104 protein-coding genes, 1 tRNA gene and 1 pseudogene (1 of these 106 running past the window's edge) are annotated in these 115,343 nt (G+C 51.6%); 45 read left to right on the forward strand and 61 right to left on the reverse strand.

What is annotated here, in order from left to right:
* Positions 1–128 precede the first annotated feature (128 nt).
* The 3 genes and pseudogenes from H8L47_RS23200 to H8L47_RS23210 all read right to left on the reverse strand — a co-directional run.
* Positions 129–620 (reverse strand): annotated as a pseudogene (locus tag H8L47_RS23200) (catalase); the annotation flags it as partial.
* A gap of 264 nt (positions 621–884) precedes the next feature.
* Positions 885–1,403, reverse strand: a complete 519-nt coding sequence (locus H8L47_RS23205) for a hypothetical protein (RefSeq protein ID WP_186955986.1) — start codon at positions 1,401–1,403, stop codon at positions 885–887.
* A gap of 59 nt (positions 1,404–1,462) precedes the next feature.
* Positions 1,463–1,879: a BON domain-containing protein gene (locus tag H8L47_RS23210; RefSeq protein WP_230413885.1), complete on the reverse strand. Its 417-nt coding sequence runs from the start codon at positions 1,877–1,879 to the stop codon at positions 1,463–1,465.
* 830 nt (positions 1,880–2,709) lie between these two features.
* Here H8L47_RS23210 and H8L47_RS23215 point away from each other — a divergent pair.
* From H8L47_RS23215 to H8L47_RS23230, 4 genes are all read left to right on the forward strand, one after another.
* Positions 2,710–4,140, forward strand: coding sequence for a circularly permuted type 2 ATP-grasp protein (locus H8L47_RS23215; protein ID WP_186955987.1), 1,431 nt, complete (start codon positions 2,710–2,712; stop codon positions 4,138–4,140).
* Between the two features lie 14 nt (positions 4,141–4,154).
* Entirely contained in the window at positions 4,155–5,105 is a 951-nt protein-coding gene (locus H8L47_RS23220; protein WP_186955988.1) for an alpha-E domain-containing protein, read from the forward strand.
* A gap of 12 nt (positions 5,106–5,117) precedes the next feature.
* Complete coding sequence (locus H8L47_RS23225) at positions 5,118–5,924, forward strand: transglutaminase family protein (protein ID WP_186955989.1); 807 nt, start codon at positions 5,118–5,120, stop codon at positions 5,922–5,924.
* A 104-nt stretch (positions 5,925–6,028) separates the two neighbouring features.
* Complete coding sequence (locus tag H8L47_RS23230) at positions 6,029–6,907, forward strand: proteasome-type protease (RefSeq protein WP_186955990.1); 879 nt, start codon at positions 6,029–6,031, stop codon at positions 6,905–6,907.
* A 66-nt stretch (positions 6,908–6,973) separates the two neighbouring features.
* Here the strand turns inward: H8L47_RS23230 and H8L47_RS23235 are convergent, their stop codons facing one another.
* Both H8L47_RS23235 and H8L47_RS23240 read right to left on the reverse strand, forming a co-directional pair.
* Positions 6,974–7,441, reverse strand: a complete 468-nt coding sequence (locus H8L47_RS23235; RefSeq protein ID WP_186955991.1) for a DUF4124 domain-containing protein — start codon at positions 7,439–7,441, stop codon at positions 6,974–6,976.
* Between the two features lie 79 nt (positions 7,442–7,520).
* Entirely contained in the window at positions 7,521–8,081 is a 561-nt protein-coding gene (locus tag H8L47_RS23240; RefSeq protein WP_186955992.1) for a DNA-3-methyladenine glycosylase I, read from the reverse strand.
* Between the two features lie 129 nt (positions 8,082–8,210).
* Here H8L47_RS23240 and H8L47_RS23245 point away from each other — a divergent pair, with 129 nt between their 5' ends.
* Entirely contained in the window at positions 8,211–10,400 is a 2,190-nt protein-coding gene (locus H8L47_RS23245) for a S41 family peptidase (protein WP_186955993.1), read from the forward strand.
* An 83-nt stretch (positions 10,401–10,483) separates the two neighbouring features.
* On the opposite strand, the gene H8L47_RS23250 is transcribed toward H8L47_RS23245, so the two are convergent.
* The 6 genes from H8L47_RS23250 to mutM all read right to left on the reverse strand — a co-directional run bounded on the left by H8L47_RS23250 (position 10,484) and on the right by mutM (position 18,041).
* Positions 10,484–11,647, reverse strand: a complete 1,164-nt coding sequence (locus H8L47_RS23250) for an ABC transporter permease (RefSeq protein WP_186955994.1) — start codon at positions 11,645–11,647, stop codon at positions 10,484–10,486.
* Positions 11,647–12,477: an ABC transporter ATP-binding protein gene (locus tag H8L47_RS23255; RefSeq protein ID WP_186955995.1), complete on the reverse strand. Its 831-nt coding sequence runs from the start codon at positions 12,475–12,477 to the stop codon at positions 11,647–11,649. Before H8L47_RS23255 ends, H8L47_RS23250 begins: the two co-directional genes overlap by 1 nt.
* Positions 12,474–13,946: an alpha/beta hydrolase gene (locus H8L47_RS23260; RefSeq protein ID WP_186955996.1), complete on the reverse strand. Its 1,473-nt coding sequence runs from the start codon at positions 13,944–13,946 to the stop codon at positions 12,474–12,476. Before H8L47_RS23260 ends, H8L47_RS23255 begins: the two co-directional genes overlap by 4 nt.
* Before the next feature lie 59 nt (positions 13,947–14,005).
* Complete coding sequence (gene mutY, locus H8L47_RS23265; RefSeq protein WP_186955997.1) at positions 14,006–15,175, reverse strand: A/G-specific adenine glycosylase; 1,170 nt, start codon at positions 15,173–15,175, stop codon at positions 14,006–14,008.
* Positions 15,176–15,179: 4 nt separating this feature from the next.
* Positions 15,180–17,117: a dynamin family protein gene (locus H8L47_RS23270; RefSeq protein WP_186955998.1), complete on the reverse strand. Its 1,938-nt coding sequence runs from the start codon at positions 17,115–17,117 to the stop codon at positions 15,180–15,182.
* A gap of 102 nt (positions 17,118–17,219) precedes the next feature.
* On the reverse strand, positions 17,220–18,041 hold the full coding sequence (gene mutM, locus H8L47_RS23275; protein WP_186955999.1) for a bifunctional DNA-formamidopyrimidine glycosylase/DNA-(apurinic or apyrimidinic site) lyase: 822 nt from the start codon (positions 18,039–18,041) through the stop codon (positions 17,220–17,222).
* 110 nt (positions 18,042–18,151) lie between these two features.
* Between mutM and H8L47_RS23280 the strand changes: the two genes are divergently transcribed.
* The 7 genes from H8L47_RS23280 (at position 18,152) to ggt (ending at position 25,509) form a co-directional block, all read left to right on the forward strand.
* Positions 18,152–20,017, forward strand: a complete 1,866-nt coding sequence (locus tag H8L47_RS23280) for a tetratricopeptide repeat protein (protein ID WP_230413886.1) — start codon at positions 18,152–18,154, stop codon at positions 20,015–20,017.
* A 200-nt stretch (positions 20,018–20,217) separates the two neighbouring features.
* The gene (lolB, locus tag H8L47_RS23285; RefSeq protein WP_186956000.1) at positions 20,218–20,841 is read left to right on the forward strand and encodes a lipoprotein insertase outer membrane protein LolB; all 624 of its coding nucleotides are present in this window, start codon (positions 20,218–20,220) and stop codon (positions 20,839–20,841) included.
* Positions 20,838–21,725, forward strand: a complete 888-nt coding sequence (gene ispE, locus H8L47_RS23290) for a 4-(cytidine 5'-diphospho)-2-C-methyl-D-erythritol kinase (RefSeq protein WP_186956120.1) — start codon at positions 20,838–20,840, stop codon at positions 21,723–21,725. Before lolB ends, ispE begins: the two co-directional genes overlap by 4 nt.
* Positions 21,726–21,758: 33 nt before the next feature.
* A tRNA-Gln gene (locus H8L47_RS23295) sits at positions 21,759–21,835 on the forward strand.
* Positions 21,836–21,958: 123 nt separating this feature from the next.
* Positions 21,959–22,921: a ribose-phosphate pyrophosphokinase gene (locus H8L47_RS23300; protein ID WP_186956001.1), complete on the forward strand. Its 963-nt coding sequence runs from the start codon at positions 21,959–21,961 to the stop codon at positions 22,919–22,921.
* Between the two features lie 117 nt (positions 22,922–23,038).
* Positions 23,039–23,626, forward strand: a complete 588-nt coding sequence (locus H8L47_RS23305) for a 50S ribosomal protein L25/general stress protein Ctc (RefSeq protein ID WP_186956002.1) — start codon at positions 23,039–23,041, stop codon at positions 23,624–23,626.
* 137 nt (positions 23,627–23,763) lie between these two features.
* On the forward strand, positions 23,764–25,509 hold the full coding sequence (gene ggt, locus H8L47_RS23310) for a gamma-glutamyltransferase (protein ID WP_186956003.1): 1,746 nt from the start codon (positions 23,764–23,766) through the stop codon (positions 25,507–25,509).
* A gap of 57 nt (positions 25,510–25,566) precedes the next feature.
* On the opposite strand, the gene H8L47_RS23315 is transcribed toward ggt, so the two are convergent.
* The 15 genes from H8L47_RS23315 to H8L47_RS23385 all read right to left on the reverse strand — a co-directional run bounded on the left by H8L47_RS23315 (position 25,567) and on the right by H8L47_RS23385 (position 42,930).
* A complete protein-coding gene (locus H8L47_RS23315) occupies positions 25,567–28,038 on the reverse strand; it encodes a tetratricopeptide repeat protein (RefSeq protein ID WP_186956004.1) in 2,472 nt (823 codons plus the stop codon).
* 487 nt (positions 28,039–28,525) lie between these two features.
* Positions 28,526–28,993 (reverse strand): pilin, encoded by a 468-nt coding sequence (locus H8L47_RS30315; protein ID WP_186956005.1) that lies wholly within the window; start codon positions 28,991–28,993, stop codon positions 28,526–28,528.
* A 458-nt stretch (positions 28,994–29,451) separates the two neighbouring features.
* Positions 29,452–29,922: a pilin gene (locus H8L47_RS30320; protein WP_186956006.1), complete on the reverse strand. Its 471-nt coding sequence runs from the start codon at positions 29,920–29,922 to the stop codon at positions 29,452–29,454.
* A 278-nt stretch (positions 29,923–30,200) separates the two neighbouring features.
* Entirely contained in the window at positions 30,201–30,671 is a 471-nt protein-coding gene (locus tag H8L47_RS30325; protein ID WP_408057740.1) for a pilin, read from the reverse strand.
* 280 nt (positions 30,672–30,951) lie between these two features.
* Entirely contained in the window at positions 30,952–31,422 is a 471-nt protein-coding gene (locus H8L47_RS30330) for a pilin (protein WP_186956122.1), read from the reverse strand.
* A gap of 280 nt (positions 31,423–31,702) precedes the next feature.
* Positions 31,703–32,173 (reverse strand): pilin, encoded by a 471-nt coding sequence (locus H8L47_RS30335; protein WP_186956124.1) that lies wholly within the window; start codon positions 32,171–32,173, stop codon positions 31,703–31,705.
* Between the two features lie 453 nt (positions 32,174–32,626).
* Positions 32,627–33,235 (reverse strand): FHA domain-containing protein, encoded by a 609-nt coding sequence (locus H8L47_RS23345; protein WP_186956008.1) that lies wholly within the window; start codon positions 33,233–33,235, stop codon positions 32,627–32,629.
* A gap of 29 nt (positions 33,236–33,264) precedes the next feature.
* The gene (locus H8L47_RS23350) at positions 33,265–34,071 is read right to left on the reverse strand and encodes a Stp1/IreP family PP2C-type Ser/Thr phosphatase (RefSeq protein ID WP_186956009.1); all 807 of its coding nucleotides are present in this window, start codon (positions 34,069–34,071) and stop codon (positions 33,265–33,267) included.
* A gap of 292 nt (positions 34,072–34,363) precedes the next feature.
* Positions 34,364–35,245 (reverse strand): succinate--CoA ligase subunit alpha, encoded by an 882-nt coding sequence (gene sucD, locus H8L47_RS23355; protein ID WP_186956010.1) that lies wholly within the window; start codon positions 35,243–35,245, stop codon positions 34,364–34,366.
* An 18-nt stretch (positions 35,246–35,263) separates the two neighbouring features.
* Complete coding sequence (gene sucC / locus H8L47_RS23360; RefSeq protein ID WP_268978095.1) at positions 35,264–36,448, reverse strand: ADP-forming succinate--CoA ligase subunit beta; 1,185 nt, start codon at positions 36,446–36,448, stop codon at positions 35,264–35,266.
* Between the two features lie 31 nt (positions 36,449–36,479).
* A complete protein-coding gene (locus H8L47_RS23365; RefSeq protein ID WP_186956011.1) occupies positions 36,480–37,064 on the reverse strand; it encodes a DUF2889 domain-containing protein in 585 nt (194 codons plus the stop codon).
* A 615-nt stretch (positions 37,065–37,679) separates the two neighbouring features.
* On the reverse strand, positions 37,680–38,138 hold the full coding sequence (recX, locus tag H8L47_RS23370; RefSeq protein WP_186956012.1) for a recombination regulator RecX: 459 nt from the start codon (positions 38,136–38,138) through the stop codon (positions 37,680–37,682).
* Positions 38,139–38,216: 78 nt separating this feature from the next.
* Positions 38,217–39,260, reverse strand: coding sequence for a recombinase RecA (gene recA, locus H8L47_RS23375; protein ID WP_186956013.1), 1,044 nt, complete (start codon positions 39,258–39,260; stop codon positions 38,217–38,219).
* Positions 39,261–39,551: 291 nt separating this feature from the next.
* The gene (locus tag H8L47_RS23380; RefSeq protein WP_186956014.1) at positions 39,552–41,405 is read right to left on the reverse strand and encodes an ABC transporter ATP-binding protein/permease; all 1,854 of its coding nucleotides are present in this window, start codon (positions 41,403–41,405) and stop codon (positions 39,552–39,554) included.
* Between the two features lie 544 nt (positions 41,406–41,949).
* Entirely contained in the window at positions 41,950–42,930 is a 981-nt protein-coding gene (locus tag H8L47_RS23385) for a GlxA family transcriptional regulator (RefSeq protein ID WP_186956015.1), read from the reverse strand.
* Positions 42,931–42,996: 66 nt separating this feature from the next.
* Here H8L47_RS23385 and H8L47_RS23390 point away from each other — a divergent pair, with 66 nt between their 5' ends.
* Positions 42,997–43,821, forward strand: a complete 825-nt coding sequence (locus H8L47_RS23390) for an MBL fold metallo-hydrolase (RefSeq protein WP_408057741.1) — start codon at positions 42,997–42,999, stop codon at positions 43,819–43,821.
* A 187-nt stretch (positions 43,822–44,008) separates the two neighbouring features.
* Here H8L47_RS23390 and H8L47_RS23395 read toward each other — a convergent pair whose 3' ends face one another.
* On the reverse strand, positions 44,009–46,099 hold the full coding sequence (locus H8L47_RS23395; RefSeq protein WP_186956016.1) for a hypothetical protein: 2,091 nt from the start codon (positions 46,097–46,099) through the stop codon (positions 44,009–44,011).
* Between the two features lie 329 nt (positions 46,100–46,428).
* Here H8L47_RS23395 and H8L47_RS23400 point away from each other — a divergent pair, with 329 nt between their 5' ends.
* Both H8L47_RS23400 and H8L47_RS29910 read left to right on the forward strand, forming a co-directional pair.
* The gene (locus H8L47_RS23400; RefSeq protein ID WP_186956017.1) at positions 46,429–47,214 is read left to right on the forward strand and encodes a substrate-binding periplasmic protein; all 786 of its coding nucleotides are present in this window, start codon (positions 46,429–46,431) and stop codon (positions 47,212–47,214) included.
* Between the two features lie 457 nt (positions 47,215–47,671).
* The gene (locus tag H8L47_RS29910; protein WP_230413887.1) at positions 47,672–49,345 is read left to right on the forward strand and encodes a chitinase; all 1,674 of its coding nucleotides are present in this window, start codon (positions 47,672–47,674) and stop codon (positions 49,343–49,345) included.
* Between the two features lie 64 nt (positions 49,346–49,409).
* On the opposite strand, the gene H8L47_RS23410 is transcribed toward H8L47_RS29910, so the two are convergent.
* The 3 genes from H8L47_RS23410 to H8L47_RS23420 all read right to left on the reverse strand — a co-directional run bounded on the left by H8L47_RS23410 (position 49,410) and on the right by H8L47_RS23420 (position 53,627).
* On the reverse strand, positions 49,410–50,447 hold the full coding sequence (locus H8L47_RS23410; RefSeq protein ID WP_186956018.1) for a cupin-like domain-containing protein: 1,038 nt from the start codon (positions 50,445–50,447) through the stop codon (positions 49,410–49,412).
* A gap of 99 nt (positions 50,448–50,546) precedes the next feature.
* Positions 50,547–52,544 (reverse strand): glycosyl hydrolase family 18 protein, encoded by a 1,998-nt coding sequence (locus tag H8L47_RS23415; protein WP_329605488.1) that lies wholly within the window; start codon positions 52,542–52,544, stop codon positions 50,547–50,549.
* 498 nt (positions 52,545–53,042) lie between these two features.
* Complete coding sequence (locus H8L47_RS23420) at positions 53,043–53,627, reverse strand: metal-dependent hydrolase (protein ID WP_186956019.1); 585 nt, start codon at positions 53,625–53,627, stop codon at positions 53,043–53,045.
* Between the two features lie 224 nt (positions 53,628–53,851).
* Here H8L47_RS23420 and H8L47_RS23425 point away from each other — a divergent pair, with 224 nt between their 5' ends.
* Positions 53,852–54,169 (forward strand): hypothetical protein, encoded by a 318-nt coding sequence (locus tag H8L47_RS23425; RefSeq protein WP_186956020.1) that lies wholly within the window; start codon positions 53,852–53,854, stop codon positions 54,167–54,169.
* Positions 54,170–54,229: 60 nt separating this feature from the next.
* On the opposite strand, the gene H8L47_RS23430 is transcribed toward H8L47_RS23425, so the two are convergent.
* The 4 genes from H8L47_RS23430 to H8L47_RS30340 form a co-directional block, all read right to left on the reverse strand.
* Positions 54,230–54,649 (reverse strand): hypothetical protein, encoded by a 420-nt coding sequence (locus H8L47_RS23430; RefSeq protein ID WP_186956021.1) that lies wholly within the window; start codon positions 54,647–54,649, stop codon positions 54,230–54,232.
* A 51-nt stretch (positions 54,650–54,700) separates the two neighbouring features.
* A complete protein-coding gene (locus H8L47_RS23435) occupies positions 54,701–55,708 on the reverse strand; it encodes a tetratricopeptide repeat protein (RefSeq protein WP_186956022.1) in 1,008 nt (335 codons plus the stop codon).
* 352 nt (positions 55,709–56,060) lie between these two features.
* Positions 56,061–56,846: a LytR/AlgR family response regulator transcription factor gene (locus H8L47_RS23440; protein WP_186956023.1), complete on the reverse strand. Its 786-nt coding sequence runs from the start codon at positions 56,844–56,846 to the stop codon at positions 56,061–56,063.
* Between the two features lie 2 nt (positions 56,847–56,848).
* Positions 56,849–58,147: a sensor histidine kinase gene (locus H8L47_RS30340; protein WP_186956024.1), complete on the reverse strand. Its 1,299-nt coding sequence runs from the start codon at positions 58,145–58,147 to the stop codon at positions 56,849–56,851.
* 22 nt (positions 58,148–58,169) lie between these two features.
* On the opposite strand from H8L47_RS30340, the gene H8L47_RS23450 reads away from it, so the two are divergent.
* Positions 58,170–58,370, forward strand: a complete 201-nt coding sequence (locus H8L47_RS23450; RefSeq protein WP_186956025.1) for a hypothetical protein — start codon at positions 58,170–58,172, stop codon at positions 58,368–58,370.
* A 281-nt stretch (positions 58,371–58,651) separates the two neighbouring features.
* Here H8L47_RS23450 and H8L47_RS23455 read toward each other — a convergent pair whose 3' ends face one another.
* Entirely contained in the window at positions 58,652–60,343 is a 1,692-nt protein-coding gene (locus H8L47_RS23455) for a serine hydrolase (RefSeq protein ID WP_186956026.1), read from the reverse strand.
* Positions 60,344–60,623: 280 nt separating this feature from the next.
* On the opposite strand from H8L47_RS23455, the gene H8L47_RS23460 reads away from it, so the two are divergent.
* The gene (locus tag H8L47_RS23460) at positions 60,624–61,184 is read left to right on the forward strand and encodes a hypothetical protein (protein ID WP_186956027.1); all 561 of its coding nucleotides are present in this window, start codon (positions 60,624–60,626) and stop codon (positions 61,182–61,184) included.
* A gap of 133 nt (positions 61,185–61,317) precedes the next feature.
* Here H8L47_RS23460 and H8L47_RS23465 read toward each other — a convergent pair whose 3' ends face one another.
* Both H8L47_RS23465 and H8L47_RS23470 read right to left on the reverse strand, forming a co-directional pair.
* On the reverse strand, positions 61,318–62,193 hold the full coding sequence (locus tag H8L47_RS23465) for a hypothetical protein (RefSeq protein WP_186956028.1): 876 nt from the start codon (positions 62,191–62,193) through the stop codon (positions 61,318–61,320).
* Between the two features lie 174 nt (positions 62,194–62,367).
* Positions 62,368–62,961 carry a hypothetical protein gene (locus H8L47_RS23470; protein WP_186956030.1) on the reverse strand — a complete coding sequence of 198 codons (594 nt, stop codon included), beginning with the start codon at positions 62,959–62,961 and terminating at the stop codon, positions 62,368–62,370.
* Positions 62,962–63,102: 141 nt separating this feature from the next.
* On the opposite strand from H8L47_RS23470, the gene H8L47_RS23475 reads away from it, so the two are divergent.
* Complete coding sequence (locus H8L47_RS23475) at positions 63,103–63,837, forward strand: metallophosphoesterase family protein (protein ID WP_186956031.1); 735 nt, start codon at positions 63,103–63,105, stop codon at positions 63,835–63,837.
* Between the two features lie 9 nt (positions 63,838–63,846).
* On the opposite strand, the gene H8L47_RS23480 is transcribed toward H8L47_RS23475, so the two are convergent.
* A complete protein-coding gene (locus H8L47_RS23480) occupies positions 63,847–64,773 on the reverse strand; it encodes a DMT family transporter (RefSeq protein ID WP_186956033.1) in 927 nt (308 codons plus the stop codon).
* 96 nt (positions 64,774–64,869) lie between these two features.
* Here H8L47_RS23480 and H8L47_RS23485 point away from each other — a divergent pair, with 96 nt between their 5' ends.
* On the forward strand, positions 64,870–65,736 hold the full coding sequence (locus H8L47_RS23485) for a LysR family transcriptional regulator (protein WP_186956034.1): 867 nt from the start codon (positions 64,870–64,872) through the stop codon (positions 65,734–65,736).
* 6 nt (positions 65,737–65,742) lie between these two features.
* Here H8L47_RS23485 and H8L47_RS23490 read toward each other — a convergent pair whose 3' ends face one another.
* Entirely contained in the window at positions 65,743–66,132 is a 390-nt protein-coding gene (locus tag H8L47_RS23490; RefSeq protein WP_186956035.1) for a nuclear transport factor 2 family protein, read from the reverse strand.
* Between the two features lie 84 nt (positions 66,133–66,216).
* A complete protein-coding gene (locus H8L47_RS23495) occupies positions 66,217–67,080 on the reverse strand; it encodes an MBL fold metallo-hydrolase (protein WP_186956037.1) in 864 nt (287 codons plus the stop codon).
* Positions 67,081–67,226: 146 nt separating this feature from the next.
* On the opposite strand from H8L47_RS23495, the gene H8L47_RS23500 reads away from it, so the two are divergent.
* The gene (locus H8L47_RS23500) at positions 67,227–68,117 is read left to right on the forward strand and encodes a LysR family transcriptional regulator (RefSeq protein ID WP_186956038.1); all 891 of its coding nucleotides are present in this window, start codon (positions 67,227–67,229) and stop codon (positions 68,115–68,117) included.
* A gap of 25 nt (positions 68,118–68,142) precedes the next feature.
* Here the strand turns inward: H8L47_RS23500 and H8L47_RS23505 are convergent, their stop codons facing one another.
* The gene (locus H8L47_RS23505) at positions 68,143–69,312 is read right to left on the reverse strand and encodes an agmatine deiminase family protein (protein ID WP_329605489.1); all 1,170 of its coding nucleotides are present in this window, start codon (positions 69,310–69,312) and stop codon (positions 68,143–68,145) included.
* Between the two features lie 162 nt (positions 69,313–69,474).
* Here H8L47_RS23505 and H8L47_RS23510 point away from each other — a divergent pair, with 162 nt between their 5' ends.
* Positions 69,475–70,368, forward strand: coding sequence for a LysR family transcriptional regulator (locus H8L47_RS23510; protein ID WP_186956040.1), 894 nt, complete (start codon positions 69,475–69,477; stop codon positions 70,366–70,368).
* An 84-nt stretch (positions 70,369–70,452) separates the two neighbouring features.
* A complete protein-coding gene (locus tag H8L47_RS29925) occupies positions 70,453–70,647 on the forward strand; it encodes a LysR substrate-binding domain-containing protein (protein ID WP_329605490.1) in 195 nt (64 codons plus the stop codon).
* Between the two features lie 21 nt (positions 70,648–70,668).
* Here the strand turns inward: H8L47_RS29925 and H8L47_RS23520 are convergent, their stop codons facing one another.
* Positions 70,669–70,890 carry a tautomerase family protein gene (locus H8L47_RS23520; RefSeq protein WP_186956042.1) on the reverse strand — a complete coding sequence of 74 codons (222 nt, stop codon included), beginning with the start codon at positions 70,888–70,890 and terminating at the stop codon, positions 70,669–70,671.
* A 21-nt stretch (positions 70,891–70,911) separates the two neighbouring features.
* Entirely contained in the window at positions 70,912–71,652 is a 741-nt protein-coding gene (locus tag H8L47_RS23525; protein ID WP_186956043.1) for an SDR family oxidoreductase, read from the reverse strand.
* A 122-nt stretch (positions 71,653–71,774) separates the two neighbouring features.
* Here H8L47_RS23525 and H8L47_RS23530 point away from each other — a divergent pair, with 122 nt between their 5' ends.
* Both H8L47_RS23530 and H8L47_RS23535 read left to right on the forward strand, forming a co-directional pair.
* Positions 71,775–72,707 carry a LysR family transcriptional regulator gene (locus tag H8L47_RS23530; protein WP_186956044.1) on the forward strand — a complete coding sequence of 311 codons (933 nt, stop codon included), beginning with the start codon at positions 71,775–71,777 and terminating at the stop codon, positions 72,705–72,707.
* Positions 72,707–73,468: a hypothetical protein gene (locus H8L47_RS23535; RefSeq protein WP_186956045.1), complete on the forward strand. Its 762-nt coding sequence runs from the start codon at positions 72,707–72,709 to the stop codon at positions 73,466–73,468. Before H8L47_RS23530 ends, H8L47_RS23535 begins: the two co-directional genes overlap by 1 nt.
* Positions 73,469–73,634: 166 nt before the next feature.
* Here H8L47_RS23535 and H8L47_RS23540 read toward each other — a convergent pair whose 3' ends face one another.
* Positions 73,635–73,988: a DUF1428 domain-containing protein gene (locus H8L47_RS23540; protein WP_186956047.1), complete on the reverse strand. Its 354-nt coding sequence runs from the start codon at positions 73,986–73,988 to the stop codon at positions 73,635–73,637.
* Between the two features lie 465 nt (positions 73,989–74,453).
* On the opposite strand from H8L47_RS23540, the gene H8L47_RS23545 reads away from it, so the two are divergent.
* Both H8L47_RS23545 and H8L47_RS23550 read left to right on the forward strand, forming a co-directional pair.
* Positions 74,454–75,218, forward strand: coding sequence for a creatininase family protein (locus H8L47_RS23545; RefSeq protein WP_186956048.1), 765 nt, complete (start codon positions 74,454–74,456; stop codon positions 75,216–75,218).
* A 196-nt stretch (positions 75,219–75,414) separates the two neighbouring features.
* Complete coding sequence (locus H8L47_RS23550) at positions 75,415–75,885, forward strand: cache domain-containing protein (protein ID WP_186956049.1); 471 nt, start codon at positions 75,415–75,417, stop codon at positions 75,883–75,885.
* Between the two features lie 48 nt (positions 75,886–75,933).
* On the opposite strand, the gene H8L47_RS23555 is transcribed toward H8L47_RS23550, so the two are convergent.
* From H8L47_RS23555 to H8L47_RS23565, 3 genes are all read right to left on the reverse strand, one after another.
* On the reverse strand, positions 75,934–77,868 hold the full coding sequence (locus H8L47_RS23555; RefSeq protein ID WP_186956050.1) for a reverse transcriptase family protein: 1,935 nt from the start codon (positions 77,866–77,868) through the stop codon (positions 75,934–75,936).
* 568 nt (positions 77,869–78,436) lie between these two features.
* The gene (locus H8L47_RS23560) at positions 78,437–80,095 is read right to left on the reverse strand and encodes an SWIM zinc finger family protein (protein ID WP_186956051.1); all 1,659 of its coding nucleotides are present in this window, start codon (positions 80,093–80,095) and stop codon (positions 78,437–78,439) included.
* The gene (locus H8L47_RS23565; RefSeq protein ID WP_186956052.1) at positions 80,092–83,391 is read right to left on the reverse strand and encodes a hypothetical protein; all 3,300 of its coding nucleotides are present in this window, start codon (positions 83,389–83,391) and stop codon (positions 80,092–80,094) included. Before H8L47_RS23565 ends, H8L47_RS23560 begins: the two co-directional genes overlap by 4 nt.
* A 233-nt stretch (positions 83,392–83,624) precedes the next feature.
* On the opposite strand from H8L47_RS23565, the gene H8L47_RS23570 reads away from it, so the two are divergent.
* The 3 genes from H8L47_RS23570 (at position 83,625) to H8L47_RS23580 (ending at position 85,517) form a co-directional block, all read left to right on the forward strand.
* The gene (locus tag H8L47_RS23570) at positions 83,625–83,822 is read left to right on the forward strand and encodes a hypothetical protein (RefSeq protein ID WP_186956053.1); all 198 of its coding nucleotides are present in this window, start codon (positions 83,625–83,627) and stop codon (positions 83,820–83,822) included.
* A gap of 8 nt (positions 83,823–83,830) precedes the next feature.
* Complete coding sequence (locus H8L47_RS23575; RefSeq protein WP_186956054.1) at positions 83,831–84,937, forward strand: patatin-like phospholipase family protein; 1,107 nt, start codon at positions 83,831–83,833, stop codon at positions 84,935–84,937.
* A 61-nt stretch (positions 84,938–84,998) separates the two neighbouring features.
* Positions 84,999–85,517 carry a hypothetical protein gene (locus H8L47_RS23580; RefSeq protein ID WP_186956055.1) on the forward strand — a complete coding sequence of 173 codons (519 nt, stop codon included), beginning with the start codon at positions 84,999–85,001 and terminating at the stop codon, positions 85,515–85,517.
* A gap of 94 nt (positions 85,518–85,611) precedes the next feature.
* On the opposite strand, the gene H8L47_RS23585 is transcribed toward H8L47_RS23580, so the two are convergent.
* From H8L47_RS23585 to H8L47_RS23600, 4 genes are all read right to left on the reverse strand, one after another.
* A complete protein-coding gene (locus tag H8L47_RS23585) occupies positions 85,612–86,538 on the reverse strand; it encodes a pseudouridine-5'-phosphate glycosidase (RefSeq protein WP_186956056.1) in 927 nt (308 codons plus the stop codon).
* A gap of 38 nt (positions 86,539–86,576) precedes the next feature.
* The gene (locus tag H8L47_RS23590) at positions 86,577–87,677 is read right to left on the reverse strand and encodes a PfkB family carbohydrate kinase (protein WP_186956057.1); all 1,101 of its coding nucleotides are present in this window, start codon (positions 87,675–87,677) and stop codon (positions 86,577–86,579) included.
* Between the two features lie 206 nt (positions 87,678–87,883).
* Entirely contained in the window at positions 87,884–89,578 is a 1,695-nt protein-coding gene (locus H8L47_RS23595) for an ATP-binding protein (protein ID WP_186956059.1), read from the reverse strand.
* Complete coding sequence (locus H8L47_RS23600) at positions 89,575–90,831, reverse strand: ATP-binding protein (protein ID WP_186956060.1); 1,257 nt, start codon at positions 90,829–90,831, stop codon at positions 89,575–89,577. The genes H8L47_RS23595 and H8L47_RS23600 overlap by 4 nt, the downstream gene beginning before the upstream one ends.
* 494 nt (positions 90,832–91,325) lie before the next feature.
* Here H8L47_RS23600 and H8L47_RS30125 point away from each other — a divergent pair, with 494 nt between their 5' ends.
* Both H8L47_RS30125 and H8L47_RS23610 read left to right on the forward strand, forming a co-directional pair.
* On the forward strand, positions 91,326–91,652 hold the full coding sequence (locus tag H8L47_RS30125; RefSeq protein ID WP_268978090.1) for a collagen-like protein: 327 nt from the start codon (positions 91,326–91,328) through the stop codon (positions 91,650–91,652).
* An 86-nt stretch (positions 91,653–91,738) separates the two neighbouring features.
* Positions 91,739–91,930 carry a Thivi_2564 family membrane protein gene (locus H8L47_RS23610; protein WP_186956061.1) on the forward strand — a complete coding sequence of 64 codons (192 nt, stop codon included), beginning with the start codon at positions 91,739–91,741 and terminating at the stop codon, positions 91,928–91,930.
* Between the two features lie 70 nt (positions 91,931–92,000).
* On the opposite strand, the gene H8L47_RS23615 is transcribed toward H8L47_RS23610, so the two are convergent.
* Both H8L47_RS23615 and H8L47_RS23620 read right to left on the reverse strand, forming a co-directional pair.
* Positions 92,001–92,231 (reverse strand): hypothetical protein, encoded by a 231-nt coding sequence (locus H8L47_RS23615; RefSeq protein ID WP_186956063.1) that lies wholly within the window; start codon positions 92,229–92,231, stop codon positions 92,001–92,003.
* A gap of 104 nt (positions 92,232–92,335) precedes the next feature.
* Positions 92,336–93,028, reverse strand: a complete 693-nt coding sequence (locus tag H8L47_RS23620) for an aspartate/glutamate racemase family protein (RefSeq protein ID WP_186956065.1) — start codon at positions 93,026–93,028, stop codon at positions 92,336–92,338.
* 203 nt (positions 93,029–93,231) lie between these two features.
* Between H8L47_RS23620 and H8L47_RS23625 the strand changes: the two genes are divergently transcribed.
* From H8L47_RS23625 to H8L47_RS23660, 8 genes are all read left to right on the forward strand, one after another.
* Entirely contained in the window at positions 93,232–93,609 is a 378-nt protein-coding gene (locus H8L47_RS23625; RefSeq protein ID WP_186956067.1) for a hypothetical protein, read from the forward strand.
* 449 nt (positions 93,610–94,058) lie between these two features.
* On the forward strand, positions 94,059–94,988 hold the full coding sequence (gene rbsK, locus H8L47_RS23630; RefSeq protein ID WP_186956069.1) for a ribokinase: 930 nt from the start codon (positions 94,059–94,061) through the stop codon (positions 94,986–94,988).
* Between the two features lie 274 nt (positions 94,989–95,262).
* Complete coding sequence (locus tag H8L47_RS23635; RefSeq protein WP_186956070.1) at positions 95,263–96,267, forward strand: BMP family lipoprotein; 1,005 nt, start codon at positions 95,263–95,265, stop codon at positions 96,265–96,267.
* A 128-nt stretch (positions 96,268–96,395) separates the two neighbouring features.
* Positions 96,396–97,925: an ABC transporter ATP-binding protein gene (locus H8L47_RS23640; RefSeq protein ID WP_186956072.1), complete on the forward strand. Its 1,530-nt coding sequence runs from the start codon at positions 96,396–96,398 to the stop codon at positions 97,923–97,925.
* 74 nt (positions 97,926–97,999) lie between these two features.
* Complete coding sequence (locus H8L47_RS23645) at positions 98,000–99,082, forward strand: ABC transporter permease (RefSeq protein WP_186956073.1); 1,083 nt, start codon at positions 98,000–98,002, stop codon at positions 99,080–99,082.
* A complete protein-coding gene (locus tag H8L47_RS23650) occupies positions 99,079–100,050 on the forward strand; it encodes an ABC transporter permease (RefSeq protein WP_186956074.1) in 972 nt (323 codons plus the stop codon). Before H8L47_RS23645 ends, H8L47_RS23650 begins: the two co-directional genes overlap by 4 nt.
* Positions 100,051–100,443: 393 nt before the next feature.
* Positions 100,444–101,451, forward strand: coding sequence for a nucleoside hydrolase (locus tag H8L47_RS23655; RefSeq protein ID WP_186956075.1), 1,008 nt, complete (start codon positions 100,444–100,446; stop codon positions 101,449–101,451).
* Positions 101,452–101,463: 12 nt separating this feature from the next.
* A complete protein-coding gene (locus H8L47_RS23660; protein ID WP_186956076.1) occupies positions 101,464–102,306 on the forward strand; it encodes an isopenicillin N synthase family oxygenase in 843 nt (280 codons plus the stop codon).
* A 365-nt stretch (positions 102,307–102,671) separates the two neighbouring features.
* On the opposite strand, the gene H8L47_RS23665 is transcribed toward H8L47_RS23660, so the two are convergent.
* Complete coding sequence (locus H8L47_RS23665) at positions 102,672–103,556, reverse strand: LysR family transcriptional regulator (RefSeq protein ID WP_186956077.1); 885 nt, start codon at positions 103,554–103,556, stop codon at positions 102,672–102,674.
* A gap of 102 nt (positions 103,557–103,658) precedes the next feature.
* Here H8L47_RS23665 and H8L47_RS23670 point away from each other — a divergent pair, with 102 nt between their 5' ends.
* Positions 103,659–104,624, forward strand: a complete 966-nt coding sequence (locus H8L47_RS23670; protein ID WP_186956078.1) for an MBL fold metallo-hydrolase — start codon at positions 103,659–103,661, stop codon at positions 104,622–104,624.
* A gap of 84 nt (positions 104,625–104,708) precedes the next feature.
* On the opposite strand, the gene H8L47_RS23675 is transcribed toward H8L47_RS23670, so the two are convergent.
* A complete protein-coding gene (locus H8L47_RS23675; RefSeq protein ID WP_186956079.1) occupies positions 104,709–105,368 on the reverse strand; it encodes a hypothetical protein in 660 nt (219 codons plus the stop codon).
* A gap of 132 nt (positions 105,369–105,500) precedes the next feature.
* Positions 105,501–106,973, reverse strand: a complete 1,473-nt coding sequence (locus H8L47_RS23680; protein WP_186956080.1) for a GGDEF domain-containing protein — start codon at positions 106,971–106,973, stop codon at positions 105,501–105,503.
* 51 nt (positions 106,974–107,024) lie between these two features.
* Here H8L47_RS23680 and cdd point away from each other — a divergent pair, with 51 nt between their 5' ends.
* From cdd to creD, 4 genes are all read left to right on the forward strand, one after another.
* The gene (gene cdd, locus H8L47_RS23685) at positions 107,025–107,426 is read left to right on the forward strand and encodes a cytidine deaminase (RefSeq protein WP_162039640.1); all 402 of its coding nucleotides are present in this window, start codon (positions 107,025–107,027) and stop codon (positions 107,424–107,426) included.
* A gap of 34 nt (positions 107,427–107,460) precedes the next feature.
* Positions 107,461–108,231, forward strand: a complete 771-nt coding sequence (gene creB, locus H8L47_RS23690; protein ID WP_329605491.1) for a two-component system response regulator CreB — start codon at positions 107,461–107,463, stop codon at positions 108,229–108,231.
* Complete coding sequence (gene creC, locus H8L47_RS23695) at positions 108,228–109,667, forward strand: two-component system sensor histidine kinase CreC (protein ID WP_186956083.1); 1,440 nt, start codon at positions 108,228–108,230, stop codon at positions 109,665–109,667. Before creB ends, creC begins: the two co-directional genes overlap by 4 nt.
* Positions 109,668–109,786: 119 nt before the next feature.
* Positions 109,787–111,214: a cell envelope integrity protein CreD gene (gene creD / locus H8L47_RS23700; protein WP_186956084.1), complete on the forward strand. Its 1,428-nt coding sequence runs from the start codon at positions 109,787–109,789 to the stop codon at positions 111,212–111,214.
* Between the two features lie 68 nt (positions 111,215–111,282).
* Here the strand turns inward: creD and H8L47_RS23705 are convergent, their stop codons facing one another.
* From H8L47_RS23705 to H8L47_RS23725, 5 genes are all read right to left on the reverse strand, one after another.
* Positions 111,283–111,750, reverse strand: a complete 468-nt coding sequence (locus H8L47_RS23705; protein WP_186956086.1) for a hypothetical protein — start codon at positions 111,748–111,750, stop codon at positions 111,283–111,285.
* Between the two features lie 201 nt (positions 111,751–111,951).
* Positions 111,952–112,491, reverse strand: coding sequence for a cysteine hydrolase family protein (locus tag H8L47_RS23710; protein ID WP_186956087.1), 540 nt, complete (start codon positions 112,489–112,491; stop codon positions 111,952–111,954).
* A gap of 259 nt (positions 112,492–112,750) precedes the next feature.
* Positions 112,751–113,311: an HD domain-containing protein gene (locus H8L47_RS23715; RefSeq protein ID WP_186956089.1), complete on the reverse strand. Its 561-nt coding sequence runs from the start codon at positions 113,309–113,311 to the stop codon at positions 112,751–112,753.
* A 45-nt stretch (positions 113,312–113,356) separates the two neighbouring features.
* Positions 113,357–114,502, reverse strand: a complete 1,146-nt coding sequence (locus H8L47_RS23720) for a YbdK family carboxylate-amine ligase (protein WP_186956091.1) — start codon at positions 114,500–114,502, stop codon at positions 113,357–113,359.
* On the reverse strand, positions 114,502–115,343 hold the 3' portion of the coding sequence (locus H8L47_RS23725) for a cation:proton antiporter (RefSeq protein ID WP_186956092.1). It continues 355 nt past the right edge of the window; 842 of the gene's 1,197 nt are visible here — the last part of the coding sequence; its start codon lies beyond the right edge, outside the window; it ends in the stop codon at positions 114,502–114,504. Before H8L47_RS23725 ends, H8L47_RS23720 begins: the two co-directional genes overlap by 1 nt.

The following is a 115,343-nucleotide window of genomic DNA, read 5'->3' on the forward strand; positions in this document are numbered from 1 at the left end:
ACTGACGCTATGGATTACTTGAATCATCGACCTAGAAAATGCCTTGGCTACAAAACACCGCACGAAGTTTTTATGGCTCAGATACAATCGCTATAACACAGGGTTGCACTTCGAGCTTGAATCCGCCGAATATTATTGCCTACCAGATCCCAATTACCTTCGGAGGTATAAAATTTGACTGCAAAGCCGCGTACATCCCTGGGTGTATCAGCAGAACCAGAGCCACCAGCTACTGTAGAAATGCGTGTAAAAACCGGTGTTTTGAGGCCAACTTCAGTCAGGACTTTAGCCGTGGTATATTTTTCCAGCGAATGCGTCAACTCAAAATACCCATGCGCGCCAGTACCACGCGCATGCACGATACGCTCAGGTATACGTTCATGATCGAAATGGGTAATTTTCTCTCTTAAGATGAAATCTTCCAGCAGCGTCGGTCCTTTGACACTGGCTTTCAGGGAATTTTGATTATCTGCAATGACGAGACCTTGATTGGTCGTCAATTCTGGATCAGTTTCCCCAGCAATCTGATGTATTTCCCCACCATTGCCAATCAAGCTTGTCGTCAGATTTTTTGCAGCCTTGATTTCGGCTGGGGCTATGCTCGTGTTAGTTTTAGACATGATAGGCATTCTACAAAGGATCGATTTAGACGCGATAAAAATCAGGCATCGATCAGATGAACGCTTAATTTTTACTACTTTGACGATAGACCAAAATAACGTAATCATTTGTTCGGAAGCACACATACAGATCAAAGATTACATAGAAATTACGTATTATTTTCTATGATTTTTTCGGGATTTTTCCTTTCAGGTTTAAAAAAAGCGGACTGCTTTTCGCAGTCCGCTCTTGCAATATAAATTGCCTATTGCGCTGACAAGAAGTTAAGAAACACTTGCCTCGGATGTTGACTTGATATCCTCGGCTTCCGCTTTTTTGTAGATGTCTTTTGCGATATTGGCCTGATCAGAATTATCGGTATGAACTGAGATTAGAACATTGCCGCCGCGAATCTTCCCGTCATACAGTTTTGCTTCATATTCAGGGATGCCCATACCGACCAGGCCGCCTATGATGCCCCCGGCAGCGCCCACCAATGCAGCACCACTCAAGGCGGCCATGATAGGTCCTGCAGCGATGAAAGGCCCCACGCCAGGGATTGCCAGCGTACCTATACCTGTCAACCAGCCCAATACTGCACCTACCCCCATACCAGCCGCGCCCCCAGTGGCAGCACCCTCAGGCAATTTGGTATTTTGCTCGTGTGCAAAATCACGTGTACCAGTCTGGTCAGGAAACAAGACTGAGATATCACCGCTGGGAAATCCTGCAAGTTTCAAATTATCGACAATAGTTTCTGCCTGAACACGATTTGTTGCGATACAGTAGATTGCGGTTTTCATTTGTATTCCTTAGAAAAATTTAATTGCTGGCATTACTTGCTTGGCATACTTACCCAAGCTCAGTTGGTTTTAACATCCAGTGAATTATTAATGGAACTCACACCTTTGACAGCCTGGACAATTTTTTCGACTTTCAATTTTTCATCTGCAGTTTTTACCGGGCCGCGTAAAGTAACATTGCCTGTATCCACCATAATCTTGATGTTATGCGCCATCAAAGACAGCGATTTGTCATGCACGACCGAGCGCCTGACTGCGGCAAGAAGAGTGCGATCGTCTTGCGTAGTGAATTGATCTTCTGGTGTCTTATTCCCGGCATATTTGTCACGGCTATTGATCGCCGAATTATCGACATTCGATGCGCTCTTGCCCTCAGTAACCACTGGAGGAACCGGGTCCGCTGCAAGTCCTGTAACTGGCATCGCGACAAAACACAATAGCGAGACAACCCCCATCCGATTAAGTATCCGTCCCATTCATCTCTCCTGATTAAGTCCGTTGCGGACAAGTAGCGATAGATTAAGAAAATTAGTCCGCTGCATCTGTGCGGTAGGTCACACGCAAGAAAAATCATGCACATAGAATTTGCATGCGTCAGAAAACCGACCCGAACTTCAGATATTATTGGCGCCATTCCTTGACAAAAAGATTGCCGCACGGACGCTTATTTCAAATGCCATGGGCAATGAAGCAGTCGTTCAAGTAGTGGGATGGAATGTAGCCTGAACGCTGACTGGCAGTCAGATTTCTCTTACCAATCAAGTTGCTATTGTCCGGTGTTTAATGTGCTGAATTCTATTTATTGCGACAGCTCTTCTGAACTATAGATGCCATCATTTTTCTGCACTGCTGGTGCGATTGAGAAAGTACACAAGCAGTTTGTCTTTTCAGGATAGTTATCAAGAGAAATTTTTTCGGTTTCCATTGTTCAACGAAAAATAGAAACCTGCCTGCGCTCAGCCAACAACAAGATGTTCTGTGTATTGCAGTGACGACATGCATTTAAAAATGGAAGAGCACAACAAAAATTTTCGGCCCGTGTATTTTTTCAGCTAGTGGACTATCGCGAGCATTTGCAAGGCAGCCTCTGATACTTATGTATGATCCCATGCCTTTTCAGCTGAGCCTTGATGAAAATGAGTATTATACTATTGTCAATCTGGCCACCTTGATGTCGCACCAAAATAGAAGACATTCATTTTTCATCGCTTGAGAACAACAAAAAAACCACGCTACGGTTAGCCACAATGTGATCTGGCACGTTTCTTGATATGCTGTATTGGAACCGTAACCAAGAGACTAGAACATGGCCAAGTTTTTCAATGAAATGCATGCCTATGATGCCGCTGCACCGGGCGGAGAATTGACGCGGGAACACTACCGCGAGTTTTGCAACTGGCTGGCGCAGCAGCCTGCCGAGCGTTTGAAGCGCAAGCGGGCCGAGGCTGACCTGAGCTTTCGCCGGGTGGGGATTACCTTTGCCGTGTATGGTGATGATGCGGGTACGGAGCGGCTGATCCCGTTTGACATTATCCCGCGCATTATTCATGCGGGTGAGTGGGCACAGTTGCAAAAGGGACTGGCGCAGCGGGTGCAGGCGCTGAACATGTTCATTCATGATATTTATCACGACCAGAATATCATCAAGGCGGGCATCATCCCGGCTGAGCAAATCTATAAAAATGCCCAATATCGGCCTGAAATGCAGGGTATTTCAGTCGCTTCTGACATTTATGCCCATATTGCGGGTGTGGATATTGTGCGGGCTGGCGAGGGTGAATTCTACGTGCTGGAAGACAATTTGCGGGTACCGTCTGGCGTATCGTACATGCTGGAAGACCGCAAGATGATGATGCGGCTTTTTCCTGAGCTGTTTGCGCGTAACAAGATTGCGCCGGTTGATCATTATCCTGACATGCTGCTGGATAACCTGCGCTCAGTCGCACCTATGGGGGTGGATAACCCTACCGTAGTCGTCATGACACCGGGCATGTATAACTCGGCCTATTTTGAGCATGCCTTCCTGGCCCAGCAAATGGGTGTGGAACTGGTCGAGGGCCAGGATTTGTTCGTGAATGACAATGCAGTCTTCATGCGCACTACGCGTGGCCCCAAGCGGGTGGATGTGATTTACCGCCGTATTGATGATGATTTTCTTGATCCCCTGGCTTTCCGCCCTGACTCTTCTCTGGGTGTGCCGGGCTTGCTGTCGGTCTATCGCGCTGGCCGCGTGACGCTGGCGAATGCGATAGGCACAGGCGTGGCAGATGATAAATCGATCTATCCATTTGTGCCGGACATGATCAAGTTTTACCTGACAGAAGAACCGATTTTGAATAACGTGCCGACTTACCAGTGCCGCAAGCCCGAGGACTTGTCTTATACGCTGGCGAATCTGGGTGATCTGGTGGTCAAGGAGGTGCATGGCGCTGGTGGCTATGGCATGCTGGTGGGCCCTGCTTCGACCAAGGCACAGATAGAAGATTTTCGCCAGCGTTTGCTGGCCAAGCCTGATGGTTATATTGCCCAGCCTACCCTGGCATTGTCGGCCTGCCCGACCTTCGTTGAAAGCGGCATCGCCCCGCGCCATATTGATTTGCGGCCCTTTGTCTTGTCTGGCAAGACCATCTCCATGGTGCCAGGCGGCCTGACGCGGGTGGCCTTGCAGGAGGGTTCGCTGGTGGTGAATTCTTCACAGGGTGGCGGGACGAAAGACACCTGGATATTAGAAAATTAAGTCGGGAGAGAGATATGCTAAGCCGTACCGCTGATCATTTGTTCTGGATGGCACGCTATACCGAGCGTGCTGAAAATACTGCCCGTATGCTGGATGTGAATATCCAGACCTCGATGTTGCCACAGTCTGCCGAAGATGCTGAGCGTGGCTGGCGGGCCATGCTGGGCATCTCTGAATTGCAGTCTGCCTTTGACCACCAGTATGGTTTGCTGACGAAGAAGGATGTGCTGGACTTCATGGTCAGGGACCCGATGAACCCGTCCTCGATTGCCTCCTGCCTGAAAGAAGCGCGTGAGAATGCGCGTGCCGTGCGCGGTACACTGACAACCGAGGTGTGGGAAACCCAGAATGCCACCTGGCTGGACATGCAGGATAATTTGTCGCACACCATACTGGAAAACGACCCCAGCCAGTTTTTTGAATGGGTCAAGTACCGCTCGCATCTTTCACGTGGCGTTACGCTGGGTACCATGCTCAAGGACGAGGCTGTACATTTCATTCGCCTGGGTACTTTCATTGAGCGAGCTGATAATACGGCAAGGATACTGGATGTGAAGTTCCACGGTGCCAAAGAAAGCGGGCGTGGTAATGACAGCCTGCAAAGGGATTTTTATTACTGGGCGGCGCTGCTGCGCTCAGTGTCCGGTTTTGAGATTTACCGCAAGGTCTACCGGGATGTCATCACGCCAGAGCGGGTAGCAGAATTGCTGATGCTGCGTGGTGATATGCCACGTTCCTTGCTGGCCTGCATGGACGAAGTGGTCGCCAACCTGAAGGAAGTGCGTAATGACGTATCGGCAGACACTGAGCGTTTTGCTGGTAAGCTGCATGCAGAATTGCAATTCGCCCGCATTGAAGAGATATTGGCAGAAGGTTTGCATGACAATCTGACGCGCTTCCTGGAAAACATTTTTGACCTGGGCAATCGTGTCAGCCGCGACTTCCTGGTGCCGCTGGCAGCTTGAGAAAACCATATCATGCAACTTTTTATACGTCACCAGACCATCTACCGATATTCGGCCCCGGTGACTTACACCATACAGCAATTGCGCCTGACGCCGCGTGCCGAACTGCATCAGCATGCGATCTCCTGGCAGATCAAAACTGCGGGGCAGCGCCATGCCTATATCGATGCCTATGGCAATCCCTCACATACGCTGACCATCACCGGCCAGCACCATGAGGTTGCGATTATTGCCGAGGGCATGGTTGAGTTAACGAATCCTTACCAGGGACGCATCACTGACCCGGACACATTTTCACCACTGGTATTTACCGTACCAACCAGGTTGACTGAACCAGTACCAGCAATCATGGACTTTGCACTCCAGCATTTACCGGACAGCGGCAAGACCACAACGGCTGCACTATTAAACCTGGCGACGCACATTCGTGGTGCAGTCGAGTACCAGTCTGGTGCAACCATCGTCACGACCAGTGCCAGCGATGCCCTGCAACTGGGCCGCGGTGTCTGTCAGGACCATGCGCATATCATGCTGGCTTGCTGTCATGCCCGCGGCATACCGGCACGTTATGTGTCTGGCTATATCGATCCTGAATCTACTGGCCACGCTGACAGCCATGCCTGGGTCGACGCCTGGGTAGAAGACAGCGACTACAGCGGCTGGGTCAGTGTCGATGCCACCCATGCCGCCTTGATGACGGATGCCTATTGCCGTCTGGCTATTGGCCGTGACTATGATTCTGCTGCACCAGTGCGGGGTGTGCGCCGTGGCGGTGGTCTGGAGACTTTGAGTGTCACTGTGCAAGTAACGCCACGTTGAGTGACGTTGAGGCATTGCCCTGTTGGCAATCCAATATGACAAGCGTATTTCAGCGTCCCGCTTTCAGGTAGAATAAGTGTTTCGACAGATCAAGAATCCGTACTATGACTTACTGTGTTGGCATGCGCCTGGACGCCGGGCTGGTGTTTCTTTCTGATTCACGCACCAATGCAGGCGTCGATCATGTGGGTACTTTCCGCAAGATGTCGGTATTTGAAAACCCTGGCGATCGCACCATGGTGCTGATGACGGCAGGTAATTTGTCGATTTCGCAATCCATACGTCAACTGGTGTCCGACCATGTAGACGCCAAAGGTAATAGCATCTGGACTGCACCAAATATGTATGAAGCAGCACGCATACTTGGCGAAGCTGTTCGTACCATTCATCACCGCGATGCCAAGTCGCTATCTGAGTTTGGCATCGATTTTAACGTCAGCCTGATTTTTGGTGGCCAGATCAAGGGCGAGCGTTGCCGTTTGTTCCAGATTTATTCTGCGGGCAATTTCATTGAGTCGCACAATGAAAATACTTATTTCCAGATCGGCGAAGCCAAGTACGGCAAACCCATCCTCGATCGCGTCGTCACCCCGGCCACGCCACTGGATGAAGCAGCCAAATGCGCGCTGATCTCCATGGACTCTACCCTGCGTTCAAACATCTCGGTGGGTCTGCCGCTGGATTTGCTGGTGTATGAAAACAATACACTGGCCATCACCCGTTTCGTCACCATTGATGAAAAAAACCAGTATTTCCAGATGATACGCAACACCTGGGGCCAGCAATTGAAATCCGTCTTTGAAAGCATAGACGACCCGGTCTGGAACGCCAGCCCAGAGGTGCAGGGCAATGTCTTGTCAGCAACCAATATGCACAGCAAACCGGTGCGTGTAGCTGTGCCGCCAGAATTGCTGGACGCCACGATTACACCGTCACCTTTGCAGGCTTTGGCGCAGCAGTCTGGCAGTAATAAACAGGCTTAAAGCTTCATCAAGGCATAACTAAAACTTGCTTATCCAGTCAAGTACAGACACCAAACCTCCTGATACTCAACGGCAAAACGTACTCTTGTCCCGCTCAGCAATCGCTCTGTCATTGGCATCCGTCTTGGCACCGTTTCCGTGTACTGCCTTGCCGCTCAGGATGTCCTTGGCCAAGGCGCAGCGTGACACGTCGTTGTCATTGCGATAGTCGGGGGCTTCCGACTGCTTGGCTGCGCTTGCCTTGGCAGCCTTGGCAGCTTTGGCGTCTGCTTCCTGTTTTTCGATTTGTCGCTTGCGAAATTCGATTTCCTTGTCTTGCCAGTTTTGTGCCGGAGCGGCGTTCGCAGATTCAGGTGGGGGTTTTATTTTTACCTGTTCTACCTTGGCCTTGCCGGCATCATCCTTTTTTTCGGAATAATGCGTTTTACCATTGGCATCAACCCATTTATAGATTTCTGCATGGCTGGCAGCAGTGGTAAATAACAGCGCCAGGCATGCTGCCTGCAGGCTGTGTTGTAAGGTGGTACGTGTCATTTTTAAAATTTCCGCTAAAGGTGCCGAACAATATCAGAGCTGGTTTGCATCAACAACTCACTCTCATCCATGATAGGCATTATTTCTTGATTTTGGTATGGCGCCAGGCACAATCGGCCGCGTGATCATTCACCATGCCTATGGCTTGCATATAGGCATAGATGATGGTGGAGCCAACAAATTTGAAGCCGCGTTTCAGTAAATCCTTGGAGATGCGGTCAGACAATTCCGTGGTGATAATCCGCTCGCCGCTATTGATGATGGGCTTGCCATCGACATAGGCCCACAGATAGGCGTCAAGGCTGCCTTGCTCTTCACAAAGGCGCAGATAGGCTTTGGCATTGGTGATGGTAGCCGCCACCTTGAGGCGGTTTCTGACTATGCCGGCATTGGCCAGCAGGGTGGCAACTTTGGCATCGTCGTAACTGGCGATTTTTTTGGCATCCCAGCCATCAAAGGCTAATCTGTAGTTATCACGCTTATTGAGTATGGTTTCCCAGGAGAGGCCTGCTTGTGCGCCTTCGAGGTTGAGCATTTCAAATAGCTGCACTTCATCATGGCAGGGCACGCCCCATTCATGGTCGTGATAGTGCAGATAAATGGGATTAGAGGTATTGGCCCAGCTGCAGCGTGTCTTCATATGTAAAAAACCTGGTGGAGTAAGATATGATATGGAATAAATCAATTTTTAACAAAATTTTTCAATTCAAATTGACATTCTACTTATTTATCATAGAATCGTCGTTCGTCATCAGATAGTGGAACCATCATGTTGAGTTTTAAGCAAAGCAGCAAAAATCTGTTCGCCTTATCCGCAGTGAGTCTGATCCTGACCGCCTGTGGCGGCGGCAGTAACCAGGATGCCAGACAGGCAGCAGTGTCACCAGCCCCGCCTATGCAGGCGGCGCCTGCCAGCGACGATGTCATGAGTTTTGTCAACAAGCGTCAAAACTATATCATCTCTCGCCTGGGCTCCACTTATGTCGTGGTTGACATGTCAGGCGGCGCGGCACCTGCCAGTGTCCCGGCCAATATCAAGGTACTGCAATTTGCTGATTTCCGCGTCAATCTGACGATAGGTGACAAGGCGAAACTGCTTTCCACCACCGCCCTGAATAACCTGATTGATCTGTACGTGGCTTTTTTCAACCGCGTGCCTGATGCCGATGGCTTGTCTTACTGGATAGACCAGGTTACAGCTGGCATGACAGAAGCGCAAATTGCCGAGAGTTTTTATCTGGTGGCACTGCAGTCACCAGCGTTGACTGGCTACACCAGCAGCATGAGCAATGACGACTTTATCCGTATCATTTATAAAAACGTGCTGGGCCGTACTGGTAGCACTGCCCCCAACGCAGCAGAAATAGATTACTGGTCCAGCCAGCTCAGGAATGGTGTCCCCAAGGGCAGCATGGTCAGGGCCATCCTGGTTTCTGCGCGTGAATATGCCAATGATGCGACCTGGGGCTGGGTCACCAGCTTATTGAACAACAAGCTGGATGTGGCAAATTATTTCGCCGTACAACAGGGCCTGAGTTACCTGACGCTGAATGACAATATCAGCAAGACCGTGGCAATAGCATCTGCGGTCACCAGCACCTCTAGCTCACAGGCACTGGACCTGATCGGTGTCAGCGGCAATACCCTCAACCAGAATACGTCGGGCAGCAATGGCAACAATAGCAACTATGGCACGCCAGCCAGCCTTGCCAATATCTGTACCCCGAACGGTGAAAAGGACTGGGTGCGCGCGCATCTGGATGATATCTATTTATGGTATCGCGACATCATCAATGTTCCGAAAGAAAGCTACTTTAATCCCCAGGATTATTTCCAGGCCCTGATCGTCAAATCCAAAGACAGGTTCAGCTTCACTGATACGCAGGGCAGCATAGATGATTACTTCCAGACTGGTGCCGATGTCAGTTTTGGTTTTAGCCTGACACGCGACAGCGGTGGCATACGGGTGCGTTATGTACAGCCTGGCTCTCCTGCTGACCAGGCACAGATCAAACGGGGTGCCACGCTGGTCAGCGTTGATAACTCCACCATAGGTACTTACCTGAACGATACACAATACAACGCTGTGTATCCCAGCAAGGCAGAAACCCATAGTTTCCAGATCAGGGATAGTGGTTCATTCAGCAACCGTGCTGTGACGATGACTGCAACCACAGTCACGACTGCGCCAGTGCTGCAAAACCAGGTGCTGAATGTGAATGGCAAGAAAATAGGTTATATGGTCTTCACTGATCATATACGCACGGCAGAAGCACCCCTGGTCAAGACCATCACCGAGTTCAAGCAGGCAGGTGTCAGCGAGCTGGTGCTGGACTTGCGGTATAACGGTGGCGGCTACCTGTATATTGCCAATGAATTGTCCGCCATGATTGCTGGTAGCAAGGTCACTGACAAAATATTCGAGAAGCTGCAATTCAATGACAAGCATACTGACCTGACGGCAGACAATATCTCGTATTTCTACGATACCGATTCCAACAACCGTCCATTGCCGCAACTGAACCTGTCGCGCGTATTCGTGCTGACCGGAAGTAATACCTGCTCTGCCAGTGAGTCCATCATCAATGGTCTGAAACCTTTCATGCAAGTGATTTTGATCGGTGACACAACCTGCGGCAAACCCTATGGTTTCATCCAGACCAACAACTGCAAAACTGCCTATTTCGCCATACAGTTTGCAGGTGTGAATGCGCTGAACCAGGGCGATTTCACCAATGGCTTCACACCAACTTGCCAGGTATCTGACAGCTTGAATTATCAGTTGGGCGATCAAAGCGAACCACGCCTGTCAGCAGCGCTGAAATATGTCAGCACCGGTTCATGCCCGGCAGCAGGATTCAACCCTGCCCCACCACCGGCATTTGATGCGCTCAAGGACAGGGAACCTCGTCCATGGCGTAACAACAAGCTGTTGAAAGTTAATGCTGAATTCAGATAATGTCAGCAACAAACAAAAAAGCACACCTCGGTGTGCTTTTTTGTTGTGTAAAGATTGTTGATTAAGTCAGACAGAAAATGCACTCAATGCATCACCACCCTGCGCATTTTTTGTGAGATATACGCCAGGCTGACCAGGCTCATCAAAGCGCAGACTAAAAATGCAATGCCAACTGCCATGGTGCTCAGGGTTTCGCCTTTAAGCACCTGGTTCATCATCTGATTTTGCGAGAGTACCGGCACCCACTGGAACCAGGCCGGTTCACGACCAGGAAAAAGTATGGGGACCAGTGATACAAAGGGGATGAACATCGTCACCATCTGATTGCGTACCTGAGCTTCCTTGTAGCTCTTGCAATCGAGAGAGACAGCAATTTGTATCGCTGCCATGCTGGCAGCCAGCGGCAATAGAACCAGCAGGAAACCCATGGCATCCTTGAAGTTGAACTGGAACTCGGCACGCAGGGTTTCGTTGTGGATCAGCCATTGCGAAGGGAAGAAGCTGAAGATGGTCAGCACCACCACGCCCATGCCGACAATGGCGACTGCCCCCCATTTGCCGATAGTCAGTTGCCAGCCGGTGACAGGATTCATCATCAATGGCTCCAGCGAACCACGCTCTCGCTCACCTGCCGTCGTATCAATGGCAGCATACATACCGCCCAGCACGATGGCCATCAAGACCATCATGGGCAGCATGGTGGTGATGGTGGCTTTGCGTTCTTCCGGTTTTTTCAGATGACGTTCACGTACCTCGATGCGCTGCAATAACTCCATGGAGACGCCACGCATGGCGAGGCCCATGGTGGCGACTTCCTGAGAATAGCCGTCCAGCAAACGGCGCAGGGGGCGCACGCCAAATTCTGCCTGGCGGTTGGAGGTATCAAAGGCAATCTCCAGCATGCCCTTGTCCCCCGTCGCCAGCTTTTCATCAAAATTGTCAGGGATCAGCAGTACAGGCTGGTCAAGCTCCTTGCTCTGTGATTTGGCCGCATAGTCCTCGGGTGCAGTCTTGATTTGGTAACCCTGGCGCTGGATAAAATTTTCCAGGCCACGGGCATGTTCTATGCCCTTGACCATGACGGTACGTTTTTCTTCCTGCGACTCGACTTGCGACAACACCACGGAAAAAATCAGCAACATCAAAGGCACACCCAGCAAGGAGCTGATCAATGCCACCAGCAAGGTGCGGCGGTCACGCAGGGCATCGCGCAATTCCTTGCGCAAAATAGCTAAGGTTGCTTTCATCAATTGACTCCTGTCAGGGACTTTTGTGGATGCAAAAATGCCAGCTTGACGAATGCATCTTCGAAATTGTTTTCACCGGATTGCTGTAGCAATTCATCGACCGTGCCATGGGCCACGTCCTTGCCGTCGGCGACGATGACGACCTGGTCGCACAGGCGTTCAACTTCCTGCATGATGTGGGTAGAGAAAATGATGCACTTGCTGCCACCTTCTGGCGAACGCAGGAAGCGCAGGAATTCCCTCAGGGCACGGGTGGCCACGACATCAAGACCATTGGTGGGTTCATCGAGGATGATGTTCTTGGGATCATGCACCAGGGCCCTTGCCAGCGCCGTCTTCATGCGTTCGCCCTGGCTGAAACCATCGGTGCGACGATCAAGCAGTTTGTCCATGTCCAGCCATTGCGACAATTGTCTGGTGCGTTGCTCAGCATGCTCATTGTCCATGCCATGTAGCACACCATAGTAGTGAATGTTTTCCCTGGCGGTCAGGCGTGGATACAGGCCACGGGCATCCGACAATACCCCCATATGGGATTGGGTGGATGAAGTGCCAGCCTTGACGGTAGCACCATCGACCTTGATCTCACCTTTGTCGGCCTGCAGCAAGGCGGCAATCATGCGCAGTGATGTGGTCTTGCCAGCGCCATTCGCACCCAGCAAGCCAGTGATGCAGGCATCCTGTGCGCTGAAGCTGACGCCATTCACAGCCTTGACGACTTCACGGTCTTTTTTCATCAGCCCCAGAGTGCGGGCAGTCTGGACCAGCGCATTGCCTGAGGATTTTCCCAGACGCACAAATTCTTTATGCAAGTCATTGACGATAATCATGGCCTGGCCTCCTTGCCAGCTTTGTTGGCAGAGGGCGGCACAGGTGCCTGCCAGGCCAGGGCGCGCGGTATCTGGCGCACACAGGCTGTGTCCACCTTGACTGCTTCGCTATCTTCCTTGGCATTCAAAAAACGGTGCACAACATCACGCACGCAGCCTTGCGCGAGCAGGCCGTGGCCCGTGTTTTCTATCTGCACATGACGGGCGTTCGGCCCCAATGCCTTGGCGACTTCTTCACCATGTCTGATTGGGGTGACCGGGTCAAGACCACCGCTGAGCAGCAAGGCGGGTGACGCAGCTACCGGGATAGTGAAAAAAGCTGCGGGTATCTCCGCACGTGGCCAGTTTTTACAAGTCCGAGTATACATGTCTGCCATGAGCTTTTCAAAATCATCATTGGCTGGCAAAGTCGCAGACTGGGCAAAGGCTTCACCGCACCAGACCGAGAAATGCATGCCATAAGAAATACCGCCAGGACCAGGCAAGGTCGTCGCGCCGCTCATGGTAATCAGTGGTGCGTAGTTGCCCTGCTCTGCCTGCGTCAATGCATATGGCAAGGCGGCCAGTGAATTGGGGCTGTACAGGGTTTTATGTACCATGCCAAGCAAGCCATCCTTGGTCATCTCCAGTTTCATGGCTGTGCCCATGCGCGGATGCGGCAGGCTGATTTTTTGTGGCTGGCTGGCCAGTAATTTTTTCCAGCGGTTTGCCAGATCAGGATAACTGATGTTGCAGGCTTCTTCTTTTACGCAATCCTTGAACAAGGCATCGAGCGCCTTTTGCGCATCAGAACTGGCCAGGCGCATGCTGGGTGGCACCACACCGTCGAACACGACGCGACGCACGGCTTGTGGATATTGACGCAGGTATTCCAGCCCGGCACGAGTGCCGTACGAAGCACCAACCAGATTGATGCGGCCATAGCCTTGCTGCAGGCGCACGGCTTCCAGATCTTGCACTGCAATGCTGGTGCTGAAGTATTGCAACTCGCCATAAGGCAGGGTTTGCAACTGGCGCATGCAGTCATTTGTCATGTTGACTTTTTGCTCCGGCGTCAGGACTTCATCGGCTTTTTCCAGCATCGGGCATTCCAGCGGCGCGCTGCGCCCTGTGCCACGCTGATCGACAAACACGAGATCGCGGCGGCGATTGAGACGCGCCATCAGGGCCGTACCCCAATTCGATACGCTGATGGCACTTTGACCTGGACCGCCCGCCAGCAGGAAAACGGCATCCGGCAATTTGTTGCGGTCTTGCGATGGCACCACGACATAATGGATATCGATCTGCTTGCCTTGTGGCTGCGCCGGGTTTAGCGGTCTTTGTATCTGGCCGCATTGCACTTCCTGCGGAAAGTCCGGCAAGCGGCAAGGCTTGGTGGTGGCCGGAGCGGCAGCATTGGCGTAGCCTGCCACCGCAGTGCATAGTGCCAGCGCGGACATCAGCCTGAGCATGATTTTTTTATTCAAAGTGGTCTCCTGAAGTGCCATTACTTTAATAGCAAGCTCAGGAGTCTAAGCGTAATTGTTTAATCAGTAAATGCCAGACTTGCTTGCGCGCCAAAAGAAGTCAGCAAAGTCTTGACAGGCGCAGGCAAACCCAGTTGTGCGGCATCATCAAGTGCATGCCAGCCATGCTCATTGTCTGCGACTTCCAGATGGCGTTTTTTGAGTTGCACGTGCACAGGCAGGATATGCAATTTAAAGTGGGTGAATACATGGGCAAACACAGGCAAGACCTGGATGCTGGCGATATCGCCAAAGTAGCTGGCGCGCGCGCGTACGGTCGTCATTTGTGCATCGACTGAGAAAGTATCCTCAGTAGTTTCTTGCATGCCAGCCAGCTCCGGCAGCGACAGCAAGCCACCCCAGATACCGGTGGGCGGCCTGCGTTCCAGCCAGACTTCTGCGCCGTCCTGCAACAGCAGCATGATGACCTGTTTTTCTTTTTGCGCTTTTTTTGGTTTGCGTACCGGCAGCTCAGCTGTCCTGCCTTGCGCATAGGCGACGCAACGTGGCTGGAAGGGACATTGCGGGCATTTTGGGCTGCTGCGCGTGCATACAGTAGCGCCCAGGTCCATCAAGCCCTGCGTGTAAGCGCCTATGTCCTGTGCTGGCAATAAAGCCTGGGCGCGCAACCACATATTGTCTTCAACGGGTTTGGTACCGGGATAACCATCTATACCAAACACGCGGGCGAACACGCGCTTGACGTTGCCATCCAGAATTGCCGCTACTGTGCCGTAAGAAAACGCCGTGATTGCCGCAGCAGTAGAGCGGCCTATGCCAGGCAGCTCTTGCAGCGCCGCAGGGTCCGCCGGGAATATGCCCTGGTATTTATCCACCACCTGCTTGGCGCACTGATGCAAATTGCGGGCGCGGGTGTAATAGCCCAGGCCACTCCAGTGTTCCATGACTTGCTCCACCGGTGCTGCGGCCAGGTCAAACACAGTAGGAAAAGTTTCCAGAAAACGCTGGTAATAAGGGATGACTGCCGTCACCTGTGTCTGCTGCAACATGATTTCAGACAGCCAGACGCGATAGGCTTCACGGCTTTGTTGCCAGGGCAAGCCATGGCGGCCATGCTGTTTTTGCCAGGTAACAAGCGTTGCAGAAAAACCGGGGTCGAAATACGGAGAGGTAGCAAACTGAGGCTGACCCTGAGGGTCAGCCTTACTGCCTGATGCTGTGGACTTCATTATTTCAGGCGGCTACCCTGAGTGCAGTCAGCTCTGCAGTCAATGCTGTTTTCAAGCCATCTTCCAGATCGGTCAAGGCCTTTTTCTGTGCATCAATATCTGCCTGCAAGCTTTCGAAGGAACCTATCTTGTCTTCCAGGCTGTCGGTAGCCACATGGATACGCTGTATCGATTGCATGCGGTTTTTCAACTGGCCCTTGTGTTCACGTATCTGTGCTTCCAGCGGCGCCATGACGACTTTTTGCCAGGCTTCCACATCGCGGTTGGCTTGCAGGAAGCTTTGCTTGACGCGGGCTGCAACAGAATCAAAGAACTTGTGCATCAGGACTACTTGCGGCGTGGTCAGCAATGTCGCCGTGCTGAACTGCTTTTGGTAAACCCCTTCGATAGCTTCGATTTCCTTGATGTATTTATCCAGCGAGAATGACATTGGTGCAGATAAGGCCAGGCCATGTTCAGTCGAAAACTTGCGGTACATGACCGTCATCATTTCCGAAATTTCATCGGTCTTTCTATTCGAGGTCTGCAGGTTCAGTTTAATCTGGGCAAAGAATTGCCTGACTGACTCACGCAAGCCGATAGAGAATTTGCTCTTCTCCATGGCGTCACGCGATTTGCGGATTTCTTCACGCAGGATATCCATGCCCAGGCTGGTATACACCTCGGTAGACAAGCGAGTGAAGACGGCGCGCGTTCCCTGCATGCGCAGGAGACTGGCATCGAATTCTTTTTTCTCGGCATCGATACGCTTCATCATGTGTTCGATGACATTCATATTCTTGCCGCGCAGGCTCTTCAATTCCATCATCTGCTCAACCATACTGCGGCTGCGGGAAGAGATAACTGCCTGTTGCGCCTGGATGATTTCATTGATTTCTGAGGTCAACTGGGCGCGTATGATGTTTTGCTTGGCTGGTATCAATTCCTTGGACAAGGCATATTCCAGCGTAGGCAAGCGGCTGCGTGCCAGCAAGGGTGCATCCTTATTGATCTTGGCAACCAGGCCTTTTTGGGCCGAGATTGGGAAAATCTGCTTTTCTTCCAGACCAAGCGTGTGGGCAACAGTGCTGACCTGACGGACGATTTGCGCTTCCACTTCTTCTGGCGTGCGCAATTCATCCCACATGCTGTCGATCTTGTTGAGCACGACCATGCGGCCAGGGCCATTGCCGATATTATTGCGCCAGACATCGATATCGCTCTTGGTCACGCCAGTGTCGGCAGCCAGGATAAACAAGACGGCATGCGCATTCGGGATCAGGTTCAGCGTCAGTTCAGGCTCGGTACCTATCGCATTCAAGCCTGGTGTGTCGACAATGATCAGACCTTCCTTCAGCAATGGATGAGGGAAATTGATAATGGCATGACGCCATTGGGAAATCTCTACCAGGCCATTTTCGTCGATTTCCAGCGGCGCATCGGGGTCGTTCTCATCGAACAGGCCATATTGCTTGGCAACTTCTATGCTGACTTTCTTGGTCAGGCTGACTTGCTTGAAGGCTTCCAGCATGCCGTCGCCAGAATTGATATTCAGCGGCAGCACCGTCCAGACATGGCTTTGGCCCTTGTATTCACTGGTCGATTGCGCTTCGGCGCGGGTTTCTATCGGCAGCAGGCGTATGCAGGGCGGGATGGTGTCATCGTACAAAAGCTCGGTCGGGCACATGGTAGTGCGGCCGGCAGATGACGGTAATATGCGTTGGCCATAGTCTGCAAAGAAGATGGCGTTGATGAGTTCGGACTTGCCGCGTGAAAATTCAGCAACAAAGGCGATGGACAGTTTGTCGTCAACCAGACGCTCCATCAAGCGTGCAATACGCTGATCACTGGCGGCATCGGCCATATCCGATCCATGTATCCACGACCGGTACTGCTCCAGCGCTTTGACCACTCCTTTGCGCCAGTCGCTGTACTCCTGGAATTTCTGAACCAGATTGCTCATGTTCCCCTCAGTTAACTTTTTTGATATTCCAAGTATATATGGAAGCGTTAAAAAAATACGTCTAAATCGAATTTTGCTTACATTTCAGCCAGATTTGTGGGTTTATTTCTGACATTTTGCACAATAGAAGCTACTACGTTGTCCTTGTTTTATCTGTTTGACAGGCTCGCCACAGACCCGGCAAGGCTCGCCAGTACGGTCATACACAAAATAAGATTGCTGAAAATAGCCACTTTGTCCATCCACACCAATGAAATCCTTGAGGGTGCTGCCACCCTGCTCTATGGCTGCTGCCAGGGTTGCGCGTATGGCCGCTTCCAGTAAAGTATAGCGCTTCAGGCTGATGCGTCCAGCCTGAGTTTTAGGATTAATGCCTGCCCTGAACAGGCTTTCTGACGCATAAATATTGCCAACACCGACCACGATGTCCCCGGCCAGCAAGACTTGCTTGATGGGCGCACTACGTTTTCTGGTCAATTTATACAATAATGCTGCACTAAAATCGGTTTCCAGCGGCTCTACGCCCAACTGGCGTATCAGCAGATGCTCTTCCAGGTCGCCATCGGCGGCATCATGCCAGAGCACGGCACCAAAGCGGCGCGGGTCTGTCATGCGCAAGGCAACGTCACCGACAACAATGTCAATATGATCATGCTTTGCTGGCAGCACCTCTTTGCCCAGCACACGCAAATGGCCTGACATACCCAGGTGAATGAGTACAGTACCGTGCTGAAAATGCAATAAAAGATATTTACCCCGCCGCCCGGTCGCCAGGATTTGCTGCCCGCTTAGCAAGGCAGGTAAATTTGCCGGAAAAGGCCAGCGCAAGCCGGCACGGCGCATGATCACATCGGTGACCTGCTTGCCAGTCAGATGCGGCTCTACGCCGCGACGGGTCACTTCTACTTCAGGTAATTCTGGCATGGAGGGGAACTTTTACCATTACAATTTGACACAGTGTATAAGCGCTGGCGAACCTACAGTTGTTCTGCTTTAGCGTAAAATCAATTATCAACGTCAAATCCGGATTCGTTTTGAAAACACTGCCTACTTTATTATTCAAGCCTATTGTATCCGCTATTACGGCTGCCTCGCTATGGCGGCCAGCCACGATACTGTTAAGTGCGGCACTGGTCGGCGGATGCGCGACGACTGGCAAGCAGGCCAGCGAAGCTGTCGAAGACACTCACCATGTCAGCGATGCAGCCCAGGCGGCCCTGTCTGCCGAAAAAACTCTGCACGGGGTTACCAGCCTGCCCGCCTATGAAGACAAATTGCCGGAAGTGGCCCTGTCAGAAGAATTATTCTACAAAATTATTACCGCAGAAATTGCTTATCAGCGTGGTAGCTGGCAAGGTGCCTATGTGACTCTGTATTCAGTCGCCCAGCAAACCCGCGACCCCCGGCTTGCCCGGCGCGCGGCAGAAATTGCCCTGTCGGCCAAACAATCCGGCGAAGCACTGCAGGCAGTGCGTCTGTGGCGTGAACTGGCACCCAATTCAAATGAAGCCACTCAGTACTACCTGGGTTTCATGGTAATGAATAATAATCTGGCTGAAATCCAGAGTGTCTATACTGAAAAACTGAAGTCTTCCGACCCCAAGCAACTGGGGGTGACGATGTTGCAAGCCCAGCGCCTGTTGTCGCGTGGCCGCGATAAAAATGCCGCATTCAGCACGCTTGAAACCCTGCTGGAACCGTATAAGACCAGTACAGATGCGCATATGGCGCTGGCCCAGGGTGCCTATACCAAGGGCGATAACAAGCGTGCCGTTAGTGAGGCTCAGGCAGTATTAAAAGCAAAGCCGGATTCGCAACTGGCGGTGCTGACGATTGCCCAGGCCTCGCCACAAGCCGATGCCGCCAAGGCTTTGTCTGCTTTTTTGGTAAAAAACCCTACTGCACGTGATGTGCGTCTGGCATATGCCAGCATACTGATAGACCTGAAGCAGATCGATCAGGCTGCCCATGAATTTGAAACCCTGGCACGCGATAAACCCGATGATGTCAGCGCCATTTACACTCTGGGTGTACTGGCAATGGAGCGTAACCAGTCGCAAAAAGCTGAAAGCTATTTCCTGCAATATCTCAAAGCACTGGAAGGTAAGACAGGCGAAGAACGTGATCCGACCACGGCACTGGTGAACCTGTCGCGCATCGCCGCAGAACGCAAGGACTATAAGGCAGCGCAAGACTGGCTGGCGCAAGTTGAGTCCTATGATGGCCGCAACCCGGCCTGGTTCAATGTACAAGTACGCCGTACTTTCTTGCTGGCCAAAGAAGGCAAGTTGCTGGAAGCACGCGCCTTCATACAGCAAATCAAGGCCAGCAATGAAGCCGAACAAATCCAGTTGATACAGTCAGAAGCACAGTTATTGCGTGACGCAGGCTTGCCGGACCAGGCCAAGACTGTACTGGAAGAAGGCATCAAGCAGGCACCGAATAACCCGGACCTGCTGTATGACTTTGCCATGCTGGCTGAGTCACAAAAAGACATCGCCAGCATGGAAGCATCCTTGCGCAAGGTCATAGAACTGGCTCCAACCAGCCAGCACGCCTACAATGCTTTGGGCTACTCCTTTGCTGACCGCAATGTACAGCTTGATGAAGCTGTCACGCTGATAGAAAAAGCTAATCAACTGGCACCGGATGACCCTTTCATCCTCGACAGCCTGGGCTGGGTCAAGTTCAGATTATCCAGGTTTGATGAAGCCGAAAAAGCCTTGCGCCGTGCTTATCAAATGCGGCCTGACGCCGAGATCGCCACGCATCTGGGCGAGGTCTTGTGGACCATGGGACAAAAAGATGATGCCAGAAAAATCTGGCGCGACGCCCAGAAAAAAGACCCGGATAACACCACCCTGAAATCGACGCTGGAAAGGTTGAAAGTCAAACCCTGATGCGAGGGCGTGTTGATATAGATACACCCTGGCGGACAGATAATGTCCGCCCTGTTATTTGTAACCACCAGGACTTACGCAAAATTGTCCCGGCAAGCCGTCAGCGACGAAGACAGTACTTTAAGTACGCGGCTCCCAGGAGAGGAGCTGCAACGCAGCTGGGGCGGTTTTGCGTAAGTCCTCACCACCATACAAGCACCATGCCATCAAATACCCGACTCAGCCTGCTTGCCCCAGCCATTTTTTGTACCTTGCTCAGTACTGGCTGTGCGAGCTTGAACAAGCAGGCGCCAGCACCTGCGACGGCTGCAACCAGTACCGCCTCAGCCAGCACCCGGCAATACCAGCAACAGATACAAATCAGCGGCAAGATTTCCATCCAGTACCAGCAAGGCGACAAACCTCAAGGCCAGCATGGCAGCTTTGAATGGGAACAGGATGCCCAGGGCATACGCATCAATTTACTGTCTCCACTGGACCAAACCGTAGCGCGCATTACCGTCAATGCGCAAGGCGCAACGCTGGAACTCGACGGCAAAGCACCGCGCACCGCCAGCGACCTTGACCAGCTCTTGCAAGAAACCCTGGGCTGGTCTTTGCCAGTAGCAGGATTGCGCGACTGGTTGCAAGGCTTTGTCACTGTCGATGGCAAACCAGCGACCACCGTCAAGGCAGAAGACCAGACCCTCACGACCCAAGGCTGGAAACTGCGCTATGCCAGCTGGCATGAACAGCCCAGCTTCCCCAAACGCATAGATCTGCAAAGATATACTGAACAAGCGGGTGATGTTTCCATCCGCATCGTGGTGAATGAATGGAAATGAAACGACTGGACAACTGCCCGGCCCCGGCCAAACTGAATCTCTTCCTGCATGTGACTGGCCGCCGGGCCGATGGCTATCACTTGCTGCAAACCGCTTTCCAACTGATAGACCGCTGCGATTACCTGGATGTGGAAGTGCGTGCCGACGGCCAGATATGCCGCACCAATGACATAGAAGGCGTGCCTGCCGACAGCGACCTCATCGTCCGTGCAGCAAGGCTATTGCAAAGCCATACTGGCTGTCCATTTGGTGCCAATCTGACATTGCGCAAGCACTTGCCCATGGGCGGCGGCGTCGGTGGGGGCTCATCCGACGCGGCAACCACCTTGCTGGCGCTTAATCATTTGTGGGAAACCGGCTTGCAGCGTGAAGAGTTGATGCGCCTGGCCCTGCAACTGGGCGCAGATGTGCCTTTCTTCCTGTTTGGTGAAAATGCCTTTGCTGAAGGTGTGGGTGAAGAATTGCAGGCATTGACGACGCCAGAGGTCTGGTTTGTGGTGCTTGAACCGGGCGTACAAGTCCCCACGCCTGCAATTTTTTCGGCAAAGGAGTTGACAAGGGACACAAAGCCCGTCAGAATAGCGGACTTTCCTGGTGATGCAAAGAAAACTTGGAAAAACGATCTGCAAACAGTTGCCTGCGCATTGTTTCCGCAAGTTGATGCAGCCATTAAGTGGCTCTCACAATACGGCGATGCAAAGATGACAGGATCAGGGGCTTGCGTTTTTTGCGCTTTTGCTGAAGAATCAGCAGCTGAGCAAGTGTTAAAGCAAGTACCGGATCGCTGGGTATCATGGAAAGCAAAAGCACTGAGTCGCCACCCGATGGCGCAGAAATTGGGATCGAAAAATATTTGGCTTGAAGCCAGTTTAACGCTAAAATAGCGGCGAACTTGGAAACAGGCAAAACGGTTGTGTAGGGGAGTCGCCAAGCTGGTTAAGGCACCGGATTTTGATTCCGGCATGCGAAGGTTCGAATCCTTCTTCCCCTGCCATTAAATTAAAGCCGCCGCATAGATTGTGCGGCGGCTTTTTCAGTTTTATCAGCGGCTTTTTTTGTGTAAAACCCATGCAAAATAAGCCAGACCCACAAAAATCTCAGCCGATAGGTCCCAGCCATGGCAAATGCGCGCGCAAATGACAACATGATGGTTTTCACTGGCAACGCCAATCCTGCACTGGCTGCCGGTGTTGCCAAACAACTTGGCATTCCCCTCGGTAAAGCAGACGTTTCCAAATTCTCTGACGGCGAAGTCATGGTCGAGATCAATGAAAACGTCCGCGGTAAAGATGTCTTCGTTTTGCAATCCACTTGCGCACCCACCAACGACAACCTGATGGAAATCATGTTGATGGTCGATGCACTGAAACGTGCTTCTGCCGGTCGTATCACTGCCGCTATCCCTTATTTTGGTTATGCCCGTCAGGACCGTCGTCCACGCTCTGCGCGTGTGGCGATTTCTGCCAAGGTGGTTGCCAATATGCTGGAAGAAGCTGGTGTTGGCCGCGTCCTGATCATGGACTTGCATGCAGATCAAATCCAGGGGTTTTTTGATATCCCTGTTGATAATATTTATGCGTCGCCAATTTTGCTGGGTGACCTGGTTGCCAAGAATTACGAAGACTTGCTGGTGGTTTCCCCTGACGTAGGCGGCGTGGTACGCGCCCGCGCCTTGGCAAAACGCCTGGGTTGCGATCTGGCCATCATCGACAAACGCCGTCCAAAAGCGAATGTCTCTGAAGTCATGAACATCATTGGTGAAGTCGAAGGCCGTAACTGCGTCATCATGGATGACATGGTTGACACTGCCGGTACGCTGACAAAAGCAGCTGAAGTATTGAAAGAACGCGGCGCCAAGAAGGTATTGGCTTATTGTACTCACCCCGTCTTGTCCGGCCCTGCGATACAACGTATTTCGCAATCGCCACTGGATGAACTGGTTGTTACCGATACCATCCCGCTGTCTGAAGCTGCCCGCGCCTGCCCCAAGATCCGTCAATTGTCTTGTGACAGCCTGCTGGCCGAGACTTTCCGCCGCATTACCAAGGGCGAGTCCGTCATCTCTTTGTTTACGGACTAAATACGGACTAAATTATTTCCGGCACCATCAATTGATGGTGCTTTTTTCTGGGCCCCTGGTCGCGGGGGTTCAACACCGCAAAACAAATCAATGTTTTGCATTTTTTGGAGTAACACCATGAAAGTTATCGCATTTGCACGCAATGTACAGGGGACCGGAGCGAGCCGCCGCCTGCGCCTTGCTGGCCAAACACCTGGCATCATCTACGGTGGTACAGAAGCCCCAGTATCCATCACTCTGGATCACAATGCGCTGTACCATGCATTGAAAAAAGAAGCATTCCACTCTTCCATTCTGGACCTGGAAGTGGATGGCAAATCAGAAAAAGTATTGTTGCGCGACTTCCAAGTCCACGCCTACAAACAACTGGTTTTGCACGCTGATTTCCAACGCGTAGATCCTAACCAAAAAATCCACGTTAAAGTGCCTCTGCACTTCGTCAACGCTGACGTATCCCCAGCTGTGAAACTGTCTTCTGCAGTGATCAGCCACGTTGCTGTTGAACTGGACGTTTCTTGCTTGCCAGCAGACTTGCCAGAATTCGTTGAAGTTGACCTGTCCAAACTGGAAGCCGGCCAATCCATCCACGTATCTCAACTGACACTGCCAAAAGGCGTGACAGCTGTTGTACACGGTGGTGACGCTACTGTTGCTATCGCTGTTGTGCCAGCTGGCGCAACTTCTGCAGAAGCTGAAGCAAAATAATTTGCATTTATGCAGATTAAATGAAAAGCCGCCCTCGGGCGGCTTTTTTATTTTCTGCTTGCGGGATACTTTATCTGCGTGCCATGTCAGAAATGGTATTACTATTTCTGACATCACTGATTTTCGGAGTTAATCACATGCCCTCCCCCTCTAGCCGCAAGCTATGCCTGAGTCTGCTCATCCAACTGTGCTTCGCCTTAGTCAGCCCTGCCAGCCAGGCCCAACTGGCTGCAGGTATCAAATATGACACCAGTTATCCCATCATCAGCCCGGTCTATGCAAAGTCTGGCATGGTGGCGACTGAGCAGGCGCTGGCGACCCAGGTGGGTCTCGATATACTCAAGCGTGGCGGCAATGCCGTCGATGCTGCGGTGGCAGTTGGCTTTGCCCTGGCGGTGGTCTTGCCAAATGCAGGCAATATTGGTGGTGGTGGCTTCATGGTTATTCATGACAGCAAATCGGGCAAGGATATCGCCCTGGATTTCCGTGAACTGGCACCGGAAAAAGCTAGCCGCGACATGTATCTGGATGCGAATGGCAAGGTCATCTCTGGCAAATCCCTGTATAGCCATCTGGCAGTTGGCGTGCCTGGCACGGTGGCAGGCATGGACCTGGCCCTGCGCAAATATGGCAGCATGACATGGAAGGATGTGATTGCCCCCGCCATACGCCTGGCCGATCAGGGCTTTGAGATCAGCCCGCATCTGGCAGAGCTGATCGATTCAAGCAAGAACCAATTGGGCAAATGGCCCGCCAGCAAGGCAATTTTTTTTAAGGATGGCAAACCCCTACTGGCTGGTGAGCGCTTGCTGCAAAAAGACCTGGCACAATCGCTACGCCTGATTGCCGAGCAAGGCCCGTCAGCATTTTATGAAGGGGCGATTGCCAAAAAGATTGTCGCTGAAATGCAGCAACATGATGGCTTGATTTCTACCAGTGACCTGAAGAATTACAAAGCCGTGGAACGCATACCGGTACGCGGCAATTATCGCGGCTTTGAAGTAGTCTCCATGCCGCCTCCAAGTTCTGGCGGCGTGCACATCATCCAGATGCTGAATATGCTGGAACATTATCCGCTCAAGGAACAGGGGGCGAATAGCGCCCAGACTTTGCATCAACTCAGCGAAGTCATGAAGCTGGCCTATGCTGACCGTTCTGAATTTTTGGGCGACCCGGACTATTACAAAGTACCGACCAAGGCCCTGACTTCGCGTGCTTACGCTGACGACCTGGTCAAGAAAATACATGCAGACCGCGCCACACCTTCCGCCGAGATCAAGCCCGGCAAACCTTTGCCCTATGAAAGCGACCAGACCACGCATTACAGCGTGGCCGACAAATTTGGTAATGTAGTCGCCACGACCTACACGCTGAACCTGAACTTTGGCAGCGGCATCGTTGCCACAGGCACGGGCATTGTCCTGAATAATGAAATGGATGATTTTTCGGTCAAGGCCGGCGTCCCGAATGCCTTTGGTTTGCTGGGGGGAGATGCCAATGCAGTACATGGCTGGAAGCGGCCTCTAAGCTCGATGTCACCAACCATCGTGCTCAAGGATGGCAAACCCTATCTTGTCACAGGCAGCCCTGGTGGCAGCCGCATCATCACCACGACCCTGCAAACCATCTTGAATGTCATTGACCATGGCATGAACGTGGCAGAAGCCACGATCTCACCACGCATACACCAGCAATGGATGCCAGACCAGTTACGCTTTGAAAAAGGGATCAGCATCGATACCCTGCGCCTGCTGGAACAAAAAGGTCAGGTGCTGCGGCCTGCAGCCACCCTGGGCAAAACCCAGACCATACAAATTATGCCGCAGGGTTTTGCCGGTTATTCTGATCCACGCAATCCAGACGGCAGTGCGCTGGGGTTTTAGGCTTTTCAAAGAACTTTCCTATTCAACCTGAGCAGGATTCCTCCTGTTCAGGCTGCTTTATTGTTCAGCATCACACCATTTATCCCACATGGAACGATAAGCACGTTCCACTTCGTGGGTAAAACCCACTTCATCCATCAGTGCGCTGTTTTGCATTTCCTGGCGCAAGCCAGACCTGATCTCCGCCAGGCGTGGAATGTCCTGCGCCAGTGCTACGACCTTGTCCACGTATTCCTCTTCCGTATTCGCGATCCACTCTGGACGCCCTGCCCCCACCAGGATACTGCTTCCAAGGCGCCCCACACTAGGACGCCCCGCCAGAGTGACGAAGGGCACTCCCATATACAGCGTTTCAAACAGGGTAGTGCCAGAATTATGCGGGAAACAATCCAGCCCAATATCGAGCGACCTCAAGGTATCCCAGGGTGGGCTGTGAAAACCAATATCGAGTTGCGACGCATCTATGCCATGCGCGGCAAATTTATTGATCAGAGTTTGACGCAATTCGGCGTCTTGATAATTGGCACTATCAATGACGAGCACGGCATTTTTCACTTGCTTCAAGATGGCGGCCCAGGTCCTGATGGTTTTATGGTTGACCCGTATTGATCTCGTCAAGGTACCGATCCTGATGTTTGTACTGCTCAGGGCCGGGAGAAGATTAACGTCCCCCATGCCTGCGGCCGGCCGGTAAACGATCAACGGGGTGTTGAGTCGCCACACTTGCTCTGCAAACAAGTGCTCACTACCCGGCGGGGCACTGACGTGGTCCGTCAGATAATAGTCAATCGCTGTCAGGCCCGTCGTATAGGCAAACCCCAGCCACGACACCTGCACTGGGACGGGCCGACGCGCCAATACCGAAAGGCGGTTATGGGCAGTGTGACCAGCAAGGTCAATCAAGATATCAATGCCGTCTTCCCGTATGCGCGCACTTAACTTGTCGTCGCTCAAACTTGCAGTGTCTATCCAATGATCAGCATATGTTTTATAGCGGTCGGTAACACCATCCTGAGCACTCAATTGTGCATACGCATACACTTCAACCACAGCCTTGTTATGATGACTCATTAAAGGCTCGAGAAAATACTGGACGGGGTGGCGACAAAAATCGGGCGAAATATAGCCAATTTTTAGACGTCGCTGACGATTTTTGTCATTCTTAAAAGGCAAGAAAGCGCTCTTATAGCGAAGGGCGTATCTCTTTTCATAGTCCTGATAGGCTGCAAAAATATCTTCTGCACTGCGGTCAGGATGATAGTTAAGCATAAATAACAAATTGCTATACGCTTCAGAATACCCGGCATCAAGATTGACTGCGCTTCGATAACTCTTTTCAGCCTCTTCCAATTTACCCTGGACTGCGAATAATCCAGCCATATTGGAATAGGTTTCAGTTGTGCTATCACCAGATTGCAAGGCTTTCGCATAACTAGCCTCTGCCTCAGCGAAACGATTGATCATGCTGAAAGTATTGCCAAGATTATTGTAGAGCAATACCGAATGGATATCATTGGCAATGCCTTGCTGGTACACAGCAATCGCCTCGCCATAGCGCTTACTCTCATGCAAAGTGATGCCCAGATTGCAATAAGCACCCGCCAGGCCAGGCTGCATGGCAATGGCCTGGCGATAGCTCGCTTCCGCCTCTGTCAACAGGTTTCGCATCTTGTAGGCGTCGCCCAGGCCGACCATGGCTTCAGCTAATCGCGGATTCAAGCTCAGTGCTTGTTGCAAATAGGTCTGCGCTTGCTCTGCCTGACCAAGCTTCAGCGCAATCAGACCAAGACTATGCAGAGATTCCACATGCTGGGGATGCATGCTCAGAGATTGTAAAAAACGCTCACGCGCCAGATCAAGTTGCCCATTTTGCAGGTACAAATTGCCGAGATTGCAGCAAGCGGTGAAGTGTCCGGGGTTACTCGACAAAGTACGCAAATAATGCGACTCAGCCTCATCCGCCCTGCCCTGTTGTTGATACAAAATCGCCAGATTGTAATGCGCATGGCTAAAGCCTGGCTTTATCTCCAATACCTTCAGGTAAGCCGCTTGCGCATCACTGATATGACCTAGAGATGCCAGAGTAACGCCAAGATTGAAGTAGGCAAGATGATTGTCAGACTGCGCCTGAATGACATGCTGGTAGCAAGCCAGCGCTTCTTCATAACGTCCCAGCGCATCCAGCGTCAGGCCCAGATTCATTGTTGCATCAAGGTAGCCAGGATCAGATGCTAGTGCCAGACGATACTGACCTTCAGCCTGGGTATAATTTTGTTGCTCATAAAAAACATCACCCAGCTTATTAAAGAGAGTGGCCTTGCCTGGCTCTGCTGAAATAGCCAGTTGAAAATGCTGCGCAGCAGCCACCAGATCACCGTTCTTAAAACTGTTATCTCCTAGCTGCTCCTGATCTGCCTGGCGCTTATCCTTGACTTGCAGATCAACAATTTGAATATCCCGCTCATTTTTTTTTTCGGCGAGTGTTGTTTGATCCTTGGAAGAAAACTGTTTTTTGAACCAGCTCAGCATTCGGGAACTCTCCTAACGTTTAAATAACCAAGGTCGCAAAATGGTGAACTGTACATTCATTTCTTGCATGGAAAACAGTTTACTCTGTCTGCTAAAGCTTTTTCAGATAAAAATACGTTTATGCCATCAGCTTGTGCTGACATATTTTTCAGTCGACGAATGGGCAGAGAACCAGGCATGATGAAGATTGCGGAATGGTTTTGGCAATCACAGGCTATTCCTGGAGAGGTAGTATGATGTGCAGACAGAGGAAGTACGACAAAATCGCCAGAAATGATATGCGGATTTCTTTGGAGGCAGCCTCGTGAGTTAGTAGCACATTGTGGCCATGTGCGAAACAGAAACATCAAAGATAAGCGGCCTTAGCTCAGAGTCTGTCATCGCTCAGATGCTCGTTTCATCCCTCAGCTAAGTAGCCATTCAGATAAATTGTTGCCTTAAGTATTCATTTCCCAAGGACAAGCTTAACAACACAAGGCCAATGACGCTATGGGCAACCGCCTGCCCCTGATTTCAATCCACGCTGAGCATTGCAAATAGAGTCACCTGCGCCAAAGGTCCAGGCCACATTTGCCTGGTTGCTTATTGTCGATGCCGTGAGTGTGCCAGTCAGTTGCGTCGCTGCGCCACTCACTGTTGCTGTGCTGGTGTGTGCAATGGTTCCCGCGCCCAGGATGGGCTGAGCAGCAATAAATTTTGATGTTGAAACAACGGGGATTCCATTCGATCCCGCTGCTGTGCAGTTAGTCCAGTTGGAACTATTATCCCAATAACAGAAAGTCATTGCCGTAACCAGGCTATTCAACTCAGCCCTGCTGCCTGAAGCGCGCGTACGCGATGTGTAATCAGAATACTGCGGAATTGCAATCGCTGCCAAAATACCAATGATAGCGACAACAATCATCAGCTCAATCAAGGTGAAACCACGTTGCATTTGTTGATAAGAAATTTTCATTTATATCTCCAGAAAAAATTACACCAGACCCGACGTTCAAACAGATGGTTTCTGATGAAAACCTGATCTTCCATCATGATTTAGAAGTTAATCTATTTGAACGCTATATCATTAGAAAAATACTTACCACAATGTGCTCCATACCATTCGCAGTAAGACTTGCGCCTGCCTTAACGACGCTGCAGGTTCTTAGGAGCCGTATACTAAAATACTATATTCGTCGCTGACGGCACTATCCGGTTTCCGGCAACATCGTCACTGCCAGCGCATAAACATCAGTTTTAAGAACATTTCCTACGGTGACAGTCTTGTCAAGCCAACTTCGCGCAATTCCTGCATAAATGCTACTCGGTTAAGCTAACAGCAATTTCCATACCAGACAGATTTGAGATTGCATTTCTTGAGCGTATATAAAAAAAGCCCTTCATTCTGAAGGGCTTTTTTTTAAGAACACCAAATTATGGGCAACCGCCTTGACCGGATTTCAAGCCACGTTGAGCGTTGCAGATAGAATCACCTGGAGCAAACTGCCATACCATATTTGCTTGGTTGGAAACGGTAGATGGTGTCAGAACACCAGTCAGTTCAACGCCAGCTGTAGTCGTTGCAGCAGAAGTCATTGTGACAGAACCCGCAGCAACTGTTGGCAGGGCTGGTACGAACTTGGAAGTTGCAACTACTGGAATACCATTCTGGCCTGATGTAAAGCAATCTGTACCACCAGGCTGAGTCCATGTACCGTTGTTATCCTGGAAGCAAGAAGACATGGAAGTCACCAAGCTATTCAATTCCGTTCTGCTGCCGGCTGCGCGGGTACGAGATGTGTAATCAGAATATTGTGGAATAGCGATCGCTGCCAAAATACCGATAATTGCCACAACAATCATCAATTCGATCAAAGTAAAGCCGCGTTGCAGCTGATTAGACATGGTTTTCATAGAAATACTCAAGTGAAGTTAAATAAGGAACTGCTCTTTCCATCGAGCAACTAATATATCATTTAACAACATCATTGTCAAATCACTCACTCCCTATAAACATGCATTGGCAAAGCTATTCAAATGCCAATTTTTTTCAACGTTGATATTGTTCATGCCTCCATAATTTGTCAGCAATGTTAATAATTGCTTAAATACCCGGAATATCTTCGTTAGCACAAATAAAAAAGCCCTTCATCAATGAAGGGCTTTTTCCAGAGCGTGCTAAATTATGGGCAACCACCTTGACCGGATTTCAAGCCACGCTGAGCATTACAGATAGAATTGGCGGCGGCAAACTGCCACTTCATGTTTGCTTGGTTAGAAACGGTAGATGGAGTCAGAACACCAGTCAGCTGAACGCCAGCTGTAGTTGTTGCAGCAGAAGTCATTGTGACAGAGCCAGCAGCAACTGTTGGCAGAGCTGGTACGAACTTGGAAGTTGCAACTACTGGAATACCATTCTGGCCTGATGTAAAGCAATCTGTACCACCAACTTGAGTCCATGTACCATTGTTATCTTGGAAGCAAGAAGACATTGACGTAATCAGGCTATTCAATTCTGTACGGCTGCCAGCTGCGCGAGTACGGGATGTGTAATCAGAATATTGTGGAATAGCGATCGCTGCCAAAATACCGATAATTGCCACAACAATCATCAATTCGATCAAAGTAAAGCCGCGTTGCAGCTGTTTGGACATGGTGTTCATAAAATGCTCCAGTAAAATTAAGTTCGGGGACTACCCAAACCATAAAGCAATAACTGTACCGACATGTATGATTCCATCAAGCTACCCCTGGGTACATAAACGGGGACTGGTGATGCAACTCAAGTGCTAAATTTTGTCAGCACTAGTATCGCTTTCAATTCCAAAATTTGTCAGCAATATGAATTATCGCTTATACATTCTCGATGTATTCTCAGGCACATATAAAAAAAGCCCTTCAATGATGAAGGGCTTTTTTCCAGAGCGTGCTGAATTATGGGCAACCGCCTTGACCGGATTTCAAACCACGCTGTGCATTGCAGATAGAATTACCTGCAGCAAATTGCCATACCATATTAGCTTGGTTAGAAACGGTAGATGGTGTCAGAACGCCAGTCAGCTGAACGCCAGCTGTGGTCGTTGCAGCAGAAGTCATTGTGACAGAGCCCGCAGCGACTGTTGGCACGACTGGCACAAACTTGGAAGTTGCGACCACTGGGATGCCATTCTGGCCTGATGTAAAGCAATCTGTACCACCAGCTTGAGTCCATGTACCGTTATTATCTTGAAAACAAGCAGACATGGATGTCACCAAGCTATTCAATTCCGTTCTGCTGCCAGCAGCGCGGGTACGGGACGTGTAATCAGAATATTGAGGGATGGCAATCGCTGCCAGAATACCGATAATTGCCACGACAATCATCAATTCAATCAAGGTAAAGCCGCGTTGCAGCTGTTTGGGCATGGTTTTCATAAAAATACTCCGTTGAAGTTAAATTGGGAACTGCTCTATCCAAATAGCAATAAATGTACCACTCAAAAGTCTCCCAAAAAAAACACTTCTTACCGAATAAAAATGAACTGTTAAGATAATTTGAATGACAAATTTCGTCACAACCTACATTATTTACACTTCCAAAATTTGTCAGTGCTGTAAATAATTGCTTCAATGTCTGCGGTATCTTCGTCAGCACAAATAAAAAAGCCCTTCATCAATGAAGGGCTTTTTTTCAGAGCATGCTGAATTATGGGCAGCCGCCTTGACCAGATTTCAAACCGCGTTGTGCGTTGCAGATGGAGTTAGCTGCTGCAAACTGCCAAACCATATTTGCTTGGTTGGAAACGGTAGATGGAGTCAGAACACCAGTCAACTGAACGCCAGCTGTAGTTGTTGCAGCAGAAGTCATTGTGACAGAGCCAGCAGCAACTGTTGGCAGAGCTGGTACGAACTTGGAAGTTGCAACTACTGGGATACCATTTTGGCCAGATGTAAAGCAATCTGTACCACCAACTTGAGTCCATGTACCATTGTTATCTTGGAAGCAAGAAGACATAGATGTGATCAGGCTATTCAATTCTGTACGGCTACCAGCTGCGCGAGTACGGGATGTGTAATCAGAATATTGTGGAATAGCGATCGCTGCCAAGATACCGATAATTGCCACAACAATCATCAATTCGATCAAAGTAAAGCCGCGTTGCAGCTGTTTGGACATGGTTTTCATAAAAATGCTCCAGTAAGATTAAGTTCGGGGACTACGCTATGCATGAAGCAATAGCTGTGCCACGTGTAAATAATTCTGCCAATTACCCGCCCTCATATACATATGCACTGGTAAAGCGATTCAAATGACAAATTCTGTCAGAATTAACATATTCTCTACACCCTAAAATTGTCAGTTGCATGCCGATTCAGAAACAAGACTGACAAGTATGTCAGTCTTGTAAGTACTTGTTTCAATACTTGATATCTGTTTGAAAATAAATTCGTCATTTTCATTGCATTCATGCAACATCGAGATACGGTGCATCACGCGCGAGGTGAAAATCGATTTAGCAACTGGCCATCAGCCTGGATTTTGTTCAATACGGCCAGTCTATTCACAACTGGCCAGACCTGTAGTGGCATGGCAATCATTCATTTCCCGACACGGGTCGCGGCAGTACATTCAATAAAAAATCACAGCCATCTTTGTCCCTGACAACTCTATCATGTCGGCATGTTTCAGGGTATGTGGCTTGTCTTTGATGGACACCGTGTTGACTGTCGCTGCAGCATCGCCTTCCACCTGAGCAATCACATAATTCTTACCCTGCTGGGTGATGGCGATGACCTGGGTGCCGGGGCTGCCTATGGTGGTGACTGCTTTGACAAGATTGAGCTCTTTGCCAGCATTATTACCATTCATTACCTTAATCTTCACTCTGGGCTTGTCGACAGCCACCGCTTGCACCTGACCTGGCTCTGGCACAAAAGTCTGCTTGCCAGATTGCTCGACCTGGAATCTTAATTTGTATTTACCAATATCGATGACATCATCGTCTTGCAGCAAGTGCTTTTTTATGGGCTGACCATTGACCATAGTGCCATTGGTACTACCAAGGTCAAGCACGAAAGAGCCATTGGAAGAGGTATCAATCGCGGCATGCTGGCCGCTGACTGTCAGGTGATCAATGACGATGTCATTGCTGGGGCGCCGCCCTATTGTCAGGCGTGATTTACTGATAGTGATTTCTTGCTGAACCAGACCATTAAAGGTGACGATAATTTTCGCCATAAATCTCTCATCAATTCATAATCCCCGAACTACCGGGTAAATGTTCTTTGCAGCCACGACTTGTGTTTCTCGCCAACCAGGCGGAACAAGACCACGGAAATATTATCCAGCCCTCCCCTGTCCTTGGCTCTTTCTATCAAAGCTTCGGCGCAGCGATCAAGATCAGTTTCATGCATCCTGATCAAGCTCTGGATTTCATCATGCTCCAGCATATCGGTCAATCCATCTGAGCACATCAGATACAAATCTTCTTCATCTGTATGGTGAGTATGCAACTCGGTGTATACCTCTTCGAGCGTACCGACTGCTCTGGTGATCAAATTCTTGATCGAAGAATAACGCGCATCTTCTTCCGAGATCAGACCTGCGTTGATTTGCTCCTGCAACACGGAATGATCCTGGGTCAGACGGCTCAAGTTACCGTCACGGAAGCGATAGGCGCGCGAATCGCCAACATGGGCGAGCAAAATTTTGTCTTGCAGACAGCATGCCACCACGACCGTGGTGCCCATGCCTGAACATTCTGGATTGGTTTGCGCCGCATACAACACATTGCGGTTGGCCAGTTCAACAGCCTCCGTCATCCAGCGGGCCATCGCCAGTGGCCTTGGCCCCATGGATGGAAACCAGATGGCATCCATCTTGCTGCACAAATATTCTGCAATGATTTGCGCAGTCATGGCGCTGGCGATTTCGCCCGCGTTATAACCCCCCATGCCATCAGCCAGGATCGCGCAGCCATAATCTGCACAAACGATGATGGCATCTTCGTTGTGCGACCTGACCAAGCCCGTATCAGAGAGGGCGGCAAATTGTAGAACACGCTGGTATGGCATCAATAAACGCTGGGAATAATCCTGGAGTGTATAAATTTATAATAATTTTCAGATCGTACTGCTGGTGCTTACTGTCTCTTCTTCAGACGTCTCCTGGAAGTTTCTTGTTCTGCTTTTCATCAGCAAAGCGACCTGTCCACGGTCAATTCAATTGTGAACTGTCAATGACACTTAAGCTTAACATTAAGGAAATCTATTTGCACGGATATCCACAAGAAACCCCGGCATAAGTAAAAAAGAGTCGCAAAATCTGCGACTCTTTTTCATCTCAAGCTTGTTTACAGCATTGAGCTTACAGCATGGCTTTCAACAAACGCGCCATTTCTGACGGGTTTTTAGTGGCCTTGATGCCGCATTCTTCCATGATGTCGAGCTTGGCTTGTGCAGTATCAGCACCACCAGAGATCAACGCGCCAGCATGGCCCATGCGCTTGCCCGGAGGCGCAGTCACACCGGCGATGAAGCCAACGACCGGCTTCTTCATGTTGTCGCGTACCCAGTAAGAAGCATTGGCTTCATCCGGACCACCGATTTCACCGATCATGATGACGGCATCGGTATCTGGATCATCATTGAACATCTGCATGATGTCGATGTGTTTCAGACCATTGATAGGGTCACCACCAATACCAACAGCAGAAGACTGACCCAGACCCAGCGCAGTCAATTGACCCACTGCTTCATAAGTCAACGTGCCGGAACGGGAAACCACGCCGATACGACCTTTACGGTGGATATGGCCTGGCATGATACCGATCTTGATTTCGTCTGGTGTGATCAGACCTGGGCAGTTAGGGCCGAGCAATTTTGTCTTGCTACCGGACTTTGCCATGCGGTCTTTCAACATCATCATGTCACGGACAGGGATGCCTTCAGTAATGCAGATTGCCAGGTCCAGGTCAGCTTCAACAGCTTCCCAGATGGCAGCAGCTGCGCCTGCTGGTGGAACATAGATGACGGAAACTGTCGCGCCAGTAGCTGCTTTAGCTTCGGATACGTTAGCAAAAATCGGGATGCCTTCGAAATCTTCGCCAGCTTTTTTCGGGTTCACGCCAGCGACGAAACAGTTTTTACCGTTTGCGTAATCGCGGCACATGCGAGTATGGAACTGGCCAGTTTTGCCAGTGATACCTTGGGTGATGACTTTAGTGTCTTTATTGATCAGGATGGACATATCTGTTCCTTGCGATTATTAAGCTTGAGCTGCAGCAGCTGCAACAACCTTCTGTGCTGCTTCTTCCATCGTGTCAGCCGCGATGATAGGCAGGCCAGAGTCAGCCAGCATCTTCTTGCCGATGTCTTCGTTAGTACCCTTCATACGCACAACCAGTGGTACTTGCAGGGAAACTGCCTTGGATGCAGTGATCACGCCTTCAGCGATCACGTCACAACGCATGATGCCGCCGAAAATGTTGACCAGGATGGCTTTCAGACCTGGGTTTTTCAACATGATCTTGAAGGCTTCAGTCACTTTTTCTGCTGTCGCGCCACCACCTACGTCGAGGAAGTTGGCTGGTTCGCCGCCGAACAGTTTGATGGTATCCATCGTTGCCATCGCCAGACCAGCACCATTCACCAGGCAACCGATATTGCCGTCGAGGGAGATGTAAGCCAGGTCAAATTTGGAGGCTTCGATTTCAGCTGGGTCTTCTTCGTCCAGATCGCGGTAAGCCACGATTTCTGGTTGACGGAACAATGCATTCGCGTCGAAGTTGAATTTCGCATCCAGTGCGATAACCTTGCCGGAGCCTGTCAAAATCAAAGGATTGATCTCAGCCAGGGAACAGTCAGTTTCCATGAAGGCTTTGTACAAACCTTGCAACTGTACGCGTGCATCAGCGATAGAGCCTTCAGGCACACCGATTTTGCGGGAGATGTCGTCAGCTTCAGCATCTTGCAAGCCAGCAGTCGGGTCGATTGCCAGGTTGTGGATCAGTTCTGGATGTTTTTCTGCCACTTCTTCAATATCCATACCGCCTTCGCTGGAGGCCATCAAGACCACGCGCTGACTGATACGGTCAGTGACCATACTGACATACAGTTCTTTTTTGATGTCCGCGCCTTCTTCGATCAACAGGCGACGAACCTTCTGACCTTCAGCACTAGTCTGATGCGTGACCAATTGCATGCCCAGAATCGCGTCAGCGTATTCACGCACTTGTTCCAGGGATTTAGCGACTTTCACGCCACCACCCTTGCCACGGCCACCGGCGTGAATCTGTGCTTTAACAACCCAGACTGGTCCGCCCAGCGTTTCAGCCGCTTTGACAGCTTCGTCAACAGACAGGCATGGAATACCGCGTGGTACTGTCACTCCGAATTTGCGGAGGATTTCTTTACCCTGATACTCATGAATTTTCATACGACTTCCCTTCAGACACTGAGGTATAAATAATTAAACAAACAAACTAGCTGGGTGATTTCGCGTCAGGCGATGCTTTTGCCCAACGCGGGTAATATTGAACAACCGCCGGCCCGTCAGTACGAAGGGCGTGACAGCGATCAAGTTGAAAAGGTTGCTGCGCCTGCTGGCCACGATCTGTGGCCCCGTCGCGGGTATCGATCACATCCCCGGCAAAAGCCTGGACGGCAGCAGTGGGTAGAATTTGTGCCATTTCCGTCAGATGGGTGCAACCATGCACACCAGCCATGCGCTCTTTCACGCCCTGGCGGAACTGCCGTAACAAATTCAAACCGATGAGTTTTTTATAATCTGGAGTAATGACTTCGCAATAGCCCGGATAAGGCACAGCATCCGAAGACGCTTCCACATCAACGATGGTCAATTGCAAGTCTATGGTAATGCGCAGGCTGAGATCATGCAGCGCGCTGCCATTGGGGCGCACGCCGGATGCGAGGGTAATATCGCGGGGCTTATAGTCAGTGATACGGGCGTCAAGATCCCACAATCCATCTTCGCGCGCGAACGCTTCGATCTGGATAGTACGCGTGTGCTTTAAGGCGCGTCTGTTGGTTGACGAAGATAAGGGCATCATGCCTGCTGGCGGCTAAACCGGAATACTCAATAAATAGCCACAATTGCGTGTCGTTACCGCAGCTTCTACGATAACAGCCGCTCCTGCGGCCCTGCAAAAAAACCAGCAGAGTTTAGCACAGACCAGCCGCGAACTCATCATATGACTACAATTTAAGCAGTTTTGTGAGTATGCTTATGCAGAAATCTAAGCAGAAAATTAAGTTTTTTGTGGTTTGGCAAGCGAAAACATGGCGATGATGAGATAAAAGTTTGCTCTTGCAATACCGATAAGCAATTGAAGGAAGCACTTAAGCATGTCGTAAATTGTTGTCTATTTCAAAGTCCAGTCCAAAGTTTCTACTTCAAAAGGAAGGACTGGACTCGTCAAGTTAGGACTTATCAGTTCTAAACCTGAGCTTCAATGATGTGAATATCCTCCCCTTCGTCATTCCTGCGCAGACAGGAATCCATCGTATTAACACCTGTGGAGCCAAATCTGCCGCGATCTTGCTCAGGATTTCTGAATTCATGCAAATAAATCAAGAATAAACAAAATCAAGCAACGCCGCTGGACCCCAGCCTGCGCTGAGGCGACATGATGGCAACTGTGAGCATGTTGAAATGGCGAATACTATTCATCATCCTCATCTCGCGAAACCCGCATCGCCGCCTGCGTCGCCCTGCTGGAAAACCCCCTTTGCTGCAAAAACGCCGCCTGCTTCATTTTTTCCTGATGATCCTGCGGCGCATGCCGGAATTTTCTGTGCAAGACCTGAACCGCCCTCTCGACCTCAGATTCTTTTAACTCTTCCTTCACGTTCTCTATATCCTGCGCATCGAGGCCATGGCTTTGCAGTTCCGCCAGAATGCGGTTATTGCCAAACCTGGCCTGCCGCCGGTTCACCAAGGATTCAGAAAAACGCTCGCCAGACAAATACTTTGCTGCTTCCAAAAAGTCCAGGACAGCGCCAACATCGTCGCCCTCCTCCACATAACGCGCCAGTTTGCGCTCCAGCTCCATGCGGCTATGTTCACGCATGGATAAATAACGCAAGGCACGGGCTTTCAGACTAATGGTGGGTTTCTTCATACTTTAAAAGCGAAAATGCCGGTTGGTAGCTACCAACCGGCATGATTCAAGACGATGTCGCTAACAGTGAGCTACAGCTTATTCAGCCGTTGCCGCTGCTGGCATTAACAAAGGGACGCCCAGATGCAAGCGTACTTTGTTTTCAATTTCAAATGACAGCTCAGGACGTTCTTTCAGATAAGTACGTGCATTATCCTTACCCTGGCCGATACGTTCGCCATTATAGCTATACCAGGCACCCGCTTTTTCTATGATCTTGGCATCGGCAGCCAGATCCAGAATTTCGCCTTCGCGTGAAGTACCTTCGCCATACATGATGTCGAAGTGAGCTTCTTTGAATGGCGGTGCCACCTTGTTCTTGACAACCTTCACTTTGGTTTCATTACCCACCACTTCATCACCCGACTTGATAGAGCCAGTGCGGCGTATATCCAGACGTACGGATGCATAAAACTTCAGCGCATTACCGCCTGTCGTAGTCTCAGGACTACCAAACATGACACCAATCTTCATACGAATCTGGTTAATAAAGATCACCAGGGTATTGGTACGCTTGATACTGCCCGTCAGCTTACGCAAAGCCTGGGACATCAGGCGTGCTTGCAGACCAGGCAAAGAATCACCCATGTCGCCTTCAATCTCGGCACGTGGCGTCAATGCTGCCACCGAGTCAATGACGACCAGGTCAACACTGCCGGAGCGTACCAGCGCATCCGTAATTTCCAATGCTTGTTCACCCGTATCAGGCTGAGAAATCAGCAAGTCAGACAGATTCACGCCCAGTTTTTGCGCGTAACCGACATCCAGCGCATGTTCGGCATCGATAAACGCACAAGTGCCGCCCAGCTTTTGCATTTCAGCAATCGCCTGGAGCGTCAATGTGGTTTTACCAGAAGATTCAGGGCCATAAATCTCAACCACGCGGCCACGTGGCAAGCCACCAACGCCCAGCGCAATATCCAGACCCAGAGAGCCAGTAGAAACAACCTGCACCTCTTCCACCACTTCACCGTCGGCCATACGCATGACCGAACCTTTACCAAACTGCTTTTCTATCTGTGCCAGCGCTGCTGCAAGTGCCTTTGCTTTTTCTGAGGCATTTTCTGGTTTCTTATCGTCCATACATTCTTTCATTCAATAAGCGGCGGGTGGAAAAAGGAATACAGGCTTAATTTCCTGCGATTTGCAGTACTGTATAAAAAAACAGTGATTTATGCAAGCGACTTTTACATTGATTGCTGAACAGGGGATTTTACAGCGAAGTGCTGATAATTATCCGTTAGTTATTTATCTAATAACTTTCTTGGTGGTCGATTTTAACAGCCACAAAATACATCTGACCAAAGAATTGCAGTTGGTCGTGAATTCCACGCTCTGATTCAGCCGACAGCACCTTTCCATTGCTCCCGCTCACTATGCTGCAGCCTGTAACGAAGGCACAGGCTGTGCTTTATCGTCCACCACATTGACCACATTGACTAATGCTGCGTCAAACTGATAAGCACTCGCCTCATGCATCATCCATGCTCCGTCACCGAGCAAATGCAGAACATGGGTATGGTGCTTCAGCACGGCGGGGCGATGAGCGATACTGATCAGTGTAACGCCGCTCTCTCGAAGCCGCGTATACAGAGCCGATTCATTGGCACTGTCAAGCGCGCTGGTTGCTTCGTCGAGCACGACTATGCCAGGCATATGGACCAGGATGCGGGCGAATGCCATACGCTGCTGCTCGCCGACGGACAACAGCTTTTCCCAGTCACGCACAGCAGATAGACCGCCTACACGTTCGGCCAGTTGCGGCAGGTAAACCTGATCCAGAATCTCCAGCAGTTGCTCGTCGCTAAGGTGCGAGTCCGCACTAGGGTAGTTCAGTTGGCTGCGCAGCGACCCCATCTGCAAATAGGGTCGCTGCGGCAGAAAGAAGAAATCCTCCAGCGGCGGATGATAGATGATGCCGCTACCGGTGTGCCACAATCCTGCAATCGCCCGCAATAGCGAGCTTTTGCCGCAGCCACTGTCCCCGGTAATGAGCAGCGCCTCACCTGGTTGCAATGCAAAGCTCAGTTCCTTGATAAGCACACGTTGCGATTGCGGTGGACACAGCGTGACTGATTCCAGCGTGAGCTGGGTGCCTGGGCGTAGTTGGATACACATGGCCTCGACATCAGTTGCCGGCTCGGGTGTTGTCTTGGGCAATACCAGGTCAGACAGTGTCTGCAGGCGGCCTACGCCTGCTACGAAGCGGCTCAGGCTCTCAAAGTTTTCCACGATTACACCCACCGCCCCGAGCACGGCAGCAAATGCCCCGACCGCCTGCGTCGCTCGCCCTACCTCCAGCTCGCCTGATAAGACTTGCTGAGCAAGTATCGCCACCGGCAACACCAACGTAAGCTGACTGAATGTGCGCTGATACAGATTAAGTGAACGCTGCTTCTTGATCAGCTTGTCGTAATTCTGGATGACACGGTGAAGTTTACTATTGATGTGCGCACGTTCCTGCGCTTCGCCGCGGTAGAAGGCGATCGATTCGGCATTTTCGCGTACACGTATCAGGCTGTAACGGAAATCCGCCTCGCGCCGCAGTTGCCAAAAATTCAGATGTATCAATGGATTGCCGAATGCATAAAGCGCGGCGCCGGTACCGATGAGGGCGTACACAACTAATACGCCGACCAGCAAATGGGAAATCGACCATAGCACAGCGCTGAACGCCACGAGCTGCATGGCAGATCCCAGAAAAATGAGCAGGAAATTGATGGACCTGCCTGTAAAGGTATTAATGTCTTCGCTGATGCGCTGGTCCGGGTTGTCCAGGTCGCTATTGGCACCCAGTGCATAGTATTTGCGATCTTTAAGATAGCCGTCGAGAAAGCGTCCGCTGAGCCAGCGTCGCCACTGGTTCCCGAACAGGTCGCGCATGTAATAGTAGAAAGCGTAAGTTGGCACGGCAAAGGCCAGCACCATCAGGCAGGTTCGCACGGACGCCCAAAAGCGCACTCCTTCCTTTGCCGCCAGTGCTGAAGTCATTTCTCCGGCCTGATCGTTCAGCATCACTGCAAACTTGGTTTCAAACAGCATCAATACGATCAGCAGCACCAGGAGCATCCATGCTCTCTTCCATTCTTCGCCCAGCCAGTAAGGTTTGGCGACATCAATGAATTGCCGCCATGCAGAGAGTGTCAAAAATGCGGTGCGGCGCTTCTTGTGTGGTGGTGGCACAGCATCAGTTTCCACATTGGGGTGCGCGTCGCCTAAGATAGTCATGGTCAGATTCTGTGTATATAGGATTTTCTTCAGTATGGGATCTGACGCGATGTCGTTCTGTGCGGAAACGGACATAATCCTGCGTGGCTGGATGAAAAACTGGGGAATTGACGATACGAGGCACCGATGTGTACTAGCCGCGCTACGTAGCAAGTTTGGCTGCAGTCAAATGCAAACAGACGTAATTAGAACTCAGTTCATGAATAGGGAGAGATACGTTCTGGCAAACTTGATTGTGGTTGGCAGTGTCAAGGATGGCGAATGATCAGGCTATGAGATAGAGATACAGAGAGGACAATCAGCTGACGCGCTACTTGACGCAGCACTGGCGTCAGGTAATTTTGTAAATCCATTCACCGTCAATCATGTGCCTGCAACGAATGTCTTTGCTTTGCTGCACTACCCTTCCTGAACGTCAAATGTCTGGAACCCCATTGCCGCTCAGTAGCTTTTTCGACAAAAAGACGATAGTCATTATCTTCCTGGAAAAAGCGGTATAGCCCTTCAGCCAATTCACTATGGCCTCGAATACCCCCCATAAATTCTAACGCCTCCGGTACCTGGCGGGTGTTTCGCCCACAAGACGTGTAAATAACCGGGAAAAACTGCTGACATCGGAATAACCAACCTCTGCAGTAATACGAGCGATGCTCCAAGTTGTGTTGCTCAACAACTGCTTTGCTTTTTCAACCCGTGCAAGTTGCAGCATATCTAGAGGTGATTGCCCTGTTTCAACTTTGATCCGCCTCAGCAAGGTACTTGGACTTATATGAAAAGTGAGCGCCAGGCGATTAAGGTCATACTCGTCGGCCAATCTCTCACTGAACCAGAGCTGCAATTGTTGTGAAAAAGCTGGCAGACCTCTCTCCATCAAAGCGCTATCGACAAATGGCGATTGGCTGGCACGCTGATTTGATAATAGGGCGACCCGTGCGGTGGCAGTTGCCACTTCAGCACCGAGCGTGCGCTTGACAAGCTGGATGGCAAGATCAAACGATGAGCTGACTGCTCCGGTAGTCATGACTGCGCCGTCCTCCAAAAAAACTGCATCCGCTTGTAGCCTGGTCGCTGGATACCGCCTGGCAAGCTCCGGGGCAAACAGCCAGGCAGTTGTAGATTTGCGGCCATTTAGAAGACCAGCCTCACCCAGCAGGAATGCCCCCACACATGCGGAAGCAACTGCAGTTCCTGCAGCAAAGGTCTTTTTGATGAAAGCAAGCTCGCGTGACAAAGAAGCCAGTCTTTTGTCCCAGTCAACATGGCGGTTTATTTCAAGCCCCGGCACAATGAGTAAATCGTATTTACCTGCAGGGCGTTTAATTCCAACAGAAATTCCACCAGCGATCTTGATGCTTTTCCCCGCGAGACCAATCAGCTCTATATCAAACGCCGGCCCCTTGCGCGCCTTGATATCCAGACCAAGATCCATTCCTATCCTCAGGACATCGGTGATGCCGAACACCTGAGACCCCGTACAGGCTTCGTACACCAATATAGCTATCCGCAAGGAGGTTGAATCTGTCATGACGAGCATCTTTGAATTTTGACGAAATTGGCCATAAAACAGCTGATATCAGCATAGTACTTGAAGGTGGAAAGGATAGACAATAAGCTTATCTGCAAAGCAGGGGCTGGCAGAACACCATTCATCTTCAAGGAAAGTATTGCTATAATCTCGCCTCAAATTATTCGAATTGCCATTGCACCCTTCGGAATGATTAACTGTCACCTCATTATTGGTGAAACTGGCTGCATCCTAGTGGATGCCGGTCTGCCAGGATCAGAATCAAAAATAGGAAATGCACTAAAAAAACGTGGCCTTACATTCAGCGACATTAAACTCATCGTCATCACCCATGCGCATGTAGATCATGCGGGAAGTGCTGCACGGATGCGCGAATTGTCAGGTGCACCGATTCTTGCTCATGAGGGCGACCTTGATTATTACCTTCAAAAGAAGAAGATGACTTTTTGCGCGACGGGATGGTTTGGCCGGCTATTTCTAAAGACAGGCTTAATTTTGCAGCCTTACGTTCCATTTACACCTGACATTTTATTGAAAGCTGGCGACGTACTCGACTTGGCCTGTTTTGGAGCAGCGGGCACAGCCAGGCACACCCCTGGTCACACAGCAGGTTCAGTTTCAGTTCAGCTAGATACCGGGGACGCAATGGTCGGAGATTTACTTGCATCTGGTGTATTGCTTGGCGGGCTCATCAGGACTGGACATGCAATACGCCCGCCATTCGAAGATAATCCAAAAACTGTCTCTGAAGAATTGAAAAAAATGCTGGTTTCAGGCAGTAAGCGTTTTTACATGGGACACGGCGGACCATTGATAGCGCCGGAGGTTCATCGGCACGCGCAATGCTTGCAGTCATTGACAGTACAAAAAAATGATTCCGCAGCTTGCTAACTAGCTTGAGGCTGGTTTGGTCTTTTTCTCCTTCCAATGAAGAGCGCTCCGGTCGAAAAGTTGACCGGACCATCAAAGCACTACCACAGCGATACCTTGCTCACGCCTTGGTGTTCCTGCGTCCAAATGAATCGCTGATCACTTTTATGAGAATTCGCAGGCTGAGAGTCTCAATGGACGGGTGCGACTATTCCCTCGAAACCGTGCCATCCCCATACTCTTCTACAGCAGGGTCCAGATTTTCCGGTGCATGCAGTATCGAAGGGCCTCGGGAACATGCCTGCCGGGTCAGGTATTCCGTCAAGCCTTCGGTTAGCACTGCGGGCGGAATCGTCGCCTGCATTTCGCTCAGTAACTCTTCCGTGGCTCTGACTATCCACTCTACCGTGCGATACTTTGGCGAGACGATCTGGATGTTCTGTGCATCAGTCTGGTCAAAGAAGCCGTGCTGTAGTTTATGTCTGACGTAAGAAAGAGCAGTAATACCAGGAATGGTGCGCTGTTCCAGATATGCCTGTTTACCCTCCTCATCATAACGGACGACGATATCCGGGAATTCGTATCCCTCATCTTCCAGCAGCGCTTCGCTGACGATGCCTGGCAACAAGGGGCGTGCGTCTTCGTGTCCCACCTCGAACAAGAGGATTTTCTTGAGCTTCTTCAATTCTTTCTGCTGTTCTGTATCCGTCTTTTGAATGGCAATAGTCGGGAAGTACTCGCGGATGAAGGCATTGGATTTGTTGATCAGTTCATCCCTGTTGACCTCTGGGCTATGCTGGAAAAACCGGTCGTCCATGTCCATCATCTTCCAGGCGTGGTTCAGGTCGTGGATGAGGAATTCGAGTGGAGATTGCCAGAATTCATCGACATAGACAGGCTCTGTTGATACGCCGATAAAATAGATAGGCGTACCCCTTATTTTCATGAGGTCAGTGGCAGAAATATTATCGAAAGTCGGGATGATGATGACTTCAGGAATCCGGCGCATCAGCTCTTCATAGCGATACCAGTATTTTTTTTGGAAATGGGTACTCAGTTTTTTCTCTGAGCGACATGCAATATCGAAGAAACCCACTGCTTCGAACAGTATACGCAAGGTCGGAGCATACGGACACATTGCACCATTCTGTATCGTGACGTGGTGGAATTTATGCAGCAGTTGATCACGCATAAAGGACAGTGCCGCATTATCGCGACACTTCTCATCCATCTCAGGGAGTGTCATCTGGCTGCGGAAATACTCGACCACTGTCAACAGTTCCAGGACTGGGGTATCCGGGCTATTGTTATTCAACTGAAATCGCGTTCGCAATTCACGGTATAAGTCCACCGGGTTTTTGACCCATTCGCGTATCCATTCGTGATGGGAAATGCCCTGCGTTTTTGTAAAGTTTTTCGCCAGCAGTGCAGCGGCGATCTGTTTGTGATGACCAAAGGCAAAGGCGCCTTCTTTCGCGTTCGGCGTTGTCATCACGCTCTCGGGCAACCACCTGCCGTGAATACCTTTGGTGTCGGCAATTTCGACGAGAAATCCGATCGTATCGACGATATGACGCGGGTCTGAAGGGACAGCAATCTCTTTGAGATGGTCGCGATATCCGTGGGTAACGGTTCTGTCCATGTAGATGCGGGCTTCGTTTTCCGTTTCCTTCTTTGCCCCGTCTTTTACTTCGCTCCGCACAAAATAATATTTCCGTCCGCCCGCTTCTGCAATCCCGTATTCTGGTGCTAAAAATCCGAACACTTTGCTGCCAGTTACCCGGAGTGCTGCAAAAATATTTGCTGGAATGCCAATTTCGTTTTGCTCATCTTCATCTTGTAGCAAGCCGCCCGGCAGAGACATGCCTTCAGGGAAAAATGCCCGGTCCAGGACAAGAAATTCCCGTCCATTTTCTCCATCGCGCATCACGAGCACATCAACCGTCTTGCGCACCATGACGCCCTGATCAATGCGCTGCTTGGCCTGTACTTGAAGCTGTTGATCCGACAATAAGGCTTTTACTACCGCCGACTCACTGGCCAGGTTTACATATTTAGCGATGCTATCTTCGATACCATTCTTGCGGACGGGATCACGCAGACGATGGAACCAATAAATCATATACAGCAGCGATTCTGCATACAGGCTGGCCGGGTAGTTTTGCGTATTGAGGCTTACCGAATATTTATTCAGTATTGCAAGAACGATTTCCGCTGCGCTATCTGCCTGCGCATCTGAGAGCGGAGAAGAAATTTGGGCGGTCATTTCTGGAGTCGGCGTAGATGCGTTCAATGTCATATTATTTTCCGTAAGAATTGCTCATGTTGAATAATCGCATTAATCTTGCCGGTCAATCGCACCTGGAACCAGCCATCATACCGTCAGATAAAGATATACGGTATGAAATTCCCGTCAATAAAGCCAGAAGCGGTCGAGTCTGGCCTGGCCTGAATAATCCAGCATCTAGTTGCCTTCAGTTGCCTGCAGGCATCTGATTAAACTGACAGCTACATCAAGTATATGCTGGCGTACAATAATAGAAAGCCCTTTGAAGATTTGCTATTTCTTAGTCAAGCCTGGATGTGGCGCGAATAAGTATAAAGTAAGTATAAAAACGGAGGCAATACGTGACTTGGTTCGCATTGAATATCAAAAGCGCAGGGTGGCTTATTCTGCTCGCGGCCTCCTTGTTATTTTTTTCCAGGCCTGCCAGTGCGCAGAGCCTGATCAGGACAGCGGCGCAAGAAGCGTCTGCCCCAAAATTCATCGCTATAGTACAAGACGGCAAACCTGCTGTTGGCGGTATATGCATTGATATCATGCGGGCCATTGAAGCGGTGGAGCCTGACATCAAGTTTGTCGGCGACCAAAACTGGCTGCCCCTGGTCCGTATCACTTCTGGCCCCATGGACGCCATTTGCGGCATGCTGCATACGAAAGAGCGCGCACTGCTCTACGACTATATCGATACCCCTATCTTCTCGGTCAGTTATCTGTTGGCTGTACGCGCTGATGACGACATCCAGGTGAGCAGTTGGGACGATATACGCAAGTTGGGGAAGGACGGCATCATCTTGTCCATGCACAACCATGCCATCAATGATCGCTTGAAAGATCAGGGTGGCTTGCTGGTAGATTCCAGTGCGGTATCGTCCAAATCCAATCTGAACAAACTGCTTGCCCGCAGAGGCCGCTTTTATTGTCACCGCTCGCCCGGTATCCTGGCAGAGATACGCCAGGCCGGGCTGGAAGGCCAGATAAAACTGCTACCCAAAGTAATGCTCAAAGATGAGTTCTATATGTTGTTGTCAAAAACTTTAGCGCCTGAAGATGCAAGGAAAGTGAAAGCCGCAATCGCCTTGCTTGAGCGTCAGGGAACATTGGCAAAATTATTTGAAAAATATCAGGAATAAACAGATTAACGGTGCTTTCAGACCTCTATCGCTTTATCTCTTCACCTTCCTTTATCTCTCTTTACTCTTTAATCGCGATTGTGCAAGCTGTCGCGCCCTGTACGCCTTCGCAAACTGGGCTGCGGCTTGCATTGCACATCATCTTGCCTCATGCCCTCTGTTGATGGATTAAATTCTGGTAATACCACTGATGCAAACCGCCTTGGCTGGTCTGGTCAGAGATCAAAAAAGCACCATGTAAAATCTGCATTTGCACCTCAATTGCATCGCATTTTGTTGCCTTCCAACCAAGTGGTATTTAAGTGGCAAGATAATAACAAAACCAGTTGACGCGCAAATTCAGGACCCACATGCTTAATTTTGAGCGGCTATTTGCGGCTAAGACAAGCCACTCAGGAATGTATTTTTGGGAGTAAAGACAAGTTCAACATTCACAAAATCATGGGGGGAGACGGCAATGGAAAATACAACTTTAAGAAACCTGATTCGTAACATGCTGCTGTGCGCGACCAGTGGTGGTTTGCTGGTGGCATGCGGTGGCGGCAGTGACAGTGCTGGTAATGGAACTGGCCCGGCAAGCACACCACAAGCGCCGCCTGCTGTCGCTTCTACGGCTTGCTATGCCGCCTGGGATGCAGCAACACCTTATTACGGCGGTGCGCTGGTCAGTGCGGGCGGTAATAATTATGTCGCGAACTGGTGGACGCGAAATGAAAATCCTGCGACCAACAGCGGGGCCTCTGGCAGCGGCAAACCCTGGACGGGTAAAGGAGCATGTGATGCCACACCAACGCCAACGCCAACGCCTACCCCCACTCCAACACCAACACCAACTCCTACACCAACGCCCACACCTACCCCGACACCTACGCCCACACCAACGCCGACGCCAAACTGTTCTGCCTATGTCGCTGGCACCCAATATGTGGCTGGAAGAGTGGTCAGCAATGCAGGCGGCTTTTATCGTTGCGATGTGGCGGGATGGTGTTCTACCGGTGCATCGGCTTATGAGCCTGGTGTAGGCTGGGCCTGGAACAGTGCCTGGACATCAGTCACATCGAGTGCCTGCCCAACACCAACACCAACTCCTACGCCAACCCCTACTCCGACACCAACCCCTACTCCGACGCCGACGCCGACGCCGACGCCGACGCCAACCCCCACTCCAACACCGACGCCCATCCCCGGTCTGGCCAAGCATGCGCTGGTGGGTTACTGGCATAACTTTACCAACCCCAGCGGCAATACTTATCCTATCTCGCAAGTCAGTAATGACTGGGATGTCATCGTGGTTTCGTTTGGCGATAATGCTGGTGGTGGCAATGTGAGTTTTACGCTGGACCCCGGTGCTGGCAGCGAGGCGCAATTTATTGCGGATATCAAGGCCAAGCAGGCACTAGGGAAAAAAGTGGTGTTATCGCTGGGCGGCCAGAATGGTTCCGTCTCGGTGGGTTCAGATGCAGAGGCGACCAACTTTGCCAACAGCTTGTACGACATCATGAGCACGTACGGTTTTGACGGCATAGATGTGGATCTGGAAAATGGCGTAGCACAGGGCGCACCTATCCAGACTTATTTGCCGATCGGGGTCAAGAAACTGAAGGCCAAAGTTGGAGCGAACTTCTACCTGTCAATGGCACCGGAATGGGTCTATGTGGAAGGTGGTTTTACTTCGTATGGCTCGATCTGGGGAGCTTATATCCCCATCATCAATGCGCTGCGTGATGAGTTGACTATTCTGCATCCGCAGTATTACAACAATGGCGATATTTATACACCTTACCAGTCTGCGCCACTCAGGGCGGGGTCGGCAGACCAGTTGGTGGCAACGGCAAAAATGCTGATTGAGGGCTTTACCTATGGCAGCAATACCTTTGCTGGCCTGCGCCCTGACCAGGTTGGTTTTGGTGTGCCGTCCGGGCGCAGTTCAGCCAATTCTGGCTTTACCACTGCGGCTGATGTCAGCAATGCGCTGAACTGTTTAACCAGGTTGCTGAACTGCGGCACCATCGTGCCCAAACAGGCTTATCCAAACTTCAGAGGGGTCATGACCTGGTCTATCAACTGGGATAAACATGATGGCTATAATTTCTCGGCACCGACCAAGGCTGTCTTGAATACTTTGCCTTGATGCAAAAATGCGCCGCCGGTCGGAAGACGGGCGGCGCAGTTTTACTATACAAAAAACTTGTCGATCAAAAGTCGTGATTAGCCGGGTAATTGCTGAAGAAATCATTATCCCAACGGAAATTCGTCGCGGCGATGGTGACAGAAATATCCAGAGATTCCACGAAATGCCACCAGCCCACAGGCAGGAATAATATCTCGCCTGGCTCCAATATGCATTCGAGCACAGGCACATCCCGCATCATGGGGAAGCGTGTCAAGTCGATGTTGCGGCCATCGACTGGTGTAAAGCAATGGCGCTCATTTTGCAGTTTGGCGAGGTGACATGGCGCGATGAGCTTGACGCGCTTGCGCCCCATGATTTGTATCATGAAGTTATTGGTCAGGTCATGATGGAACGGTGTAATCGTCCCTGCCGGGCCAAACCAGAAAAAGCCTTGCTTGCCCTGGTCTGTCTTCAGATATTCAGGCAATGAGGGTACGTCTTCCCACAGTTCATTAAGTGCCTTGCGGTTGCTTGAATCGTTATTGGCGGTCATATACATGTCATTGCTATGGCCGCTTTTTTCCACCAGATCGACATACTCACCAAAGCGCATCTGGCGTTTGTGGGCGATGCTGTTCATTTCGTAATTGGCGTCGCTATTGCGGCCAAATTGCACTTCTACCTGGCGTTCAGAAAAATGCGCGCGGAACCAGGCCAGGTTCCAGCGGCTGCGCGCCGGGCAATCGTCCAGCATGCCGGTGATAATGACGGGGCGGTTTTGCTGATAATAGTCATGCAAAAACTGTTCGGTGGATAACTGCTGTTTGCGCTCCAGCGCCATCGGTTTTATCTGATCAAGTTTGGCGGCGATGGCCAACACCCAGTCACGCTTGTCGAGGCGGTTCTTGAGTCTTTGTACGCCTTGAAAATAAGGGCTGGACAGCGCGGCACTGATTTCCAGCCTGGCTATGTGCAGACTGAAACCATTCTTTTGCAAGACGTTTTCCAGGGTTGCCGGATGTGCTCCTAGTAGCAGATTTTCTGCAATCCAGCGACGCCAGTCATCGCTCATTGTCTGTGCTGCCTGTGCCTGCTTGTGTAAACCGAGTTGTGCATTCATGTGCTTTCCTCTCGCTGAAAAACTGCGGATGTGATTTTTTTCATTATCACACCCGCAGCCATAGACTACTCGTTAACTGTCACAGTCAACTATTCAGGATTACCGTCCCTTCCAGACTTCGCTACCGAGAACGCCGTTGGCATCACCATCCAGTTCCCAGGTAAATGCGCCACGCAAGTTCTGGTCACGTACATACTTCATCTTGATGGCGATGACAGCCGGATCATCATAACTCCACCATTCGCCATTGTTGGTCAACAGCATCAATTGCTTGGTCACCGGATGCAGGGTGCGCGTACCGGTCTTGTTTTTCAAGACCTTGTAGTCTTCTATCCCTGCTTCATAAGTGGCCGGAGCTGGGCCACCAGTTCCCTGATACAGGCCATTCCCATTTGGCCCGGCACTGACGCCTTTCCAGCCGCGCCCGTAGAATGGAATACCGAGCAAGATTTTATTGCGTGGCATACCTGCTGTGACCAGGGCCTGGATGGCGTCATCGCTATTGTACTTGGCAAGCACACCCGTGGATGGGTCTGCACTATCATGGTACAGCGGTGAGTGGAAGTTGGTGGTGTTTTCCCACCCGCCATGGAAGTCATAGGTCATGACATTCACCCAATCCATGTACTGGCTATACAAGGCAGGTTCGGTCTGGGCGATCTTTTCAGTGCCCGCGCCGATCGCTGCAGTCAGCGCATAACGCTTGTTGTCGAGAGCCCCTTGCGCATCGAGCTGCGCGCGGAATTCTGCCATTAACAAGGTGAAGTTATGCTTGTCATTAACAGCATCAACCGTGTTGTATGGCTGCCCGCCACCGCCTGGATATTCCCAATCGATGTCGATACCGTCAAACACGCCCTTGGCAGCACCTGGACCACCACGCCCATCCTGCACCGGCAAATCACCCGCGATAAACTGCTTGACGCAAGACCTCGCCAGTTGCTTGCGCAAGGCATCCGTCTTCGCTGCTGCAGAGAAGAACTTCGACCAGGTCCAGCCACCGAGTGAAATGAAGACTTTGAGATTTGGATGTGCCGCCTTGAGTAATTTCAGTTGCGCAAAATTACCGGTGAGTTTGGCATCCCAGGGGATGGTTTTGCCATCGACGGTGCGGGCAGGCTGACGCTGATAATCAGCAAAGGCATCGCCACCGGTACCAGCATCAGCAGGGGGCGGGTTGTTATTACCCGTCTCTGCCTTGGTGACCATATCACATTCATAGCCGCCATTTTTTGCATACACATTGCCGAAGGCATAGTTAATGAAGGTCAGTTGATCAGCAATGCTGGTCTGCACACCATTGACTGGCGTCTGCGTGGTATGAATATCTGCTACCTCATAGGCGCGGCCATACACGCCCCATTGCGCAAAGTAAGAACCGACTTCACGGCCACCGACAGGCGTTGGCGTTGGTGTCGGTGTCGGTGTTGGTGTCGGTGTCGGTGTCGGTGTTGGTGTTGGTGTTGGTGTCGGTGTTGGTGTTGGTGTTGGTGTTGGTGTTGGCGTCGGTGTTGGCGTTGGACATGCACTTGACGTCACCGAAGTCCAGGCACTGGTCCAGGCCCAGCCTACACCAGGCTCATAGGCAGATGCGCCGGTAGAACACCAGCCAGCTACATCGCAACGATAAAAGCCACCTGCATTGCTGACGACACTGCCTGCCAGATAACTGGTGCCCGCCACGTAGGGCGCGCAGCTTGGCGTCGGTGTGGGTGTTGGCGTCGGAGTTGGCGTCGGAGTTGGGGTCGGTGTAGGCGTCGGTGTGGGCGTCGGAGTTGGTGTTGGGGTAGGCGTGACCGCACTTACTTCCCATGGTCCCCACTGTTCTGTACCAGGGACATTGCCCTGGGTCCACCACTTGGCCTTATACGTGATGCCTTGGTAAGTGACACAATTGCCTTGTGTATAAACTTGCGTGTTACTCCATACAGCACAACTGCTATCTGCCATCTGCGCCGGTGGCATTGCCATATGTGAGCCTGTCTTGGGCGTATCGCTCAGGTTGCTCGTGTTGCTCCCTCCACCGCAAGCCGCCAGCATGCTGCCGACCAGCCCTAGCATCAGGTAATTCGCGCGATTTCCAGTTCTTTGTCTCATCCTATTCCCCCAGAGGTGTGAATAAACGAATGCCCCAGTTTTTCGAGGTCATTTTCGTGGTTTAGGCTTCATTCTGCGTAGAAACCTTCGGCTACGATGTTGCTTAAAATTTGGGCAGTCAAGTGGTTTTTTTGAAAAGAAAATATTGCTATATCAAAAGAGTCCAATTGGGAAAGATAAATGTGTGAAAGCGGGAATTGACGGGCAAGATGAGAAAAATATATCTTGATAACATGATACCAAAACAATACCAATTATTATCAATACCCTAAGTGGTATTGCTCCAACAAACAGCATATTGATTAAAAAAATTTAGGTTTGATGGAAAACTGTCTTCCAACAATGATTCCCTGAGTGAAGATGCTGATATGCAATATCTACCTGGTCGAGGCTAGCCCAATTTTTGGTCGACGCGTTCAGCGACGTCTTTTTTTCAGCCTGTGGTATGCCGCTTCCATAAGGATGGCAAGACAATGACCACCACTGATGTTGGCGTATCTATAATAACAAGCCGGTATTGAGACAGAAACCTAGCCCCGACCACATACTCATCACCAGTAATATCTCAGGCAGATGAGCGCGCAGCGGCTTGCGTCGTATCAGCATCATGACCGCCATCAGCACAGGCAAAAGCATGCAGGCTTCTATCAGCAAGTTGCGCCAGAAGGCATAACTGATGATGCCGGTATGCGAGGCACCAGGCAGGAATGCCAGGGGAAAATAGAATTCAGTCTTAAGCAAGGGCCACAATAAGGGTAAGGCGCGGCCTACTGCCATATCAAGCAAGAGGTGCGAACACGCAGCCAGAGACAGTATCCAAAAACCTGGCATTGCCTTGCACCTGGGCCAGCAACGCTTTGCCAGCAGCCACACCGTGCTACTCAGTAGCAGGCAAAACAACAGTGAATGCGTGAAGCGCTGTTCGTAACGCAGATGAAAAAACCAGATACCGAAATAATCAAAATCAGGGGCAATCGCCAGCAAGACTGGCAAGCTCATACTGATATGTGGCCGGGGCTGTGGGCCTGTACGGCAAAAATATAGCGTCAGGCCAGCGGCGACATGGGCCAACAGTGAAGACATCGGTGAACGTGGCCAAATGGCAGCTATTGGAGATGCGCCAGCTTAGCTTTGCCGTGTGAAGTGTGTATGCGCTGGGTGTGAAGTGGCTGGAATAATGCGGGCAATTCCCATTCAAAGCGAAACAGGTCGTTCACATTCTCGTTTTCTGTCACTTCTGGTTTGATGGCTGCGCTTGCTCTTGACGCCGGGTGCTACACTGTTTTCCATTCAAATGTGGGGAAGCAATGATGGGCAGTGGCGCAGGCAATTTCATTTTTAGTCTTTTTATCTACGTCTGGCTCTTGCCAATGACGCTGGGGGTTTTGCTTTCCCTGTATATTGCCGGCAAAGGAAATCGCCTGCTGTGGATAGTGCCCATGATCATACTCAGACTGCTGAGCGCGAAACTCTTGAATCTCATCGGCATAACAGGCCAGAAAAAAATGGATCTGCTGGCCCTGTCGTCTGAATGGATGATTGCAGCCATCCTTATCCTGGGTGCTTGCGGCTTCAGAGTTCTGATGATGCGCAGGAAAAAGAAAGTTGATGTACCGGCGACTTAAATCTCCAGGCTGACATACCTTACTTCCAGGATTGCAAGCTCTGCGGTTTCAATGTAAGTCTCACCCCAGCTTGCGCCACGGATTCCCCTGCTTCTTGACATAATGGTGATAGACATAGGACCAAGGCATAACAAGGTAGATCAGGACAACCGCGCCTATCGCCATCACATTGGGCAATAATTTTTCGTCGAATGTGCCATTCAGATAAAGCGGCAAAGGTACAGCGACTAACCACATCGTTTTCCAGATCAGTTCCCACATCAGTATGGGCAACATCTGCAAAGGATAACGAATGCCTAAGGCGCAAAGTAACCAGAATGCGCCCATCATGCAGGTTTGCACACCATGAAAAAATCCCCAGGAAGCAATCGGTTTTTTCGATGCAAGTACTTCTGGCCATAATGTTAAAGCAAGTCCGACGACAACCAATAAATAGATGGCACGCAGTGCATAAAGTCGGATGTTGGAAATGTCGTTCATCGTGTAACTCCAAATTGCTTTCGTTAAAATTGACGTGTTAGCTCGAATAAATTATTTAAGTGTTTTTAATTGTTCTTCCGCATCAGCACGTGCTTTTGGAGATAATAAGGGTGTGAAAGCAAGTGCTTTTTCGAAGGACGCAATGGCTTTATTTTTGTCACCTAATGCCTGCCATGTTTTCCCCAACCGGTACAACACTGCTGCTGTCGCATCGATACTTAGGGATTTTTCCAATTGAGGCAGTGCTTCTTTTAATTTACCTTGTTCTTGTAATGATCTGCCAAGCCCAAGATAGGCGGCTGAAGAATCGGGGTAACGCTGAATCATTTCGCGAAACACTTTTTCTGCATCGGAAAATTTCTTCTCTTTGATCAATGCCAAACCTATCTCGACCAAGATAGCTGACTGCAATTGTGCCGCTGCCGGCGTAGCACTTGCATCGACCGACAATGCGCCGGTGCGTGCTTTTTCCATATCGCCGTCCTTTAAATCAAACTTCGCCTGCAGTAATTTTGCAACTTCCGGGCTTAACTTTTTGGTCTCAAGGATCAGTTCTTTGGCCTTGGAATTACTACCACCCAGAAAGCCCGGCACCTCCAAATAAAAGGACATGAGCGAACTGGCCGCGATAAAATTCCTGGGGTCCAGTTCAATCGCTTTCTTGTACGAATCGCGAATTTTTCCTATCGAGCTGATGCCAGGCATCATGCCACCTTTTTCTGCTCTGGCACCCAGTACATTGCCTAGTGCTTCATGACATTCAGAATTTTTTGGATTACCCGCGATGCATTGTTCTGCGATTTTCACGCCCTCATCGAAACGAGTCGCTTTAGTTTCGATTAAAATTAAATCAATCCTGGCTAGCAAAGCATCGGCATCATTCGCGTTGCTTGCGAGTTTGCTACTGACTGCACGTTCAACTTCGGCATATTTCTTTGCTTTGATGAGTGAGGTGTATTCATGTCCCTGAGCTGATTGCATGCTAAACACTGACGTCAACAGCAGTGCCAATATGCCAGACCGACCTGGTGAGAAGTGAGAACGTGCGGAGCGACTCATAATAATGTCCTGAATGAAATGGGTGAAGATCTGGCGTTTCCGCTTGACCGAAGAAGCCCACATCATTCGTGAGGTATCTTCAAATCGTGATCGATGCTGAAGTATCCTGTTTTCAACTGACGGGATCGAGCAGAAAAAGACGAACGACGGTCTGGTGATCCTGAGTGACGGAAAAACGTCTGTGCCTTACATTTGCGTGTAAGGACGACTCTTTTTGATTGGTGGCGCTAGCAGTCTTTTGGATGCAGAAAGCTGAGTCAGCGTGCACGCCCCTCTGGGGAGCCTAAAGAAAAACCACGTTCTTTGAACGTGGTTCATTGACTTCTGACCTGGAATAACCGTGGCTCTGTACTTACATTTGTTTGAAATGATGCAAATAACTGCGGCTCACTGGCAGTTTTTCAGTCCGTCCTTTCATCGACACGGTGGCTGTTTCGTTCTCGCCACGCGTTACATGGCAGACCTTGTTCATATTCACCACCACCGAGCGATGTATTTGAACAAAGTGGGTGCCATCCAGTTGAACGAGTAGCTCTCTTAGTGAGGTGCGTATCAGTGCTTCTGCAACTTTGCCTTCATCATCACGCCAGGCAATTTGTGTGTATTTTTCATCAGAGCGCAAGAAGTCAATATCTTCGACTGGAATCAGGCGTACAGACTGTCCTATCGACGCTTTAATCCAGCGTAAAGGTTCTGGCGCTGTTTTCCTTTGCAAGCGCGCCTCCAGTTTATCCAATAGCACGTCGATGTCAGGCGCTTCGTGAGCAGCGCCTAAACGCTCACGCACCCGCATCACGGTCTCGACCAGTCGTGCCTGATCGACGGGTTTGACCAAATAGTCCAAAGCCCCTTGCGCAAAAGCCTCTACCGCATATTCGCTATAGGCCGTCACAAAGACCAGGTGCGCACCGCGACCAATCTGGCGCGCTACGTCGATACCCGATATTCCCGGCATATGGATGTCGAGAAAACACACGCTGGGTTTAAGCTCCTTAAATAGTTCTAGCGCTTCACGTCCATTGCGCGCTAGTGCCACGATCTCCAATTCTGGCCAGGTCTCAGAGAGCAAGCGCGCCAGCGAGCTACGCAATAAAGGTTCATCGTCAGCAATTAATGCCGTTGGTCGGGTTGGTTTCATTGTTACGCCCCCTTGGACGAAATTGTTGTTGCGGCTTGCATTTGGGTCGGGAAATCAATTTCTGCAAGAAAGCCATGCGGTTCGAGCGAAGTCAGACTCAGGTGCGCTTGATTTGAAAATAATAATTGCAGACGTTCGCGCAAATTCGCCAAACCAGTTCCTAGTCCCTGACTACCCTGGCCACCTTGATTGGCGCCCAGCCCAATACCAGTGTCACTCACTTGCGCTATACAGCGTTCGCCTTTGATCCGCACCGTGACATTAATTTCGCCACCTTCTTCACTCGGGTCAATGCCGTGCCGCACCGCGTTTTCCACCAGTGTCAGCAGAGTCATGGGCGGACATTGCACCTTTAATGCAGCCTCATCGACCTTGATTGAAAATTGCATTCGATCAGGCATACGCATGTGCATCAATTCAAGGTAAGCACGTACCAATTCTAACTCTTGTCCCAGCGTCGTGGCAGCGTTATTCAGGTTTGGGACAGCAGCGCGTAAATAGGCGATCAAACTATTCAAGACCTGTGATGCCTGATCAGATTGGGAATCCACCAGTTCACGCACGTTAGCCAGGGTATTGAACAAAAAATGGGGTTCCACTTGTGCCTGTAATAAACGCAGACGTGAATCAAGTGCGTCTCTTGCGAACTCACTACGCTCCAACTCAAACGATAAAGCCTGGCGCTGTGCCTGATCATTGATATGGCGATACAAGGCCGACATCGCTATCCATGGCGAAAATAACAGACCAGCACCGATCATTTCTCCGAATCCTGACAATTTCGACTTAGTTTCGTACCAGGGAACGGGGTCTCCTAAGGTGGTCAGCGTATAAGCGATCGCCGCTGCAAACGGCACCACAATTGCCACAGCAGCAATCTGAAGTACCCAGCGTGCCATCCAGCCTGGTAATCGCTTCGGCCAGCGTTCGAAAAGACCGAATACGGTCAATTGCATCATGGCTATCATGACCAAACGGACAAATATCGTAATCCACCATGCAGACCAGGTCATTTTCATTAAAATGCTCAGAATGAGGCAGGCAAAAAGAACCACCTTGACCCGTTTCCAGGCATACATAGCAGGTAGTGCTGAGGTAGTGCTATTTGACTCTTGATTATTCATGGTTGCCACTTTAAAAAATGAAAATTTGCCACACAAGTAGTGCGACTGACAGCGCTCATCTGACCTTCTCCAAGACAAATGATGTGACCAACAAGCGAAGAATATAAGCAGCTTACACTGCAAAGCAAACACAGGAAACTCTTTGTGATCAAGCACGTTTTCCTTAGTTTGAGTCACGTTTTGCTGCGATGAAGTACAGATGACTTCTAGCAAAATGCGCAAGGCTTCACATGAAAATCGCCTGCCAGCCAGCCGCTGGCATGATCAGATTATCTTTGGCTTTGGCAACAAATTTGGCGCAGTGGGCTTTGTTTTTGAGGGGGCGGTAGCATCACTGTTGGCAGGTAGTTGCTGCTCTTTACTGCCTTGGACCAGCACAGCCTGGTTTTGCCATGCGTAGCAAATACCTTTGCTATTCACCAAAGGCATGAACAGGCGCAGAAATCTGTAGCCGCCACGGCATTGAAAGCAGCCATGCAAGAAGAAAAACCTACTGAAAAATTTGCAAAAAAAGCACTCCCACCCATGCGTTGATACCGCATCGGATACTTATTGACTGACTTACCGCCGGGCCGCCCGTAGCGTTTTACGCCAGCACAGGACACGACGCATCAATACGCGAAGGCAGCGCTGCTGACAGCACATTTCTCCATCACAACCCCGCCACGACGGTTATGATTGTTAATCCCCATCACGCGGCCCGGGCATGTTGCGGCCACTCTGGTGCAGCACCAGGCCACTGATCTTTCCATTGGCCTGACGCTGGAAGCTCAGTTGCGCATCGACGTCTTTCAGGAAGAATTTGTCTGCAGCCTCGGCATAGATGGGATTGCTGCCCTGTCCCGTTGCCTGGGCATATAACTGACCGGATTGCTCACTGATGATGAGCTTGAAACCGGGGGCGAGGGTGTAGCTACCCACATATTGTTTGAGTTGCTCTGCGGGGAGTGTGATCTCTGCGCGTTTGGCGGCCTCTGTCGCCAGCTCACCTATGCGGTGCGCTGGCGAGGCATGGCCATTCTGGTGCAGGGTCAACGACTGTATCTTGCCACTGGCATCGCGTTCAAATTGCAGGCTGGCCTCGACGATTTTATAGAAGAACTCGTCTTTCTTGCGCGGGAAGATAGCGGCCCTCTCCTGCCCGCTGAGTTGCGCCAGCAAGCCGTCTGGCCCGGCGCTGATGCTGAGGATGGCACCGGGCGCAAGCTGGTAACGGCCTGTGTACTCCTGCAATTGTTGTGCACTAAGTTTTTTTTCGTTCACATTGCTGGTATCGGCTGCTGGCATTGCTGGTAACAGGGCTGCCATACCTATGTCATCAACATTGACGGCTGCATTTGCCAGCACAACGACACCGCGCTGGCCATCTGCAGTAAAACCGATGAAGGATGCATAACCACCCGTCATGCCGTTATGCAAGACCACAGTCTGACCGCGCACGCTTTGCACATGCCAGGCCAGGCCTATCTGCAAACCCGGCGTGCCGGTAGGGCGTTGTGCCTGTTGCACCAGTTGCAAGCCAGCAGGTACTTTGACATTGGCACTGTGCATGTGTGCCTGCAAATAGCGCAGCATATCCTGTGCGCTGGATCGCAAAGCACCTGCACCTGCGAGTGTGGGCATGTCCCAGTTGGCGACAGTCTTGCCTTGTGCATCATGACCAGTCGCCAGATTAGCTTGCATGGAGGCAGTCAAGGCGATGCCGGTGTCTGCCATGCCTAGCGGCTTGGCAATGCGTTCTTGCACCAGTTCTGCATAAGACTTGCCCGCACGTGCAGATAGTGCCTGGCTCAGCAAGCCAAAGCCGAGGTTGGAATACTCATACTTTGCGCCTGGCGTGCGTGTCAGTTGATAGCGGTGCAAGAAGTCGCGCAGATTGCTCTCGGTGTAATCGGCGTACGGGTTGTCCGGTCGCTTGGGCATGAGATTGGCAGGCAGACGTGGCAAGGCCGAAGTCTGGGTAGCAAGGTCCAGCAGAGTGATGGCGCGGCCCTGATAATGCGGTATGGAATATGCAGGCAGTAAGCTTGCCACTGCATCGTCCAGCTTGAGCTCGCCACGCATCTGCATGTCTGCCAGTAGCAATGCCGTAAAGGTTTTGCTGACTGAGCCTATTTCAAAGACCGTACTGGCATCTGGCAGATGCGGCTGTGCTTTACCGCTTGTACCGCCTGCACCATTTGTGACCAGACCAAAGCCCTGTATTTTTTGCTCCTGCCCATTCACAGTCACGACGACCAGACCAGGAATGGCAGCATTGCTGACGCGGGCCGTGGCGACTTTTTGTACGGTGGCTGTGTAGTCTTCTGCTGCAGCGACCGGCTCAAGAATGAGGAGACTACATACCGCGAGCAGGGCTGAAGAGATTTTCATAAAAATTCCTATAGAGATTCAAGCACTACAAAGGATTATGTCGTCCGGCGCATACGATGCGGTAGAAACCGGCAGCGCGATGATTTTCAAAAGATGATCATAGTACAATAATTAACAAAAAAAGTACTTTAGATACATTTAACACCAGTCAGCGCGAACAGATTTTTTGCATCCAATGAAAAATTTGAAAAGTTAACTTGTCAATGACATACTCACGACAAAATTTCCGTCTCGTTCAGATTTCTGTGCTGAGACATAGACTTCATACCTGGATCTCACCATGCAAAAAGTAAAAGTCTTCCTGAGTGCTGCCGTGCTGATCAGCATCCACCAGATCGCCTGCGCGCAATTGCTGGCTTATAATAATAAGGAACAGATTCTTGGGGCTGCGGCTATATCGCCTGAATCTGGCGGGAAGCTATTAGAGAAACTAGTTTTGCGCTGCTCACAGTATGGAGATACCACCCGGCTTGCAGGCGAAACCGCAATGAATGCATGGAAGCAAAGACACCAGAATTACCTAGACGAAAACAAGATCGTCCAACAGGAGATTATGGCATTTGTCGAACGGGCTACGGTTCCAGAAGCGCAAAAAAAAGACCTCAGAGATACATTTGAAACAGGTACCAAAAATATAATTGATGCTCAGTTCAAAGCGATGGAAGCACCAATCTCTGCAATGCCTCAAGTTCAACAGAAAGTATCCATCTGCATGTCTTACTTCGATTCAGTCAATGCAGGAAAACTGGACTTAAAAAATAATGATCCTGTAGTCACAAAATTTCTTGACGAACGCATTAACACACGAAAAAAGAAACTTAACGACCAGAGTCCACAATAAACTCTGCTCGTACGTTTGTTATCTTTAAGTGTAGACTCCACGAACAGCCTGGGTGCAGTTATTATCACAGTCAGCTCCTTGGTTACAACACCTTTATTCATCTCAGTCCAGGCTTTTTCACGGCAGGTCGTGCTCACATGAATATCGCCTGCCAGCCAGCCGCTGGCATGATCAGATTATCTTTGGCATTTGCCACATCTTTAGCGACAAATTTGGCGCAGTGGACTTTGTTCTTGAGAGGGTCGGTTCCATCACTGTTGGCGGGCAGTTGCTGCTCTTCACTGCCTTTGACGAGCACAGTCTGGTTTTGCCCTGCGTAGCAAATACCTATGCTATTCACTGAAGGCATGAACAGGCGCAAATACCAGGGCACCAGTTCTTTGATGGCCAATTGTGCAGCGTCGATACTCTCGCTGATGTCGGCATATTTAAAGACATCCTTGGGTAACTTGGGCACCAGCAGGACATGGGCCTCCATCGAACCTTTTTTCTGGTTGGTGACAAATTCAGCACCCTCGGCATAGGCTACCGGGTCCAGAGGTACGGCAATGTAACCTGTTGATGAGATGTCCAGTTTTTTTCGCGTTTCTTTACTGTCGAGGTAAATATCCAGATTGGGGATAGGCGCATGGGTCTTGTTTGAGATGACGCGGATCAGAATTTCCACCTTGTCCTTGCTGGCCGCCCTTACTTTGGAAATCAGCTCATAGGCGGTTTTATAAGGCAGGATGGCCGGGTCTCTGACGGCTTTGACTTCGACGCTGGGCAGCTCGTCAGTGGCCTCTGCTGCACTGGCCGAACTCGCCGAACTCGCCGAATTTGCTGAGCTGGCAGCAACTGCATTGGTGTGGGCAGTGCCCTGTGCCTGAGATGGGCTGATCATGACCAGCGACGCTAGCATCAACGCGAGCATGGCGGCATAAGGGGTGGGGGTAGTAACAACAGCACGCATGGAGAACCTGTCCTTGAATTTGATCCTGCTGACCAGGGATGTACCAGCCCTGCCCATCAGTAACTACCTGCGGCCAGCAAAGAATGATGCTGGCAGACACAAGCAAAACACGAGTTCAAAGTGTCCCCCACTTTTGCGTGTGGGTGCTATATTTTTGAACAAAGCATCATGATGCTATACCAAAGGTATTGAAAAGCAGAACCAAATTCAGGTTATTTTGCCTGCAAGCATTTATTTAATCTCGACTGCCTCTACCCGTATCAGTTCACAGGCACCGGCCCCTGTGTCTTCCCTGGTCAGGGAAGAGCGCCAGCGCCAGCCATCGGCTGCTTTGGCCTCGACGAGTTGGCCCTTGATCCTGACGACCTGACCTACGCGCACCTCTTTCAAGGCTTTTTCCACCGCTGAGGTAGTGGGGATCAAATGCATATTTGCGCTATGACTAGCAATTTCAGAGGCTGGGCGGGGTGGTTCTTTTTCCCATCGATAAAAATAGAAGCGGTTGCTCTGCCCTATCGATAGTTTGTCCAGCACGGCAGTATCTGACATGGCCCCCCAACCCAGCGCCAGGTCAACCGGGGCAAGTTGGGCTTCGCGGTCAGAAGAATACGTCTGCTTCGAGAGTACCCTTGCTTCGACGGTAAAGTCTGCCAGGGCTGTCAGATTGTAATTGTTTTGTTCATAGACCGTGCCCTTGCTAAGCATGGTTTGGACAGGATCATTGGGGGCAATGCTGCCAGGCGGCACCGGCAAGGGCCGGTTGCGCCAGTGCTGGACTGCGAAGATCAGGATGATTGCGGCCAGTAGCCATTTCCAAAAGGACATAGGGATCTAGACCTGTGTATTTGCACAAGATTTCACAAAATATTTAAGACTTGCATCTTATTCGAAATTGTTTCTCAGGTATATTGTCTGCATCACAACTCAAGCAACGCTGCATATCATGCACCGGACTACACATGTACCATGAAGCAAGAGATTTATTTCTGCGGTGACACCCATGGCAATTTCCAGCATGTGATTGATGCCGTGCTGGAGAAGCGCCCTGCTGCCATCGTGTTTCTGGGCGATTTACAAGCCAGACAGCCCCTGGAAGTGGAACTGGCCACCATCATGGACCTGACCGAGGTCTGGTATATCCATGGCAACCATGACACCGATACCGATGCCGATTTCGATCATCTGTTTGGGTCAGCCCTGGCGCATCGTAACCTGCATGGACGTGTTGCCGAGATTGCCGGGTACAAGGTTGCCGGTCTGGGTGGGGTGTTTCGCGGCCATATCTGGATGCCACCAGGAGCCAAGAATTTTCACACACCCAGGGAATACACCGTCAAGGCCGGGAAAGACAACCGCTGGCGCGAAGGCTTGCCACGCAAGCATTACAGCTCCATCTTCCCTACCGATTACAACTACCTGGCCAGCCAGCGTGCCGACATCCTGGTGACCCACGAGGCCCCCAGCGCCCACCCGCATGGTTTTAGTGTGATTGATGAGCTGGCACGCAGCATGCGCGTGACCCGCAGCTTCCACGGCCACCATCATGACCGCATCGATTACAGCAACCACCAGGATCGCCTGGGATTCAGGGCCCATGGAGTAGGTCTGTGCGGGATCAGCGATATCAACGGCGATGTCGTGGTGGCGGGCAAACACGATCATGAAGTGCCGTGGGCAGTATTGAACCGGCGCAGGCCATGAGAAGCAGCCTTACTTCATAGACTGCCCTGCTATCCTGACTTTACCGCGTCGCCATGACCAGTTAAGGTTGACGCCCAGACTAGCCAGCACGATCAATACCAGACCCGCCATTTGCAGCAGGCTGATGCGCTGTCCATACACCAGATAATCCACCCCCACCGCCATCGCCGGATAGATAAAGGTCAGCACCGCAATGGCGCTGGTTGGCATGTTGGGTAGTGCGCCGTAGATCAATACATAGGCCAAGGCAGTTGGCATCAGGCCCAGGCCAATTAGCCAGGCCCATTGCTGCACCCTGATGCCATCCACCGGGATAGTAATTAAACCGGCCAGCAAGACCAGACCAACAATACAATGGATCAGTGCGATCAGATGCGGCGGCATATTGCGCATGGCGCGTGTGGTCAGGGTGACGCCAGCGTAAGCGCATGCACCTGTCAACGTCAGAAGCAAGCCCGTCAGGTATTGCCCACTCATCTGCACACCACTCACTTGCAAGCCACAGGCCAGCACCAACCCGGCAAAACCCAGACATATCCAGGCCAGTTTATTGGCGGCGATTTTTTCACGGAATAACACGGCCCCCAGCAACAAGACAATAAATGGCTGTACATGAAAGACAATGGTGGCGACAGAAATGCCTATACGCTGTATGGCCGCAAAAAAAGTGACCCAGTTCACCACCATCAGCACACCGCCAAACACCGCCAGCCCCAGGTTCTTGCGCGATAAATTGGCGGCGATGAACATGCCTTTATAAGCGCAATACAGCGCCAGCGCGATGGCGGCGAACAGGCAGCGAAAGAATACGGTGGTCACCGCATCGAGGCCAGCTTCATGAATAAAGACGCCCAAGGTCGCCAGCATCAGCATGGCAGTGATGTAAGCCATTGTGGCCTTGCCGTTGTATGGAATGATGGCCGTTGGCGCAGACATGTTTTGCTCTCTGAATGACTATTGCGCTATCATGGATTTTACCCATGCATCAGACAAGCTGATTAAATTGAACTCATACTTTCGAAAAGCTGAATCATGAATTTCCCGGAACTCAACCTCAGCCAGTTGCGTACCTTTGTGCTGGCCGCCGAACGCCTGAGCTTTGTCAGTGCAGCAGAAGCCGTGCACAGGTCACAGGCCGCTGTCAGCATGCAGATCAGCAAACTCGAAGCCAGCCTTGGCCAGCCCCTGTTTGAAAGACACACCAGGCGTATCGCCCTGACGCTGGCCGGTGAAACCCTATTGCCTTATGCACGCCAGCTTTTGCAGACAGAACAGGCGGCACTGAATGCCTTGCGCACGCAACAAGTGGTGGGCAAGGTGGTACTGGGTTCACCCGACGATTATGTATCCTCGCTATTGCCCGCCGTGCTGGAGAGGTTTTCAAAAAGATTCACTGGCGTAGAAATAGAACTGGTGTGCCTGCAGAGCGTATTGCTGAAACCCTTGCTGAAGAAAGGTGTGATCGACCTGGCCTTCGTCACACGGGATGAAGATCTGGATGGTGCCTTCATACGCCGCGAACCCATGGTCTGGGTAGGTGCAGAAAAACACGCTGTCTGGAAAAAAAGCCCGTTGCCGGTCGCCCTGTATGAAAAGGGCTGCGTCGCCCGCGCCCATACCCTGGCCGCACTGGATAAAAGTCGCCTGCCTTATTACTCCACCTACAGCAGCCCCAGCCTGCTGGGCATACTGGCAATGGTCGAAGCAGGCCTGGCGATTGCTGCGCTGGCAGAATGCAGCGCACCTGCCCATCTGGTGCGGCTAGGGAAGGCAGAAGGGCTGAAACCGATAGCACCGCTGGACATAGTGCTCATCAAGGGCAGGAAAAATAATTCGCCAGCGGCAGAATGTCTGGCGAATGAGATCATGCAGGGGTTGAGTGAGCGGCGTGGGGCGTAGTGCGAACTAGTTGATTGCGTCAACAACGCTGTGGCTATCAACAAATTGCTCGAAGCGGATGATCTTGTCACCCTTTAATTGCCATAGATGGGCGACTCTGGCTGTGAAGTGTTTCTGGCTTGCCTTGTGGGTGCCGGTATAAGTGCCATAGGCCACCACCTTGTCACCGCTGGCGACGTAATCTTCTACGGTGAATTTGTAGTCTAGCCATTCTGTGGCGAGACGGTAGAAGACGTTTTTTTGTATGTTAGCAAAGCCAATATAAGTACCAGCATAGGGAAAACCTTTCGCCTCTATCCAACTGGCGTCTGTCGCCAGATAGCGCTGGAGGTTCTTGCCGTTTTCTTCCGAGGTCTTGCCTTCGTATGTACTTTTGATGATATCGAGGTTGCTCATATTTTTTACGCTTCGCAGGTAACAACATGGCGAACCATCGTTCGCCGTGTTTGATAACGTTCTAGTGAATTAACTGACCCAGACTCACCACTTCATCTCACCTTTATTCACCTTGGCACCGATATCCAGAGACAAACCTGGTGGCGCATCAGGGTAAGCTTTTTTCATGGCATCAATCAGCTCGGCACCAGTCTTGGTCGCCGCTGCATTTTTTTCAAACGACAGCAGATAAGCCTTGGTATAAGTGATGGCGCTGATGTCAACGGCGGTGCCGGATTTCATGTGGCCGGGTACGACAATTTTTGGTTGCAGGGCTACCATTTCATCGAGTTGTGCTACCCAGGCGCTGCGTTCTGCCACGGTCTGGGTATCTGCTGTCCATACATGCAGGTTGCCAAAAACGCCGATGTTGCCGACGATGGCTTTGATGGAAGGTATCCAGAAATAAGGACGGTGTGCCAGCAAACCCTGGTTGCCACGCAATTCGACCACCTGGCCATCCACGGTCAGGCTATTGCCGTTCAAGGCTTTTGGCAGGACGGGTGTACGTGGTGCATTCGCGCCCATTTTGGGGCCCCAGAAAGCGACTTTACCTGCAACTTTGGCGGTCAATTTTTCCAGCACGGCAGGTGTTGCGACAACATCGGCTTGTGGAAAGATTTCTTTGAGGGTTTCAACACCAAAGTAATAATCAGGGTCGGCCTGGCTGACAAGGATGGTTTTGAGTTGTTTGCCGCTGTCGAGCACATTGGCGGCGATGCGCAGTGCATCTGCACGCGTGAAACCGGCGTCGATGACCATGGCTTCTTTCTCGCCATAGACCAGGGTGGAATTGACATTAAAGCTATTGCCGTCAGCGTTATAGACTTTGACTTGCAAGGGTGTGGCTGCCTCGGCAGAGGCGAAAGTAACAGCGAGGGTAGTGGCCAGGATGGTAGTGCGCAGCATGGTGGGCTCCAGATGAGTATCAATTGAGTTTCGGGTCATGAACCTTTAGCGATTCAGTGCTTGCAGTGTAATTTCAATTTTCAACCAGATAAACCCGCTAAAATGCACATAACTGTTTCAAAATTCGATCAAATAAGAGGGTAATGATGGACAGATTGACAGCAATGCGGGTGTTTTGCGAGGTGGCGACCAGTGGCAGCTTCAGCGCCACGGCAGACAAGCTGGACATGTCGCGGGCGATGGTGACGCGTTATGTGAGTGAGCTGGAAGGCTGGCTTAATGCCCGCCTGCTGCAAAGAACCACGCGCAGCGTGACGCTGACGGATGCGGGCGAACAATGCCTGCGCCGCAGCCAGCAAATGCTGGCGCTGATGGAAAACATCGAAGAAGAAACCCGCAGCGATGATGCAGAATTGCGCGGGCAATTGCGCCTGACTTGCAGTACCTCATTCGCCTTTGGTCATCTGGCGCGTGTCATCAGCAAGTTCCTCACAATGCATCCCCTGCTGAAGATCGATTTGCATGTGGGTGACGGCACAGTCAACCTGGTGGAGGCGCGTATAGACCTGGCGATACGCATCAGCAGAGAGCCCGACCCGCTGTTGATCGCGCGGCCATTAGCTGTCTGTGATTCGGTATTGGTGGCCGCACCGGCCTATGTGCGGCAGGCTGGTTTGCCTTTACACCCACAAGACTTGCCTGGCCACCGTTGCTTAAGCCATGCCAATTATGGCCGCAATACCTGGCGCTTCATGCGTAGGGATGAGAGTGTGCAAACCGACATCGCCAGCCACTTCAGTGCCAATGATGCAACGGTGTTATTGCAGGCGGTGCTGGCTGGCTCAGGCATCACCCTGCTGCCAACTTACCTGATGGCAGACCATCTGGACAAGGGTGATTTGCAAATCATCTTGCCGGAATGGACAGCACCGCCCATGACTATTTATGCCCTCTTCCCATCACGCCGCCATTTGTCACCCGCGGTGCGTGCCTTGCTGGATTTTTTGGTAGAAGAATTTGCCGACCAGCCCTGGTAATTTGATTGCCTGCATGCCCCAACGATCATGCCAGCGGCTCTTGCTGCGTAGTGCAATGTATGCCACCACCGCCGGCGGCAATCGGGTCTATATTCAACTGCACGATGCGCCTGCCTGGATACAGGTCAGCCAGTTGTTTTTTGGCATAGCTGTCTGCTTCAGCATCGCCAAATTCTGGCAGGATAACAGCACCATTGCAGACATAGAAATTGATATAGCCTGCTGCAAAATTCTTGTTTTCAAATTCTGACCGTACTGACCTGGGTACAGGGATAGGGAAAACCTGCAAGGCCTTGCCCTGTGCATCACGGCTATTGCGCAAGATATCAAGATGGCGTTTGGTGACCAGGTATTCTGGCGACGAAGTATCATCATCCAGATTGGCAACTACCACACCGGGCCGTACAAAGCGGGCATAAAAGTCAGTGTGACCATCGGTGATATCGGCCCCGGCTATGCCCGGTAGCCAGATGACTTTCTTGATGCCGAGTACACGCAAGAGTTCTTTTTCGCATTCTGCTTTCGTCACACCCGGATTGCGATTGGCATTGAGCACACAGCTCTCGGTGATGATGGCAGTACCCTTGCCGTCAACTTCTATGCCGCCACCTTCCAGCGTCAAGCTACTGTTGATGAAGCTGCTGGATGTCTGTCTGGCCATGGCCGCTGCCACCTGGCGGTCCAGCGCAAAGGCTTGCTTTTTTCCCCAGCCATTAAAATTGAATCCCACCCCAGCTTTGGCACGGTTGTTTCCCAATGCAAATACGGCGCCAGTATCACGCAACCACAGGTCATTGATTTCTTGCACGATAAGTTTGATGCGCGGATCACATTTTTGCCTTGCCAAAGCCAGGTCTTGCTGGCGCACAAACATGTTCACGGGTTCAAACGCGACGATGGCATTGGCGATGCTTGCGAGGCAGTCGCGCACGGGATTTAGCAGGCGACGCCCCCAGATGGCTTCTGATGCGCCAAAAGCCATCCAAGTTGCCACATGTGGCTCGGCTTCATCTGGCATACGCCACGCTTCTGGGGCTACTATTGGCAAGTTATTGCTGTTGGCGAATGGGTTGGCCGCTGGATTCATGGTTTCTGAACTTGCTTCGCCACCACAGGCATACAGTAAGCCGGGTGCAAACACAATGGCACTGGTATGCATGGTCCTGGTCAAAAAATTTCTGCGTTTGGTATTCATCATTTTCTCTGGTTTCAGACTGATCGATAAAACCGGCAAAAGCATGCAATCATGGCAAGGCATATCACCGGTCAGGGAATGAACAGGATTGTCTCCGAATCAAATCATGAGAAAAAGCGATATTATTTGCTATTATTGATCAATTCTTCTCATATCTCATTCATGCAAAAAAGGAAACTCCCTTCGCTGACTTTGCTGGCTGGCTTTGAAGCGGCAGCCCGTCATGGCAATTTCTCCAGGGCGGCTGATGAGCTTCACCTTAGCCAATCCGCCATCAGCCATCAAGTACAACAACTGGAAGAGCAATTGAAACAGCCCCTGTTCCGGCGCGTAGGCCGTGGGGTGGAGTTAAATGTCGCAGGAGAGGTACTGTTAAAAAGCGTGCAGCGCTCGATGACGGTACTAAAGGCGGGGCTGGGTCAGATTGCGACATATCTTGACCCTGGCTTGGTAGTAGTGACCTGCCCTGAACATATCGCCCATGGTTGGTTGCTGCCCCGACTGGATGATTTGCAACAATGCCTGCCTGAATTGTGCCTGCTGCTATCAACTGACATGACGGCCCGCTTTGTCGATGAAGTAGATGTCGATATCAGTATCAGCGACCGTCCCTTGCTACAAGAAGGCCTGACTGAACTGCCCTGGTTGCAGGACAATTGGGTGGTTGTTGCCAATAAAGCGCTGGCTGGCCGCATCAATGCTTTGCCAGCCAGTGAACGTCACCTACACGCTAGCTTACTGTGCCTGGAACAAAGCCTGAGCGATGAAAAAACTGCGCCTCTGTTCTTGCAGGAATTAGGGTCGTTCCACAAGCTGGCACTGTTTGATGATCTGCGACTTTTACTAGATGCGGTACGACGGAGTCGTGGCATTGCCTGCCTGCCACACTTGCTTGCGGATGAAGGCTTGCAAGATGGTAGCTTATGTGTGCTGGATGGATATCCTCATATCCCAGGGCAGACCTGGTACTTGTCTGGCATGGTCTCAGAACCTAGGGCCAGCATCGTAAAGCAGGTATTTTCTTGGCTGCAGGATGAAGCAAAAAATTCAATCTGAAGCAGGAATTAAGCTGCATCACATACGACACACTCTCAACCATTCCGAGAAAAGTAAGCACGCATGACGTGCCGGGGCCAGCACATGAATTGCGGCCTGCTGCCGACTTACCTGATGGCAGACCATCTGGCCAAGGGTGATTTGCAAATCGTCTTGCCGGAATGGACAGCACAGCCCATGACTATCTACGCCCTCTTCCCATCACGCCGCCATTTGTCACCCGCGGTGCGTGCCTTGCTGGATTTTTTGGTGGAAGAATTTGCCGACCGGCCCCGGTAGCCCACTGGATCTACAATGGTTCTACTTGAGCGATGTACTACTGATTCCCATCTTCTCCAGGGTCAGAGTTTCATCCGCCCGGCCCCAGCCACCATCGGTCACTTCTTCCACCAGCACCATCGTGTAAGGACGCACGCCTTCGCCAAAATACTCGACGAACATGGCTGTGGTGCGGTGAATGATTTCTTCCTTGCGGGCAGCATCGATGATGCCTTCAGGGAATTTAAAATTTGCAAATGGCATGATTGTTTCCTTAAAAGTAAATTAGGCGAAACCGCCGTTAACACGCAAAACTTGGGAATTAACCCAGGCACCATCTGGGCCTGCCAGGAAGGCAACAGTAGAGGCAATTTCCGCTGGTGTTCCTATGCGTTCCATGGGGTTCATTTTGGCGATGTTGCTGACCTGCTCGTCGGTCTTACCATGGAAAAACATCTCCGTGCCTACCGGGCCAGGGGCGACAGCGTTCACCGTGATTTCGCGCCCGCGCAGCTCATTGGCCAACACATGCACCAGGCCTTCTACCCCCGCCTTGCTGGCAATGTAGGGACCATAAGCAGGAAAGGACTTGGCAATCACGCTGGTGGACAAGGCGATGATGCGCCCGCCTTTCTCTACATGCTGTGCAGCCTGCGCCAGCACCAGGAAGCTACCGCGCAAATTGATGGCGATGAGCTTGTCAAAGGCATCTATATTGCTGACGTTGATGGTCGTCATGGACATGCTGCCTGCGCTATTGACGACCACGTCTATGCGGCCAAATACTTCTTTGGCTGTGGCAAATAATTGTGCCACGTCTTCCGCCTTGCTCACGTCGCCCTGCACAGCGATCGCCTTCCCACCATTAGCCTGTATGGCGCTAACGGTTTCTTGCGCCTTGGCGGCATTGCCTGCGTAATTGACGACAACGGCAAAGCCATCCGCCGCCAGACGCAGCGAGATGGCCTGACCGATGCCGCGTGAACCACCAGTGACGATGGCAGTTTTAATAATTTCTTTGTTCATGGTTTTTTCCTTGATTCAGATTACCCAGACAGATGCGTCTGCCTGGAACACACTTTAACCATTCAACCTGACGAGATAAATACTGATAAACTCAGAACACAATTCAAACCAGCTCAACAATCATGGATAAACTGGACACCCTGCAACTTTTTACCCGCATCGTTGAAACCGGCAGCTTTAGCCGGGCGGCGGATATGCTGGACATCCCAAGGGCCAGTGCCACCCATGCCATCAAGCAACTGGAAACGCGCCTCGGCACCCGCCTGCTGGAGCGCACCACGCGTCAGGTACGTACCACGCTGGATGGCCAGGCCTTTTACGAACGTTGCGTGCATATCATCAGTGAGCTTGATGATGCAGAGGCATCCATGCGCCATGTGGCCGCCAACCCGCGTGGGGTGTTGAGGGTGGATATGCATGGCACCCATGCGACGCAGGTCGTGCTGCCGCGCATACATGAGTTTCGCGACCGTTATCCGGGCATAGACCTGGTGGTCAGTAGTGGTGACCGCCTGGTCGATCTGGTACGTGAAGGTGTCGACTGCGTGATACGTGGCGGCAACCCGCGAGACTCAACTTTGGTGGCACGCCGCCTGGCGCTGATGCCGCAACTACTGTGCGCCAGCCCGGCTTATCTGGCTAAATTTGGCACACCACACCATCCGGACGATTTGATGCTGCACCAGGCCGTCAGGTTTTTTTCCAGCACGACTGCGATAGACTATCCCATCGTGTTGAATATCGACGGCCAGGTGAAGGAATTTGATGTCGGCGGCTGGATGACAGTCAATGACGCCGAGAACTATGTGACCTGCGCCCTTGCTGGCTGCGGCCTGATACAACTCCCGCGCTTCCATATCGCCGCTGCCCTGCGCGATGGCAGCCTGGTTGAAGTGCTGGCCGACTGGCAAAGCCCGCCTCTGCCACTAACCGCGCTTTACCCATATCGTCGCCAGCTATCACCACGCGTGCGTGTGTTTGTCGATTGGCTGGTGGGTTTGTATGAGGAGAAGTTTGGGGTCTTGCCAGTGACTATGAAAGGAGAAATAAGCTGATGAAAATTCGTTTACCAGTCTTGTGGGGCAGGCCTGCTGGTGTTGATTACGGTGCAAAGCAATTAAAACTATCAGAAATCCTGCCAACGACAGGGCAAACCATTAATGCGTATTTTTCTGAAGATGATAGCCCGGTTTACAAAGAAAACCCGCATGTGCTGTGGACGCCACCTTTGACTGAAATGAATGACTGGTCAGATAACCCAAGTGAAATTCTACATAGTTACATTGTAACGGGGCAGGTGAAATTTCTACGTCAAGTACTGCGAGGTAATGAAGAAGCTACACCACTGGAAAGAATGATAGAGAAAAGTCTGGAATATGAGTTGCTCATCACGGATGTACAGCCAATTCTCAAGATGTGCGATCTGGTAAAAACAATGTCGCCAGAATTATGGCAAGAACGCTATGGCAGCAAGACGCTTTCAGGCCTCTTGCAAGTTCAAAATAGCAAAGAAACTTTGTTTGACTATATTAATGATACAGACTGGGCGAGAGTAAATTGGGCGGGGATGGCAAATGCAGGCAGTTATATTTTTCTGAGTTTCAATCGCCATGAATTGCATTATGAAACTCTGCTTCAACAAGAGGGAAATCAATTATTTGTCCACTATTTCAGCTTTACCACCTACCGTCAAAGCGACCGATACATCACTCGCAAAAAACTCTCGGCCAAAGAGAATGAAGGTATCAAATCATTGATGGCAAGAGCTGTCGCGCTCAAGGATAGCTTTGGTGATTACTTGCTTATTGATGTCTAGCCCCGTAGGTTGGGCCGGGCCTCGCTAGGCTACACTTCACCAGCCCACCACTGGGCCTGCAAATGACGTACACGATTGCTGAGGCCGAATGTTGGGCTGATGAAACGTAGCCCAACCTACGAAAACCCAGCCTAACCAAAGGCCCCTATACCGAATAAATCTTAAATCACAAATCCACCATCACCTCAAAGCCACCGAAAATCATGCGTTTGCCGTCGCAGGGCATGGGATTGTTTTCCTGGCTCAGTCTTGGGTCTGCCATGAGTTTTTCCCAGGCGGCATTGCGCACTTCTTTGGATGGCCAGGTGATCCAGGAAAACACCACGGTTTCATCTTCCTTGCATTGCACGGCCAGCGGGAAGGAAGTCAGCTTGCCGGGTGGCACATCATCTCCCCAGCATTCGACGACGCCGAGTACACCGTATTCCTTGAAAATTGGCGAGGATTTTTCTGAATATTGCTTGTAGGCTTCACGGTTGGCATTGGGGACAGCGAGTACAAATCCATCGACATATTTCATGGTAAAACTCCTGGTCTGGCGAAGGTAAATGAAGGATGAAGCTGATGGATTCATGGATTATCCAAAGCAACAAAAAGCGCAGCGGTATTTGTCGCTGTGGCTGAATTCTAGTCCAAATTTTTCGACCGAAGCGAAGTTTTTTTTCACATCAGGTGATACACATTTTTATCGAATTTACAGTGAATGAACATCATAATAATCCAGCACCAGAGCACTCTGGTGCAAGCACTGTGCTAGTACCGAACTTGCACCATACTGATCCGGCTGATTATTGATTCCTGATTCCTGATTATTGATTCCTTAAATCTATATCCCATCGCAAACCCCGCGATGAAACTTGAGATAAAAAAATTTGGCGATTTTCAAAATTTGCGGCAAGATGATGTCTGCGAATCTTCTCGTCCGTACCAAACCCACAGCGGACGAATCAGCTGCATCTGCCAACCCCGATTTGAAAGAAACCCCATGCGTCTCGCCTACTCCACCTGGCCCGAAATCACGGCTTTTTTGAACTCGTCCAAAACCGTCATCATCCCCATAGGCTCGAATGAGCAACACGGCCCTATGGGTTTGCTGGGCACGGACTGGATGTGCCCGGAGATCATCGCCACCGCTGCCGAAAAAGCCGCCCAGCAAAACGGCCAGGCCATGATGGTAGCGCCTACCTTCAACATCGGCATGGCACAGCATCACCTGGGCTTTGCAGGGACGATTTCGCTGCGGCCTTCGACTTTCATGGCAGCGATTGAAGACTGGGTTTTGTCGCTGGCGCGCCATGGCTTTGACCACATTTATTTTTTGAACGGTCACGGCGGCAATATCGCCACCATCGAAGCGGCGTTTTCGCAGATTTACTCGCATTACTCGTACAACAACAAAGCCTGTCCGCTGACCTTGAGGCTGAAAAATTGGTGGGACTTGCCTGGCGTTGCCTCGCTGTGCCATGAGATGTTCCCGGTAGGTCATGGCATGCATGCGACGCCATCAGAAATCGCGGTCACCTATGCTGCCTACCCGGATCAGGTGCGGCAGGTAGAATTGACACCAAAGATCCCGCCGACTGGCCCGATACTTGATGCCCTCGATTACCGCGCCCGCTTTCCAGATGGTCGCATCGGCGCTGATTCGGGCCTGGCAACGATAGAGTTGGGGCAGCAGATCATCGACACGGCGGTGGCGGGTTTATTGACGGATATCAAGGTATTCAGTGCCGAGCAAAAACCAGCCTGATATCGGTCACCTTTTTTCACAAAGCTGCTGAAAAAAACATCAACATTTCCATGTAGAAATCTGATACTGTTAAACCTGTGGCCGCGCAAGAGCGCCAGGCAGGGGCTTTACAGTGCAATACTTGTCTGCAAAACTTACCCTGAATCTGCCATTGCTTTGCGCCATGCCACATAGACAAAAACATAATGGAGACAACATGAGACAGTTTTTCAAAAGTATCTTCCTCGCCTTATCCCTATCTCTTCTGGCTCAGGGGTCAGCCTTTGCCAGTGATCGCGCAACCGCACAGGAAGCGACGGAGATGATCAAGAAAGTCGTTGCTTTCTATAAAGCCAATGGCCCTGAAAAAACCTATGCCGCCGTCAATGATCCCAAGGGCCAGTTCATTTACAAGGATTTGTATGTATTTGCTGGAGGGGTCAAACCAGGCGGCGTCACTCTGGCTCACGGCGGCAACCCCAAGTTGCTGGGCAAGCCGTTGGGTGAAATGCGCGATGGTGACGGTAAATTCTTCGTCAAGGAAATCAATGAAGTCGCTGCCAGCAAAGCTGGCAAGGGCTGGGTGGACTATAAATGGCCCAACCCTGTGACCAAGGCACTGGAACAAAAAAGCACTTATGTCGAACGGGTAGACGACGTGTATTTTGCTTGCGGTATCTATAAATAATTGAAGCAAAAATCGCGTGCTGCACATAGTGCAGCACGGCCAGCCAACTCACCGCAATAAAATCACGCTCATCACCAGCATCAACATCACCCACACCAGCTTGCTGCGACCAGTGATGAGGCTGAGTGCGATCAAGGCGATGCCAAAGGTCAGCGGGTAAATGCTGTTCAGGTTGGCTGAAAATATGATGCATAAAAGAAGCTGAAAGCCAATGCTGAAGAGCTTGCCATAGCGACGGTCATCGATTTTGCTTTGCTCGACTGCGGTATAGTTGCTTGCGTTTTCATTGTCGCCATTGCGGGTGTCGCCCGGCTGCATAGCCTTGGATAAGGCAGCCGTTTTCTTTTCTTCTTTGGCTGCTTTCTTCACAGCCTTTTTCTCTTCTGCCACTTGCTGCGCAGTTTGCTCCAGCACGGGTGCAGCGGCTTCCTGCGCTTGCCACCAGTCCTGGCCATTTGCTCTTTGCGGTGTTTTGCCGGTGGCGACTTGCTGGCGTAGCGTTGGTCTTGCTGTGCGTGTCACCGACTTTGTTGCTGCATATTGTGCACGCAATGTCTTGATGCTTTGCAGCCAGGGTTGCCCCTTTGCCGGATTGACCATGCAGACGTAACGGGCATAACCTTCCAGCGCCGACAGCACATCGGTATTGCCATTCCAGTGATATCCAGCCGGGCCATTTTTTTCTACCTGGTGCAAGGTGGCGCGGAAGCGGTGCAGGGTTTTGGCATCTATTGTCGGGCTATGGTTGACGACGATGCCGGTGACTTCCTGCTTTTGACTGTGGCGCATGATGTGTTGCTTGTCAGGGTGCAGGGTGAAACCTTCATCAGCAATGATCTGCTTGACGCGCCACAGGAGTTTGCCGACTGGTGGTCGTTCTTTTTGCTTGCTCGAAAACGTCAGGTCATCGGCATAGCGGGTGTACGCGAAACCAAGTTTAGTGGCTGCGGCATGCAGGCGTTTGTCGAGAGTGTGGCATAAAATGTTCGTGATCATGGGGCTGGATGGTGCCCCCTGAGGCAGGCTGCGTTTTTTACCCGCAACAAAATATTTTTGCGTATCAACGCGTACTTCTTCTGTCGCTTGTTCGGTACACAGCAAACCCAGCAGCGTGGCAATCTGGTCACCATAACCCAGGGATTTGAACACACCTTTGACGCGCGGATACTCTATGCTGGGAAAGAAATCTTTCAAGTCGAGATTGATGACCACGGCCTGACCCACGTGCGGCAAGGCATTGCTGAGTATGGAATGCTGCGGCAAAAAACCATGTGCAGCAGGATGGCACGGCACTTTGGCCAGGATATGATCGAGCACCCAATACTGGCAACGCTTGAGACGTGGCATGGGTGCAGAAATAAAGCGCTGGCCACCTGTCTTTTTGGGAATCGCAAAACGCTGATAATGGCTGACCTGGCTGACCTTGCGCTGGAAGCTCATGAAGCGCAGTTCTGACAGCGGTATACCTATGGCAGTCGCCAGGTCCAGGGATTTTTGCAAGGCTGGCAATTGATAACGTGCCAGCTTGTCGGTATTGGTGCTGGTGTAATTCAAACCAGCAGAAACACCCTCGCCCAGATAGCCGATATCGCTCTTGCGTTTTTCTTGCCAGGCCAGCGCCTTGGCATGGCGCAATTGCGCATGCTTTTGTTTGGTCAGTTCACGTTTTTCTTTGGCTGCCGCCATGCGTTGCTTGCGCATGTCGCGTAGTGCTGCTTTGGGGTCTTGCACGCGGCGCAACTGGGCCGTCAGCTCATTCAACTCTTTACTGAGTTCTGCTTCACGTGTGATGAGTTCATCGGTCACCGACGGCTTGCCACTGTCGGCAGGCCAGAAGCCCAGGCGGCGCATCTCTTGCAAGACCACGGCATCTTTGGTGCTGGTGCGCAAGTGGGCATACAATTCATCGCGTGTCATTTGGGACAACGGCTTATCGGATGCTGGCTGGGCGGCTTGTTGTGCGGACTGCTGTTGTTGTGTCATGACGCTGGTCTCTGTTTTCTTTTTGCATGCTGAGGTCAGCATGCAAAAAGAATTCACGTTTTCCGAATAAAACAAAACGGTGAGCCAGACAAAGAAGAAAAACGGCAGGAAGCTCATCGAAGAGCCTTCAGACTGAGAGGCTCCACTCGACGCCGGAAATGACTACCGGCGTAATGGGGTTCACGGAATCCACATCGTCATTGCGCCGGTAGTCATTTCCGGCACAGTGAAGAGAAACTCAGTGATGCATAGCTAAGCAAAGAACATGGATGGCGATACACCATCCGGATTGCAAGAGCCTTCCTGCCCGCACTTATTCTAATGTCTATCTCACCTCCTGTAAATACGAAAAACTGATTAAGCTACTGCGCAGCCGTATTTTGAGCCTGCGATGCTCGCCGTACGTTCGTACGACTGCGCTTCTTAACTCAAACTATGGCCGCTCGCTACGCTTACTCAGCCTTTCTAAAAATGCATTACTTCTTTTATTTCTAAATTCAACGAACTTTTTCAAACGAAAAAATATTGATAGACCCTGAATCAGTCTGTGCAACTTTTCGTTAATAATTCACTGTTTACTATTCGCTATCTGACGTATGGCCAGCATATGTTCGCAAGGCCCTCGGAACATGCGGTTGCGCACGAAATAATCGCAACTGCAATTGCCGTCCACCAGTCTGTCATCATTGTCCAGCCTGATCATGGTCTTGCTGAGTTTCTTGGTGTTGGTGATGCTGGTGCTGACGCTGGCTTTCCATTCAATACCACCGCCGGTAGTGCGGGCAGACTGCAAATCGAGCAAGAGATTTTTATGCACGAGTTGCGCAGCCAGAGCTTCACGTTCGCTGGCGAAGCGCAGGCTGGCAACGTTGATGGGTTCGCGCACCAGATCGCGCCAGCGGGCTACCTGATCCACCGTGTCATACACAACGCGACCCGCTTGCATGAGACCTGTCAGGGCAGATGCCACCAGCTTGCTGTCGAGTTGCAATTGCTGCGCCAGGCTGGCAGTGCTGGCTGACCATTGCGAGGACAAGGCATGCGCCACGGCTTGTGCCGTCGTGTCATCGACATCGAGACGCGGTGCCAGTAAATCAAACTGCCCTGCGCGTGACCAGTCATTGGCTGTCCAGCCAGACAAGCCGAGGGTGTAATCCATGTCAGGCAAATGGGCTATCCAGAAGCTGGGCAAGCCTGTGCCCATGAGCATGACGCTGAACTTGTCGGCAACAGCAATCAGCCTCTCCAGTGTCAGCAAGCGGCGGCGGCCCCATATCCTGACTTCTGCCGCCTCTTTTCCAGTGAACACAGAACGCTGGCAAACGAGTTTGATACCCCAGGGTTCAAACAGCATGGTGATGGGTTGCCCCGGCTCAAGGATGAAGCGTATCGAGCGCGGCCCAACTCGCTCCGTCTTGCGGCGCAGGATGTGGCAAATGCTGTGCACGTCCATGGGATGCAAGTCCAGCTTGTGGGCAGGGAGCGACATGGCAGTGCTGACTTGCAGGAAGCCACGCATCCAGCTATCAGGCAAGTCTATTTTGGCTTCATGGTATTGTTCGTCATGGCCAGTCTGTACCTGGAAACCATCTGCCTGGATTTCAAAGCGGGTTTCTTTGTAGGCGCGTATCTTTTGAAACTCATCATACAGGGCAGATGAATAATCGATATTGGTGGTGCCGCAGGCAAATTCACCCAGGTGTTTGAACACATTGTGGCGGCAACTCAGGCTGGCATAGGTCGATTCATCACGGCTAAAGCATTCAAAGAAAACCTTGTCAGGGTGCACTGTGATGACAGGGTCAAGCACGATCCACATATCGCGGTTTTCTTTGTACAGGTAATCAAAATATTCACGCTGTGCCTTGTAGAAAGGCTTGATTACTTCTGCTTTTTTATTTTGTACCTTGGTCAGTTCTGCGCGCACAGGGGCGATTTTTTCACGCAAGTCTTTTTCCTGCGCCATAAAGTCTGCCAGCAGGCTGGCCTCATTCTCTGCCAGCCAGGCGAAATAGGCTGTCCTGTCCTTGGGTTGGGTGCGCAGGTCAGACACCACTACGTCATGCATGGCGCTGATGGCTTCGCGGTAGGCCAGCGCCAGCGTCGGTTGCAGGGTCGCGGCGAAATAGGTGGGCGTGCGCAGGGTATCCGGTGCGAACTGCATGCTGGTGGCAGTGGCACTGTCATTTACCTGGCTATTGCCAAAGTAGCGGTATTCAAACTTCATACAGACTCCGCAGAAATAGTGGCTGCATCCTGGTGCAAACGTGGGGCAACAAGCTGCATCGGCCAGTCACTTGAATCAGCCAGGGCCGGATACGCGGCCTGTAATTGTGTCAGGCCCAGGATGTACTGCGCCTTGTCCTGTATCGCCACAGTGAGTACCTGGCGGGTAAAAATCCTGGCAACAAATTGCGCATGACCTTCAGACAGCAAGCCCTGCTCCTGCAAGAAGCGGATCACGCGATTCTTGACGGTGCGTGCCTTGTTCACATGCGACAAGACGCTGAGGAAATAAGGCTGCAATTGCTGAAGATGTTGCAGCGCCAGCAGCTTGTCAACATTCGCCTGCACACTTTGCTCCAGCCATTGGCTGACAAATAACTGCATGCTTGCCGAGGGATGCTGGGAGAGGCTCAAGACATACTCTGCCGCATCTTCCATCCTGAAATGGCGGGTGATCAATTGTCTGCCCAGTCTTTGTACCGCAGCTTGCGAGTGGTCACACAGGGCCAACAACTGGCTCAGTGACCATTCATCTGCACTAATATGACTGGTGAAATACTCAACTGCAAAGCTGCGGGTTTCTGGCCAGCGGGTATCAAGTATGCGTAAGGCATCATTGAGATGCTGACGCACTTCTGGCAGGTGCTGAGTAAAATGATGTTGTGCTTGCAGCCTGACCTGCAAGACCGCATGCTTGCCCAGCGTGGCCCATTGCAAGACGCTAAGACTGGCAGCCAGTCCACCCTGCTCTTGCTTCAGTAACATGGCACCCAGTTCCTGCGCGCCTTTGCTGCGGGCTTGCAACAAGCGCCATTGCACATCGACTGGCAGGGCCAGGGTCGCTGCCAGCAAGGGGCCGCTGCACCAGTTGATGATGTCGGCATGCACACTGTCTTCGCCATCGGCATTGTCGCTGCGGAAAATCACGTCGATGAAGTGGGCCAATAGCTTGTCAGAAAACTCAGGATAGACAGCAAGCTGGCTGATCACAGGCGTCATGGCAGCGCGCACACGCGCATCCAGCGCTGTTGCCAGGGTGGCCACCAGATCGGGCTGCTGAAGCAATACGTCGGCTGGCAAGGCAGCAAACAAGCGGCTGCCCAGGCTTTGCCTGCCTGCATCCGCATCTTGCAACAGATCGCGCAGTGTCAGTGGGGAGACATGGGCGATGCCCGCAGGGTGAGCCAGCAAGATATCGGTTGCCAGGGCCTGTTGCCAATAATGCGTAGATTTGAGCAAATCGCACCAGACGGCAATGTCATGGTCAGGCAATTGTGCCACCTGCTCTGACAGCACATTCTGGATCAGCCATTGCAGGTCATCGCGCGCAGCATCTGCCTGGTTCGATGGCACTGTCGCCATTCTTGCCCATATGGACAGACGGCTCAGGATGATTTGTCGTGTCGCAACTGTCGCACTATGCGCCAGCAAGCGGCAAGTTTCGCGCACGCCTTGTGACGGGCTGGTGATCATTGCCACGATCAAACCAGGCTCTTGCGCATACAGTTCTGGCGTCTTGCGGATAAAGCCCAGCGCAAAGTCAGCGGCAGGCTGATAATCCGTTGCCAACAAAATCATCAGCCAGTTGAGGTCCGGGGTTTGATGTGCGAAGCGTTGCCGGATAGCTGCAAAAGCAAATTCCTGCGTCGGCAGATAGGCACTTTGCAGCAGCTCTTGCAATTGCTCAGCACTTAATTGCAGGCAAAAACCCTGGTTGTCTATCAGGGCGCGGGCGGCAAACACATGCACGCCAAGACAAAGGCTGTGTTGCAGCAGGTAGAGCAATTTTTCTGGTGCAGCATCCCATAGTTGCGGGAAGGCTTCCTGTCGTTTTGTGCGTGCCGGATAGGCCAGGTCTTCGGTCGTCGCTGGCATCCACCATTTGAGTGCGGTACGGCTGGTTTTGACATCGCTGTCATGCTGATGGACTAGCTGGTTGAAGACCATCCAGCTGGCATAGGGGCTCAAATAGCGCAGCTCAGTTTCATACGACCGCGTCAGGCGATTCCATTCCACCAGCCTTTGTATCTGTGCCTTGCCTGCATGTGCATCATCACAGGCCAGCAATACGCCTGTCGCCATACTGACAAAATCGGCACTACCCAATTCACCCAGGCGACGCAGGGTGCGCCAGGTGCGACGGCGCAGGTAGTCGCGCGTCAGGCTGGAATATGCAACTCTGGTGTGAGGCTTTTTTACTTCATCGGCATAGCGGACATAGCGCCTTTCCAGATACACAGAACTGGTATTGGAACTGAGCAAAAACAAAGGCCAGGCTTTTTCAAAGCGCTGGTGCAGGATGCCAAACAGCTCGGCATCAGCACGGAATTCTGCACTCTTGTACAAATGCCGGAAAGCGCGGAAGACCAGCACATTCACTGACAAGTTGTTCAACTGTTGCAGCAGCAAGGGGCGCGCCAGCGGCGAGATGCCTGCCTGGGCAATCATGTCAAGTTGCTCAAGCCAGTCATCATGACGCCAGGCTTGCCAGGTTTTTGCGGCGGGCAAGGCCAGCAAGACTTCATCCATTCCTGCTTGCAGGCTGGGCGCGCGCTCCGCCTTTTTCCAGGCGCCTTGCAAATCCGCAGGCCATAGTGCCAGCAAGCTTAACGCATAGTCGCGAGTCTCTTCCGGTGTCGCCAAAGCCAGCCAGGCTTGCAAGGCCATGTGTTTGACATGGGCGACTTTGGAACGCTGGCTCAGTTCCTGCATGGCGATTTTTGCGCCAGCATCACCGCAGCGGCCTATGGCATAGGCGATGCAATAATCGAGCATGGCATCAGCGCTCTGAAGCAATTCAAGCAGGCGCGGCACCGCTCCCTGCAAGCGGCGTTCACCTATACGCCATACAGTGCGCGTGCGCTCTTTGCCCGACATGCCTGACCAGGCACGAGTGGGCAAACGGTCCAACAGGATTTTTTCCTGGCCAGATACCGTTGTTGGTCTGGTGATTTTTTGTGCCAGGGTTTGTGAAGAGTGTCCCCACTGCATGGCGTGACTCGGAGCAGGATTGGGAGCACTGGAGGAATTGGGCGCAGTAGCAGCAGTATCGACAAAGCCTTGTTCCAGCTTGCTGGACAGCACCTGGGCAAACAGGGTTTCTGCCTGAATGAGCGTGACGGGAAAAGGGGTTTTACTGCTTTCCTGCCATTCGGCATCGGGATGACCTTCACGCACATTCACCAGATAGACAGGTGCCGCTTCTGTACTTTGCGGTGCCAGTGACAACTCGATCTCGCAATGCCGCTCTGTCGGCTGCACGCGCACCAGCTTCACCAATTTAATCATGCCTTGCATAGCCACGCTCCGGAAAATATCAGCCACCGGAATCGCAAATCCTATTCAGCATTTCCGGCATCATAAAGAAAAACATTATGACATCGTTTATTTCGGTGACAATACATACTTACGTTTGGCTACAAAGACAAATTTTGCTCTTTACACACTGTCACCTGCCATTAAAATCTGCATGCTAGAATGAGCTGAAGGTTCATCCATCAGCATCACATTATTCTTTCCGCGAGGAACATATGCACTATCGTCTGATCTGCCGCAATGAAAAAAAGGAAGTCATCAAATCCACGGAAGCAGGTGATGATTTCATGGCCGCCGTCAGCCAGGGTGCGCATTTGCGCCACGAGTTGAATGCGGCTTATCAGGTTGACCTGATCTCGGTCACCCATGATGGTGAAGAACATAAACTGGCGCAGCTTGGCGGATTTGCCTGAAGCTGCCCATGAGTCATCAAGATACCGTATTGATATTGCAGGGCGGCGGCGCTCTGGGGGCCTATCAGGCTGGCGTATATCAGCAATTGCATGAAGCAAAAACGCCGCTGGACTGGATCATCGGCACCTCTATCGGCGCCATCAACAGCGCGCTGATTGCGGGCAACCCGCCCGAAAAACGCGTTGCTCAGATGCGGGCCTTCTGGGACAGCCTGGCACCTGATGCCTTGCATCGTGGCAGCTTCTGGCCCGCCATGTCGCCGTGGGTGAATCTCACCAATAATTTCAACACGCTGTCGGCATTGACTCAGGGCGTCAGCGGTTTCTTCAAACCGCGCTTTGGTGCAGTATGGGATATCAATGCCCAAGTACCAATCGATCAAGCCGGGTTTTACGATACCTCTCCCCTCAAGACCACGCTGGAAAAATATGTGGACTTTGATTACCTCAATGAGGGCCCGATACGTGTCAGCATTTGCGCCGTCGATATCGACAATGGTCAGGGCGTGGTATTTGATAGCAGAGAAGAACGCCTGTATCCCGAGCACATCATGGCCAGTGGTGCTTTGCCACCTGGCTTCCCCCCAGTCAAAATTGGTGAGCGTGCATACTGGGATGGTGGCGTCTATTCAAACACGCCACTCGATGTGTTTCTTGAAGAAGAAAGAAATGCAGATGCCCTGTGCTTCATGATTGATCTCTGGGACCCTACCGAAACCCGGCCAGCATCCATCGCCGCAGCCATGACACGCTATAAAAGCATACAGTACGCCAGCCGCTCCAAAGAGCAATTGCTGACCCACCAAAAACTGCAAGACATGCAGCGCGCCATACGGGTACTGACACAGGCATTGCCAGCGGCTGCACGCCAAAATCCCGAACTGAAGCCACTGATGGCCATGGGCTGTGACCACACCATCAATGTCGTCCATCTCATTATGAAGGCACTGCCCGACGATCATTATTTCAAGGATGTGGATTTCAGTACTAGCACCATGCAAACTCGCTGGGCTGCCGGTGTACACGACTGCCAGCGCGCACTGCGCCACAAGTCATGGCTAAAGCCCTTGCCACCGCATGCGGGGCTGGTGATACATGAGTTGGAGCAAGAGTAAGCTGATCGATTTTTTCAGCTGATTTTTTTCATTTGGATCACGTCAAACAAAGGAGCCACACATGCCTGCAAGCGATCGCACTACCTGGGACTTTTTGGCCGATACCTACTGGTATGTCACTTACCCTGACCTGCCAGCATTGAAGTTTTCAGCCAGCGACAATGTACTGAGCTGGACTGGCGACCAGACGGTCTGGCATATCTCTGGCTATAAGAACGGCTATTTCTGGGGTGTATCATCAGCCCTGATGTTTGATCCAGAATCCAGCAGCAGAACCCAGTCACCGAATCAGCGCAGCTTGGTGGGCACAGTGACCGCGAATGGTCAGGTGCAAATCAGTTTTATCGGTAATAAGCGTTTTCAGGAAACAGTGACTGGTTTTGGCCACATGAGCAAACTCGAAGAGCAATGGGTTTTCCAGATGCAGATGGCAACCTCATCTGACAACCCGACTCTGCACTGGGCAAATATGATGCAAACCACCAAAGCTGATCCAAGCTGGCACAAATTGCCTGGCGTGAATTGCTCGGTAGAAGACATGCTTGAAGGGGCAAGTTATCCGCAATTTGATGACAAGTAGGCCGCTTTTCATTTGACCCTACAAGCTGCCCCCCCCCCCTTAAGCAACATTGCAATCATCCCCCCTCTCGTTAAAGCGGCAGGGGGTAGTGTCTTTACGCAGTACGCTTGCGCAAATGATGCAAGGCTAATGCTAACTGCGTGCCGACGACTGCATTGTTCTTGACCAGGGCGATATTGGTTTCCAGGCTGCGGCCTTCTGTCATTTGCTTGATGCGGTTCAGCAGGAAAGGCGTGATGGCCTTGCCAGTGATGTCCATCTCGTCTGCCAGTTGCAGTGCTTTTTGCGTGATGGATTCAATTTCTTCCTTAGGCATGGCAGATTCTACCGGCACTGGGTTGGCGATGACGATGCCACCGTCCAATCCCAGACTCCATTTGGCGTGGATGAACTCGGCCTGTTGTTCTGCCGTGTCGAGCTGGAAGTCTGCCCGGTAGCCACTGTCTGCAGTAAAGAAAGCCGGGAAGGATGGCTGGCCTACACTGACCACGGGCACACCATGGGTTTCCAGGTATTCCAGCGTCAGGCCGATGTCGAGTATGGATTTGGCACCGGCGCAGACCACGGCAACCGAGGTGCGTGCCAGCTCTTGCAAATCTGCAGAGATATCGAAACTGGTTTCTGCACCGCGGTGTACACCGCCTATGCCGCCGGTGACGAATACTTCTATGCCTGCCAGTGCAGCGCAGATCATGGTGGCAGCAACTGTTGTGGCACCGAGCTTGTTACTGGTCAGTGCATAGGCCAGGTCACGGCGACTGACTTTCATGGCGTCTGGCGAATTACCCAGCAGTTCCAGTTCTTCTTCATTCAAGCCGATGTGGATCTTGCCGTTCATGATGGCAATGGTGGCAGGCACGGCACCGCCGTCACGGATGATTTGTTCCAGCTCGCGCGCGGTCTGCACGTTTTGCGGATAAGGCATACCGTGCGAGATGATGGTGGATTCCAGCGCAACCAAAGGCTTGGCGGCCAGGCGGGCGGCACGGACTTCATCGGACAACACTAAATATGATTGCATGATATTTTTCCTTTTAGGTGATGCAGGCTCATCCTGCATCAGACTTCTTCAAAAATAGTCGGGCTGATCGCCGCCGCCACTGTCGCATCACTTTCCAGCGTCAGTCTGGCGAGCGTCAAGCCATATTCACAAGCCAGGCCCAGATCATCTGGCGTGCGGCACAAAGACCAGGCCACGCCTGCGGCAAAGGCATCACCTGCGCCCGTGGCATCACGTACACTTGCTGCAGGTGCTGGCAGGTGCTGCATGCCATGCACTGCTTCACTGGCCGTATAAGTCACCCCCTCGCCCCCCATGGTGACGATGACATCCTGCACGCCGCGCTGTTGCAATTGCTGGCAGGCGGTACGCAGTTCTGCTGGCCCTGCAATAGAGAGGCCGGTTGCAGCCATCAGTTCACCCCGGTTCAACACCAGCAGGCGCAAGCCGCGCAAATCTTGCGGCAGGCGCGCCATCTTGGGTTCTGACACGGCCACCATCATCAGCGGCATGGCTTGCTGATATGCTTCTTGCAATAACAAGCCTATGCTATCTGTGGGCAAATTCAAGTCGGCAATGGTAAATGCTGCATGGCCGCGCTGCGGCTGGCGGCTTTGCAAGTAATCTGGCGTCAGGGCTTCGCAGCATTCCATATGCGCAAGCGCCAGCACCATGTCGCCCTCATCATTGAGCAAGGCGGTATAGCTGCCGCTATGCATGCCCGCCGCCTGCAAGCAGGCTTTAACGTCGATACCAACAGATTGCGCATGGTCAAGCATGCTGCGCCCGGCAGCATCGTCACCCACCGCACATAGCAGACGAGTGGGCATACCCAGGCGCGCCAGGTTCTCGGCAATATTGCGGGCAACGCCACCAAAAGCCTCATGCTGGCTGACAGGGTTGGAGGTACCCATCTGCACCGGCCCCAGCGTGCGCAATTTGCGGTCTATATTCGCCCCGCCTATGCAAACGACAGGCCGCTGATCAGGCAAGACATAAGCCCGCCCCAGCAGGCGCTTGTCACGGATCAGGGCAGCAATATGCCCGGCCACGGCAGAACGCGACAAACCCAACTGGTCTGCCAGGTCTTGCTGCGAAATAAAGGGCTGGGCAGCGATGAGCTGGTAAAGCTGTTCTTTTTTGGAGGCGGGCTGTGTCATGCTGTTATTTATCTATACAACAATTAAAACAATTGTTTTTAATGATAAACATTTGTCTTATCAATGTCAAACGATGGCATGAAACTGTCAGGGGATTTGCAGAAATGCAGGGGCAACCCATTTAGCGGTGGCTAACAAAACAAATGCGCTTCATCTGGGCATCTGTTTTTTTCCTCTGCATACTTCCTCAAAAAACTGGCTTGCCTTTAAAGCTGTCCATCGACCAATTTGACCGCTTTTTTTCTCGTCTTCTTTTTCGACTTACCTGTCAGGCGAGCATACATATGCATGGTCGCCCCTTGAAGTTCAGGCTCCAGCTCAGTCAGCATGTCCTCTTGACCTTCCAGCGCCGCCTCGAACGCCAGTATCAATGGGCGGGCATGTTTTTCGTAATCGAGATTGCGCATTTTATCGAGGACGAGTGCGGCAGAATTTGGCGTTTTTAGTGCAGTCACAAGAAAATTCTCAACAAATTCTGTGCTGAGCAATGCATTGATACGTCTTTCCAAATCTCCTGGAATGTCTTGCTGACCAGTCTCGTATTCAGCATCCAATGCTTCCATGACATGAGATCTGATCTCCTTGCCTTGAGACTCATCGATGCGATTGCTTGTAGTCACCGCACTCGTCCCGCTCCCCTCTTTCGACATCGCCTGCAATTCTTCCTGCTCATACATCGCCTCAAAAAACTTCACCAGTGAAATCACATTCTGGCGTATGCGGCGCGTCGCGCGCATTTGTAGCCAGAGGCGGAACATTTGTTCGGTGATGCGGTATTGGGTGCGGCCATGGGCGGGGGATTTTTCTACCAGGCCTTCGTTTTCCAGCAGGCTCAACTGTGCCGAAATGCTGGTGGTTGGCAGGTCGGTGTAGCTGGCGATTTCTGCGGCAGTGTGGCCAAAGCGCAAACCCAGCTTGGCATCGTTTACCGCCAATGCATGCATGATGACCTGGGCTTGCTCTGACAGGTCTTCTATGCGGGCCTTGTAGTAAGGCGTGGTGATGTCCATCAGGCGTTCAAAGTCTTCTACTGCGCGGCTGTTGGGGCCGCTGCGCAGCAGTTCAAAAATCAGGCCCAGGGCGCGTGGGTTGCCGCCTGTCAGTTCATACAGGGCTTCAACCCGTGCGGGATTGGTGCGCAGGCGCTCTTTCACTTCTGGCTGGTTTTGTGCATCAGCCAGATGTTCAAGCACGCTGTGCACTTCATCCAGGCTGAGTTTGCCCAAACGCTTGGGCAAGAAAAAATCATAGAATGCCTTGTCGTAATCAATGAAGGCATCGGACAGACGTACAGAACCGCCGATGACAATAGGCGAGGTGGTGGTGGACAGCGCTTCGCGCAAGGCCCAGTAGGCGGGCGAATGCGGGTCTTTGAGTTTGCGGCCAGATTTGTCGATACGATCAAAAACCATGTCAAGATTATCGACCAGCATCACGGGGCGTTTTTCCAGCTGGGCGCAGGTGTCTTGCAACAGCTTGAAACCAGCATCGGCTACCAGTTTGCTTTTGTCGCCCTGCTTGCGAATCTGGTCTATAGCCTGCAAGAGTTTTTCTGCTTCATGGCCTTGCTCAAGATAGTCAAGTTCATCGGCCAGGGCTTCACATGCCGCCCACCAAAAATCTGAGAGATTTTTTACCTGGTATAACTCTTCTGGAAAAGACAGGGCAAGCAAGTGATTACTTAAATCCGGCTCGCGGCGTATGGCGACAGCCAGGCGCTTCAATAATGTGGTCTTGCCTGCGCCGCGCACGCCTACTAGCAGGTAATGCTGGACATTGCCTTGCAAGGGCGCGCGCGCCAGTTCTGCGCGCATGAATGCAAAATCATTTTGGCGGGCAACAAAGCTGGCCAGCAAGGCTTCTTCACTGAGCCAGTCGGGATTGTAGTGATGGCTGATCACAGTGAATTCCTTCTGAGCCACCAGCGCCTCAAAGGCTCAAGATGAAAGCGATAGCGTTTGTTGCCTGAGCTTTCGTCTGGCCACCAGTAGGCATCTCTTTGCAGGATGTCGCGCAGGTTGATGAACATTTCTCTTTGCTTTTCTGTGCTGTCGTTTGGCATACGGCCTTCCAGATGGATCAGCATGTTTTCTGGGCGGGCACCTGTCGCATCCTGAGCAGCAAGACTTAACAGTGCAATGGCATGGGCTGCCTGGGCGGCCCCCAGTTGCAGTGCGAGCCTTTGTTCCCAGTGATGAAAGTCATTGTCTGAACCTGGTTGCACCATGTCGTTCATGGCTGGTTCTATCTGGCTGATGATGTCAGCGACTGTAGCAGTGTTAGCATTGGTGCTGAGATTGGCACTGACACGTTGGCGCAAGTAGTGGAAAGCCTTTTGCAAATAGTAAGGTTGCGCCCATTGCACGGCAGCCACGAGTTTGCGGGCGGCTTCGTTGTCGAGTGCCAGTTGATAACGCTCAGCCAGTTTGAGCAACATGGCAATGGCGACGTCTTCTGTGAAGGCGGCCAGATGCTGATGATTCAGGCTATTGATAGTATCGGCCATACCATGTTGCTGGACCAGGGTATCAAGCCCCACCGAGCCAGACACCAGCCATCTTACCGAGTGCGAGCCAGGCAGCGCACGCACATCATTGCGGAACCAGTCAAGAAAACGGCGCACTCGCTTGACGCCGCCTGGCGTGTCATTGCGTATCATATTGAAGAGCATGATGGGCAGCTCATCGATGTAGACCAGCCAGGGCTGGTCAGCCTGCATCAGAAGGCGCAATAAGTCATTACCGAGGTGTATCCAGTCTTCACTGGCAGGCGCAGCCAGGTCAACGCTGGCGGTGCCAGCACCTGTCACCGCGATCTTGATAGACTTGATGCGGGTGCTGATGGCATCAAAGGTGGCGGCAAACTTGTCTTTGATCTTGCTGCCAAGCGAGGCCATTTCAGGTGCCAGGGCCGAGTGCAGCTTTTCCAGAAAAGCCAGCTCGTCTTCACAAGAGGCGACATTGATTTCTATCGCATGCCAGTTGCTGGCTTTGACATGCGCCATGACAGCGCGGCAAATCGACGTCTTGCCAATGCGACGTGGGCCAAGTAGCAAAATATCATCATTCCTGAGGATGTCGGCAAGCCGCCCTACTTCTGTACTGCGCCCAAAGAAGTTTTCGCCTTCGACCGGTGTACCTGCAATGTTATCCATGAAGTTCGCCCTGGAATTCAGATAGAGTCAATGCACTAAGAAAATTTAGCGCTAAATAATCATAGTGCTAAATTTTCTTAGTGTAAAGCCGTTTTTGCAGCTGCTTTGGATGCTTTGAAGTTTGCCTGAAGTTTGCCAGTAAAAAAACCCGCAAACCTTGATGGCTTGCGGGCTAACTTTATTTGATCCATCCAGACACTACTGCACATCAAGCCATGCATCCCATTACTGCAGATGCTGCCAATGGCTTGAAGTGAATCAATGCCCTACTTCACTTTGTATTACCGGTACAGCCAAGATAAACCAAAAAATTCCTGCGGTATGTTCGTCAGCGCACTGATGGGTGGTTTTTTTGCGCGCATGCTCCGCCTGCATTGCTCTATATGTGCTGGTGCTGCGGTCACTGTTGGCGTGCTGTTGCTGGCAGGTAGAGCGTGGCATCACGACTGAGCTGTTTTGATTTTCCATTCACAATTAAGCAAACAAGGCCCCCCATGAAATTTTCCATACTGATGTTGACACTCGCTGGCGTAATGGCGACAACCGCGTGTGATCGTCAACCGACGCAAGTTGTGGTTCCTGTGCCGGTTGCCGTACCCGGCCCCGCCGGAGCGACTGGTGCAACAGGTGCTACAGGTGCAACTGGCGACAAGGGTGTACCAGCTTCTGTCGGTGCCACCGGCCCCGCAGGTGCCGACGGCATGCAAGGCGCAACTGGCGATAAAGGTACACCAGGTGAACAAGGCTATGACGGTGCCAAGGGCAAAACTGGCGAGCCAGGCAAACCCGGCGAAACCGTCATCGTTTTGCCGCAAAAATAAAACCAGGTTAATCCGTGTTCGTCATGCCGTCGAGTGATGAACACGTTCTTGCCCACTATTCCCTACACTCTCTCAAAAAGTAAATCATGAATCAGATTATCAATCTCATCGTTTACCTGGTTGTCTTTGGCCTGATCTGGTGGCTGGTCGGCATGCTGCCTTTGCCAGCACCGGTAGCACAAATAGTGCGCGTGCTATTCATCGTCTTGCTGATCGTCATTGTCTTATCTGCCTTTGGCTTTGTACCTGGTGTACGTATGCCACAAATACGCTTGTAGACAACATGGCATGCAAGCAATTTGCATGCTTTCTTTCTCCTGCCCTGCCTGCACGCCGCGCCCTGTCTGATTATTCTTTCTTATCTGCGACGCGCGCGCGTAGCCATTCAATCACGACTGCCACCAGAAAAAATCCCATAGTGACCAGCAACAGCTTGAGCATGACACCCACGTCAAACTGCTTGCTGCGGTAAGACGCCGCAGCAGCAATCAAGCCAGCCGCGCAGAGTATGCGCATGCCTTGGCGCTTATAGGCTGCCCTGCATAAAGTTAGAAATTTGTTGTCTGTGTCGCTGCTCATACAATTGTGCTTGCAAGTCGTGAGAGTGCGATTCTAACAGTGCCGGGCAAACGGCAGTGAAGACCTTGCCTTGCAGACGGCGCAGGCATCGCCTTGATTTCTGCTCAGCCTGCAAATGCTCTTCGCAGAGCAGCCCCCGCCAGGAGACGAGTCGAGTCCAGTGTAGGGAGGCTGGAATTATCATCGCTGGCAATCAAAGGTAGCTCCGTACAGCCTAGTATCACCGCATCGCATCCGTCATCTTTGAGTCTGTCTATGATGGCGAGAAATTCGCGCACGCTATCTGGCTTGATGATTCCACACACCAGTTCATCCATGATGATGCTGTTCAGGCGCACCCGGTCTTTTGCATTTGGCAGGGCAAAATCCAGGCCCTTGTTACGCAAGACGGCTGGATAAACTTCACTGCCCATGAGCCAGTCTGTGCCTGTAATACCCACACGGCGGTAGCTGTGCTGTACCGCAGTGGCAGCGACTTCTTCGGCGATATGCAACCATGGCAAGGGTGAAGTAGCCTGCACCAGGTCATAAGCAAGGTGGATAGTGTTGTCCGGGCAAATCAAGAAATTTGCCCCAACCGCGGCCAGCTTGTGTGCCGAAGCTAGCATGAGGTCAGCCACACCTTGTCTATCGCCGCACTCAAGGCGATCAACATACAAAGCCAGCGAAGGCGTATGCATACTTACTTCAGGATGGGCATGCGGGCCTAGCAAGGATGCTCCCTCTTCGCAAATAGTGCGGTAACAAAGCGCCGCACCGGCGGCGGAACAGCCTACTATGCCTATGTGAGCCGTCATGCTTTGGATCTCCAGTTTTGATATAGGTTGGAACTTAAATGGAGTTTAAGAGCAAAAGTACAAGATGAGCCAATGAAAACCTTGACTGCCTTTCATGCCTCTGCACAGATTAGTGATATGACTTCCTGGATTTTCCTATCAATGCATAATTTGCATTTGTTATACTCAATACCATCATCAAGGACTTTAAGAAAGATCTCACCATGTTTTTACCTTGGGAAAAATTGCCCGCCTGGCTTTTGGGCCCACTGATGACATGTTTGGGTGCATATTTAGTGCTACATGCTGAGCCCTACTCATGGCGTCAATGGGAGGCCCTGGGATTCATAGCAATTGGAATTGTTATTTTCATATTCGGCATGAAGAAACTATACGTCAAGACAGACGGATATCACATTAATGGAGCTTTGACTTCATCACGAAAAAAGACAAAAGAAGAACGCGAGAAATTATCGGCACCCAATTTTGCCAACTACGATGCTATGCAACTAAAACGAATTCTTAGCCGCATTGACGCAGATCGCTATCCGGAACGGGTAAAAGAAATACAAGCCAGATTGGATGCACTTGAGCAAAATTGAACCACTTATTGCAATTGCTGACGCTTCTTCACTTAGCTGTATCGATTTCTTTGGCATGTGAAGATTTTTTTGGCTTTGAGATCAGACTTGAGCACAAGCTCAGATTTACACATCGGACCAGCCCTTGCCTCAACTGCTCGCCAAATTTGACATCCGCCCGCGACAGCCCCACAATCAGCCCGCGCTGGCAAATTAGATGAAATTTTCTAGTAATAATGATATTTTTTCATGACGCGCTAGTCTGGTGCGATGCAGCAAATCTTCACTCTGAAGATGCCAGTAAAACAGACTGAAAACAATATTCATAAAATGGTTGTCTGCCTGCCGCGACTTTGCACAATTTTTGACCAAAAAATCAGATTGCGCTTGACGTTCAACAGGCGCCATAGTTAAATACGAAATCGATTGCGCAAACGATTGCGCGACAACTTTTATCGAGAATAAGCATCATGAAGCCACGCATTACGGTAGTCGGCAGCGTCAATATGGATCTGGTTTTTCGCACGCCGCGCATGCCGGCCGTGGGTGAGACCCTGCATGGTCATGAATTTTGTCAGATTCCCGGTGGCAAAGGGGCTAATCAAGCCGTTGCTGCGGCCCGTCAGGGTGCGCAGGTCAGCTTCATCGGTGCGGTGGGTGATGATGGTTTTGGCAGTTTTTCCCGCGATTGCCTGGCTGCCGAAGGTATGGAGCTCACGCACCTGGCCCGCGTAGCTGGCGTGGCGACTGGCGTAGCCGGTATTTTGGTGGATGACAGCGGCAGCAACAGCATCGTACTGGCGGCAGGTGCCAATGCCACACTGACAGCGGCACAGGTAGATGCTGCCACCGCTGCCATCGCTGGCGCGCAATTACTTGTTTGCCAACTTGAAACCCCACTGGCGACCGTCACCCGCGCGATAGAAATCGCCCGCGCCCAGGGTGTCAAAGTGATTTTGAACCCGGCCCCGGCACAAGACCTGACAGACGCCTTGCTGGCCCAGGTCGATTACCTGATCCTAAATGAAACCGAAGCTTCGCAACTGAGCGGCATCACGGTTGTAGACCAGGACAGCGCCAAAGCAGCATCGGAACAAATCTTGCGACGTGGTACGGGCACGGTTTTGCTGACCATGGGTGAACATGGTGCCCTGATCACTGAAAGCACGGGCAGCCAGTTCATCCCGGCTGTCAAAGTTGATGTGGTGGACACCACAGCCGCTGGCGACACCTTCGTTGGTGCCTTTGCCGTTGGTCTGGCGAATGGCCTGAGCGTGATCGACGCCAGCCGTGAAGCACAATATACGGCTGCACTGACAGTCACCAAACTGGGAGCGCAAACATCCATACCGCAACGCCAGCAGGTGCTGGATTTCATGGCCGTCAGGAAGGCTGCCTAAGAAAATAGCTTGCGAAAGCAGCACCAAAATTGGGCACTGGCACAAAATCATGCCCTGCCAGCAGCGCCAACACTGTTTTTGATAAAATTTCGCCCGCGTGGCTGAAACGAAATGTCTGCACCATGTTAGGCTTGCACAGGCTTTCAAGACTGGCTTGATTTTTTATAAAGCCCAGACTGTGGCAGCAAAATACATGGTTTTTAATTTGGGCGCTGCATGCTCTACGTGAGCACAACAGCACAACAGTACAACGACATCTGATGAAGGAAATTTCATGAAACTCAAGCAAATCTGCCTGTCCCTGGCGACCCTGATGGCTGTCGGCGGCGCGGCTAGTGCTTATGCTGCAGACCTTAAATTTGCAGTGATCTATGACGCAGGCGGCAAGTTTGACAAGTCCTTCAACCAGTCAGCATCTGAAGGTGCAGAGCGTTTCAAGAAAGAAACCAAGCTCAATTACATCGAGGTGCAAGTCGCCAGCGACACCCAGACTGAACAAGTCTTGCGCAACCTGGCCCGCAAAAAAGTGGACCTGATCGCCGCCATCGGCTTTGCACAGGCGCAGGCAGTGCAAAACATTGCCAAGGAATTCCCGGCAACCAAATTCGTGCTGATCGACGGTATTGCTACCGGCGACAATGTCAGCTCCGTCTTATTCAAGGAACAGGAAGGTTCTTACCTGGTGGGTGTGGCAGCAGCGATTGCCAGCAAATCAAAAAAAGTAGGCTTTGTTGGCGGCATGGACATCCCGCTGATACGCAACTTTGCCTGCGGCTATGCACAAGGTGCCAAAGCCACGGAACCCAAGATTGATGTGGTACAAAACATGGTCGGCACCACCACGGCAGCCTGGAATGACCCGGCCAAGGGTGGCGAACTGGCACGCGCCCAGTTTGAACGCGGCGTTGATGTGATTTTTGCAGCAGCCGGTGGTAGTGGCATGGGTACACTGCAAGCTGTCAAGGAAAAAGGCAAACTGGGCATAGGTGTTGACTCTAACCAGAACTACATGCATCCAGGCAGCATGCTGACATCGATGGTCAAGCGCGTGGACCAGGCCATCTATGACAGCTTCATGCAGTTGAAAAATGGTAACTGGAAAGGCGGCACCCAATACAAGGGCCTGAAAGAAGGCGGCGTAGATTGGGCACTGGACAAGGATAACCGCGCTGTTGTGAGCGCTGACATGGAAAAACGCGTCAACGCGGCCAAGCAAGACATCATCAGCGGCAAGGTTAAAGTTGTTGATTTCCGTGAAGGCAATAAGTGCCCGGTCTGATGCCTGGCAGAATTTGACGATAAATTTACCAAGAATTGACTATAGGGCGCAAGTGTCTGACATGGATACGATGCGCCCTGATTGATGTTTAAGCCCTTGCACACCGCCATTTAAAGAAACGCTCAAGTATGCAGCCAGCAGTTGAATTTCAACAGATCTCCAAACGTTTTGGTGCGGTACAGGCCAATCGTGATGTGAGCTTTTCCATTGCGCCGGGTTCCATCCATGGCGTGATTGGTGAAAACGGCGCAGGCAAGTCCACGCTGATGAGCATACTGTATGGCTATTACCGCGCCGACAGCGGCAAGCTGCTCATCAATGGCGCAGAACAGCATATCCGCAACAGCCAGGAAGCGATTAACCTGGGCATAGGCATGGTGCATCAGCATTTCATGCTGGTCGAGAACATGACTGTACTCGACAATGTCATGCTGGGCACAGAAGGCGGCTTTCGCCTGAAACCCAAGCGCCATGAAGTCGAAGCCAAGTTGCGCGAGATTTGCCAGCGCTACTCTCTGGAAGTAGACCCACTGGCGACAATACAGGATTTGTCCGTCGGTGTGCAGCAAAGGGTGGAAATCCTCAAGCAGATTTACCGCAGCGCCAATATCCTGATTCTCGATGAACCTACCGCCGTTTTGACGGTGCAAGAGACAGCCTCCTTATTTGAAGTGCTGCGCCTGTTCAAGGAACAGGGCAAGACCATCATCCTGATTACCCACAAGCTGCAAGAGATACAGGAAATCACTGACCAGGTCACCGTCATGCGCGGCGGCACTGTCATCGGTTCGGTGGCGACCAAGGATACGACAACGGCACAGATGGCTGAAATGATGGTGGGCCGCCCGATAGTTACCCACTTGCCACGTGCTGCCTATGCGCCGGGCGAGATGGTGCTGGAGGTCAAGGACCTGAACCTCATCAATTCACAAAAAGTCAGCCTGTTGAAGAATGTCAGTTTCAATATCCGCGCGGGTGAGATCGTGGCGATTGCCGGTGTCTCTGGCAATGGCCAGAGTGAATTGCTGGAAATCTTGAGCGGCATGCGCCTGCCTACCAGTGGCAAGCTGCAAATGCAGGGCAAGGACTTGCCCTTTGCTGGTCGCAAGGATGCCGATGGCTTGCCAGCAAGCTTCCGCGACTTGGGCATAGCCCATGTGCCAGAAGACCGCTTGCGCGATGCCGTCGTCAAGAATTTCTCGGTGATGATGAACAGCTTTCTGGGTTACCAGAAAAAACTGGGCAAGTCCTTTGGTTTGCTCGATTACAAAAGCATATTGAAGAATTGCACAGACTTGCTTGCCAAGTTTGACGTACGCCCGGCAGACCCGCATTTACGTATCGCCCTTCTATCTGGCGGTAACCAGCAAAAGGTGGTGATGGCGCGCGAGATTGCCGCCAATCCAAAACTGATGCTGGTGGGCCAGCCTACCCGTGGTGTGGATATAGGCACGATAGAAAGCCTGCATACCCGCCTGCTGGCGATGCGCGATGCTGGCATTGCGATTTTGCTGGTATCGGTAGAACTGGAAGAAGTACGCGCCCTGGCTGACCGCATCCTGGTCATCTCTGGTGGTGCCATCACGGGTGAACTGAAGGCAGAAGAATTTGATGCAACCGAGATAGGTTGCCTCATGGGCGGCATACATACTCATTAAGTGCCCGGGATGAAATCCAGCCTCGGTAAGAATATTGCAAGAACAAGCGAATACAGACAAGCGACCAAACCAAGATGAATCAAGCCGACCTCCCACGCTGGGCCACCGCATTTGCCCTGCCTCTGCTAAACCTGTTCTCCGCCTTATTGGTCGCGGCGGGTGTGATTTATCTGCTGGGCGAAAGCCCGATAGAATCTCTGAGCATACTCATCAATGCAGCCGTACTGAACCCTGAGGGTTTGGGTTACACCCTATTTTATGCAGCCACCTTTATCTTCACTGGTTTGTCCGTGTCGGTGGCCATGCAGGCAGGTTTGTTCAATATCGGTAGTGAAGGCCAGATGTATGTTGGTGGCCTGGGCCTGACCCTGGTCTTGCTGTGGCTGGATTCGTCACTGCCAGGCTGGTTGCTGATACCGCTGGCGATGCTGGGCGCTGCTGTATTTGGTGCTGCGTGGGCTTATCTGCCGGGTTATCTGCAAGCCAAACGCGGCAGCCATGTGGTGGTGACCACCATCATGTTCAACTTCATCGCTGCCAGCTTGATGAATTATGTGATCGTCAGCTTCCTCATCCCTGCTGGTCAGCAAAATACGGCCAGCCGCGTGTTTGCCGATGCATCGTGGCTGCCCAAGCTGAACGGCATTTTGCCGGTGCTGGGAGAAACACCACTGAACATCAGCTTTGTGCTGGCCCTGGTGGCGCTGGTGATTTACGGCCTTGTTGTATGGCGCACCACCTGGGGTTACCAGTTGCGTGCCACCGGCCTGAACCAGCATGCGGCGCATTATGCCGGTATCTCCATCAGCAAAACCATAATCGTGACAATGATGATATCTGGCGCGCTGGCTGGCCTGGCTGCTGTCAATTCTGTCATGGGTTCTACTCACTATCTGAACCTGAACTTCCCTGCTGGTGCTGGTTTTATCGGTATCGCGATTGCTCTGATGGGGCGTCAGCATCCGGTGGGTATTTTGCTGTCATCCATTCTGTTTGGCGCGCTGATACAGGGTGGCTTTGATCTGTCGCTGGAAAAAGCCAATATCCCGCCAGAGACCTTTATCTTTATCCAGGGTTTGATCATCCTGTTCTGCGGTGCCATGGAAAACCTGTATGCACCTGCCCTGTCTGCCCTGCTCAAGCGTAAGGAAAAATGATGTTTGATGATTTTCAATTTTCCAGCATCCTGGTATCGACCATACGCAATGCGCCGGTATTGATATTTGCGGCCATGGCTGGCCTGTTTGCAGAACGCAGCGGCGTGGTAGATCTGGCGCTGGAAGGCAAGATGCTGGCCGCCGCCTTTGTCTCCGCCGCCGTGGCTTTTGTGACCAAGAATCCCTGGCTGGGCATCATGGCTGGCGTTGGCATTTCTGCCACCATTGCTCTGCTGCAAGGCTTTGTCAGCATCACGCAAAAAGGTAACCAATTGGTCGCCGGTATCGCCCTCAATATTGCGCTCAGCGGTTTGACCTTTGTTGTTGCCCAGTATTTCTTCCAGCAAGGTGGCCGCACGCCTGACCTTGGCGAAGCCCGTTTATTTGATATCGTCTTGCCAGGCTCAGCCGCTATTGCCAGCATCCCATTCATAGGCTGGGTGTACACCAGGCTGATCGGTGGGCATAGTGCCCTGGTATATCTGGCTTTTGCCTTGATCCCGGTTGTTCACTGGGTCTTGTACCACACCCGCTTTGGCCTGCGCCTGCGCGCTGTTGGTGAGAACCCACATGCGGCAGATGCGGCGGGCATTAATGTAGAACGCACCCGCTTCATGGCCATGCTGTGCGCTGGCGTGCTGTGCTCGTTCTCTGGTGCCTATCTGTCCATCGTACAAAGTGGCTTCTTCCTGCGCGACATGTCGGCAGGTAATGGTTACCTGGCATTGACCGCACTGGTATTCGGTAACTGGCGTCCACTGCACACAGCACTTGGTTGCCTGATGTTCGGTTTCTTCGCAGCCCTGCAAGTCCAGATCGAAGGCGTGGTCTTCCCTGGCATAGGCAAGGTACCCGGCTCCCTGATACAAATGATACCTTACGTGGTGACCGTGATCGTTCTGGCAGGCTTGATGGCAAAGTCCGTCGCCCCGAAAGCGATAGGCCAGCCGTTTGTGAAGTCACGTTAATTTAAAAAACATAAGACCTTTCACCACAGAGGCACAGAGAAGAGCGAGTGAAGAGCCGAAGTGTTGGCTTATTCGTAGGTTGGGCTGATGAAGTGTAGCCCAACCTACACAATTGCAACCTCCTCGGCTTTTCTTCTTGCCCTTCTCCGTATCTCTTTGGTGAGCTTTTAGGTTTTCCTAACACTTAATAATAGGACTTACGCAAAATTGTCCCAGCAAGGCGTGGCGACGAAGACAGTACTTTAGTACGGCTAGGAGCTGCAACGCAGCTGGGGCGGTTTTGCGTAAGTCCTAAATAATTTCGACCTCCTTGAACCGGGTCAACTGCAACAATTCACATCGCGACTGGGTTCTGCCCAATGGCCAGCCGGTGTAATTTTGGAGAGCATACACATGTCAACAACAGCTAAACATAAAGTCATATTTGATACTGATCCAGGCGTCGATGATGCAATGGCCTTGTATTTCGCGCTGGCACATCCGGATATCGACGTGGTCGGTATCACTACCTCATTTGGCAATGTCCATGTTGAGCAGGCAACTGCCAATGCACTGTATCTGACCCGTATTACCGGCCGCGATATCCCGGTCGCACAAGGCGTACCTGTACCATTTGCCAAAGAACCTGGCACACCTCCTGATTTTATTCATGGTGCCGATGGTCTGGGTAACCTGAACAGCCGTATTGAATTAGGTGGCAAGGCAGAAGTGGAAAGTGCTGCCGAGTTCATCGTCAAGATGGCGCGTCAATATCCTGGCGAAATCACCCTGGTTGCCGTTGCACCTCTGGGCAATCTGGGCCTGGCCCTGAAGATGGAACCACAATTGCCCAAGCTGTTAAAGCAGGTCGTGCTGATGGCTGGTACGGTCGATGAACCAGGCAATGTTTCGCCAGTGGCAGAAGCCAATGTCTGGAATGACCCTGACGCAGCTGACCTGGTCTTCACCGCAGGCTGGGACCTCACCATGGTGGGTCTGGATGTCACCCACCGCGTGGTATTGCCGTCAACTTTCTTTGCCCGCCTGGCTGAACAGCATAAACACGTAGCGATGGATACCCTGTCGCACGCTGTCAACTTCTATGCCAACTTCTACCAAAGCATACGCCCGGACCTGGGCCATGCCTGCTATGGTCATGACGTGCTGGCTTTTGTCTGGCTGGTGGCACCAGAGATGTTCGAGACCAACTCTGGCCGCGTGCGTGTTGCCAAAGAAGGCATAGGCAATGGCCAAACCATGATGGCAAAACTGCCTATCCCCTACCCACAATCCGGCTGGGAAGCCAGCAAGCCAGAAACCCGCGTTTGCATGAAAGTCGATGCAGAAGCGTGTAAGCAATTGATCGACAAGACACTGTCATCAAACTGGCTGCAGGCTCCGCTGGCACCAGTGGCAAACTGAGGAGAGCGCATCATGTTTATCGAACCAGTTGATTATCGCGCACCTGATGCTGCGCAAAAGTTTACTGAAAGCCTGCACCGCACTGGCTTTGGCGTGCTGACCAATCATCCTTTGTCGCAAAGCACGCTGGAAACCATTTACAAAGAATGGTATGACTTTTTTCAGACCGATGCGAAGAACAATTATGACTTTGACCGCGAAAAAATGGACGGTTATTTCTCGCCTAGCATTTCCGAGACAGCCAAGGGCCAGACCAAGCGTGATTTGAAAGAGTTCTATCATATCTACCCTACGGGCCGTTATCCGTCTGAAGTATCGGACGCAGCACGCAAGTATTATGACGATGGTGCCAAACTGGCAGCAGAGTTGTTGCAATGGGTAGAAGACTATTCGCCTGCCGAGGTCAAGGCCAAATATTCCATGCCCTTGTCAGACATGATCACTGACAGCGACCTGACACTGCTGCGCGTTCTACATTACCCACCGCTGCGTGGCGATGAAGAACCCGATGCAGTACGCGCCGCTGCCCATGGCGACATCAACCTGCTGACGCTCTTGCCAGCCGCCACACAAGCCGGTTTGCAAGTGCTTGGCAAAGACGAGGCATGGCATGACGTGCCCTGCGACTTTGGCATGCTGATCGTGAACATCGGCGACATGCTGGATGAAGCATCTGCCGGCTACTATCCATCGACGATACACCGCGTGCTGAACCCTACCGGTGAAGAAGCGAAAAAATCACGCATCTCGCTACCACTGTTCCTGCATCCGCGTGCGGATGTGGTGCTGTCCGAGCGTCATACTTCCGGCAGTTATCTGCAAGAACGTTTGCGTGAACTGGGTGTAAAGAAGTAAGTTCTTTGCAGCTTGGTTTTACAAGGCCATCTGCAAGTGAAAAGCCCGCAACAGGAAACTGTTGCGGGCTTTTTTGTTACGCCATGTTCCTTGGTATTCTTCGACGTGCGGCACAATGCACGGCAATATCCGTCTTCAGCAACGAGCCTCCCAACCGTCATGCCAGACTCGATCTGGCATCCATCGTCATTTAGCCATGTCGCTCGTTTCACCATGCACGAAAAAACAATGATCCTCCCCCCGCCTGGCTATAAACTGCATCGGTATGCCAACAACACCGCTGGATGCCGGATCAAGTCCGGCATGACGGGTTTGAGAATCAGCGTTTGAATTACAGTACGCGTATTCAAAGGACATAAACTGCTCTATGAAAACCGCATCATCGCCCTCCCCAACTCCTCATGCAAAAGCTGAAACACCGCCTTGACGCGGGTAGTCTCACGCAAATCAGGATGTATCAGCAACCACAGTGCCGCCGCGCATTCGGGTATGGGCTCCCCCACCCGCTGCAAGGCATCTGAGGCATCACCCAGGATGCAAGGCAAGATCGCCAAACCGATGCCCTGCAGGCATGCTTGCTGGACCAGGCCAAAGCTGCTGCTGCGGTAACCGACCTCATCCAGCGGCAGGATATTGTCCAGCCAGCGCAGGCTGCGGTGGCCGCTATGGGCATCATCGAGCGCTATCCATTCATGCTGCTCCAGTGGCAGGTCTGCATGCGATGCAAAATAAGACGCTGCCGCGTAGATGCAAAATTCCAGTGGGGCGATGTGTTTGCCTATCAGATAATCTGGCGGCGTGATTGTCGGGCGCACGGCAATGTCGGCATCGCGTTTGGACAAATTGGCAGACTTGTTATCGACTTCCAGCGTCAGCCTAATTTGCGGATAACGCTGGCGGCACAGGGCCAATATGGGTGGCAGTAAAGTCAGGGCCAGACTGTCGGTTGTCGAGATGCGTACCAGGCCGCTGGGTCGCAAATCTGCGCCCGCCACCCGCAGCATGGCGCTGGTGGCAATCGCGTCCAGCTCGGCACCGGCGCGCATGAGTTCTTCGCCTGCGGGCGTGGCATGGTAGCGGCCAGCGCTGCGTTCAAACAGGCGCACACCAGTTTCTGCTTCCAGCTGGTTCAGGCGACGGAAGACGGTTGCATGATTCAAGCCCAGACGGCGGGCAGCACCGGCCAGCGAGCCTGTCTCGGCTATCCAGGCAACCAGTCGCAAGTCATTGAGATTTTCTACGCTTTGCATTTTCGCAAACCATCTTGTCGTGAATAGCTAATTGTATTGCATAAATGTAGAAACTACACTGCGTATGTCATCTATTAATCAATCACTACAGAGGAGAACGAAATGAAACGTACAGTCTTAGCAGTCATGACAGGTTTGCTGTTTGCCACTACGACACAGGCAGCCGAACCTATCTGGGATAGCAACAAGGTCGAGATGATCAGTGAGAAACTGGGTGAAGGTGTGTATGCCTACTATGCCAATAACGCCAAAGAACTCAATGCCAAGGGTGGTGCTGCAGCCACCAGTGGCGGCTTGATCGTCGGCAGCAAGGGTGCCCTGTTGATAGAGACCATGCTCAACAAGCGCCTGAATTCACAAGTCATGGCACTGAGCCAGAAGCTGGGTAAGAAACCCATCCTGTATGCCGTCAACACCAGCTCGCACGGTGACCATGCCTACGGCAATATGTATATGCCCGCCAGCACGAAGATTATCCAGCATGCCCAGACCAGCAACTATATCCATGCACATCTGGACGACGACAAGGCTTTCATGATCAAGAACTTCGGCACTGGCCGCGGCATAGAAGAAATCAAGGCACGCACTGGCGATGTTCTGGTCGCGCCAGGCAGCACATTAAAGCTGGACCTGGGCGGCAAAGTTGTGGAGATCATGGACTTTGGCTTTGCCCAGACCGGCGGCGACCTCTGGGTATGGGAACCGCAAAGCAAGGTGATGTGGAGTGGCAACCCTGTCATCGCTGGCAAACCCGCGCTGCCCTGGTTACTCGATGGCCACCTGATCGCCACGCTGGAAACTCTGCGCCGCGTTGATGCCTTTTTACCGGCGGATGCCCGCATCGTACCCGGTCATGGCGTAGCTATAGGCAAGGAAGACTTGAAATGGCAAATCGCTTATCTTGAAACGGTACGCAGCCAGGTGCAGGCAGCCATTTCCCAGGGCTTGAATCTGGAACAAACCGTTAAGCAAGTCAGCATGCCAGATTATGCGGGTTATGCGCTGTTTGACTGGGTACACCCAGGCTTGAATGTGCCTGCAGCATATAAGGACTTGGGTGGGAAGTAAGTGCGCGCTTATGCTGCTGTCATGGCGGCATATGCAAGGCTTTAACTTGCAGGGCGCAGCATGTGCACCCTGCAAGGATGTGGTTCAAGCCGCTTTTTGCGTCGATGCTTTCGCCAGACTCACGGTGTCGCCAGCAGGGATGCCGTCAGATTTCCAGCGCGCAAATTCTGTGCGTATGGCTTCCAGGGTTTGCTTGCTGATTTCAGGCAAACTACCACCCAGTATCTCGGCTGCTTCTTGGAAGCCCTGCTCTACTGCAGCTGTAATTTTTTCCAGCTTGGCGGGGTCATCGCCTATGGCTGCTTTGGCAAAACTGAGTATCCGTTCAGCAGTTTTCTGTACGCTGAATTCACCACCTTCAGCTACTGCTGCCTGGGCTGCCTTGATGGCTTCAGGGCTGGCATTGATTTTTTGTTGGCCGCTGACTACCTTGGAAATTTCCAGACCTTGTTGTTCAATCAAGGGTTTGATGAGGTTGACGATCTCCTGGGCCTTGCGGTCAGATTCTTCCAGCAGGGCTTGCAGGTCAGGCTTCGCAGTCTTGTTCAGGCGCGGGTCATTATAGACAACGGTACTTTCTTTACTGCCTGCGACCGAGCTATCCAGATTGACCTTGGCGCTTTGATCAGGCGTGGCTTTGATATCTGCCTCTTCAGCGCTCTTATCGCCAGCCTTGGGTACTTTGGTTTGCGCAGTCTGATAAGTGCGCGCGTAGATGTCTTGTGTCGAAATGCCTAAGCTCATAATATTACTCCAGGGTAATATGGAAATTTAATCCCATACTACGTTATCGGGCACAAATGAAGAAACTTCAATGGCAAAAGTAAATTATGTGCATCTTATTTGCTCAGTAGTTGCTCAATTTTGCATCAGCACTCAAGCTGTTTCATCCGTCACGGCATCAAACATGACCCTGTTTCTGCCTGCATGCTTGGCTGCATAAAGTAACTGGTCTGCCCTTGTGCGCACCATGTCCGGGGTAATGTCACCGCCATGGTATTCGGTAATGCCTATGCTACTGGTCACGAACACTTGTGCGGCAGCGGTCAGGATGGGGTGGGATTCCAGACGCTGGCGCAGTCTTTCCATGGCGATAATCGCTTCAGAAGCGCTTGATTCAGGGAAAAGGATGGCAAACTCATCCCCACCCAGGCGTGCGGCTTTGTCTATGCCACGTATGTTTGCCTGCATCATGCTGGCAAAGTGAGTGAGCACTTCATCACCGGCCTGATGGCCATACACATCATTGACCGTTTTAAAGTGATCGATATCCAGCAAAGCCAGTGCATAGGGGCGGCCCATGCGCTTGGCGCGCTGGTGTTCATCTTCCAGCATGGGCAAAAAAGCAGCACGGTTGATCAAGCCCGTCAGGGCATCCACCTCGGCTGCCAGTTGCCATTCCTGGCGTGCCGCTTCTATTCTGAGCAATTGGCGGTTATGCAAGGCCACTGCCAGAATGGTGAAGGTGGTCGTGCAGACGAAACACACCAGCATGAAATTCGCTTCCACCAGATTGCTGGTCTGGAAAGGCCCAAGTTGCTGGCCCGTCATGGCAATAATGGCCACCATGCTGACAGCCAATATCAGCGTGACCAGATTGAGATTGACATAAAAAGCCAGCAGCAACAGCACCGGCAAGATGAAGTAGATAAAGCCTGGATGACCCCGAAATGCCAGATACAGCAATACCCCGACACCCAGGCTGGTTAACACTAGCCTTTGCACTTCGATACTGCGTAGCTGCCGGTCATCACTCCAGGCCTGGTAGAGTGGATAAATAAGCAAGATACCAAGACTGTCTGCCAGCACCAGCATGCGGAAGAAATCGACTGCCTCATCCCAGCCTATATAACCGCCTACCGCCAGATTGAGGCTGATGATAAGGCTGCTGAGCATGGTCGGTATCAAACAGACTTTGATGCCAAAATGCAACAAATCTTGCGCCTGCGTCAAGCCACCTGGCAATGACAGGCGCATCATCAACATGGCCACGATGCCAGCCATGCCATCTGCGGTGGCTGAAATCAGGGTGTACAAGAGGGGAGAGCTGCGGTGCACTTCGGCCATACCAGGATAATTCGCCCAAAAACTGGCGAATATGATCAGGGGCAAGGCCAGCAAACCATGCCGCATACACATCACCAGGCCTATGCCAGATGCCAGCCACAAGAGCGTGATATTGCTAGGTTTCAGGGCAAACAAGTGCATGCCGGTACGGGCAGCCAAATAATACAGGCCCATGCCAAACAAGGCCCAGGCCAGTTCCTGCAACTTTTTTCTGAAAACCGGATGTGTTTGCCCGCCCTGCCCGCCAAGGCTGGAAGCGGAGGATTTAAGCTGATTCACCATATTTGACATGGTTTGATAATACAATGTTGCCTATACCAACGAAAGATGAACATGTTTAACAAAAGTGAACTATTGCAAGCTGCCAATACAGCCCGTGAATCCGCTTATGCGCCCTACTCCAAATTCAAGGTCGGCGCAGCCGTGTTGACCAAGGATGGCAAGACTTTCCATGGTTGCAATGTTGAAAACGCCTCTTATGGTTTGTGTAACTGTGCAGAACGCACAGCCCTGTTTTCTGCCATTGCAGCCGGTTACCGTCCTGGCGATTTTGCTGCCATCGCCGTGACGGGTGACACTGAAGGCCCGATCGCCCCTTGCGGCGCTTGCCGCCAGGTCATCATAGAACTGGGCGGGCCAGAACTGCCTGTGCTGCTGACGAATCTCAAAGGTGATGTCAAGACCACCACTGCGGGTGATCAGTTGCCAGATGCGTTTTACCTGAAGCCCGAATAAGTTTTCACCGTCCCGCACAGCGCCTCTGTGCGGGATGATCACTATCTCTACCAACGTCATCATCTCCTGCATGAGCAAATCCATACTGATCATCGAAGATGAAGTCAGCATCGCCGACACCCTGGCATACGCCTTAAAGACTGACGGTTTTATACCGCAACACTTTAGTCTGGGCCAAGAAGCGCTAGCACTATTGCGCACGACGACAGCGCCCCCTGCCCTGATCGTGCTTGATATCGGCCTGCCCGACATCAGCGGCTTTGATGTCTGCCGCCAGTTGCGCCAGTTCTCGGATACGCCAGTGCTGTTTTTGACAGCACGCAATGATGAGATAGACCGCATCGTCGGCCTCGAAATTGGCGCTGATGATTACGTCAGCAAACCCTTTTCACCACGTGAAGTAGTGGCCCGCATACGCGCCATCTTGCGGCGCCAGCAAGGCAAGGTGCAAACCGCAGCAGAAACAGGGATAGTGGCAACCCTAGCGCGTTTTGAATTGAAGCCGCAAGAAGCACGCATACTCGCGTATGGCCAGCCACTGAGTCTGACGCGCTATGAATACCTGCTGCTAAAGACCTTGATGGAAAGCCCCGGCCATTTGTTTTCACGCGCGCAGCTCATGGACATCGTCTGGACCAACGCACCAGATACACTGGACCGTACCGTCGATGCCCACGTCAAATGCCTGCGCGCCAAACTCCGCCAGGCACGCCTGAGCAGTAACGGTACGGTCGATGATGACCAGGCCAATGATGAAGGCATCATCACCCACCGTGGCATGGGCTATAGCTGGTCGCCTGCATGAAGATAGGCCTGCGCATACTGCTGGGTTATTTTCTGATCCTGGGCCTGAGTGCCTGGCTGATCCTGAATGTGGTGGTGGAAGAAATCAAACCCGGCGTGCGTGCCACGCTGGAAGACACCCTCATCGACACAGCACAAATGCTGGCCACCCTGGTTGCCGACGACGTGGCGGCAGGCAGGGTCGCCGACAGCGACTTGATGCAGCGCCTGCAAAACTATGCACAACGCAGCATCGACGCCAACATCAGCGGCATACGCAAGACCAGCCTGGATTACCGCATCTATATCACTGATACAAAAGGCATCGTCATTTTCGACAGCGATGGCATGGATGTAGGGCAGGACTACTCAAGCTGGAACGACGTCAACCGCACCCTGCAAGGAAAATATGGCGCACGCAGCACCCGTAGCAAGGCCACAGATGAAACCAGCAGCGTCATGCATGTGGCAGCACCCATCATGGAGCAGGGCCGCATCATAGGCTCGCTCACGGTCGCCAAGCCCATTTCTACAATCAACCCGTTTATCTACCGCAGCCAACGCAAGATATTGCAACGCAGTGCCTGGTTGTGGCTGGGCTCACTCTTGATAGGAATCGGATTTTCATGGTGGCTGAACCGCACTTTGCGCAAGTTGCAAAGTTATGCCACCAGTGTAGAAAACGGCGACAAAGCCAGCCTGCCGGATCTGGGTAATAATGAAATCGGCAGCCTTGGCCGCGCCCTTGAAGCCATGCGCGACAAGCTGGAAGGCAAGCAATATGCAGAACAACTCATGCATACCATGGCCCATGAATTGAAAAGCCCCATCGCCTCGATACAAGGCTCGGCCGAACTCATGCGTGAAGACATGCCCGCCGCAGACAGGCAGCATTTCCTCAACAATATCCTCGAACAAAATGCCCGCCAGCGCCAGCTTATCGACAAACTGCTGGCACTGGTCAAACTGGAGAAACAGCAAAGCCTTGCCCACGTGCACCTGGTCAACATCCCACGTCTGCTGGCACTGGTGGCTGAAGATGCCCAACCCAGACTGCAAGCCAGGTCGCTGCAATTGCAACAGCAAATAGATGCAACCATCACCAGCATCAGCGGCGATGAATTATTGTTGCGCCAGGCCCTCGGTAATTTGCTCGATAACGCCATTGCCTTTGCCCCTGCGGGCAGCGGCATCAGCATGCAAGCCCGCCTGCATATCAACACCGACAACAGGCCGTCTGTACAAATCAGCATCAGTGACCAGGGGCCGGGCATCCCAGACTACGCCCTTGACAAAATCTTTGATCGCTTCTACTCCTTGCCGCGCCCAGATGCCGCAAAAAGCACAGGCCTGGGTTTGCCCTTTGTAAGGGAAGTAGCCTTGCTGCACGGAGGAAGTATCAAGGTCGAGAATCAGGCTAGTGGTGGCGTAGTGGCGACATTTTGTTTGGCTACGTGACTCCATCCCATAAAGGGGAAGAAGCTTGAGTACAAAAAAGTCCCCCACTTCACACAAACCACATCCTCCCCGCACATTCCTTTTTTACATTACAAGCTTCGTCATTACCGGAGCCTGTCATGCAAAGAAGTCTGTTATTCAAAATCGTCATCGTCGGCTTGCTGGGGATACTGCTCTATGTGCCATTAGGCATGATAAAAGTCACCATTCTGGAGCGCATGCATTATCGCGACGAGGCGGTGCGCAGTATCACAGCAGATTCTGTCAGTGAGCAAGTGGTTGTCGGACCGGTGCTGGTCGTTCCTTATACCGAAACCTGGGAGGAGGAGAGCTTTGATGCATCGCTCAATAAGACCGTGCGCCGCCAGTTGTCTGCCAATAAAAAGCATTATATCTACCCCAATGAAATGCAAATCATGGGCAATATCGATACTGACCAGCGCTATCGCGGCATCCATAAAGTGCTGGTATATACCGGCCACCATAAGATAACGGGTGACTTCATGCTGCCAGAGTTATCGAACATGGTGCAGAAAGACAAGCCCAAGGCCGTCATCTCCCTGGCGGAAACGCCCTATATTTCCATGGGCTTGAGTGATACCCGTGGCCTGCAAAACTTCCCTAAACTCAAATGGGATGAGCAAACCATCGAGTTCAAACAAGGCAGCAAACTCAGTTCTTTCCAGCGTGGTATCCATGCGGGGCTGAATGATGTCAATCTCGCCAGCGCAAGGCAAGTCAAATTCAAGATAGACCTGGATCTTGATGGCATAGAAAAACTGAGCTTTGCCCCGATTGCAAAAAATAACCAGGTGACGCTGTCATCGAACTGGCCACACGTGCAATACGGCGGCCGCTTTTTGCCATCACCAAAAGGCAGGGTTAATACAGATCAGAGTGTCAGCGCCAACTGGAATATCTCCTCTCTATCCAGCAATGCACAGCAACAAATGACCCGACTCGAAAATGCCGGGAACGCGGCCAATGTGGCGCACGGAGCCAGCCCGGCGGAAGATGGCAGCCCAATTTCATCTGCCTCACCCATCGATATCTTCAGTGTTTCTTACATCGAACCTGTCAACATCTATTCGCAGGCTGACCGCGCCGTCAAATATGGTCTGATGTTTGTCGCCCTTACCTTTGCCGCCTTCTTCTTGTTTGAGGTATTGAAGCAGTTACCAATCCACCCTGTGCAATACACCCTTGTTGGTCTGGCGCTGGTGATTTTCTTTTTGCTGTTGATCAGTCTGTCAGAAAAAATCAGTTTCGTGCTGGCCTACCTGATTGCCAGTACCGCCTGCATTTTACTGATCGGCATCTACCTGGCGAATGTGCTGAGAGACTGGAAACGTGGTGTTGGATTTGGGTTCGCGTTGACGGTCTTGTACGGCATCTTGTTTGGCTTATTGAATTCAGAAAACAATGCCATGATGATGGGTAGCCTGTTATTGTTTGCTGTCCTGTCCGGCATCATGTTAGCAACCCGTAAGGTAGACTGGTATAAGCTGGGTAAGCCAGCCACAGACAGCGCCTACGATCACGCCTGATGAGTCACGCAAATTGATTTGATGACAGCCAGAACCTCGCAGGCAACATGTGCAAGGTTCCGGCTTTTTCAAGCATGGTCTATCGTCAGCCCGGCATTGATCTCTGCCAGACTGCGCATCAGGGTTTCGGAATAATGCAGGCCCGCGCCGGAGGTGGCATAGATCAGCCTGAGCAAGATAAAGTATTCGCCATCGCAAAAATCGCCAACAGCAGGCAATTTGTATTTGACCTGCTCCAGAAAATCCAGCAATTGCGCTTCTTCTGCCTGCCATGCCGGCAAATTCGCCTCTGCCTCTGCTGCACTCTCAAGCAGGCCCGTGCACCATTGCCTGGCCCCGCCCCAGTTTGCAGGCTGTTCTGCACCTGCCAGCTTGATCGTTACCTGTGCATCTTCACCCCAGCGCTTGAGCGTCTTGCTGTTATTGCTGATGCGGGATATGGCACCATCAAGCCCCTTGTCATCCGCCGCCAGGGCAAACTTGTCGGCATTAAATTCTTCGCCGCCCACTTCAACATAAAAACGCAATAATTTCATTCTTGCCCCCGTATCCAGGATTTAAAAATGCGTTGCCATCGTAACTCACTTGGCTGCAGGATAAACCAGCCAGACCATCCTCATTCTAGTCGTGAATGAAATTTTTGCAATTGTTATCACCGTCTGAAATTCAGCGGACAGCTTGCCACGCCAGTAGCCTCTTTCAAATGAAACTACTGGCTGTCACTTCTGGGAACAGGATTAAAACCGCAGTTCCTCAGCCTTGACCAGTCTTGCAAACAGGCCATTCAATGTCATATTGTGATGTGCAATGATGGTGCTGGCGGGCAGCAAGGCTGTGTCATTGCAGCTATGTGCATCTTCCACCAGGATGACGTTGAATCCCAGCTCGCTGGCAGCGCGGCAATTGGCATCGATGCAGTACTGGGTTTTCAGGCCAGTGATGATGAGTTCCTCGATACCTTTCGCCTGCAATTTTTGCAGGAAATCCGTACCCTCGAAGCAGCTGGGCCTGGTCTTTTCAAATACGGTATCTCTTTCCATATCCAGCGTCAGCCCTGGCATGAATTGCCAGTTGGCGCTGCCAGCTTCTATCGGCGAGCCTTGCGGGCCAGTGTGGCGCACGGCAAATACCGGCACGCCGGCCGCGTGTGCCTTGGCCAGCAGGTTATTGATATTGGTCAGCAGTTGCTCGGTTGCATGGATAGTACCGCCCTGCAACAAACCTGCCTGCATATCAATGACCAACAAGGCCGGGTTTGCATATGATTGTTGTTCCATTTTCTTGATTCCTTTTTTTGCATTCTGCATGAATAAATTGCCAGCGATCAGGCAAGAAAAAACCCCGCTCATTGCTGGCGGGGTTTGCTATATCAGGTAAATATTTAATTACCTGTGATGACTCAATCAAGCCAGGCGCTAGCCTACCCCGCTACTACCAGTGGTAGTCGTGGTGACGGTGCAGCCTGTCGTGGTCAATTGAAATGTCATGCAAAGAGTGTAGTTTCTCAATATGAGATAGTCAAGCACTGGGCAGATTTCATTTTTTCAGGAACTTTGGATAAGCATTGATCTTCGCCTGCAGGCGTTGTGCCAGGCCAAAATCTGCGGTCAGCAATTCGTCGTGGATAAGTTGTGCCTCATCGCGGTAAGCCAGGATTTTTTCATTATCCCAATAATACGGCGGGTGATACAGATTGGTAATGCGGTCAGCCATCTTGACCATCCAGATCTCTGCCGGTTGTTGCCGTATGCGGTCGAGGCTGTCACGCATCTGTTCAGCCTTGGTCGGCAGCGCGGTGTTCTTGGACAAAGCCTGCACGCCATCAGCCACGGCCTGGCCAAATTCCTGTTTCAACAATTCGTAGCTGGCACTGGTATCTTCTATGGTGTCATGTAACAAGGCACATTGCACCGTCAGTGCGCCATCGGCAGTGATATTCGATTGCAAGGCCCAGATGACTTCCATCGCCACGCTGGCGATATGGTTGATATACTCAATCCGTTCACCTTCCACCTTGCCACCATAGGTCTGCCCGCTGTGCTGGCGCGATGAAAACGACCAGGCTTTTTCATAGATATCGGGGGTCCAGTGATTCATCTTGTCATCCTTTAAATAAGAGCGGAAAAATGAGATACCCATCCTTCACATCGCCACCCACCGGGTACGGCGCCGGCGGTCGCGGAACATGTGGATGGCTGAATGCACCATGCCTTCCGGGCTGCCGCTTTCTTGGTATTGCTGGCGCAGGTAGAGTGCATCATTGCCGGTACGGGCGACTTCGCTTAGATGCGTCAGTGCATCTTGCGCACCCAGGCTTTCTGCATGGGGTTTGAGTTTGTTCAGGCTGGCCAGTATGTCTTCGCGCAAGACGGTGTTTTCATAGGTTTTTGGATGCACGGTAACGCCGTCAAAGCCGAAACGACAAGCCTGGAAGCGGTTGTAGTTATACACCAGATAATCATCTTCTGCCGGTGGCGGTTCACGTCTTTCCAGCAAATTGGCGCACAGGACTTGCAGATAGGCGGCCAGGGCAGCGGCTCTTTCCACATTCAACGGGGTATCGCAGACGCGCAGTTCTATGGTGCCGTATTCTGGCTTGGGACGTATGTCCCAGTAAAAATCTTTCATGCTTTTGACGACCCCGGTTTTTTCCATTTTACTGAAATAGCCATGGACAAATTCATCCCAGCGCAACAAGAAAGGGGCGCGCCCGGACAAGGGGAAGGCATACACAGAATTCAAACGGGCAGAATTGAACAGGGTGTCACCGCCCTGCACATAAGGTGAAGAAGCCGACAGTGCGATGAAATGCGGCACATAGCGGTTGAGTGCATGGAGCAGGTACATGGCATCATCACCAGAGGTGCAACCTATATGCACATGCTGGCCAAAAATGGTGAATTGCTTGGCCAGGTAGCCGTAGAGTGCTGACACTTCCTGGAAGCGTGGTTTGGAAAATATCTTGCGATCTGTCCATTTCTGGAAAGGGTGAGTACCGCCACCGCAGATGCCTATGTTGAGCACGTCGGCGGCGTGCACCAGGGTGTCGCGTATCGCCAGCAATTGCTGCAATATGCCCTGATGCGTGGTTTGCACATCAGTGCAGATTTCTATCATGCTCTGGGTGATTTCTGGCGTCACATTGCCAGGGAAAGGACGTTTCGCCAGTAAATGCAAAAGATCGGGGCTGGAGGCAGTGAGATCAAAATCAGACAGGCTGACGAGTTGCAGTTCCAGTTCCACACCGACCGAGAGTGCATCCGAATTCTTGAAATCTTCGAGTGGCATCATTGCTCCTGTTCTTCTGGGGTTTCTTTGGCTGTGTACAAGGCTAGCTGGGTCAGGATGGGGCCAGCGATTTCCAGTATCAGGGTCATGGCAACCAGGGCATACCATTCATTGGTGGTGGCAATGCCCAGACTGTTTGTCTGTTCAAGGTTGAGAATCAGAAAGACGGAAACCGGTGCCAGGCCCAAACCGCTGAGCAATCCCTTGCGCATGGAGATGCCACTGACTGGCGCCAGCAATGTGGTGACCACCATCTTGCTGCCCAGGCGCATGACCAGCAACAGGCTGCCCAGCATGGCACCAGCCAGCACCTGCGCCCAAGCCAGGGTAGATGCAGCAAAGACGAACAGCACCACCGCCAGCAACTCACCCAGGACCCCAAAATTTCTTTGGGTGCGGCCGAGGCTGATGCGTCTGTGCCTGGCGATCAGGCCAAAGCTCAGCGTCGCCAGTATCGGTGACAAACCGCTGGCGTGGGTCAATGCCACCAGGACGATCACAGCAAAGGCAAAACCCAAGGTCGCATCCTGTGCCTGCCGCCCCCTCCAGCGCAATATGGTGGGCAGCAAAATGCCAAATATCGTGCCTGCCAGCAGCGAAGCGCAAGCCACCAGCATGACATGCAAGCCCTGTGAAGTGGCTTTCAGGAAATCTCCTGGCGTCTGCATGGTCCAGTAAACCAGGATGAGTTTAAAGGCAAACACTGCCAGCACAGTATTGATGGCCGTCAAATGCAGGATGCGTTCACTGACCTGACCTGAGCTGCGATGTTCATTGATCACGCGGATGACAGCCGCAGGTGAAGATGACATGGCCAGTGCTGCCAGCAAGAGCGACATCA

The organism is Undibacterium umbellatum (assembly GCF_014284125.1).
In the GTDB taxonomy this organism is placed as follows: Bacteria; Pseudomonadota; Gammaproteobacteria; order Burkholderiales; family Burkholderiaceae_D; genus Undibacterium; species Undibacterium umbellatum.

Bases quoted from the DNA above. Each gene is read 5' to 3' on its own strand.
- H8L47_RS23205 (WP_186955986.1), bottom strand. From the start codon at position 1,403: ATGAAAACCGCAATCTACTGTATCGCAACAAATCGTGTTCAGGCAGAA.
- H8L47_RS23210 (WP_230413885.1), bottom strand. From the start codon at position 1,879: ATGGGACGGATACTTAATCGGATGGGGGTTGTCTCGCTATTGTGTTTT.
- H8L47_RS23215 (WP_186955987.1), top strand. From the start codon at position 2,710: ATGGCCAAGTTTTTCAATGAAATGCATGCCTATGATGCCGCTGCACCG.
- H8L47_RS23220 (WP_186955988.1), top strand. From the start codon at position 4,155: ATGCTAAGCCGTACCGCTGATCATTTGTTCTGGATGGCACGCTATACC.
- H8L47_RS23225 (WP_186955989.1), top strand. From the start codon at position 5,118: ATGCAACTTTTTATACGTCACCAGACCATCTACCGATATTCGGCCCCG.
- H8L47_RS23230 (WP_186955990.1), top strand. From the start codon at position 6,029: ATGACTTACTGTGTTGGCATGCGCCTGGACGCCGGGCTGGTGTTTCTT.
- H8L47_RS23235 (WP_186955991.1), bottom strand. From the start codon at position 7,441: ATGACACGTACCACCTTACAACACAGCCTGCAGGCAGCATGCCTGGCG.
- H8L47_RS23240 (WP_186955992.1), bottom strand. From the start codon at position 8,081: ATGAAGACACGCTGCAGCTGGGCCAATACCTCTAATCCCATTTATCTG.
- H8L47_RS23245 (WP_186955993.1), top strand. From the start codon at position 8,211: ATGTTGAGTTTTAAGCAAAGCAGCAAAAATCTGTTCGCCTTATCCGCA.
- H8L47_RS23250 (WP_186955994.1), bottom strand. From the start codon at position 11,647: ATGAAAGCAACCTTAGCTATTTTGCGCAAGGAATTGCGCGATGCCCTG.
- H8L47_RS23255 (WP_186955995.1), bottom strand. From the start codon at position 12,477: ATGATTATCGTCAATGACTTGCATAAAGAATTTGTGCGTCTGGGAAAA.
- mutY (WP_186955997.1), bottom strand. From the start codon at position 15,175: ATGAAGTCCACAGCATCAGGCAGTAAGGCTGACCCTCAGGGTCAGCCT.
- H8L47_RS23270 (WP_186955998.1), bottom strand. From the start codon at position 17,117: ATGAGCAATCTGGTTCAGAAATTCCAGGAGTACAGCGACTGGCGCAAA.
- mutM (WP_186955999.1), bottom strand. From the start codon at position 18,041: ATGCCAGAATTACCTGAAGTAGAAGTGACCCGTCGCGGCGTAGAGCCG.
- lolB (WP_186956000.1), top strand. From the start codon at position 20,218: ATGCCATCAAATACCCGACTCAGCCTGCTTGCCCCAGCCATTTTTTGT.
- ispE (WP_186956120.1), top strand. From the start codon at position 20,838: ATGAAACGACTGGACAACTGCCCGGCCCCGGCCAAACTGAATCTCTTC.
- H8L47_RS23300 (WP_186956001.1), top strand. From the start codon at position 21,959: ATGGCAAATGCGCGCGCAAATGACAACATGATGGTTTTCACTGGCAAC.
- H8L47_RS23305 (WP_186956002.1), top strand. From the start codon at position 23,039: ATGAAAGTTATCGCATTTGCACGCAATGTACAGGGGACCGGAGCGAGC.
- ggt (WP_186956003.1), top strand. From the start codon at position 23,764: ATGCCCTCCCCCTCTAGCCGCAAGCTATGCCTGAGTCTGCTCATCCAA.
- H8L47_RS23315 (WP_186956004.1), bottom strand. From the start codon at position 28,038: ATGCTGAGCTGGTTCAAAAAACAGTTTTCTTCCAAGGATCAAACAACA.
- H8L47_RS30315 (WP_186956005.1), bottom strand. From the start codon at position 28,993: ATGAAAATTTCTTATCAACAAATGCAACGTGGTTTCACCTTGATTGAG.
- H8L47_RS30320 (WP_186956006.1), bottom strand. From the start codon at position 29,922: ATGTCTAATCAGCTGCAACGCGGCTTTACTTTGATCGAATTGATGATT.
- H8L47_RS30325 (WP_408057740.1), bottom strand. From the start codon at position 30,671: ATGTCCAAACAGCTGCAACGCGGCTTTACTTTGATCGAATTGATGATT.
- H8L47_RS30330 (WP_186956122.1), bottom strand. From the start codon at position 31,422: ATGCCCAAACAGCTGCAACGCGGCTTTACCTTGATTGAATTGATGATT.
- H8L47_RS30335 (WP_186956124.1), bottom strand. From the start codon at position 32,173: ATGTCCAAACAGCTGCAACGCGGCTTTACTTTGATCGAATTGATGATT.
- H8L47_RS23345 (WP_186956008.1), bottom strand. From the start codon at position 33,235: ATGGCGAAAATTATCGTCACCTTTAATGGTCTGGTTCAGCAAGAAATC.
- H8L47_RS23350 (WP_186956009.1), bottom strand. From the start codon at position 34,071: ATGCCATACCAGCGTGTTCTACAATTTGCCGCCCTCTCTGATACGGGC.
- sucD (WP_186956010.1), bottom strand. From the start codon at position 35,245: ATGTCCATCCTGATCAATAAAGACACTAAAGTCATCACCCAAGGTATC.
- H8L47_RS23365 (WP_186956011.1), bottom strand. From the start codon at position 37,064: ATGCCCTTATCTTCGTCAACCAACAGACGCGCCTTAAAGCACACGCGT.
- recX (WP_186956012.1), bottom strand. From the start codon at position 38,138: ATGAAGAAACCCACCATTAGTCTGAAAGCCCGTGCCTTGCGTTATTTA.
- recA (WP_186956013.1), bottom strand. From the start codon at position 39,260: ATGGACGATAAGAAACCAGAAAATGCCTCAGAAAAAGCAAAGGCACTT.
- H8L47_RS23380 (WP_186956014.1), bottom strand. From the start codon at position 41,405: ATGACTATCTTAGGCGACGCGCACCCCAATGTGGAAACTGATGCTGTG.
- H8L47_RS23385 (WP_186956015.1), bottom strand. From the start codon at position 42,930: ATGACAGATTCAACCTCCTTGCGGATAGCTATATTGGTGTACGAAGCC.
- H8L47_RS23395 (WP_186956016.1), bottom strand. From the start codon at position 46,099: ATGACATTGAACGCATCTACGCCGACTCCAGAAATGACCGCCCAAATT.
- H8L47_RS29910 (WP_230413887.1), top strand. From the start codon at position 47,672: ATGGAAAATACAACTTTAAGAAACCTGATTCGTAACATGCTGCTGTGC.
- H8L47_RS23410 (WP_186956018.1), bottom strand. From the start codon at position 50,447: ATGAATGCACAACTCGGTTTACACAAGCAGGCACAGGCAGCACAGACA.
- H8L47_RS23415 (WP_329605488.1), bottom strand. From the start codon at position 52,544: ATGAGACAAAGAACTGGAAATCGCGCGAATTACCTGATGCTAGGGCTG.
- H8L47_RS23420 (WP_186956019.1), bottom strand. From the start codon at position 53,627: ATGTCTTCACTGTTGGCCCATGTCGCCGCTGGCCTGACGCTATATTTT.
- H8L47_RS23425 (WP_186956020.1), top strand. From the start codon at position 53,852: ATGATGGGCAGTGGCGCAGGCAATTTCATTTTTAGTCTTTTTATCTAC.
- H8L47_RS23430 (WP_186956021.1), bottom strand. From the start codon at position 54,649: ATGAACGACATTTCCAACATCCGACTTTATGCACTGCGTGCCATCTAT.
- H8L47_RS23435 (WP_186956022.1), bottom strand. From the start codon at position 55,708: ATGAGTCGCTCCGCACGTTCTCACTTCTCACCAGGTCGGTCTGGCATA.
- H8L47_RS23440 (WP_186956023.1), bottom strand. From the start codon at position 56,846: ATGAAACCAACCCGACCAACGGCATTAATTGCTGACGATGAACCTTTA.
- H8L47_RS23450 (WP_186956025.1), top strand. From the start codon at position 58,170: ATGACTTCTAGCAAAATGCGCAAGGCTTCACATGAAAATCGCCTGCCA.
- H8L47_RS23455 (WP_186956026.1), bottom strand. From the start codon at position 60,343: ATGAAAATCTCTTCAGCCCTGCTCGCGGTATGTAGTCTCCTCATTCTT.
- H8L47_RS23460 (WP_186956027.1), top strand. From the start codon at position 60,624: ATGCAAAAAGTAAAAGTCTTCCTGAGTGCTGCCGTGCTGATCAGCATC.
- H8L47_RS23465 (WP_186956028.1), bottom strand. From the start codon at position 62,193: ATGGGCAGGGCTGGTACATCCCTGGTCAGCAGGATCAAATTCAAGGAC.
- H8L47_RS23470 (WP_186956030.1), bottom strand. From the start codon at position 62,961: ATGTCCTTTTGGAAATGGCTACTGGCCGCAATCATCCTGATCTTCGCA.
- H8L47_RS23475 (WP_186956031.1), top strand. From the start codon at position 63,103: ATGAAGCAAGAGATTTATTTCTGCGGTGACACCCATGGCAATTTCCAG.
- H8L47_RS23480 (WP_186956033.1), bottom strand. From the start codon at position 64,773: ATGTCTGCGCCAACGGCCATCATTCCATACAACGGCAAGGCCACAATG.
- H8L47_RS23485 (WP_186956034.1), top strand. From the start codon at position 64,870: ATGAATTTCCCGGAACTCAACCTCAGCCAGTTGCGTACCTTTGTGCTG.
- H8L47_RS23490 (WP_186956035.1), bottom strand. From the start codon at position 66,132: ATGAGCAACCTCGATATCATCAAAAGTACATACGAAGGCAAGACCTCG.
- H8L47_RS23495 (WP_186956037.1), bottom strand. From the start codon at position 67,080: ATGCTGCGCACTACCATCCTGGCCACTACCCTCGCTGTTACTTTCGCC.
- H8L47_RS23500 (WP_186956038.1), top strand. From the start codon at position 67,227: ATGGACAGATTGACAGCAATGCGGGTGTTTTGCGAGGTGGCGACCAGT.
- H8L47_RS23505 (WP_329605489.1), bottom strand. From the start codon at position 69,312: ATGAATACCAAACGCAGAAATTTTTTGACCAGGACCATGCATACCAGT.
- H8L47_RS23510 (WP_186956040.1), top strand. From the start codon at position 69,475: ATGCAAAAAAGGAAACTCCCTTCGCTGACTTTGCTGGCTGGCTTTGAA.
- H8L47_RS29925 (WP_329605490.1), top strand. From the start codon at position 70,453: ATGAATTGCGGCCTGCTGCCGACTTACCTGATGGCAGACCATCTGGCC.
- H8L47_RS23520 (WP_186956042.1), bottom strand. From the start codon at position 70,890: ATGCCATTTGCAAATTTTAAATTCCCTGAAGGCATCATCGATGCTGCC.
- H8L47_RS23525 (WP_186956043.1), bottom strand. From the start codon at position 71,652: ATGAACAAAGAAATTATTAAAACTGCCATCGTCACTGGTGGTTCACGC.
- H8L47_RS23530 (WP_186956044.1), top strand. From the start codon at position 71,775: ATGGATAAACTGGACACCCTGCAACTTTTTACCCGCATCGTTGAAACC.
- H8L47_RS23535 (WP_186956045.1), top strand. From the start codon at position 72,707: ATGAAAATTCGTTTACCAGTCTTGTGGGGCAGGCCTGCTGGTGTTGAT.
- H8L47_RS23540 (WP_186956047.1), bottom strand. From the start codon at position 73,988: ATGAAATATGTCGATGGATTTGTACTCGCTGTCCCCAATGCCAACCGT.
- H8L47_RS23545 (WP_186956048.1), top strand. From the start codon at position 74,454: ATGCGTCTCGCCTACTCCACCTGGCCCGAAATCACGGCTTTTTTGAAC.
- H8L47_RS23550 (WP_186956049.1), top strand. From the start codon at position 75,415: ATGAGACAGTTTTTCAAAAGTATCTTCCTCGCCTTATCCCTATCTCTT.
- H8L47_RS23555 (WP_186956050.1), bottom strand. From the start codon at position 77,868: ATGACACAACAACAGCAGTCCGCACAACAAGCCGCCCAGCCAGCATCC.
- H8L47_RS23560 (WP_186956051.1), bottom strand. From the start codon at position 80,095: ATGAAGTTTGAATACCGCTACTTTGGCAATAGCCAGGTAAATGACAGT.
- H8L47_RS23565 (WP_186956052.1), bottom strand. From the start codon at position 83,391: ATGCAAGGCATGATTAAATTGGTGAAGCTGGTGCGCGTGCAGCCGACA.
- H8L47_RS23570 (WP_186956053.1), top strand. From the start codon at position 83,625: ATGCACTATCGTCTGATCTGCCGCAATGAAAAAAAGGAAGTCATCAAA.
- H8L47_RS23575 (WP_186956054.1), top strand. From the start codon at position 83,831: ATGAGTCATCAAGATACCGTATTGATATTGCAGGGCGGCGGCGCTCTG.
- H8L47_RS23580 (WP_186956055.1), top strand. From the start codon at position 84,999: ATGCCTGCAAGCGATCGCACTACCTGGGACTTTTTGGCCGATACCTAC.
- H8L47_RS23585 (WP_186956056.1), bottom strand. From the start codon at position 86,538: ATGCAATCATATTTAGTGTTGTCCGATGAAGTCCGTGCCGCCCGCCTG.
- H8L47_RS23590 (WP_186956057.1), bottom strand. From the start codon at position 87,677: ATGACACAGCCCGCCTCCAAAAAAGAACAGCTTTACCAGCTCATCGCT.
- H8L47_RS23600 (WP_186956060.1), bottom strand. From the start codon at position 90,831: ATGGATAACATTGCAGGTACACCGGTCGAAGGCGAAAACTTCTTTGGG.
- H8L47_RS30125 (WP_268978090.1), top strand. From the start codon at position 91,326: ATGAAATTTTCCATACTGATGTTGACACTCGCTGGCGTAATGGCGACA.
- H8L47_RS23610 (WP_186956061.1), top strand. From the start codon at position 91,739: ATGAATCAGATTATCAATCTCATCGTTTACCTGGTTGTCTTTGGCCTG.
- H8L47_RS23615 (WP_186956063.1), bottom strand. From the start codon at position 92,231: ATGAGCAGCGACACAGACAACAAATTTCTAACTTTATGCAGGGCAGCC.
- H8L47_RS23620 (WP_186956065.1), bottom strand. From the start codon at position 93,028: ATGACGGCTCACATAGGCATAGTAGGCTGTTCCGCCGCCGGTGCGGCG.
- H8L47_RS23625 (WP_186956067.1), top strand. From the start codon at position 93,232: ATGTTTTTACCTTGGGAAAAATTGCCCGCCTGGCTTTTGGGCCCACTG.
- rbsK (WP_186956069.1), top strand. From the start codon at position 94,059: ATGAAGCCACGCATTACGGTAGTCGGCAGCGTCAATATGGATCTGGTT.
- H8L47_RS23635 (WP_186956070.1), top strand. From the start codon at position 95,263: ATGAAACTCAAGCAAATCTGCCTGTCCCTGGCGACCCTGATGGCTGTC.
- H8L47_RS23640 (WP_186956072.1), top strand. From the start codon at position 96,396: ATGCAGCCAGCAGTTGAATTTCAACAGATCTCCAAACGTTTTGGTGCG.
- H8L47_RS23645 (WP_186956073.1), top strand. From the start codon at position 98,000: ATGAATCAAGCCGACCTCCCACGCTGGGCCACCGCATTTGCCCTGCCT.
- H8L47_RS23650 (WP_186956074.1), top strand. From the start codon at position 99,079: ATGATGTTTGATGATTTTCAATTTTCCAGCATCCTGGTATCGACCATA.
- H8L47_RS23655 (WP_186956075.1), top strand. From the start codon at position 100,444: ATGTCAACAACAGCTAAACATAAAGTCATATTTGATACTGATCCAGGC.
- H8L47_RS23660 (WP_186956076.1), top strand. From the start codon at position 101,464: ATGTTTATCGAACCAGTTGATTATCGCGCACCTGATGCTGCGCAAAAG.
- H8L47_RS23665 (WP_186956077.1), bottom strand. From the start codon at position 103,556: ATGCAAAGCGTAGAAAATCTCAATGACTTGCGACTGGTTGCCTGGATA.
- H8L47_RS23670 (WP_186956078.1), top strand. From the start codon at position 103,659: ATGAAACGTACAGTCTTAGCAGTCATGACAGGTTTGCTGTTTGCCACT.
- H8L47_RS23675 (WP_186956079.1), bottom strand. From the start codon at position 105,368: ATGAGCTTAGGCATTTCGACACAAGACATCTACGCGCGCACTTATCAG.
- H8L47_RS23680 (WP_186956080.1), bottom strand. From the start codon at position 106,973: ATGGTGAATCAGCTTAAATCCTCCGCTTCCAGCCTTGGCGGGCAGGGC.
- cdd (WP_162039640.1), top strand. From the start codon at position 107,025: ATGTTTAACAAAAGTGAACTATTGCAAGCTGCCAATACAGCCCGTGAA.
- creB (WP_329605491.1), top strand. From the start codon at position 107,461: ATGATCACTATCTCTACCAACGTCATCATCTCCTGCATGAGCAAATCC.
- creC (WP_186956083.1), top strand. From the start codon at position 108,228: ATGAAGATAGGCCTGCGCATACTGCTGGGTTATTTTCTGATCCTGGGC.
- creD (WP_186956084.1), top strand. From the start codon at position 109,787: ATGCAAAGAAGTCTGTTATTCAAAATCGTCATCGTCGGCTTGCTGGGG.
- H8L47_RS23705 (WP_186956086.1), bottom strand. From the start codon at position 111,750: ATGAAATTATTGCGTTTTTATGTTGAAGTGGGCGGCGAAGAATTTAAT.
- H8L47_RS23710 (WP_186956087.1), bottom strand. From the start codon at position 112,491: ATGGAACAACAATCATATGCAAACCCGGCCTTGTTGGTCATTGATATG.
- H8L47_RS23715 (WP_186956089.1), bottom strand. From the start codon at position 113,311: ATGAATCACTGGACCCCCGATATCTATGAAAAAGCCTGGTCGTTTTCA.
- H8L47_RS23720 (WP_186956091.1), bottom strand. From the start codon at position 114,502: ATGCCACTCGAAGATTTCAAGAATTCGGATGCACTCTCGGTCGGTGTG.